Genomic DNA, 93,533 nt, shown 5'->3' on the forward strand with positions numbered 1-93,533 from the left:
GCTCCCAAACCTTGTCAGATATATCGTGGCGACGATGTGCAGTTTCCATGTCTACCTCCTTTTGGAAAAGGATAGCAGAAAGCTACATAAATTAAAAGAGAAATGACGACACTATCTAGGAGAAAAGCAGGAGGTCTAAAAAAACCAAAAAACCGCCGGGCCAATTTTTCCGCCCGGCGTTTTTTTGCGGCTCACCTTGTGCCATTTTATCCGCAAAAGAGTGCCAACTTGCGCGCCCGCTTATTAAAAACGAAATGGGGACAAAATGGGGACAAATCGGGATTTCACGAAAAAAGGACTCACGGGCAATAACCGTAAGTCCTTGCAATCGCTGGAGCCAGCTAAGAGACTTGAACTCTTGACCTGCTGATTACGAATCAGCTGCTCTACCAACTGAGCTAAGCTGGCGTGGCGTGAGCCTGTACCGGGCACTTGTGGCAAAAAACCGGCGCGCTGTCAAGTTGCTCCCGCAGGTGGCGCACCGCGCGGGGCCGGTTCAGCGGGTCACGGGCTTGCGGCTGCGCACCATGGGCTTGCCAAGGCGCAATTCCTCGGCGATGCGCATCACTTCCTCGGCGCGCGCCGCATCGCCGCGCAACAGCACCAGCACCACATAGAGCTTGCCCTCGCGCTGCATGCGCGTGCGCAGGCCGCGGCCCTCGAGGCGCTGGCGCAGGTTGTCCACGCTGTCCTCATCGCGGAAGGCGCCCACCTGGAATACATAATCCTGCATGGGGCCGGCAGGCGCGGCAGCGGGCGCCACGGGCTGCGCTGTGGCGGCCTCGGCCGCCGGCAGTACAGGAGCCGCGCCCGGCATGGCCGCCGGCTGCCCCGGGGGAGGCGTTGTCGCCTCTGCCGGCGCCTGCGCGCCAGGGGACACGCTTTGCACGGCAGGGCGCTGTGGCACCGGCGGCGCTTCCGGCGCGCCGTCCTCATTGCGCAGGGCGCGGGCAAAACGCAGTTCTTCCGGGGAGAGGATGCCGGGGCCGTCCTGCGCGGGTGCAGGGGGGGATGCGGCCGCGCCGGCCGGCGCCACGGCCGCGGGCGCTGGCCGCCCCGCCTCCAGCGACGCCAGGCGGCGCTCGGCGCTGGCCGAGGCGCGGCCGGTCATGACGCCGCCCACATAGGCGAGCGCGATGGCCGCCACGCCCAGAAAGGCCAGCGCCAGGAGCGACGAAAAGCGCAGCCGTAAAAAGGGCGTTCGCCCGGCGCTTCGGGCGCCGCTTTGGGCAGGACTTGCGGGCATCTCGGTCTCTCGGGTTCCGCTAAAGGCTCGTCACCGGCCCGGGGCACTAGGACGCCGTTCCGGCAGGCCGAAAAAATGCGGCCCAAGCATAGCAGCCGCTGCCCCCGGCGTAAAGCGGACGCCGGCGTGCGCGGCCCTGCTTGACAGCCTTCCCCGGACCTCTGGTATACTTGCGCCAAACGCGCTTTTGGAGCCTGCCATGTCCATCCTGTCCCGCGTCTTTCTGTCCGCCCTGATCCTCGCCCTCCTCCCTGCCCTGCCCCGCGCGGCCGGCGCCGCGGCGGAGCTCAGCATCGGCAACCAGACCCGGCAGGACATGCTCAATATCCGCTTCCGCTCCGGGCCAAAGGTCTTCTTCCTGCGGCTCGACATGGCGCCGGGCCAGCGCGCCGAGGTGGAGAACCCGGGCGGCGTGGCCGACATGCGCGTGGACACGGGCCTCGAGCTCTGGGCCTTCCCCGCCGTGCCCGTGGGCGAGGCGCGGGGGATGACCTTTTGCGGCGAGCACACGGCCTGCATGATCCTCGACCTCAAGGACGGCATCTCGCGCCATGTGAACGGCCAGATCCAGGAGCTCGTGCCGCAGCCCGGCAGCCGCCCGGTGTGCGAGCTTTCGCAGTTCCGGCCGGGCATGACCATGAACGATGTGTGCTCCCTGCTGAGCATGGACGCCCCGCGCGACGACAATGACGCCATCCTCGAGGGCCTTGGCTTCGCCGGCCAGCTCTGGGCCGCGCGGCTCATCCCCGGCGCGGCCGAGCCGGAGCCCAGCGATGCGGCGGCCATGGGCCACGAATATCTGGAGCATCTGGAACTGCGGCGCCCGCTGGAACAGGCCACGCTCGAGCGGTTGCTGGCCGTGCTCTACGGCCAGGGCATGACGCCGTGGCAGGCGGAATTTCCCGGGCTGGACATCAATTTTACCGAAATGCCCGACCTCTCGGTGGAGCAGAAGCGCGAACTGCTCGACCAGACCGTGCAACGCTTCCTCAAGGCCGGCCGCGGCGAGGCCAGCTTCATGCTCGCCCCGGCGGCGGAGCTCCCCGCCCTGACGGAGGCCGACGCCCCGCGCTCGGACGTGCAGATCTTCACCATCACCCTCAGGCCGGACTCGGGCACCCTGCTCGTGGACCTCGCGGCCTATCGGGGAAGTTCCGGCCGCTGAGCCGCGCGTCTAGCGCTGCGCCCGCTTGGCCTCGCGCATCCGGCGCAGCCAGTCATACCACGCCTCCATGCCGCTGCCGTCGCGCGCCGAGACCTCGAAGACGGCGAGGTCACGGTTGAGGCGCGTGGCGTGGGCGCGGGCGCGGGCCGTGTCAAAGTCCACATGCGGCAGCAGGTCCACCTTGTTGAGCAGCATGGCTTTCGCCAGATTGAAGAGCAGGGGGTATTTCTCCGGCTTGTCGTCGCCCTCGGCCACGCTGAGGATGGCCACCTTGGCGTCCTCGCCGCAATCGAATTCCACCGGGCAGACGAGGTTGCCCACGTTCTCGATGAAGAGGATGTCGAGGCCCGCAAGGTCGAGCTGCTCCATGGCCGAGAGCACGAGGTTGCTGTTGAGGTGGCAGCCGCCCTCGGTGTTGATCTGCACGGCCTGGGCGCCGGTGGCGGCCACGCGGCGGGCGTCGTTGTCGGTCTGGAGGTCGCCCTCGATGACCGCCATGCGGAATTCGCCGCCAAGGTCGCGCAGGGTACGCTCGAGCAGGGTCGTCTTGCCCGCGCCCGGCGAGCTGATGAGGTTGAGCGCGAGGATGCCGCGCGAAGCCAACTCGCGGCGCACCTCGGCCGCCATCTTGTCGTTGGCTTCCAGAACATTGCGGACAACGGGGATCTGCATCACGCCCTCCCTGGGCTCTCGTATGGGCTCTGGCGCCCGGTTCAACTGGCTTCCACCTCGCGCAGGAGAAGCTCCTTCCCCTGCTCCACCACATGCCCGGCCACCTCGCCGCAGCCGGGGCACGGCGTAAAGCGCGCCTCCTGCCCTTCGCCCCCGAACACAGTGCCGCAGAACACGCAGCGCAGCCGAAGCGGCAGGCAGACGAGCTCGAGTGCCGCGCCCTCGTGCGCGGTGCCGCGCGTGAGCGCCTCGAAGCAGAGTTCGAGCGCTTCGGGCATGATGCCCGCGAGCGCGCCGTATTCCACACGGACGCGCATGAGCCGCGTGCAGCCCTGGCCGGCCGCCGTCTCTTCGGCGAGCGTAAGCAGGCTCATGGCGACGGACATTTCGTGCATGCGCGAGGCTAGCCCATTCGCGGGGCCGCGTAAAGGCCGCCGTAACAAATCTCCATTTTTCGTGCCACCGACCCGCGGGAACGCGCCCGGGGAGAGGCCCGGCCCGGCAATCTTGCTATTTGGGGCGAATAATGTACATTTCTGCCATGCGACAGCCCCGATACCTCGGCGTCTACAGCGAGCGGCCCGATGCCGGCGCGCCTGCGGGCGGCAGATCCGGCCGCAGGCCGCGCTTCTTCGTCTGGGAGCTCTCCCCGGCCGACTACGCCATCCAGGAGCTGGACGGCGCGCTGGAGCCCAATTCCCGCGTGCGGCTTATCAGCGTCGGGCGCCTCCAGAGCGGCTACCAGCTCGAGCCGTCCATCCTCGTGGCGCCCATCGCGCTGCCCGACATCGCCAATGCCGAGCGCGTGCCGGAAACGGTCGAGACCGCCGCGCCGCGAAAGGCGGCGGAGCTCAATGGCGACACCCTGCGTGAGCTCGAGATCGCCCGCCGCGCCAAGCAGATAGAGAACGACCTGCGCGGCGGCTTCCGCAAGGCCATCCGCGGCCTTTCGCGCCCGCGCGAGCGCGAGGCCGCCCTTGAGGCGCTGGCGCAGATCGCCGAGACGACCGACGGCATCGTGCCCGCGCACAAGCATATGTTCCGCGATTTCGGCGTCACCCTGCGCAAGAAGGACCTGCCCGAGATTGCGCTGCGCTGCGGGCGGCGCGTCCTTGAGCTTTCGCCCGACGACGACCACGGGCATTTCAATCTCGCGCGCATCCTTTGCGCGCTGGGCGCCTGGGACAAGGCGGCCGCCCATGTGGAAAGGGCCATGCGCCTTGACGGCGCGGAGCCGGTATACCCGCGCCTGCTCGCCCATATCCGCAAGGAGAGCCGGCGCCCGGGGCGCACCGCGGCGCCCGGTAAACAGTAAGCGGCCCGAAACCTGCCCCGAAACCTGCTCTGGCCATCCGCGGCCCACGCCTGCGGAGAACGAGGAGCCTCACGGCATGAACAAAACCATTTTTTTCCTGATCCTGGCGGTCTGCATCCTGGGCATGGCGCTCATCCTGCTCAACCAGCGCCTCGGACGCGCGCCCGAGCCCAGGCCCACGGCGCGCGCCGAGCAGAGCGTGGTGGCCGATGCCCCCATGACCGAGCCCGCCCCGGAATATCCCGTGCCCGCGCGGGTCCCGAGCCCTGAGGAAGACGCGCCGCGGGCGCCCGCGGCCCTGCCGGAGGCCGTGGAACGCGCGGCCGAAAGCGAGCGCGAGGCCGCCGCGGCCGCTGCCGCGGCTCTCGCCGTGGAGCAGAAGGAAGCCACCGAAGCCCTGAAGGCTGTTCCGCCGGCGCCGGTCACTCCCCCGGCGGCCGCCACGGCGCAGGCGACCCCCAAGGCGCCGGCAGCGAGCGCCCCGGCCGAAGCCCCGGCCCGCCGCGCCGCGAGCGCACCGGCGCGCGCGCCCGAACCTGCGGCCGCGCCGGCGAAAAAAGCCGCCAGCCAGGAAAAGGCCCCGGCCCAGTCTCATGCCGCCGGCCCGCGCGCCATCACGCGCTTTGTGGTCTTCGCGCGCGACACGGGCGCCACGGTGCGCCTCACGGGCAACGGCCCCCTGCGTTACAAGAGCATGAACCTCGAAAATCCCGACCGCGTGGTGCTCGACCTCGAGGGCGACTGGGAGGTCAAGGCCCCGGCGGTGCCCAAGAATCCGCTGGTGAGCGCCGTGCGCGTGGGCGACCTCGACGGTCGCACCCGCATCGTCATCGACCTCAAGGGCAAGCCGCGCACCGCCCGCGTCATCCCGGCCAAGACGGGCGACGGCGTGGACGTGCGCGTGGACCAGTAAGCGGCGTCGGAACGCCATTGCCATCACTAAGGGGAGGCGGCCCATGCGCCGCCTCCCCTTTCCTTTCTCCGCGCGGCCCTTCAGTTTTTCAGCCAGCGGCGCAGGAATTCCCCGGCGCTTTTGCCCTCGTCCACATGTCGCAAGAGGGCGCTCCCGAAAACGGCCGCGTCCGGTCGCGCCTCGGCGGGCAGGTCCTCAAGCTGCTCCGGCCGGCTCAGGCCGAAGCCCAGGGCCAGTGGCAGCCTGCCCGCCCTCCGCGCGCGGCTCATGGTCGCGGCCACGCGCGGCGCCAGGGCCGCGCGCTCGCCCGTGACCCCCATGACCGACACCACATAGACGTAGCCCTCGCCGTCGGCGGCGCAGGCCGCCATCTGCTGCTCGCTGGTATTGGGCCCGACCAGCGGGATGAGCGCGATGCCGGATGCACCCAGCGCCTCGCGCACCGGCGCGGCCTCCTCATGGGGCAGGTCCGGGATGATGCAGCCCGCGATGCCGGCCCGCGCCGCGTCTTTGGCAAGACGCTCGAGCCCGTAGCTCAGGAAGGGATTGAGATAGCCCATGAGCACGAGGCCCGCGTCGCCCGGCCGCGGTTTGGCGCGGCCCTCGCGCCGGGCCGCCAGTTCCGCCAGCAGGTCGGAAAGGTGAAAGCCCGCCTCGAGCACGCGCCGCGAGGCCTCCTCCACCACCGGGCCGTCCGCCACCGGGTCGGAGAAAGGCACGCCGATCTCGATGATGTCCGCGCCGCCCGCGTCCAGCTCGTCAAAGGCCGTCCAGAAGCGCTCCCTGTCCGGGAAATGGGCCGTGAGGAAGGGGATGAGCGCCGGGCGCCCGCTCTCGTTGGCGGCCCGGATCTTGGCTTCAAGCGTGTGCATGCGTCTTCTCCCTGGCGGCGAGCGCCGTTTCGATGATGTCCATGTCCTTGTCGCCCCGGCCCGAGAGGTTGACCACCACCTGGTCGCCGGGCTTGAATTCGTCCGCGTGGCCCAGGACCCAGGCCAGCGCGTGGGAGGATTCCAGCGCGGGCAGGATGCCCTCGGCCCGGCACAGCCGCCCGAGCGCGTCCAGCGCCTCGCCGTCGGTGATGATCTCGTAGCGGGCGCGGCCGCTCTCGCGCAAATGGGCGTGCTCCGGGCCCACGCCGGGATAGTCCAGCCCGGCGGAGATGGAGCCCGAGGGCTCGATCTGGCCGTCTTCGGTCTGGAGCAGGAGCGAGCGGCTGCCGTGGAGCACGCCCGGGCGCCCGAGATTGAGCGAGGCGCAGTTGAGGCAGCCCGGCTCGCCGCTGCCGCCGGCCTCCACGCCGATGATGGCGACCTCCGCATCCTCCACGAAGGGGTGGAACATGCCGATGGCGTTGGAGCCGCCGCCCACGCAGGCCACCACGGCCGCGGGCAGGCGCCCGGTGAGCTCCAGCATGCGGGCGCGCGTCTCGCGGCCGATGACGCTCTGGAACTCGCGCACGAGCAGGGGGAAGGGATGCGGGCCCGCGGCCGTGCCGAAGCAATAATGCGTATCCTCCTGCCGGGCGATCCACACCCTGAGCGCGGCGTTGATGGCGTCCTTGAGGGTGCGGCTGCCGCTCTCCACGGCGTGCACCTCGGCGCCCAAGAGGCGCATGCGGCGCACATTGGCCGACTGCCGCTCCACATCCTCGGCGCCCATGTAGACCGCGCATTCAAGGCCCAGCCGCGCGGCCGCCGCAGCCGTCGCCACGCCGTGCTGGCCGGCGCCGGTCTCGGCCACCAGGGCGCGCTTGCCCATGCGCTTGGCGAGCAGCGCCTGCCCCAGGGTATTGTTGATTTTGTGCGCGCCGGTGTGCAGCAGGTCCTCCCGCTTGAGCCAGAGGTCGAAGCCGAGCTCGCGGGAGAGCGTCGGGCAATGCGTCAGCGGCGTTTCGCGGCCGGCATAGTCGCGCAGCAGGGTGCCCAATTCTTCCTGAAAGGCGGGCGTGGGCATGATGTCGCGCATGGCCGCTTCCACCTCCTCAAGCGGCGGCACGAGCAGCTCGGGCACGAAGCGGCCCCCGAATTCTCCAAAATAGCCGTTCCTCATATATGCTCCCCAGAGGCCCCGGAGGCGGCGGCCAAGGCGGCCGCCAGTAGTTCCGGGGATTTTTTGCCCGGCGCTTCCTCCACGCCGGAATTGAAGTCAAGGCCGTCAGGCGCGCAGGCCGCCACGGCAGACGCCACATTGAGGGGCGTGAGGCCGCCCGCCAGCAGCCAGGGCCGGGGCGAACGCAGGCCCACGAGCCGGGACCAGTCCTGCGGCCGGCCGCTGCCCCCGCCCCCGCGCCCGGCCTCGAGCAGGAACCAGGCGCAGGCCGGGGCATGGGCCTCCATGCCGGCCATAAGCTCCGCGCGCGAAGCATAGCGCTCGGGCCAGAGCACCCGGATGACGCGCGAGAACCCGATGCGTTCGGCGCAAGCCAGGCTTTGGGCGCCGTGGAGCTGGGCGAAGTCCAGCCGGGCCACTTCCATGGTGGCGATAATCTCGTCCACCCCCTGATCCACGAAAACGCCCACGCGCGCCATGCCGGCCGTGCCGATGGCGGCGGCCGCCTGCGGCGTGAGAGAGCGCGGGCTCGCGGGGTGGAAGATGAAGCCGCAGAAATCCGCGCCGAGGCGCGCTGCCGCGTCCGCATCCCGCTGGCGCGTCAAGCCGCAGACCTTAATCCGCATTCGCCACCTCCACCGCGAGCAAACGCCCAAGGGCCGCGCCGGGCTCGCCGCCGGCCATGAGCGCCGTGCCCACGAGGGCCGCGGCATAGCCCGCGTCCGCCGCCTGCTGGAGATGCGCGAAGCTGTCCATGCCGCTCGCCGCTATCCAGATTTCGCCGGAAAGCGGCGGGTGCTCGCGGATGAGCGTGAGCGGCGCATCCCTGTCCACCTTGAGGCTGTCGAGGTCGCGCGCATTGACCTGGATGATGCGGGCGCCACTTTCGCGGGCGAGAGCGAGGTCAGCGGCGTCGAACACCTCCACCACCGCGGCCATGCCGTAGCCCTCCGCCTGCTCGCGCAGGGCGCGCAGCTCCGCCGGCTTTGGGGTGAGGCGCACAATGAGCAGGAGGGCCGAGGCCGGCGTTGCTGCCGTGGCCTCTACCTGCAAGCGGTCGAAGATGAAGTCCTTGCGCAAGAGAGGGAGGCGCGGGGCGCCCGCTTCCTCCAGAGCCCGGGCCGCGCGCCCGAGGAAGGCAAGCTCCCCGTGGAACCAGTCTTCTTCCGTAAGCACGGACAGGGCCGCGGCGCCGGCATCTGCATACTGCCGCGCCACATCCTCGACCGTCAGGTGCTCGCAGATCGCCCCCTTCGAGGGCGAGGCCCGCTTGTATTCCGCCACCACGTTGAGCGGCCCCGCTGTGGGCCGCGCGGTGAGGGCGGCAACAAAGTCCGGCCTGGGCGCGCCCCATGCCGGGGGCAATGCGCCCGCATCGGCGGCGCGGCGCAGGGCCGCAACCTCCGCCGCCTTGGCGGCGCGGAAGCGCTCAAGCCGCATGGAGCACCTCCCGGCCGGCACCGGCACGCACGGCCTCCTTGGCGCGGGCCATGGCCTCGCCAAGGTCGAGCCCGTCCTCCAGCAGGTAGACGGCGAGACCCACGTTGAGGGCCACCATGTCGAGCATGGCTTCGGGCCCGCGGCCGGCCAGCAGCTCCTTGAGGATGGCGACGGCCTCCTCGCGGTTCTGCACGGCGAGGTCGCGGGGCCGGCAGGTGTGGGCGAGGCCGAAATCCGCGGGGTCGAGCTTCAGCGGGCGCACTTCGCCCTCGCGCAGCAGGGCCACGGTGGCCGGACCCATGGGCGTCACCTCGTCATAGCCGCCGGCTCCGCAGACCACGGCCCCGCAGCGCAACGGCGTCTGACGCAGGGTCTGCGCAACAAGTTCCACCAGTTCGGGCCGGGCCACGCCCATGAGCAGGTGGCTCGGGCGCGCCGGATTGATCATGGGCCCCAGGATGTTGAAGAGCGTGCGCACGCCAAGCTCGCGCCGCAGGGGCCCGATATTCTTGAAGGCCGGGTGGAAGCGCGGCGCGAAAAGAAAGGCGAAGTTGCGCCGCGCCACGGAGTCGGCCACCGCTGCCGGGTCGGCGTCGAGGTCCACGCCAAGAGCCTCCAGCGCGTCGGCGCTGCCGCAGGTGGAGGAGACGGCGCGGTTGCCGTGCTTCACCACCCGGTAGCCCATGCCCGCCAGGGTGAGCGAGGCGGCGGTGGAGCAGTTGAAGGAATGGCGCCCGTCCCCGCCGGTGCCCACCACGTCGATGCAGGTACCCCCGATGCCCTCCACGGCCACGGCGCGGGCCAGCGCCGCGCGCGAGGCATGGGCCAGCTCCAGCGCGCTCTCGCCCTTCATGCGCAGGCCCATGAGCAGGCCGCCGGCCTGCGCGGCCGTGAGCCGGCCGTCCATGAGGGCGGCGAAGGCCGAGGCCGCCATATCGGCCGTGAGGTCTTCGCGCGCGGCCAGGCGGTCGAGGATGGCCGCCATGTCGGGCGACGCGGCCTTGGCGGCCTCCAGCGTGCCCGGGAAGTTGGCGAGCAGGCGGTCGCCGTCCGGCGTGAGTACGGATTCGGGATGGAACTGCACGCCCACCCAGGGCCGGTCGCGGTAGCGCAGGGCCATGACCTCGCCCTCGGGGCCGCGCGCCGTCACCTCCACACGCCCGGCGGCGTCGCCGGCCACGCGCACCACGAGGGAGTGATACCGGCCCACGGTGAGCGGGTTCGGCAGGCCCTCGAAGAGGCCCTTGCCGTCATGCACGATGTCGGACTGCTTGCCGTGCATCACCTCGGGCGCAAGCGTGATCTCGGCGCCGGCATGCAGCCCGAGCAACTGGTGCCCGAGGCACACGCCGAGCACGGGCACCGCGGGCTCACGGGCCTCGAGGCGGCGCAGGAATTCCGGGCAGAGGCCCGCGTTTTCCGGGCGCCCGGGCCCCGGCGAGATGCAGACCATCTCAAGGCGCGGGTCATTGGCCATATCCAGGAGGGCCGGGTCGTCGTTGGTCATGACCACAGGCGCGCGCCCGAGGCCGTAAAAGGCCTGCACGAGGTTATAGGTGAAGGAGTCGTAATTATCGATGAGCAGGAACATGGTCATCCTCCCCGCAGGCGAGCGCGGCGCGCATGATGGCAGACTTGTTGAGCACTTCCTTCCATTCCAGTTCAGGGTCGGAATCGTGAACGATGCCGCCCCCGGCCTGCCAGAAGAGCTGCCCGTCCCGCTGCCACATGCAGCGGATGGCGATGCCCATGTCGAGATTGACCTGAGCCGCCGCCTCCTCGGGCGTGGCGGCGTCCCTGTCCGCGCCGCCAAGGCCGATCCAGCCGATGCAGCCCGCGTAGGGGCCGCGCGGCTCGCCTTCCAGCTCGCGGATGATCTCCATGGCGCGGCGCTTGGGCGCGCCCGACACCGTGCCCGCCGGGAAGGCAGCCGCGAGCACATCCACGGCGTCCGGCTTGCGGCCTTCCGCATCGCCGGTGCTCCCGGCGGCGGCGCCGAGAACGGCGGTCACGCGGCTCGTGAGGTGCATGACATGGGAGAAGCGCTCCACCTCCATGAAGCGCTCCACCACGACGCTGCCCGGGCGCGCCATGCGGCCGAGGTCGTTGCGGCCGAGGTCCACCAGCATCACATGCTCGGCGCGCTCCTTGGGGTCGGCGAGCAGTTCGGCGGCCATGGCCTCGTCCTCGGCGTCGGTGCGCCCGCGGCGGCGCGTACCAGCGATGGGCGAGAGCGTGAGCTTGCCCGCCTCGCAGCGCACCATGACCTCCGGGGAGGAGCCGAAGAGCGTGATCCCGGGAAAGCGCATGCAGAACATGTAGGGCGAGGCGTTGAGCCGGCGCAGGCGCCGGTAGCAGTCAAAGGCATCGCCCGCGAAGGGCGTTGCGAAGCGGTTGGACGGCACCACCTGGATGGCCTCGCCCTGGCGCAACAGCTCGCGGATGCGGCGCACCATGGCCTTGTACCGCTCCCCGCCGGCCGTGGCGCCCGCGCCAGGCGCCAGCATGGGCACGCAGCCCGGCGCGTCGCGGGCGGAACGAGGCTCGCGGTGCTCGCCGAGGCTGACCTCGCAAAGCCGGTGATAGAGATGGTCGAAGAGGAGCACCGTGCCCGGGAGCGCCAGGGCGCCTTCGGCCTCCTCCGGGGGGAGCGCCGGGGCGAGCGCCGGCTGGAAGAGCCCGGCCATGCCGAAGCCGAAATACCCATAGAGGGCGCGGGTGATGGGCGGCAGGTCCTGCACCTGGCCGTCCTTGCCCCCCGGGGGCAGGATGCGGATGCGGCCGATGAGCGCGCGCAAGCCTTCCACAAAGGGTGCGCCCTCGAGGTCGCGCAGCGGGGCGAAGCGCTCGTCGCGCACGTCCAGCGCGAGGCGCCCTTCCCGGCAGGAGGCGATGAGCGCCATGTCGCAGCCGAGCACGCTGTAGCGGCCCCAGCGGCCGTCCACCTCGGCGCTTTCCAGCAGGATGCCCTCGCCAGAACCCACCATACCGAGCCAGAGGCTGATGGGTGTGTCCATGTCCGCCGGGAGCCAGCGCGCCCGCTGGCGGATCGTCACCGTGCCTTTCTCCGTGTTCATATTCCTTCTCCGGCGCGCGATGCGCCCGCAAAGGGGAATAAAAAAGCGCCGCCCCCCGAAGGGAGGCGGCGCTGCCATGCACCGATTGAACCGCGAACGCCTATGCCCGCGCCACTCCCTTCAACAAAAGAGAGCAACGCCACCAGAGACGGAACGAGGAAACGCTGCCGCAGGAAAGACCGGCATCAACGCCGGCCGTCATAACGCCACAAGCCGCCGCAGGCGTGGTGCCCGGGCAGGAAGAGCGGTATGCGGATGCGGCAGGAAACATAAAGACCTCGTTCAGTTCGCGTTGAAGCAGCCTAGACGCAAGCGGCGCCCCTTGTCAAGCGCTGCGCGGGGACACGGGCCAAAAGCCCGGAAATCCTTGCGGCAAATAGACGAAAAACGGCCGGGACAAGGCCCCGGCCATCTTTTTCCGCCCTCCCCGCGCAGGGCGCGAAGCGCCTGCCCGCGCGGGGGAAGAGAGGTGCGGCAGGAATCAGTCCTGCCACTCCTTGCCGTCGTAACGGATGAGCTCGTTGAGGTTGCGGGCGCGCACCTGGGTGCAGGGCGCGGAAAGCGCGGCCTGACGCGTGGCGCCGCGGCATTCGAAGACGCGCTCCTGGTAACGGATGAAGCCCACATATTGCCCGTTGGCACCGGGCTTCATTTCCGTGCTCACGTTGTTGGTGTCCACCTCAAGATAGGTCGCCACATACTCGCCGCCGACCTTCTTCACTTCCTTGTTGGCCTTGTTGGGCAACAGGGTGCGCTTGGACTGGTTGACGAGCTTCTGGCCCATCTTGTCCAGTTCGGCCTTGATCTGGGCTTCGGACTTGGCGCCCTTCCTGGCGGCGGTCTTCGCGGCCACCTTGGTGGCGGCTTTCTTGGCCGGGGCCTTGGCGGCCGGCGCGGCGGGTGCGGGCTCGGCAGCCGGTGCCGCAGCCTCCTCGGCAGGGGCGGCGGGGGTGACGGTCTCGCTTTCTTCAGAGCTTGTGAACCAGGCGCAGCCGCCGGCCATGAGGGAAAGGACAACAACGAACACCAGTGCTTTTCGCATCAGCTACCTCGCGTCAGGATGGTTTGAACATAATCAAGGCCGGGCGGCATGCGCCGCCCGGCCGGAATCAGTGCTGGTCGCCAGTCGTCCAGCCTAGTCGAAGGAGATCTCGACGCGGCGGTTCATGTAGCGGCCTTCCTCGGTATGGTTGTCATACTTGAAGGACTTGCCGCAGCCGATGGCCGTCATGCGGCTGGCCGGGATGCCCTGCTTCTCGAGGTAGTTCTTCACGGCATTGGCGCGGTTCTGCGAGAGGACCTTGTTGTAGGCGTCAGAGCCGATGTAGTCGGTCCAGCCCTTCAGGACCACCTTCTTGTTGGGATTGGCCTTGATGAGCACGGCGGCTTCGTTCAGGATGCCCTGGGCCTTGCTGTCGAGCGCATAGGAGTTGAAGGCGAAGTGCACGCCGCGCAGAACGATGACGTCCTCGTCCTGGCAGAAGACGGAGAGCACGAAGCGCTCAACGGCGGCGTCGCTGGTGGCGAGCTCTTCACCGCGCACCACGATGCTGCCGGGGTTCAGAGCGGCCAGTTCCTTGATGGTGGCTTCGCCCTTGGCGTTGTCGGCAAGGGAGATGATGTGGATGGTGAGGTCGCGCTGGCTGGCATAGAGCTGGCGGGCCACTTCCACCACGCTCTCGCCGCGGTTGTTGTCGCCGTCGGTCACGAGGATGATGGCGGAGGGGGACTGCATGGAGCTGATGAAGGGCTCATACTTGTGCAGGCCGTTGCCCATGCTGGTCATGCGGCCGAAAATCTGGAAGCCGCTCTTCAGCTTGTTGATGCCGGCGCTCATGGCAGCGCGGTCCCAGGGGCCCTGGGGGATGATGACGCCGTCAGGCGTGATGGTGTGCAGGCCGCCATTATAGTCGAGGGCAGGAATGGCCGCGTTGACGCGCTGCAGCACGTTCTTGGCGACAACGATCTTGTCCTGCTTGAGCTGCTTGTTCTGCATCATCATGGAGCCGGAATAGTCCACGACGAAGTCGAAGCTGTTGATTTTCTTGTTGCAGGTCGGCGTGGCAGCTGCGGCTGCAACGGCGTACCCGAGCACAAGAACCGCCGCGAGGGCGAGAAGACGAAGCGATTTCATGATGCCTCCCAAAAACGGTTTGTGTGTCGGCCTCAGTTCCTGTTTACCGACAGTTGTCACGGTTTGCCCGCCAGTGTGAACCGGCTCGTCGCCCCGCTCGCCGGAACGCGGCAACAGGTTCTGTATACGCCCCTTTGGAAAAATCCGCAAGTCATATTCGGCCATTGCCCCGCCATTGCCCCGAAGAAGCGCCGGCTGGACACATGCGGAGGCATGGGGCATACTTTTTGCCGTTTCTTCAAGGACAACCCATGCCGGCACTGACTTTTTCCAAATGGAGCTGTGGGGGCAACACCACCCTCTTCCTGCACGATAGCGGCGCAAGCCCGCAGGAGCAGGCGGCATGGGCACGCGCCGTACTCGACCAGGATGTGCTCGGCGCGGAACAGGCGGCCTCCGTCTCGCTGGCCCACCGCAGCCTGCGCATGGCCGGGGGCGAATTCTGCGTCAACGCGAGCCGGGCCTTCGGGGCGCTCCTCGCGCTTGGCGCGGCGCCGAAAGGCGGCGAGTGGCGGGGCGAGATCCGCGTTTCCGGCTGGGAGGGGCCGGTGGCGCTCACCGTCCGCGGGGCCGAACCCCGCTGGGATGTCAGCGCGCGCCTTGAACTGCCGGCGGCCACCCGCCCGGAAAGCCATGCCGGCGGCATCGTGGTGCATCTTCCCGGCATCAGCCATCTCCTTCTGCCGTTGGAGGAGGCCGCGTCCGCGCCCGACCTGCTCTCCCGGGCGCGGTCAACGCTTTCCGCTGCCGGCCTGCTCGGCGAAGCCGCCGCCGGCGTCATCTGGTGGCAGCCAACGCCGGAGGGCGCCCGCATGGTGCCGGTGGTCCATGTGCGCGACGCCGGCACGCTCGTGGCGGAACAGGCCTGCGGCTCCGGGGCGCTGGCCCTTGCGCTGGCTCTGGCGGAGAGCCGGGCCCTTGGGCGCTGCCGGCTGCGCCAGCCCTCGGGCTCCGAGCTCGCGGTGTGCCTTGAGGACACCGATGGCCGCATCACGGCGGAAATCAGCGGCCCGGTGAGCCTGCTCGCGCGCGGGCGCGTCTGGCTGGATGCGGCGGATGGCGCGCACTGAGGGCCGGCCGCTGCGCGAAGGCTTCACCACCGGCACCGCGGCCACGGCCGCGGCCCTCGCGGCCCTGAGCCTCCTTCTCCAAGGTTCGGCGCCGGTAAGCGTGCCCACCCCCCTCCCCCCCATCGCCGAAGGGCCCCGTGCGTGGCTCGACGTACCCGTCCTCGCCTGCGCCCCCGGCCCGGCGCCCGAGCTCGCGGGGCAACCCCAGCTCTGCCCCGCCGGCGCCCCCGCCGCGTACGCCCGCGTCCGCAAGGACGGCGGCGACGACCCTGACGCCACCAACGGCGCCCTCATCACGGCGAGCGTTGTTTTGCAGCCCGAGGCCCCCGCCCCGCGTATCCGTATTGAAGGTGGCCCGGGCGTGGGCCGCGTCACCCTGCCCGGGCTCCCCGTACCCGTGGGCGAGGCCGCCATCAATCCCGGGCCGCAGGCCCAGCTCCGCTATGCCTTAACTCACGCTCTCTCCCAGCTGGCCGGCGAGGGGCCGGCGCTCACGGTGGTCATCAGCGTGCCCGGGGGCGAAGAACTGGCGCGGCACACGCTCAACCCGCGCCTCGGCATCCAGGGGGGCATTTCCATCCTCGGCACGCAGGGCACGGTGCGCCCCTACAGCCACACGGCCTGGCGGGCCACCGTGGCGCAGGGGCTTTCCGTGGCGCGGGCCACGGGCTGCCGCACCGTCTGCCTTTCCACCGGGCGCCGCTCGGAAGTGCTGCTCATGCACCGTTACCCTGAACTCCCGGAGCAGGCTTTCATTCAGGCCGCGGATTTCGCGCGCTTTTCGCTTGCAGAGGCCGGCCGGCTCCCGCTGGAGCGCCTTGTCTGGGGCTGTTTTTTCGGCAAACTTGCCAAGCTGGCGCAGGGGCTGGAATATACCCATGCCCGCGAGGCCCCGCTGGACATGGGGGCGCTCGCCGCCCTCTGCGCTGAGGCCGGGGCCGCGTGCGCGCCGCAAGTGGCCCGTTGCGTCACGGCCGCGCATGCGCTCGAGCTCCTGCTGGCCGACCCGGCGCGAGACGCGGCGCTCGCCGCGGTGGGCGCCAGGGCCATAGCCACGGCGCGGCGCTTCGCCGGGCGCGCGGTGACGCTCCATCTCTTTCACACCGACGGCAGGGAGCTTTTGACACTATGACACGCCCCTTCCCCCTCGTGCCCCTGAGCCCGCAAGAAGCCCGGTCTGCCGGCCCGGCGCCCGAAGCGCCCCTCGCGGACGCCCCGGACTCCGAAAATGACTGGCCGGACAGGGGGCAGGTGCGCTCCTCGCTTTTTGTTTTCATGCCCTCCACGGCGCGGCCCGAGCCCATCACCGTGCTCGGGCTGGATTGCACCGCGCAGACGCTGGACGACGCCCTGACACCGCCCCTGCGCCGCCTGCTCGACGACGCGGACGTGGTGTGCGCGCCCGGGCGCCTCCTCGAGCAGGTGCCGGAGCCCACGGGCCGCATGCTGCGCCGCATCCCGCTCACCCTGCCGCTGGAGCCGCTGCTGCAGCGCCTCGCCAACCTGCGCTCGGCCGGGGCGCAGGTGCTCGTGCTTTCGGGTGGCGACCCGCTCTTTTTCGGCATCGGGGCCACCATGACGCGCCAGCTCGGGGCCGAGGCCGTGCGCGTCGTGCCCGCGGCGAGCTCCCTCCAGGCGGCCTGCGCGCGGCTGGCGTTGCCCTGGCACAAGGTCATCTGCCTTTCGCTCCACGGGCGCGACGACCTTGCGCCGCTCAATGCCGCGGCGGGGCGCGGCGCGCCGCTCTGCATCCTTACGGACGCGCGCATGACGCCGGATGTCATCGCCCGTCACCTGCTCGACCGCGGTGTGGACTGGTTCACGGCCCATGTTTTCGAGCGCATGGGCGCAGAAGACGAAAGCCGCCTCACGCTCAGCCTCGCGGAAGCCGTCTCCGCCCGCTTCGGGCCGGCCTGCGTGCTCATCCTCGTGCCCTCTGCACCGGTGCGCCGCCCGCGCCTCGGCATCGACGACGCGGAACTGGCGACGGACGGCTGCTTCACGCGCAAGCCCGTGCGGGCGGCCGCGCTTTCGCTGCTCGCCATCGGCCCGCGCCATGCGGTGTGGGATATAGGCGCCGGCTCGGGAGCGGTGGCGCTGGAGGCCGCGGCCCTGGCGCACGAGGGGCGCGTCATCGCCGTGGAGCGCGACCCCGGGCGCGCCATCGGCATCCAGGAAAACCGGCGCCGCTTCGGCGCGGCCACGGTGGAGGTCTGCCTCGGGCGCGCGCCGGACTGCCTGCGCGACCTCCCCGAGCCGCAGCGCATCTTCATCGGTGGGGGCCTCTCCGGGGCGGACGGCGCGGCCCTGCTCGCCGCGGCCTGCGGGCGCCTCACCCCGGGCGGCCGCCTCGTGGCAAGCTGCGTCCTGTTGGAGAGCGTGCAGCTCTGCCGGGAGGGGCTCCAAAAACGCGGCTGGCCGCTGGAAATCATGCAGATCCAGGCGTCCGAGGCGCGCCCGCTGGGGAGGGACGCGCACCTCGCGGCGCTGAACCCGGTCTTTTTGCTGGCGGCGCGCAAGCCAGGAGGCAGGGAAACGCAGGAGGCGAAGGAATGAGCGGAAAGGAGGGACAAAACCCCGCGCCCGGCCTCGTGACCTTTGTGGGCGCCGGCCCGGGCGACCCGGAACTTCTGACCATCAAGGGCCGCAATGCCATCGCGGAGGCCGACCTCGTGCTCTACGCGGGTTCGCTGGTGCCGCCGGCCGTGGTGGCCTGCGCGCGGGCTGGCGTGCCGGTGGTGGATTCGGCGCCGCTCACCCTTGAGGAATGCCACGCCCGCGTGCGCGAGACGGCCCTTGCCGGGGGCAGCGTGGCGCGCGTCCACACGGGCGACCCCTCGCTCTACGGCGCCCTGCGCGAGCAAACCGCCCTGCTGGACGGCGACGGCATCCCGTGGCGCGTCATCCCGGGCGTGACCGCGGCCTGCGCGGCGGCGGCCGCCGCGGGCGTGAGCTTCAGCATCCCGGGCCTCCGGCAAAGCCTCATCCTTTGCCGGGCACAAGGGCGCACCCCGGTGCCGGAACGGGAAAGCCTCGCCGCCCTGGCGGCGCACGGGAGCGCCATGGCCGTCTACCTCTCGGCGCCGGCGGCAGGCCGTATGGTGGAAGACCTGGGCACGAAACTGCCCCCCGAAACGCCGGTCGTCTGCGCTCAGCGCGTGGGTTGGCCGGACGAGCGCCTTGTGTGGACCACCCTCGCGGAGCTCGCCGCCTGTGTGGAGGAAAACGGCTTTGACCGCCAGACCATCTTCCTCGTCCTGCCCGGTGAGGACGCTGACGGCGATGCGCGCTCGCGCCTCTACGCGCCGGACTTCCGCCACGGCTGGCGGCCGGAAAAAGAAAGCCCGCTTTCCTGAAGCGGGCCTGACGGAAAGGGTAGAAAGTTCCTGAGCCGGAGCTGAAAATCAGGGCCTGATGGGCGGCGCGTCGCCCCCGGCGGTAAGCAGGGTGCCGAGGTGGCGGCGCGCCAGTTCGAGCTCGTCGTTGGCCACCGAGGGCATGTCGGCCGGGCGGGTGCCCATGTCGTTGCCCTCCTCCACGATGACGAGCGCCGCGGCGAGCCGCCCCATGACGCAAAAAAAACGTGCCGGCTGCCAGCCCTGCGCTGTGACCCATTCGGCGGCCCTGGGCGAATAGAGAAAGTCCGCCTTGCCGGCCCGCACCACCGGGTGCGCCTCCTCATGGCTCTCCCGCGCCCAGGCGCGGAAGCGGGGCAACAGGTCGGCGAAGGCGAGCAATTCCTTTTCCGTCACCGCGGGTTGCCCGGCATAGACATTGGTCTGCGCGGGCTCGGCCTTGGGGGTCTGGGCCTTCTTACCGGCGCTGCGCGTTCGGGCGGCTTTGGCCGCCTTGGCCTTGGGCGCGGGCGCGCGGCCGGCGGCCTCCATGGCGGCTTCCATCTGGGGCGTGGCCGCCGGCACCGGGCCGGGCGCGAGCAGGAGCGTCACCGCCAGGGCCGCGGCGAGCATTGAGCCCACGCCGGCGAGGCGCCGCAAGCTCCGCGCCCCTGCGCGCAAAAAGGCATGTGCCGCCATGGTTCCCCGGGCCTCAGTAGCGCACGGCGCTGATCTTGCCGAGCCTTTCCATATTGTGGAAGGACTCCACATAACGGATGGTGCCGGTCTTGCCGCGCATGACCATGGAGTGCGTCACCGTGTGCCTCGCGCTGTAGCGCACGCCGTGCAGGAAATCGCCGCCGGAGATGCCCGTGGCCGCGAAGAAGCAGTCGTCGCTGCGCACGAGGTCGTTCACCGTGAGTACTTCCCGAAGGTCGATGCCGGCCTCGGTGATGGCCTCTTTTTCCACATAGGACTGCGGATCGAGCCTCGCCAGGATCTGCCCGCCCATGGCCTTGATGGCGCAGGCCGCGAGCACGCCTTCCGGGGTGCCGCCGGTGCCCATCATCATGTCCACCTCGGAGCGCGGGTCCACGGCCATGAGCGCGCCGGCCACGTCGCCGTCGGTATGGAGCTGGATGCGCGCACCGACTTCCCGTATTTCCTCGATAAGGCGCTGGTGGCGCGGCTTGTCGAGCACGAAGACCACAAGGTCCTGCACGTTCTTGCCGAGCGCGCGGGCCACGTTGTTGCAGTTGTCGCGCACGGGCGCGTCCAGATCCACCACGTCACGGGCCTCGGCGGGCACCACGAGCTTCTGCATATAGTAGCTCGGGCCCGGGTTGAACATGCTGCCCTCCGGCGCCACGGCCACCACCGAAATGGCGTTGGGCCGGCCATAGGCGAGGAGATTGGTGCCCTCCACCGGGTCCACGGCCACGTCGAGGCGCGGGCCTTTGCCCTCGCCCACCTTTTCGCCGTTGTAGAGCATGGGGGCGTGGTCCTTCTCGCCCTCGCCGATGATGACCGTGCCGTCGATGTGCAGGCTCCCGAAGCTGACGCGCATGGCGTCCACGGCGGCGCCGTCGCCGGCCTCCTTGTTGCCGCGCCCGAGCCAGCGCGCCGAGGCGAGGGCCGCGGCTTCGGTGATGCGCACGATGTCCAGGGCCAGGTTGCGTTCCGGTGCTTCAGCCATGTGGGTCTCCTCGGCGTGGATGGCGCGGGCATGGGGCGGATGCCGCCCGCTTCGCAAAGCATAGCCCACGGTGCCTCCCCCTTCAAGCAAAAAGCCGGCCGGCGCTCGCCGGTGGGCGCCCCGCGGCCGCGTCAGGCTTGACAAAAGGCCGCGCCGGGACAAAAAAGGAGGTTCCCCGTCGCGGCGGCCCCGCGCACCTCTCCAGCAGCCCATGCAGCAAAGGAAAGAAGCCATGAAAGTGTATTACGACAAGGATGCGGACTTAGGCGCCCTCAAGGACAAGACCGTGGCCATCATCGGCTACGGCAGCCAGGGCCACGCCCACGCGCAGAACCTGCGCGATTCCGGCGTGAAGGTGGTGATCGGCCAGCGCCCGGGCAGCCCCAATTATGACCTCGCCAAGGAGCACGGCTTCGAGCCCGTGTCCGCCGCCGAGGCCGCCAAGCAGGCCGACCTCATCATGGTGCTCGTGCCCGACGAGGTGCAGGCCAAGGTCTATGAGGAGGACATCAAGCCCAACCTCACCCCGGGCAAGGCGCTGCTCTTCGCGCACGGCTTCAACATCCATTTCGGCCAGATCCAGCCGCCCAAGGACGTGGATGTCTTCCTCATCGCGCCCAAGGGCCCGGGCCACCTCGTGCGCCGCACCTTCAGCGAGGGCGGCGGCGTGCCCTGCCTCGTGGCCATCGAGCAGGACGCCACGGGCAAGGCCCTTGAGACCGCGCTCGCCTATGCCAAGGGCATTGGCGGCACGCGCTCCGGCGTCATCGAGACCACCTTCCGCGAAGAGACCGAGACCGACCTCTTCGGCGAGCAGGCCGTGCTCTGCGGCGGCCTCGCCGCGCTCATCCAGGCCGGCTTCGAGACCCTGGTGGAGGCCGGCTACCAGCCGGAAATGGCGTATTTCGAGTGCCTGCACGAAATGAAGCTCATCGTGGACCTGCTCTACGAAGGCGGCCTCGCGCGCATGCGCTATTCCATCAGCAACACCGCCGAATACGGCGACTATGTTTCGGGCCCGCGCCTCATCAACCAGGCCGTGAAGGACGAGATGAAGCGCGTGCTCAAGGACATCCAGAGCGGCAAGTTCGCGCGCGACTTCATCCTCGAGGCCCGCGCCGGCTATCCCATGTTCCTCACCACGCGCAAGAACGAGTCCGAGAAGCAGATCGAGAAGGTCGGCAAGGAACTGCGCGGCATGATGACCTGGCTCAAGAAGGACGGCAAGAAGGATTAACTTCCCCGCCGTTCAACGCCCGTCCAGACAGGAAAGGGAGCCGCAAGGCTCCCTTTTTTGTCAAAAAGCTCTCCCGCGCGCCTTGCCGGTGCCCCGCCGTTGCCCTCCGTTGACTTGGCGTGTGGGGAGGCCTACACCAAAACTGTGGCCGGGAGCTGCATCTTTCCCGCGCCCGCACCTGGGGAGGTGTCAGCTTCCGCCGGCGCCCGCGCAAACAGGCTTTTCCGCTCACTGCCCGAGCCTTCGGGAGCTTTGCCATGAAAGGATATTCCGAGAATCGGCGTGCCCGCCAATGGGTGGAGGAATTGCTGGCCCATGCGGATATCCGCCTTGACGGCGGCCGCCCCTTTGACATCCGCGTGCACGACGAGCGCCTCTTTGACCGCGTGGCCAAGGCCGGCACCCTTGGCGCCGGCGAGGCCTACATGGAAGGCTGGTGGCACTGCGAGGCGCTGGACCGCATGTTCGCCCGCGCCATCAGCGCCGGGCTGGAAAACAAGGTGAGCCGCAACCTCACCACGCTCGCGCTGGCCCTGCGCCACACCCTCTTCAACATGCAGTCCCGCCGGCGCGCGCCCATGGTCGCCCGGCGGCACTATGACTTCGGCAACGAGCTTTTTGAGGCCATGCTGGGCCCCAACATGAACTATTCCTGCGCCTGGTGGTCGGGCCTTGAGGAGGTCAGGCAAAAGAAGCGCGCCCGCGGCACGGCCCGGGACGGGAGGCCGGCGGCCGGGCCTGACGTGAGCCCGGATATGCTCCCCGCCTGCTACCCTGAGCAGCCGGGGGCGCTTCTTGAAGCCGCGCAAAACGCCAAGATGGAGCTCATCTGCCAAAAGCTCCAGCTTGAACCGGGCATGGAGGTGCTGGACATCGGCTGCGGCTGGGGGAGCCTCGCGCGCTACATGGCCCGCAACTACGGCTGCCATGTCACGGGCATCTCCATCTCCCGCCACCAGATAGAATGGGCCAAGCGGCAGGAGCTTGCGCCGGCCGGCCCCGTGCCCCCCGGGCGCCTCACCTGGATTTTGGGCGATTACCGCGAATTGCGCGGCGAATTTGACCGCAGCGTGTCCGTCGGCATGTTCGAGCATGTGGGCCGCAAGAACTATCGGCGCTATTTCCGCACCGCCCGGGGCCTGCTCAAGCCCGACGGGCTCTTCCTGCTGCATACCATCGGCTCGATTTCGCAGCGGGCCGGCTGCGACCCCTGGATCTCGCGCTACATTTTCCCCAACGGCCAGCTCCCCACGCTGGACGCCATCGTCCGGGCCTGCCACGGGCTCTTCGTGCTCGAGGATTGCCACAATCTTGGCGCGGACTATGACCCCACGCTCATGGCCTGGCACGAACGGTTCGAGGAGGGGCTGCGCGCAGGCGCCTTCGACCTCACGGAGGCCGAGGCCCGCATGTTCCGCTATTACCTGCTCACCTGCGCGGCCGCCTTCCGCTGCCGCGATATTGAGCTCTGGCAGATCATCCTCAGCCCCGAGGGCGTGGCCGGCGGCTATGAGGGGGTACGCTGAGGCAAAGGGAACGTACCCTTCGCCGCGGCGGGTCGCCGTCTGGGCGCCGGCGCCCGCTCCCGCTCCTAGCCAATCTCCTTGAGCGTGCGCGCGGGCACGCCGCCGGCCACGGTGCCGGGCGCCACATCGGAGCGTACCACCGCCCCGGCGGCCACCACGGCGCCGGCGCCGATGCGAACGCCGGGCAAAAGGATGGCGCCCGAGCCGATCCAGACATCATCCTCCACCACGATGGGCGCGAGCTCGTGGGTGAGCCGGTCTTCCCTGCGCAGGCCGTGGTTGATGGTCGCCATGAGCACATTGTGGCCCACGAAGACGCCGTCGCCCAGGGTGATGCCGCCCTGGTCCTGGAAGCAGCAGCAGGCATTGATGAACACGCGCTTGCCGATGCGGATGTTCTTGCCGAAATCCGAATAAAAGGGCGGGAACATGCGGAAGCTCTCGTCAAGGGGCTGGCCGGTGAGCCGCGCCATGAGCACGCGGACCTCGGCCATGGGCCGGTAGCCGTTGTTGAGGTCGCCGGTGATGCGGCGCGCCTCGTCCGAATAGTGCTCCATGCACGCATAGGCCTCGGTGCCGACCACAAGATCCTTGCCGGCGGCAAGGTGGGCGAGCAGTTCCTGCAGATCCATCATGGTGTGCGTTCTCCTTCTCGTGTGACGCGCCAGCAGGCCACGCCGTGGCCGCCTTCGCTCCGCATGGGGGGCGCCATTTCGGCGCAGCGGGGCAAAGCCTCGGCGCAGCGGGGTTGAAAGGGACAGCCGGGCGGCATGTCCGCCAGGGCCGGCACCGTGCCCGGGATGGTGGGCAGCCGCTCCGCCCCCAGGGAGGCGCGGCCCGGCGCCGCCGCCATGAGCCCGCGCGTGTAGGGATGCAGCGGCCGGGCGAAGAGCTCGCGCGCGGGCGCGCGCTCCACCAGCATGCCGGCATACATGACGCCCACGGTGTCCGCCATGTCGGCCACCACGCCGAGGTCGTGGGTGATGAGCAGGACCGCCATGCCGCGCTCGCGGCTGCGACTGCGGATGAGGCGCAGGATCTGGCCCTGGATGGTGGCGTCAAGGGCCGTGGTGGGCTCGTCGGCCAGCAAAAGCTCGGGCCCGCAGGCGAGCGCCATGGCAATCATCACGCGCTGGCGCATGCCGCCGGAAAGCTGGTGCGGATAGTCGTCATAGCGGCTTTCCGGCGCCGGGATGCCCACCTCGGTGAAGAGACGCACCACCTCGCGCCGGGCCTCGGCGCGGCCCATGCCGAGGTGCAGCCGCAAAGGCTCTGCCGTCTGCACGCCCACGCGCAAGACGGGGTTGAGCGAGGTCATGGGCTCCTGGAAGATCATGCCCACGCGGCGCCCGCGGATGCCGCGCAGGGCGCGCTCGGAAAGGGTGAGCAGATCTTCGCCGTCCAGCAGCACGCGCCCGCCGAGCACCGCCCCCTCGGGCGTGAGCCTGAGCACCGAGCGTGCAGCAAGGCTCTTGCCGCAGCCGGATTCGCCCACGAGGCAGGTGATGCCGCCGGGGGGCACCTCGAGGTCGATGCCGCGCACGGCCGGGAGCAGCTGCCCCCCTGAGAGGAAGTGGACCGAAAGCCCGTCCAGTTTGAGGAGGGGCTGGAGCGGTGGCCGGCCGGCGCCAGCCGCGCCCGGCGCCCCCGCGGCCTCAGCGCCTGACCTGGGCATTGCGGTAGTTGACGTAGGCCTCGCGCATGGCAAGGTAAGGGTCCACCGCGATGGTCTTCAGGTCTTCATAGGTGGGCAGCACGTCACCAAGGTCATTGAAGCGGAAGCCCACTTCCGCGCCGGTGGAAAGCTCCCATGGCCGCACATAGAAGAGCGGGTCGGTGAAATAGTCGCCAATGCGGCCGATGGTGTCGCGCAGCGAGCTCGGGCCGATGAAGGGCCAGACCACGTAGAAGCCCTGCCCGAAGCCCCAGCGCCCGAGGGTCTGGCCGAAATCCTCGCCCGAGGGGTCCACGGGCACGATGGTCTTTTTGTTTTTCGCCACATTGGCGAAGCCAGCGCTCGACATGGTGTTCATCATGAAGCGGCCGAACTCCACCCCGGCCTCGAAAAAGCGGAATTGGAGCAGGCTGTTGATGAAGCGCGTGGGGAAGAGCAGGTTGTGGAAGAAGTTGCTCAGGCCGCTCCTGAAGCACTCGGGCACGAGCCACGTCCAGCCCGTATAGGCGGGCTTGGCGATATACATGAAGAAGATGTCGTTGAAATGGAACCAGAAGCGGTTCCACGGCTCGATGGGGTCGGCGATGCTCGCCACCGGCTCGTCGTCGTAGTCGTCAAGATTGTCCGCTGTCTGCGCGTCCCCGTCGGGATGCACGGTGATGGCGCCCTCGGGCAGGGCCGCGCCGCCGGCATAGACCACCGAGGGCGCGAAGGGGCCCACGCCCGCCGCGGTGGAGGTCTGCGCAAGGCGCGGGGCCAAGGCCGCGGCCTGGGCCGTGGGGCCGGCCGCGCTTTCGGGAGCCCCCGCCGGCACGAACACGGGGCGGATGCCTGCCTCGGGCGCCGTGGCGGAGGCCGGCGCGTTGCCCATGCTGACGCCGCCCTCGCCGTCCGCCCACGCGGCTGGTGCGAAGCACAGGCAGAGCGCGCACAGGGCGAGCGCCGCCAGCGCGGGCCGGACAGGCAGCGGCCGGCAAAGGCCGCGGGGGCTATTGCTGCGCGCGCACTTCATTGGCTTTTTCCATCACCCGCGCGATGAGCTGGTCGGGCGTGGCGCTGTTGAGGATGTCCTGGAACTGGGTGCGGTAGTTCTTCACGAGGCTGATGTTCTCGATGATGACATCATACACCCGCCACGAGCCGTCCTTGGGCAGCATGCGGTAATTCACCGGGGTCTTCTTGCCGTCCTTCATGGTGACGACGGTGCGCACCTCGACGCGCTTGCCGTCCTGCGAGGCCGTCTCGCCGGTATAGGCCACCTGCTCGCCATTATAGCCCGTGATCTTGTTGAGATAGGTGTTGAGCAGAAGGTCGGCGAAGGCCTGGCTGAAGCGCTTTTTCTGCTCCGGCGTGAAGGAGCGCCAGCGGGGCCCCACGGTGCGCGAGGAAAATTCGCCGAAATCAAAGGCGTGGTAGACCTCGTCCTCGATGCGCTGGCGCAGGGGGCCGCGCGTGGCCGGGTTCACCCAGTCCGGGTTCTTGATTTCCTCCATGACGCGGGTGATGGCCGTCTCCAGCGTCTGGCGCGGCCCGGGGTCGGCCGCGAGGGCGTGCCCCGCCGTGAAGAGCGCCGCCAGTAAAAACGCCGCCAGCAGGGGGAAGGCCGGCGCAAGACCGCGCCGCCACGGGAAGGCCAGTCTCATTTCACACCTCCGAAGGCGTATTTGCTGATGAGCGATTCAAGATCCATGGGCGATTCCGTCTCGGTGATGGTGCCGCCGGGCTCGAGCATGGTCTCCGAGCCGCCGCGCGACAGGCTCACGTATTTGTCGCCGATGAGGCCGCTCGTCTTGATGGAGGCCATGCTGTCGTCGGAGAGCTGAAGGTCATGGTCGAGCCGAAGCTCCACGATGGCCTGGCTGTGCATGGGATCCGGGTCGAGGCGGATGCTCACCACCCGGCCCACGGGCACGCCCGCGAGCTCCACGTCCGCGCCGGCGCGCAGGCCCGAGGCCGAGTCAAAGCGCGCGGAAAGCTCAAAGCCCTTCTGCGAGAAAAGCTCCATGCGGCCGAGCTTGATGGTGAGCCAGGCCACGCAGAGCAGGCCCAGGATGACGAAGATGCCCACTGCGGTTTCACGAAAGCTGTTCATGCGGCGCAGGTTCTCCATGGAGGACGGAAAGGCTCGGAACGCTCCATGCTAGCGGGCGCCCGGGCGGGTGTCAATGCGCCCCGGCTCACGAACGCAGCCATTTTTCGAGTGCGGCGCGCACTTCCGGGTTCGGCGGCTTTTGGAGCGCAAGCTCCTCGGGGCCGGCCTCGCGGTTGAGGAACTGGCGCAGATACGGGTCGCCGCTTTTTTCCAGCTCGGCGAGGCTGCCCGCGAACACGGCCGCGCCGTCGCGCAGCACGAGCACATAGTCCGCGATGCGCTTGAGGCTGGCGAGGTCGTGGCTCACCACCACGAGGGTCATTTCCGCGTATTCCGCGTGCAGGGAGAGCAGGAGGTCGTCCATGCGCACGGCGGTGATGGGGTCGAGGCCCGAGGTGGGCTCGTCGCAGAGCAGCACGCGCGGCTCGGCGATGATGGCCCGCGCGAGGCCCGCGCGTTTGCGCATGCCGCCGGAAAGCTGGTTCGGGTAATAGTCGGCGAAGCTGTCGAGCCCCACCATGGCGAGCACGCGCAGGGCCGCCTCGCGCAACAGGCGCCTGGGGAGGCGCAGATGCTCGCTGAGCGGAAGCGCCACGTTTTGCGCCAGGGTGAGCGCGCCCAAAAGCGCCCCATCCTGGAAGAGCACGCCCATGCGCCGGCGCACCCGGCGGAAGGCCCGGCGGTCAAGCCTGAAGAGGTCATGGCCGCCGATGAGGATCTCGCCCCGTATGGGCCGCGAGAGGCCGATGATGTGGCGCAAAAGCGTGGACTTGCCGCAGCCCGAGCCGCCGAGGATCACCGAGACCTTGCCGGCGGGGAGCGTCGCGTTGATGTCCTTCAGTACGGCCGTGGCGCCGTAGCCCACGGTGAGGTCGTGAAACTCGATGTCCCAGGCGTCCATGGCATCCGGCTCCGTTGCGCCCTAGAGCAAAAAGGAGGTCAACACATAGTCGGCCGCGAGGATGAGCACGCAGGAAATGACCACCGCCGAGGTGGTGGCGTTGCCCACGGCCTCGGGGCCCACGCTGTCGCGCCTGAGGTGCGCGCAGTAGCCCTGATGGCAGCACACCGTGGAGACCAGGAGGCCGAACACGAGGGCCTTGATGAAGCCCCCGGAAACGTCGCTCATGGTCACGGCGTGGCCGATCTTGTAAAAATAGACGCCCTCGTTGATGCCGAGCATGCACACGCCCGTGAGGTAGCCGCCCACGATGCCGATGACATCGAAGATGGCCGTGAGCAGCGGGAAGGAGATGAGCGAGGCCAGGATGCGCGGGCTCACGAGATAGCCCATGGAATTGATGTCCATCACGTCCAGCGCGTCCACCTGGTCGGTGATGCGCATGACGCCGATCTCCGCGGCCATGGCCGAGCCGGCGCGGCCCGTGAGCATGATGGCCGTGAGCACCGGCCCGAGCTCGCGGATGAGGGTAAGCGACACGGCGGAACCGAGCAGCCCCACGGAGCCGAACTGGACAAGGGTGTAATAGCCCTGAAGCCCGAGCACCATGCCGCAAAAGATGCCGATGAGCAGGATGACGAAAAGCGACTGGTAGCCGATGACGTAGAGCTGGCGCACCGTGCGCGGGAGGATGCGGATATTGGTGAAGATCTGGCAGATGCCGGCCGCCATGAAGATGGCCATGCCGCCCACGGCGTCCACGCCGCGAAGCGTGCCCGCGCCCAGAGCGCGCGCGAGGCGCAGGAAGCCCGCCAAGGGGCCTTTTTGCGTGCGTTCCGGCATCATGGCGCGCTCCTGCGGCGGCCCTTGCCGCCCGTTTTTTCCGCCACCGGCTTTTTTTCGAGCTGGATGGGCCGGCCGAGCCCCATGCCGGAAAGCTGCCCCCTGACCTTCTGCGCCTCCTGCGCGGTGCCGCGCAGGGAAACGAGCACGAGGCGCACCTTGCCGCTCTGACGCACGCTCGCGCGCAGGCCCGCGGCCGCGAGGCGCCCGCGCAGGCGCTCCGCGTCCACGGGGCCCTTGAAGGCCGCGGCCTGGAAGAGATAGTCGAAACGCGGTTCAGCGGGCGCGGGTGGGGGCGCGGCCTTTCGAGGTTGCGCGGACGCCGCGGCCTGTGCTGCCGGTTTTTGCGCCGCCTCTCCGGGCGCGGCGGGCGCGGGGCGGGGCGCCGGTGTCCCTTCCGGGCTGATGCCCCAGGCGGCGAGGCTTTCGCCCTGGGGGCGATTGAAGGGATAGGCGGAAGCCGCGCTCCCCGTTTCGGCAGGTGCCGGGGCTGCGGGGGCTACGGCTTGCGGAGGAGTCTCGGGCGCCGCCTCCGGCGCGCCCTGCCGGGCGGCCCCGCTGGCCGGGGCCGGCGCACTTTCGGGCGCGGCGGGCGTAGCCGCTTCGAGCAGCACTTCCTCGCCGGGCAGGGGCGCGTTGCGCGGCGCCTCCCCGGTTTTTGACGGCGCGCCGGGCCTGAGCAGCCCGGCCACGCTCTCCACGCTGCGCTCGGGGTGTTCGCCGCGGCCCACAAGATAGCCCATGAAGAAGGCCCAGCCCACGGCGGCCACCAGCGCAAGGCCGAGGGCCGCGGCCGCGGCCCCGGAAAGGTCGAGCGTCCTGCGGCGCCCGCCCGAGCGCCCCTCGCGCACGGGCGCCCTCGCGCCTTCCTGCGGCCGCGCCCCGGCGGCCGACTCCGCGCCCGGGAGCAGGTTTTTCTGGAAGATTTTGCGCAGGGGCAGGGCCATGCCGTCCGCCGCTACATGCTGTCCGGCGCGCTCACGCCCAGAAGGTCGAGGCCGTTCTTGAGCGTCCGGGCCACGGCGCGCAACAGGGCGAGCCGTGCGGCGGCGCGGGGCCGGTCATCGGGGAGCAGGATCTGGTGCTTCGCGTAATAGCCGTGGAGCAGCCCGGCGAGCTCCATGAGATAGCGGCTCAGATGATGCGGCGCCAGGTGCTCCGCCGCCTGGGCGACGGTATCCTCAAACGTGGCCATTTGCCGGAGCAGGGCCAGGTCTTCCGGGGTGTCCAGCAGGGCGAGGGCGGCCTCGTCCATGCGCTCCGGCAGGGTCAGGCCCTGGTCGGCCGCGCGCCGCAACAGCGAGCTCACGCGCGCGTGCGCGTACTGCACATAGTAGACCGGGTTGTCGAGATTGCGCTGCTTGGCGAGCTCGAGGTCGAAGTCCAGCGGGCTGTCGCTCTTGCGCGAGAGAAAGAGGAAGCGCGCCGCGTCGGGCCCCACTTCGTCCAGCACTTCCCGCAGGGTCACGAATTCGCCCGCGCGCGTGGACATGCTCACGAGCTTCCCGTCCCTGAGCAGGTTGACGAGCTGGATGAGCACCACGTCGAAGCTCTCTTCCGGCTCGCCCATGGCGGCCACGGCCGCGCGCATGCGCGGGATGTAGCCNTGNTGGTCNGCGCCCCANACATCCACGAGCCAGCGGTAGCCGCGGCNGTACTTGTCGTGATGGTAGGCGATGTCCGAGGCGAAATAGGTGAGGCTCCCGTCGGACTTGCGCANCACCCGGTCCTTGTCGTCCCCGAGGCGCGTNGTGGCGAACCACAGGGCGCCGTCCTTNTCATANGTGTAGCCGGCCTCTTTCAGCGCCGCGAAGGCNGCNTCNACGGCGCCCTTGTCCACGAGGCTTTTTTCGGAGAAATAGTCCCCCTCCCCGAACTCCACGCGNAAGTCCGTGAGGTCCTNCTTGATNCCGGCGAGGATCTNNTCNACNGCNTATTCGCCGCANCGNGCNCGGGCCTCGTCCTCCGGGGCATCGGCGAGCTCCGGCTCCTTNNTGAGCAATTCGGCCGCNAGNTCGCGGATATAGTCCCCGCGNTACCAGTCCTCGGGNAAGGTGACGGGCTTGCCCGCGAGCTCCNGCANCCTGAGCCACACCGAAAGGCCGAGCAGGCGCATCTGTCGGCCCGCGTCGTTGAGGTAGTATTCCCTCCCCACGTCGTGCCCGGTGGCNTNNAGCAGGCGCGCCAGGGTGTCGCCNACGGCGGCGCCNCGCCCGTGNCCCACATGGAGCGGCCCGGTGGGNTTGGCGGANACGAATTCCACGAGCACCTTGCGNCCCTTGCCGGCGTNGCTCNTGCCNTAGGCGTCGCCCNGGGCCTCCACNTCGGTCACGGCGCGCCGCCAGAATTCGGGCCTGAANGTGACATTGCAAAAGCCCGGGCCNGCCACCTCCACGCGCTCGATNTCCGGGCAGAGCGCGGNCAGGCGTTCGGCCAGGGCCTCCCCCAGNTCGCGCGGGTTGCGCTTCGCCGCCCTGGCGAGCAGCATGGCCGCNTTGGTGGAGAGGTCGCCGTGCNTNGCCTCGCGCGGGGGCTCCACCACGAGCTTGTCGGGCAGGGGAAGNTCCAGTTCCTTCAGCGCCGCTTCGATGGCGGCGCGCAACGTGTCAGCGGCGCGCATGGCGTGGCCCCGGATGGGCTCCCCGGCNTGNCGGGAAGGTATTACATGGCATAGTTGAGGATGCCCGTGAGGGANTCGATGAGGTCCACGCGCAGGTTCTCGCTCTGNGCGGCNATGCCGGCCATGGACGGCCCCACCATCTTGCCGAGCACGGCGCGGGGGCTGATCTCCATCCACCAGCGCACGCCGGCGAGGTAGAGATTGCGGATGAGGTCCACCCAGAAGACCGGCGTGACCATCTGCCGAAGCAGGCTCTTCTTGGCGCCTTCCGCGTCGTGCACGGGCTTGCCGTCCACATTGCAGTANACGGGAAAGCGCGGCGTGTGCCACTCGGTCTTTTCGAGCAGGGGCGCGAGCTCGCGGTTGGCCTCCTCCATCATGGGGCTGTGNAAGGCGCCGCTCACCTTGAGCTCCACNCCGCGGCCCTTGCGCTCTTTCGCCTTTTGCACGGCGAGCGCCACGGCCTCGCGNGCGCCGCTCACCACGGTCTGCTGCGGGGTGTTGCGNTTGGCCGCCACAAGNAGGGCGCCGNTCTCGGCCGCGGCCTCGGCCACGAGGGCGNCCACCGCGTCCATGTCCAGCTTGACGATGGCCGCCATGGCGCCCNTGCCCTCNGGGTCGGCCTCGGCCATGAGGCGCCCNCGCAGNGAGGTGATCTCGAGCACGCTNTTGGGCGAGAGCACGCCCGCGGCCGCGAGCGCGCTGTATTCGCCGAGGCTGTGGCCNGCNGCGGCGAAAGGCGTGAANGAAGGCCCGAGNCGGCTGGAAAGNGCGCGCCAGAGATTGCCGTTGACCACGGTGAGCGCGGGCTGGAGNGCGCGGGTGTCGCTCATNNCGGCCTCGTCGCCCTCCCAGTAGATCTCGCGCANGGGAAGGCCGCTNANGCGCTCGGCCTCTTTCCANTAGTCCATGGCCTCGGGGCTCGCNTCNGCGAGGTCGCGGCCCATGCCCGCCATCTGCGAGCCCTGGCCGGCGAAGATCAGGGCCGGNCGCCCGCAGTCGGGCGCGGCCTCCACGGGCGTGGCNTCCACGGTCTGTGCATGTGTCATGTCAGGCTCCGAAAAAATGCGGCAGTCCCGCAGTCTANGCGCTTTTTTCTACGCCATCGGGCCGGGGCTTGCAAGCGCTGTCTCGCCGGGCTATCACAGGNCCGGAAGCANGNNCCCCGCAGACTGGCGGGGAGCNTCNCGGAGGCNNCATGGCGCAACGCCGCGCCCAGAAANAGCCCGCACCGGCNNCGGCCGGCGCCGCCGCGCCCTTCCGGCCCGCGCCGGAAACGCTGGCCCGGCTCCTCCCNCCGGAGCTTGNNGCGNNCACGCCCNNGGCCCTGCTCGANGCNCTNCCCGNNCGCGTGGGCCTGTANGCNGACATGCTCGCCGNCTGGAACGGCGCCATCAACCTNACGGGCGCNNGCCGCCCNGAGGACATCCTCNANCGNCTCATCCCNGACAGTTTCGAGCTCGCCGCCTTCCTCTCCTCCGGCCCGCTCGCGGAGGCCGTGGACGCCGCAGGCCGGGGCAACCCGACGGGCGGCCCGCGCGTGTGGGACCTCGGCGCCGGCGGGGGCCTCCCCGGCATCCCCCTGCGCATGCTCTGGGAGCGGGGGGAATATACCCTCGCGGAAGTGCGCGAAAAGCGCGCCCTCTTTCTCGCCAACGCGCTTGCCAAGCTCGACCTCCCGCGCACGGCGGTCTGGCGCGGGCCCGCCGAACGGCTCTTCACGGAGCGCCCCCGCGGGGCGGACATCATCCTCTCCCGGGCCTTCATGCCGTGGGAGAAGCTGCCCGCCTTCTGCGCCCCGGGCCTCGCGCCGGGCGGTGTCATCATCATTTTCGGCGCCGGCCCCTGCGGTGAGCTCCCGGCGCCGTGGCGCCTGCTCGCCGAGCGGGCGTATACGGTGGACGGAAACCGGCGCTGGCTCTGGGCCATCAGGCGCGAAGACAGCACCGGGAGCGGCGCGGCCCCCGGGAAGGGCGCCCATGCCTGATAACGCCGCCTCCCTCACTGCGCGCCCGCGCGCCCTGCGCCACTGGGCTGGCGGCCTCACCTGCTTCCTCCTCACCGTGGGCCTCGCCTTCGGCCTCAGGATGCTGGAATGGCCCTCGTGGCAGAACCCCGAATACCGCCTCGGCGGGGAGATGCTTCTGGCCACGCACGATGCCTATCACTGGGTGGCCGGGGCCGAGGGCTTCGGCCTCGCCGTGGACCACCCCATGGCCGAGATGCTGCGCCTCGTGGCCGGCATCACGGGCACGCCGCCCGCGGTGACGGCTTTCTGGTTCCCGGCGGTGCTGGCGAGCCTCGTGGCCGGCATCGTCTTTCTCTGGGCCTGGGCCCTCGGGAACATGCAGGCCGGCGTGGCCGCCGGGCTCGTGGCGAGCCTCGCGCCCGGCTTTCTCGCGCGCACCCTGCTCGGCTATTATGACACCGACCTCGTGACCCTGTTCTTCCCCCTGCTCATGACCCTGGCCCCGGCCTGCTGGGCCATGCGCTACATGCTGCTGCCGCAGATGGTGCTCCGCCGTCTGCGCGCGCCCGGCGCCGGCGTGAAGGCCCTGCTGCGGCGCGGGGCGCCTGATGCCCCCCAGCGCCCGGAAATGCCCTTGCCGGACGCCCTCCGGCCCGGCGACCCGCTCAGGCCCCTGTGGACCATCCTGCTCGGGCTTTCGGGCCTGCTCTCCTGGTGGGCGCAGGAATGGCATTCGGTCTTTCCCTATCTCTTGCGCTACAATGTGGCGCTCCTCGCCTGCATGGCGCTGGTCCTGGGGCCGCGCGGGCGGCGCGGGCCGCTCTTTCTCGGGGCGCTCGCCTATGCCTTGCCGGCGCTCGGCGGCCTCCCGGGCTGCGTCTTCGACCTCCTCCTTCTGGCCGCGCGCGCGCCGGGCAGCGCCGGCGGCGAGGGCCGGGGCCTCCGGCGATTCCTCCTCGAGCCGCGCGTGCTCGCCGTGCTCTGGCTCTGCGTGGGGCTCTTGCTCGTGCGCGGCGAGATCCTGACCACGCTCCTCAACCACGCCAACGCCTACCTCAAGCACAGCGGCGACGCACGGGGCGCCGGGGCCGCGGCCCTCGTCTACCCGTCTGTCGCGCAGTCGATCATCGAGGTGCAGGACTTGGGCTTCGCCGCGCTCTTCCCCTATTTCCACCCTTGGATGGAAGCGGCCGTGGCCGGGCTCGCGGGCTTTGTGCTCCTCATCTTCCGCCGGCCGGGCACGCTGTTTCTTTTGCCGCTCGCGGTGCTGGCGCTTTTGAGCACCAGGCTCGGCGGCCGGATGGTCATGTTCGGCGCGCCCGTGGTGGCCCTCGGGCTCACGGTGCCGCTCGCGTGGTTCACGCAGCGCGTGCTCCCGCGCGCCCTGCGCGGCGCCCCGGCAGCCTGGCTTGCGGCCGTGCTCGCCGTGGCGCTCTTCGTGGCGCCCTTCGCGCACATGATCCCCGCGCTCTCGCAAGGGCCGATCATCAACCGCCGCCACGCCGCGGCCCTCTCCCAGGCCCGCTCCATCACGCCGGCGGACGCGCGCCTCTGGCTCTGGTGGGACTGGGGCTATGCGGCCCACTATTTCGCGAGGCGCCCCACCATCGCCGACGGCGCCCAGCACGCCGGGCCGTCGCTCTATCTCCCCGCCGCGGTCTTCGCCACAGACAACCCGCGCTTCGCCCGCCAGGTCATCCGCGAGACCTCGCGCTACGGCAACGAGCCGGGCGCGGTCTTTGCGGGGCTCGACGGCGCGGGCGCACAGGCCCTCATGGAGAGGCTGCGCTCGCCCGCCACGCCGCTGGTGGCCGGGCGCGGGCGGCAATTCGTGGTGGTGAGCTTCGAGATGCTGAGGTTGGGCTTCTGGATCAGCAATTTCGGCAACTGGAACTTCGTCAGCCGCCACGGCGAGGGTGGCGCGCTCTCCATCGTGCCGCAGGCGCTGGCCTACCGGCTCAAGACCGGCGAAGTGCGCCTCATGGACAGCGGCAGCATCATCTACCCGGCCTCCATCGCCGTCTTTGACGAGACCGGCGTCATCCGCCGCAACTATGTGCAGGAGTGGTTCGACGCGCACCCCGACGCCAGCGCGCGGGCGCAGCAGGCCTTCCTCGCCGGGCGGCGCAACGTGCATTTTCTCTTCAACCGCGTGACCGACGAAAAACTCGCCATGGACGAGGGCATCTTCAGCTCGCTCATGGTGCGCCTTTTGCTCTGCGACCCGCAGGACCCGCGCATCTCGCCGTATTTCAAGCTCGTCTACGACAACGTGTTCGCGCGCATTTACGAGGTGCTCCCGGCGGAGGGCGATACGCCCTAAGTCGCCTCAGTGGTGGTAGGGGATGTTGCGCAGGATGCACTCGGCGCGGTAAAGCTGCTCGAGCAAAAGGACGCGCGCGAGCTCGTGCGGCCAGGTCATGGCCGAGAGGCTTATGCGGCGCGGGCACGCGGCCAGCACCTCCGGCGCGAGGCCAAAGGGCCCGCCGATGACAAAGACCGGGCGCCGGGCGGCTTCATCACAACGGCGCAACAGGGCCGCGAGCCCGGGCGAATCCAGCGTCTCGCCGCCCTCGTCCAGAGCCACGGGGGCGGCTTCGCGGGAGAGCGCCTCGAGAAGGCGCCGCCCCTCCTGCGCCGAGCGTGCGGCCGGGGCGAGCGCGGCCTCGCCGTCGCGCACTTCGGCCACCTCCACGCGGCGCCAGCGGCCGAGGCGCCGCTGGTAGTGCTCCGCCGCCTCGCGCCAGAACGGCGTTTTCAGCTTGCCCACGCAGAGGAGCCGCAAAAGGTTGCCAGCCATGCCTTCACATCCTCAAAGCCCGTCGCCCGGGGGCGCGCCGCAACTGCGCCGCCTCGGCCTTGAGGAGGCCGCGGCCATGCTCGCCGCCGGGGGCATCGTCATCTTTCCCACCGAGACCTTGTACGCCATCGGCTGCCGCGCCGACAAGGCCCCCGCCTGCACCCGCCTCTGCGCGCTCAAGGGGCGCCCGCACGGCTCGCCCCTGCCCCTGCTGGCCGCGGATGTGGTTCAGGCCGCCACGGCCGTGCGCCTTGATGCCGCGCCGGCGGCCCTGGTCGAGCGCTTCTGGCCCGGCCCCCTGAGCCTGCTTTTGCCGGCCCTGCCGGCGCTGGCGCCCGAGGCCCGCAATGCCGAGGGCCTCGCCGCCCTGCGCGTCACTTCCCACCCGCTTGCGGCCAAACTCGCGGCTCTCGCGGGCGGCGCGCTCACGGCGAGCAGCGCCAATTTCAGCGGCGCCGCGCCCGCGGCGCACGCGGATGAGCTTGACCCGGCGCTCCTGGCGGCGCTCGCCCGGGAGAGCAAGGATACCGGGCTGCTTGCGGCCCGCTTCCCCGAGGAGGAACCGCGCGGCGGCCTGCCCTCCACCCTCGTGCAGCCCCTGTCCGGCGGCCGGGCGCTGCGGCTGCTCAGGGCGGGCTCCGTCAGCGCCGAAGCCCTCAAGACAGCGGGCTTCCGGCTCGAAGCCTGAACTGCCGGCGTGCGGCCCGCGTGCGCTCCGCTTGCGGATGGCGCGCCGCTGGCATACCATTTTCCCCACCTCTTTTCCCACCTTGAGGAGGGCGCCATGAAAAAGACCGTCCTTTGCCCGCATTGCGGCAAGCCCTACAGCAAGTGGTGCAACCCCACGCCCACCACAGATGTGGTCATCTACGAGCCCGGCCGGGGCGTGGTCATTATCCGGCGCGGCAACGAGCCTCTCGGGTACGCGCTGCCAGGCGGCTTCATCGAGGAGGGCGAGCAGGCCGAAGCCGCGGCCGTGCGCGAGATGAAGGAGGAGACGGGCCTTGATGTGGAACTCACCGGCCTGCTCGGCGTCTATTCCAGGCCCCACCGCGACCCGCGCCAGCACACCCTGAGCGTGGTCTTCACCGGGCGCGCCCGCGATGCCGCGGCGCTCCATGCCGGCGACGACGCGGCGGCCGCGGCTTTCTACCCGCTGGACGCGCTCCCCGAGCCCCTGGTGTTCGACCATGCGCGCATCCTGGCAGATTTCGCCGAAGTGCTCGCCGGGCGGCGCCAGGTGGCCACCGTGGAACCGGCGGGAGACCGCTAGCCGTGGGCTATGCGAGCCTTCAGGACTGCGTGCGCGACCTTGAGGCCGCTCGCGACCTTGTGCGCGTGGACGCGCCGGTGGACGCGCACCTCGAGCTCGCGGCCATCCAGCGCCGCGCCTTCCGCGCGCGCGGGCCGGCCCTGCTCTTCACGCGCGTCACCGGCACGGACTTCCCGGTGCTTGTCAACCTCTTCGGCACCAAGAAGCGCCTCCACTTCCTTTTTCGGGACGGACTTTCCGCCACCGAGGCCGTGCTCGCCGGCAAGGCCGACCCCATGGGCCTCTTGCGGCGCCCGGGCAAGAGCCTCGCGGCCCTCGGGGGCCTTGCCCGCATGCTGCCGCGCCGCGTGGGCCGCGAGCGCGCGCCCGTGCTCGCCGAGCGTGGCAGCCTCGGGGAATTGCCCCCGCTCGTCTCCTGGCCCATGGACGGCGGCCCCTTCATCACGCTGCCCCTCGTCTACAGCGATGACCCGGCGCGCCCGGGCGTCAATGCCTCCAATCTCGGCATGTACCGCATCCAGCTTGCCGGCAACGACTATGCGGACGACGAGGTGGGCCTGCATTACCAGATCCACCGGGGCATCGGCGTGCACCACGCGCATGCGCTGGCCGCGGGGCGCCCCCTCGCCGTGCGCATCCATGTGGGCGGCCCGCCGGCGCTCACCGTGGCCGCGGTGATGCCGCTGCCCGAAGGGCTTTCCGAGCTGCGCTTCGCGGGCCTGCTCGGCGCCCGGCGCGTGCGGCTCGCCCCCGGCGGCGACGGCGTGGGCCTGCCCGTGCTCGCCGAGACGGATTTCTGCATCTCCGGCCATGTGCTGCCCGACACGCGCCCCGAGGGCCCCTTCGGCGACCATGTGGGCTATTACAGCCTGCGCCACGACTTCCCGGCCCTGCGCGTCAAGTCGGTCACGCACAGGAAGGACGCCATCTGGCCGTATACCTCGGTGGGGCGGCCGCCGCAGGAGGACACGGTGTTCGGGGATTTCATCCACGAGCTCACGGGCCCCTTGGTGCCGCAGGTGTTCGCCGGCATCCGCGAGGTGCATGCCGTGGACGCGGCCGGCGTGCATCCGCTGCTGCTCGCGCTCGGGAGCGAGCGCTACACCGCCTGGGAGGCGCAGCGGCGCCCGCGCGAACTCCTCACCCAGGCCCTGCACCTGCTCGGCACCACGCAGACCGCGCTCGCCAAGTATGTGCTCATCGCCGCAGCAGAAGACGCCCCGGGCCTTTCCTGCCGCAACGTGCCGGACTTTCTCGCCCACCTGCTNGAGCGCNCGGATTTTCGCCGCGACCTGCACTTCCTCACGCANAGCACCACNGACACCCTCGACTANACGGGNACGGCCCTCAACGAGGGCTCCAAGCTCATCTGGGCGGCNGCCGGNGAGCCGCGCCGCCGCCTGGCGACGGGGGCGGACNGCNNGGGCNCCCTGCCGGANCTNCCNGCNGGCTTCGGCGCNCCGCAGGTGGCCGGCCCGGGCATCCTCGNGCTCCGNGGNCCGCGCCACACGCAAGCGCGCGGNGAGCCCGACCCGGCCATGGANGAGCTCGCCNNGCGCCTCGGCNNCTGGGACAGGCGGGANAACTTCCCGCTCGTGGTGGTGGCCGACGANCCGGCCTTTTGCGCGGCGAGCTTCGAGAACCTGCTCTGGGTCACGTTCACNCGCTCCGACCCGGCCACGGACTGTTATGGCGCCGAGGCGCGCATCAAGGCCNGGCACTGGNCCTGCGAGGCNCCNTTCATCATCGACGCGCGCCTCAAGCCCTTNCACGCGCCGCCCCTGGAGGAAGACCCGGAAGTGGNCGCCCGCGTGGACAGGCTGGCCGCGCCCGGGGGNCCGCTGCACGGNCTNTGGTAGGNGCGNGCGCANCTCCNGANAGAAGGAAAAGGACATGAAGATCGCCATGATCCAGTGTGACAGCGTGCCCGGCGACGTGGCCGGCAACGCCGCCCTGATCCTCAGAGAGGCGCGCANGGCNAGCGGCGCGGCCCTCTGCGTGACGCCNGAGCTCGCGCTCTGCGGGCCGCAGCCCGGGGAATACCTCCACGCGCGGGANTTCGCNCGCGGNGTGCGCCGNGCGCTGGATACNCTNGCGGCCGAGCTCGCCGNCGGGCCGGCCCTTCTGGTGGGNGCGCCCGCGCCCAGCCTGTCGCGNCCCGGGGGCTTNGCCAATGCCGCNGTNCTGCTCCACGGCGGNCGCTTGCAGGTGGTGTCGCGCAAGGTGCGCCCCAACCAGCGGCGCCANGGGCTNCCCGGCGCCGAGGCGCTNCCNTGGGANGACGGCGTTTCCTGCGGCATCCTNTCGCTCACGGGCTGGCGGCTCGGCGTGGTNGTCTGCGAGGACGCGGCCATGCGCGCNGACGCCTTCTGGCGCCAGCCNCCGCCCGGCGCNCCCGACCCGCTGGGCGACCTCACGCGCCGNGGCGTGGACGCCATCATCCACATGACNGCCTCGCCCTANCGGCCCCACGCGCAGGAAGAGGCCGANCGCATGCTTTCGCANGTGGCNGCGCGCGAGCATGTGCACCTCGTTTCCGTCAACCTCGTGGGCGGCGANGGCGCCACCGTCTACAGCGGGCAGAGCGTGGCCTTNGACCCGGCNGGGCGCCTTTTGGCGCGGGCCGCGCGCCTTCGCNCCGGACCTCGTCNTGGTGGANACNGCCGCGGACGCGCGNGAGGAGGCCGGAANCGGNGNCNAAACGGGCGNCGAGCCCGGCGNNCTCCCNGTCAATCCCGTCGCCCCGGCCTGNGCCGGCGAGGAGGAAAGCTGCTGGCGNGCNCTNGTGCTCGGNACGCGCGACTATGTGCNNAAGNGCGGCGCNNNCCGCGTGCTNNTGGGCCTTTCCGGCGGCATGGATTCCGCGCTCGTGGCCTGCGTGGCCGCCGAGGCNCTGGGGCCGGAAAACGTCACCGGCGTGCTCATGCCCTCGCCGCACACGAGCCGCGCCTCNGTGGAGGATGCNGAGGNGCTGGCGCGNAACCTGGGNGTTTCCACGCTNANCGTGCCCATCGCGGGCCTCATGGAGGCCTTTGCCGNNGCGCTCGGCCCNGGGCTTGAGCGCTTCCCGGCNTGGCCNGGNGACGTGACGCTGGAAAACCTCCAGGCCCGCATCCGNGGCACCATCCTCACCTCGCTCGCCAACCGGGCCCGCGCGCTCGTGCTCAATACGGGCAACAAGAGCGANGTGGCCATGGGCTACTGCACGCTNTACGGCGACGCCGTGGGCGCGCTCGCCGTCATCGGCGACCTCACCAAGACNCNGGTCTACGCCCTNGGGCGCTGGCTCAATGCGTGGAAGGGCCNGGAGCTCATCCCCGAGNCCGTGTTCGTGAAGGCGCCCAGCGCGGANCTGAGGCCNGGNCAGAAAGATACGGACTCGCTCCCGCCCTATGACGAGCTNGACCCGCTGCTGGANCGNNTGCTNNCNCCGCCGCTNCCGGCGCAGGACGGCGAAANCGCGNACGGCGCGGCGAAANCGCCCGAAGCCGNGCCNNCGGNCCTNGAGGCGGATGTGCGNCGNCGCCTCTTCGNCTCCGAATTCAAGCGCCGGCAATTGCCGCCCGCGCTCAGGGTGAGCGGCGTGCCCTTCGGGGAGGACGGCTGGNNGGCNCCCACGGCCGGCCGCTACCGCATGCCCTGNCNNNNGGCGGACCAANCANCCNCNCCATCACACGCAAAANNCCCCGCCGTCNNNCAAGAAGCGCTGNCGGCAGGGGCNTCTCACCGGCGCCCGGCTNGGCCGGCNCGCCAAAATCTTTCGAGTAGAGTATACTTGGAACAACCTTCCTTAAATCCGGCTGGAGCGTAGCGACAGACGGGGGCTGGTGCCGGAANAATCCTAAAAAATAAGATTTTTTGCTGCTGGCAAGAAAGACAAAAATTTCCGAAGNGAGTGTACTTAAGTACTCGACCGAGGAAATTTTTTTCTGACGCAGCCAGCAGCAAAAAGGCTGTTTTTGACGGATAATTTCGGCATTAAGAANACAGCANTNCCCTACCACACACGCNGAAGTNTGCCCACACCAAGAACACCGCCTCCCCTACCCCTCGGGCTGGCGCGAGCGGCGCATGGCCACCGAGCCCGTGCGCGCGATCTCCTTGATGCCGAAGCGCTGGAGNAGCCCNAGGATGGCCTCGAGCTTTTCGTGGTCNCCNGTNGCCTCGATGGTCATCTCGGTGTGGCTCACGTCCACCACCTTGCAGCGGAAGATCTCCACNGTGCGCAAGATCTCGCCCCGGGCCTGCCCCTCGGCCTGCACCTTGACGAACATCATCTCGCGCTCCACGGCCTGGAGCTCGGAAAAGTCCACCACCTTGATNACCGAGACGATCTTGTGCAGCTGCTTCATGATCTGCTCGAGGATCATGCTGTCGCCATAGGTGGTGATGGTCATGTGGGAGGTGCCGTCCTCGAGGGCCGGGGCCACGTTGAGCGAGTCGATATTGAAGCCGCGCCCGCTGAAGAGNCCCACCACGCGCGAGAGNACGCCGGGCTCGTTCTCCACAAGGACGGAAAGCACATGCCGCTGCATCGGGATTCTCCTTCGTGCCTGCTGNAGTTNTCGCCNGGACGGTGCCGCGCGCTCCTAGACCAGGAGCATCTCGTCCAGCGCCGCGCCCGCGGGCACGATGGGATAGACATTCTCCTCCCGCTCCACGCGCACNTCCACAAAGGCGGGATTGGGCGTGGAGAGGGCCTTTTCCAGCTCGGGNANNAGNTCNNNNGCGCGCTCGATGCGGTANCCCTCGGCGCCGTAGGCCTCGGCGAGGCGCACGAAGTCGGGCTGCGCCTCCATGTTGGTGGAGCTGTANTTGCCCGCGTAGAAGAGNTCCTGCCACTGGCGNACCATGCCGAGGTGCCGGTTGTTGAGGATGATGACCTTGACCGGCAGCTTGTTGGCCACGGCGGTGGCGAGCTCCTGGATATTCATNTGCAGNGAGCCGTCGCCGGCCACGGCGATGACCATCTTGTCCGGCAGGGCGAGCTGCGCGCCGATGGCCGCGGGGAAGCCGTAGCCCATGGTNCCGAGGCCGCCGCTGGTGAGCAGGGTGCGCGGCTTNGTNAATTCATAATACTGCGCCGCCCACATCTGGTGCTGNCCCACCTCNGTGGCGATGATGGCGTCGCCGCGCGTGAGCTCGCGCAGGGCCTCGATGACNTCCTGCGGCTTGATGGCGCCGTCNGCCGAGGGCTCGTAGGANAGCGGCTTGCTCTTCTTCCACGAGGCCACGTCCTTGAGCCACAGGGCGTGCTGCGTGGCCCAGTCCTTNTCGGCATANNTGCTTTCGCAGATGTCGAGGATGCCGGCGAGCGCCAGCTTGCAGTCGCCCACCACCGGGATGTCCACATCCACGTTCTTGCGGATGGAGGTGGGNTCGATGTCGATATGCACGATGCGCGCCTTGGGCGCGAAGGCCGCGATCTTGCCGGTCACGCGGTCGTCGAAGCGGGCGCCCGCGCAGANGACGAGGTCNGCGTTGTTGATGGCGAGGTTGGCGGCATAGGTGCCNTGCATGCCCACCATGCCGAGGAAGAGCTCGTCCGTGGCCGGGAAGGCNCCNAGCCCCATGAGCGTGGCCGTCACCGGGATGCGCAGCTTGCGCGCNAGGGCCGNGGCCTCCGCCGCGGCGTCGGCCATGACCACGCCGCCCCCGCAGAGCAGCACCGGCCGCTGCGCNTCGGCGATGAGCTCGGCCGCGCGCCNGAGCTGGTTNGCGTTGGGCTTGTAGGTGGGGTTGTAGCTGCGCATGGAGATGTCGTCNGGCCAGAGAAANTCGGCCGTGGCCTGCACGATGTCCTTGGGCAGGTCCANGAGCACCGGNCCNGGGCGNCCGCTGCGCGCGAGGTAGAAGGCCTGGCGGATGGTNCGCGCCAGCTTTTTCACGTCCTTGACGAGGAAGTTGTGCTTGGTGCANGGCCTCGTGATGCCCACGATGTCCACTTCCTGGAAGGCGTCNTTGCCGATGAGCTGGGTGGGCACCTGNCCGGTGATGACCACGAGCGGGATGGAATCCGCATAGGCCGTGGCGATGCCGGTCACGGTGTTGGTGGCGCCGGGNCCNGAGGTCACGAGGCAGCAGCCCACCTTGCCCGAGGCGCGGGCNTAGCCGTCGGCCGCNTGCACGGCGCCCTGCTCGTGCCGNGTCAGGATGTGGCGGATCTCGGGGTGGCGNGGCAGCTCGTCATAAATGTCGATGACCGCGCCGCCGGGATAGCCGAAGAGGATGTCCACGCCCTCGCGTTTCAGGGATTCCAGGAGGATATAGGCGCCGGTGCGTTCCATGCANNTGTCCTTATGGGGCGGATGTNCTGTCGCTCTCNGGCCCGGNGCGTTCCCGCNGGGGCGCGCCATGNNGGCAGGCGGCGCGNGCGCTGNTTGAGACGGGGCNAGCCCCGGCGNCCGCCGGGAGCGCNGNNCCCCGGCAGCGCGGCCGCGGGAGCGCCGGCNCCCGNCCGGGCCGGAAGGGGCTGCCCTTGCGGGCNNCCGCTAGCNGTTNTCTTTTTTCAGGCGGTCGAGCATGTCCATGAGCTGGGTCTTGTTTTCCAGCTTCTGCTTCTTGAGCTGCTTCAGGGTCTGCTCTTCGGTGGGCGTGCGGAAGCTCTTGCCCTCGAGCTTTTCCACCTGCTTTTCATAGAGCACATGNTCGTCCCANAGGGATTTCAGCTCGGGGTCCTTGGGGGCGTACTTTTCCAGAAGGTCGAGTTCATGCTGGTCCATGACGGCTCTCCAGGGTTAGAAGGTGCGGCGCGGGGCGCGCCCGCGAAAAAANCGGGCCGCNGNTCCCTCAGGGCAGGCCCGCGGCATACTGGGCCAGCGAGCGCACCACGATGCGGTTGCAGAGCTCGATGGCCAGCAGCACGATGATCGGCGANAAGTCNAGCCCGCTCGAATAGGTGAAGGGCAGCCACTTGCGGACGCGGTAAAAGACAGGCTCGGTGAGCTGCCNCAGGATNCGNACGATGGGATTGTACGGGTCGGGNCGGACCCACGTGATGAGCGCCGCGATGACGACGATCCAGAAATANAGGTTGAGCAGGGTGCCGAGNACCATGGCCACCGCGCTCAGGGTATTGGCAAGAACGATCATGCGCGCTCCGAAGGCGTTTTCCCGGNCCGGGNTTNCTCNTCAAGGCCCAGCATCCGCGCCAGCGTGGGAAAATCCGGGGCNGTGAGGTCGCCTTCCACAAGGCCCCCGAAGCCCGCGAAGACCATNCCCGCGCCNCGNGCNGCNNNNCGGTCGTNTTCGCTGTCGCCCACAAAGAGCGCCTGGCCGGGCGCGGCGCCCCAGGCGCGGAGGATGAGNTCCGCGCCCTCGGGCGAGGGCTTGGGCCGGGCGCATGACGCCGAGATTACCGGTTCAAAATAGGGAGGAAGGGAAAAAAAGTCCAGAACCCTCTCGATGCCCACGTCCGTGCGGTTGGTGTCGATGGCGAGGCGGCANCCCGCCGCNTGCAGGGCCNCGATGAAGGGCCGNAANCCGGGCATGAGCCGTATCAGGGGCANCACCGTGCGGCCGTAGTCCACCCGGTTCACGGCGTCCANGATNTCGCCGTGCCGCGCCTCGGGCACCATGCGCCNNAGNGCCTCCATGGCCGTGGCCATGAAGGCGTAGCTNTCCTCNTCCGGNCCCATGGCGGGGAGNNCCATCACGGCNAGCACGCNGTTGTAAAAGGCNCGGTTGGCCTCGCGCGAGTCGATCATCACGCCGTCGCAGTCAAAGACCACGCCGGCNAGCCCCTGCGGGAAGATCNCCGGNGCGATGCGGGGAAANNTCATGGGCGCCCCCANGTGATCCAGACGCGAAGCTCCGCCNGCCCCNCGGGCCGCNGNCGNCCGAGCGCNCGCCAGAGCGGCGCCTCNGCNGCCACNACGCGGGCCGCGTCTNCCGGGGCGCAGCCGAGGCGTTCGCCCCATTCNGGNGCNGGGCGGAAGTCGAGNCTGTCGAGCAGTTCCTCGCGCATGGGGCCTTCCACAAANAANACGGCCTCCCCGGAAACGAACACGGCCGCGCTGGCACAGGCCGGGCGCCACGGCGGGACGAGCCCGGGATGGAGCGCAAGCGCCGGCTCCGGGGCGGCATCCTCCCTAGAGGCGGCATCCGCCCCATCTTCGCCGAAGCCCCGCGCGAGACGGCCGAGCCCGCGCGCGCAGCCCGCGGCGAGGGCTGCCAGCTCGGCGAGCCTTTCTTCCTGGAGCCAGAGCCAGAGCAGGAGCTTTTGCGCCTGTTCGGCGGCGATACGGTCAGGCACGGGCGCCGCCTCATGGCGCGGGCTCACATCCTCTTCGGGGCTTTCCGCAAAGGCCGCGAGGTCGGCCATCTCGCCGAGTTCGCGGGCGCGGCGCTCCTCACGCTCCCGGTCGGCGGCGTCCCGGGCGCCTTCAAGGTCGCGCGCGTCCAGCCCGGCAAAGGCCGCGAGCAGGGCTGCGGCCTCGACGCGGCCGAAAGGATAGCCGTCGGGCGCGTGCCAGCCCGCGGGCACTTCCCCGCCGGGCGGCCGGTGCCCTGGCCACAGCCTGAGCGCCCCCGGCGTCTCGGGCATGTCGGCGGCAGCCTGATCCAGCCCTTCCGGGAGCGGCCCGCGCAACAGGGGCAGCCGGATGCAGAGCGGGGCGGTCATGAAAATTTCTCTCCCGGGGAGGGCCATAATGATTCCTTCATAAATTCTGCCGGGAGGAGGACGATACGCGCCCGGGCGCCCGAGCGCAACGGGGAATTTGCCGGGCCCGCCCCACCCCGGCGCCATATTTACGGGCAAGGGATTTTCGCGTACTGTCGGGACCGAACTCCCATCGCCGGAAGGCGCCCCCCGCCGCCGCCAACGCCGGCGCAGCCAAGGAATATCCGATGAAGGACGAAGTCAGCAGCCGCATGAAGCGCGGCCTGGAAAAGGCCCCCCACCGTTCCCTGCTCTACGCGCTGGGCTTGACGCGCGAAGAGATGGACCGCCCCTTCGTGGGCATCGTCAACGCCGCGAGCGAGATCGTGCCCGGGCACCTGCACCTGGGCGCGCTCGCCGATGCCGTCAAGGCCGGTGTGCGCCTCGCGGGCGGTACGCCCTTGGAATTTCCGGCCATCGCGGTCTGCGACGGCATCGCCATGAACCATGAGGGCATGCGTTTTTCGCTGCCCTCGCGCGAATTCATCGCCGATTCCATCGAGATCATGGCCCGCGCCCACGCCTTCGACGCCCTCGTCTTCATCCCCAACTGCGACAAGACCGTGCCCGGCATGCTCATGGCCATGCTGCGCCTCAACCTGCCTTCCATCCTCATTTCCGGCGGCCCCATGCTGCCCGGCAACATGGGCCCCGGCAAGCGCGGCGACCTCATCACCATGTTCGAGGCCGTGGGCAAGGTGCGCACCGGCGAGCTCGACGAGGAACGCCTCGAGGTCATGGCCGAGCGCGCCTGCCCGGGCTGCGGCGCCTGCGCGGGCATGTTCACGGCCAATTCCATGAACTGCCTCGCCGAGACCATCGGCGTGGCTCTGCCCGGCAACGGCACCATCCCGGCGGTGAGCGCGGCGCGCATCCGCCTCGCCAAGACCGCGGGCATGAAGGTCATGGAGCTTTTGCAGAACGACATCCGCCCGCGCGACATCGTGACGCCCGACGCCGTGGCCAATGCCGTTGCGGTGGACATGGCCCTCGGCTGTTCCACTAATACCGTGCTCCATCTCCCGGCCGTCTTCGGCGAGGCCGGGCTCGACATGGGCCTCGAGGTCTTTGACGAGGTGAGCCGCAAGAGCCCCAATCTCTGCAAGCTTTCGCCCGCGGGCAAGCATTTCATGGTGGATCTCGACAATGCCGGCGGCATCCCGGCGGTCATGAGCGAGCTCGACAAGCTCGGCCTCATCCACGAGAACTGCATGACCGTCACCGGCAAGACCGTGGGCGAGAACCTGCGCGAGCGCCATGCCCGCATCCTCGACGAGGAGGTCATCCACACCGTGGACAAGGCCTATTCGCGCGAGGGCGGCATCGCCATCCTGCGCGGCAACCTGGCGCCGCAGGGGGCCGTGGTCAAGCAGTCGGCCGTGGCGCCCGAGATGATGCGCCGCGAGGTCACGGCGCGGGTGTTCGACTCCGAGGAGGACGCCATGCACGCCATCCTCGACGGCAAGATCAAGGCCGGCGACGCCGTGGTCATCCGCTACGAGGGCCCGCGCGGCGGCCCGGGCATGCGCGAGATGCTTTCGCCCACCGCGGCCATCACCGGCATGGGCCTTGGCAAGGATGTGGCCCTGCTCACGGACGGCCGCTTCTCCGGCGGCACCAACGGCGCGGCCATCGGCCACATCTCGCCGGAAGCGGCGGACGGCGGCCCCATCGCGCTGGTGCGCGAAGGCGATGTCATCAGCATCGACATCCCGGGCCGCAAGCTCGAGCTTCTGGTGGACGAGGCGGAGCTTGAGCGCCGCCGCGGGGAGCTCAAACATCCTGAAAAGAAGAGCCCCTACCCGGTGCTCCGGCGCTACGCCAGGCTCGTGAGCTCCGCGGCCACGGGCGGCCGCTACAAGGAAATCTGAGCGCAGGCTGGGCCATGCAGGAGAGCGTGCGCTACCCGGCGCCGGGCTGCATAGTGGAGTATCTGGAGGGCAATGCCGTCCAGATAGCCATGGTGATGGAAGAGGCGGGCGGCAAGCTGCGCCTCTTCCTGCCCAATCGCCGCGAGACGCGGCTCACGTCCGCGCGCGTGCTGCCGTGGCTCGGGCCGCTCCATGAGGGGGTGCCCGGCAAGGACGAGATGGCGCGCCTGCTCGAGGCCCACAAGGCCCGACGCGAGCAGCTGGCAGCCGCCGTGCCCGTGGACGAGCTCTGGGAGCTGGCGCAGGGCGAGGTGGAAGCCGCGCCGGCGCGATGGTTCGCCGAGCTCATGGAGACAGCCCCGGGCCCGGACGAGGTGGCGGCCTACGGCCGCGCGCTCCTCGCCTGCAAGAGCCATTTCCGCTTCCAGCCGCCGGACTTCCAGGTCTATGACGCCGAAACGGTGGAGCGGCGGCTTGCCGAGCAGAAGGCCCGGGAGGAGCGCGAAGCCCTCGTGGCCGGGGGCGCCGCCTTTTTGCGCCTGCTCTGGGAGGTGGCCAGCGGCCGCAAGGCGCTTGCGCCCCAGGGCGGGGGCGCGTACGCCGCCGAGGGCGTGCCGTGGCCCGCGCCGGAAGTGGCCGACCGGCTCAAGGCCCTTTTGCGGGCGCGCATGATCGACCCGGAGACCCAGGAGGACGACGCCTTGTGGCGCCTGCTCGCCAAGGGCCTCCCCGATGTGCCGCACCTGCCGCTCCAGTTGCTCATGGCCTGGGGCGAGCTTCCGCCGCACCATGATTTCTGGCTTGACCGCGCGGGCTATGACGCCGGCGACACCTGGTGGCAGCCCTTCGCCCCAGAGGTGGCGCAGCTCGCGGCCGGCGCGGGCCCGGAGCTCCCCCCCTGCGAGCTCCCCTTTATCAGCATCGACAGCGCCACCACGCGTGACGTGGACGACGCCTTCTATGTGGAGGAAAGACCCGGCGGCTGGGACGTGACCGTGGCCCTCGCCTGCCCTGCGGCCTCGTGGCCCTTCGGCTCCGCGCTCGACAAGTCTGTGCTCCACCGCGCCACGAGCATCTACCTCCCCGAAGGCGACTGCCACATGCTGCCCGAGCGCCTGGGCACGGATGCATGGTCACTCCGGGCCGGGGAGGAACGGCCGGCCTTTTGCGTGCGCGCGGCCGTGGACAATGACGGCACGGTGGGCGAATGCCGGTTCTTCGCGGCCCGGGCGCGCCTTGCGGCGAACCTTGCCTATCCCGACGCCCAGGCCGTGCTTGACGGCGCCGCGGAGGCGGACAATCCGGCCGCCCCGCATGCCGCGCAACTGCGCATGGGCCTCGCCCTGGCCCGCGCCCGGCAGGCCGCGCGCATAGCCGCCGGCGCCGTGGTCATGGAGCGGCCCGAGCCTCAGCTCGCCCTCGAAGGCGAGGGATGGGACACCACGGTGCGCCTTTTTTGCCCAGAGCCCGCGGCGGACGCGCAGCTGCTCGTGCAGGAGCTCATGATCCTCGCAAGTTCGGCCCTCGCCGAGTGGGGCGCCGTCAACCATGTGCCCCTGTTGCACCGCACGCAGGACGTGGCCGTGCCGCGCGAATACGCGGGCATCTGGACAGAGCCCGAAGACATGGCCCGCATCCTGCGCGCGCTCATCCCCTCCACGCTGGAGGTGACGCCACGGCCGCACGCCGCCCTGGCGCTCCCGCGCTACGCGCCCGTGACCTCGCCGCTCAGGCGTTACCCGGATCTGGTCAACGAGGCGCAGGCCCTGCACATGCTCGCCACGGGCACGCCCCGCTGGGACGCGGAAGCCCTGGCATCCCTGCTCGACCAGATCTCGCCCGCTCTCGAAGGAGCCTCGCAGGTGCAGCGCTTCCGCCCGAGATACTGGAAATTGCTCTATTTCCGCCAGCAGGGCGACAAGGTGTGGTGGCCCGGGGTCATCACCGAGGAAAACGAGGCCTTCGCCACCGTAAACCTGCCGGAACAGGGCCTCATCGTGCGCGGGCGGCGCAAGCTCTTTGACGAACGCGCCGCGCCGGGGATGCGCGTGCAGGTGCGCCTCGGCAAGGTGCAGCCGCTCTACAACGAGATCCAGATCCTTGAGGTGGCGCCGGCGGACGGGGACATGCCCGTCGCCTGAGCCGCCAGACCATACGCCCCCCTGAAGGAGGACGCCATGCTCGTCAAAGCCTGCTGGATACTGTTCGCCTATGTGCTCGGCTCCGTGCCGTGGGGCGTGGTCATCGCCAAAACCTGCTGCGGCATCGACCCGCGCAAGGACGGCAGCCGAAGCACGGGCGCCACCAATGTGTCGCGCCTTTGCGGCTTCGGCTACGGCGTGGCCACGCTGGCCTGCGACGTGCTCAAGGGCGCGGTGCCGGTGTGGATCGCGCTCAGGTTCATCAGCCCCGCGCCGCACTTCGTGAGCCTCGTGGCCGTAGCCGCGGTGCTCGGGCATGTATTTTCCTGCTTCATGCGCCTCAAGGGCGGCAAGGCCGTGGCCACGAGCATCGGCGTCTTTTTGCCGCTGGCCTTCTGGCCCCTGCTCGGCTCCTGCGCGCTGTGCATGCTCGTCATCTGGCGCAGCGGCTTCGTGTCCCTGGGCTCGCTCTCCCTGCTCGCGTCGCTGCCGGTCTTCCTCGCCATTGCGGGCGCGTGGCAGTGGCTGCCGCTTAGCCTCTGCCTCTGCGTCATCGTGTTCGTCAAGCACAGGGAGAATATCGGCCGCCTGCGCGCCGGCACGGAAAAGCCCTGGCTCAAGGGCAAGGCCGGGCGCTGAGGCCCGCGGGGCGATGGGGCTTCCCCGCGCTCGACAAAGGCGCGGCCGCGGGCTACAACTGCCCTGCCGCGCCACCCGCGCGAGAAGGAGCCCCCATGACCGACACTTTTCCCGCCTGGCGCGGACGCCTCGAATACGTCTGCCTTGACTGCGGCGCCCGCTATCCCGCGGACGACCTGCTCTATACCTGCCCCCGCTGCGGCGGGGTTTTCCTGCTGCGGGACCTTGATTTCGACGAGCTGAAAAAACGCCCGGGCGCGGAGTGGCGCGCGCTTTTCGACGCCCGCGCGGCCACGCGCGTGACGGCCCTGCGCGGCATCTTCCGCTTTTATGAACTCCTCGCGCCCGTGCTCGACGAGGAGGACATCGTGTATCTCGGCGAGGGCCAGACCCCCTTGGTGGACGCCGCCCCGCGCTTCCAGAAAGAGGTGGGCTGTAGCTTCGCCTTCAAGAACGACGGCCAGAACCCCAGCGCCTCCTTCAAGGACCGCGGCATGGCCTGCGCCTTCAGCTATCTGAAATGGCTCTGCCGCCGCCATGACTGGGACGAGGTGCTCACGGTCTGCGCCTCCACGGGCGACACCTCGGCCGCGGCCGCGCTCTACGCCGCCTATGTGGGGCTCCCGCTCACCTCGGTGGTCTTGCTCCCGCACGGGCGCGTCACCCCGCAGCAGCTTTCGCAGCCGCTCGGCAGCGGCGCCATCGTGCTCGAGCTCCCCGGCGTGTTCGACGACTGCATGAAGGTGGTGGAGATCCTTGCGGAGCATTACCGCGTGGCGCTGCTCAACTCCAAGAACAGCTGGCGCATCCTCGGGCAGGAGAGCTATGCCTGCGAGGTGGCGCAGCGCTGCGGCTGGGATGTGGCCGGCCTCTGCCTCTTCGTGCCCGTGGGCAATGCCGGCAACATCACGGCCATCATGTCCGGCCTGCTCAAGCTGCGCGAACTCAATATCATCACGAGCCTCCCGCGGATCTTCGGCGTCCAGTCCGAACATGCCGACCCGGTGTGGCGCTATTACGCCGCGCCCGAAGCCGAGCGCGTGTGGAAGCCCGTGGACGTGCAGCCCAGCGTGGCCCAGGCGGCCATGATCGGCAATCCCGTTTCCTTCCCGCGGGTGCGCGCGCTGGCGAAGCGCTACGCCGACTCCTTCGGCGCAGGCGCCGACCGCGCCTTCCAGGTGGTGCGCGTCACCGAGCAGGAGATCATGGACGCCATGATAGCGGCCAACCGCCACGGCCATATCGCCTGCACCCAAGGCGGCGAATGCCTCGCGGGCCTGCGCGTGGCGCTGGCCGAAGGGCTGGTGGGGAGGGACGAGCGCGCGGTGCTCGATTCCACGGCGCACAGCCTCAAGTTCGCGGGCTTTCAGGACATGTATTTCAACAACGGCTTTCCGCCGGAATACGGCGTCACGCCCGACCCTGCGCTCGCCAACCGGCCCGAGCTTTTGCTTCAGCCCAAGGAGCGCGAGGGCCGCGACACGTCCAGCTTCGCCCGCCTCGGCGCCGAGGCCGTGGCCAAGCGACTGGGGCTGCGCCCGCGTGACTGATTCCCCGGTTTCTTAGGAGATGATAAGCTACCCAGCACTGATGAAAAATATTCCTTAATTCCGTCTGGAGCGAAGCGAAAGACGGGTGCTGTTGCCGGAAGAATCCTAAAAAATAAGATTTTTAGGTTCCGGCAAGGAAGATAAAAATTTCCGAAGGGAGTGTACTTAAGTACTCGACCGAGGAAATTTTTCTCTGACGCCGCCGGAACCTAAAAGGCTGTTTTTGACGGATAATTTCGGCGATACAGATACAGCACAGGCACACCACCAACACGAAAGGATAACAAGAGTTTCGGAGCAAACACCATGACCCTGCAAGAACTCTTCGCCGTTCCCGCGCCCGAGACGCGCATCCCCATGCCCTATGTCATCGCCGAGGCCGGCGTGAACCACGAGGGCAAAATGGACATCGCGAAGCGCCTCATCGACGAGGCCGCCGAGGGCGGCGCCAATGCCATCAAGTTCCAGACCTACAAGGCCGAGACCCTCGCCTCCAGGGACTCCCCCGCCTACTGGGACACGAGCAAGGAGCCCACGCAGAGCCAGTACGAGCTCTTCAAGCGCCATGACTCCTTCTGGAAAAACGAGTTCGAGGCCCTGAAAAAGCACTGCGACGCGGCCGGCATCGCCTTCCTCTCCACGCCCTTTGATGTGGAGTCCGCGCGCTTTCTGAACGACCTCATGGACGTGTTCAAGATCTCCTCGTCCGACATCACCAACAAGCCCTTTATCGAAATCCTCTGCGACTACAAGAAGCCCATCCTGCTCTCCACGGGCGCGGCCCACCTGCACGAGATCGCCGAGGCCGTGGAGTGGATCGAGGCCAAGGGCAACAAGCTGGCCCTGCTCCACTGCGTGCTCAACTATCCCACGGCGGACGAAAACGCGGCCCTGGGCATGATACCCGCGCTCCGGCGCATTTTTCCGGGCCACGCCATCGGCTATTCCGACCACACCCTGCCGAAAGACATGCACACGCTGGAGATTGCCACCCTGCTCGGCGCGCGCGTGCTGGAAAAGCATTTCAGCCACGACAAGACCCTGCCCGGCAACGACCATTATCACGCCATGGACAAGGACGACCTCAAGCTCTTCTTCCGGCGCATGCGCGCGACCCTCGCCAGCGTGGGCGAAATTGGCGTCAGGGCGCTCCCGCAGGAGGAGCCGGCGCGCCAGCACGCCCGCCGCTCGCTGGTGACGGCCCGGCCCGTGAAAGCCGGGCACCCGCTCACGGGCGCCGACCTCACCTGGAAGCGCCCGGCCCACGGCATTTCGCCGCGCTGCTATGACGAGGTTGTGGGCATGGCCGCGCGGCGCGACCTTGCGGAAGACACGGTGCTCCAGTGGACGGATCTGGAACGGCCCTGACGACGGAGGCGCCCGCCCCGCACAAGCCCGACGCCCCGCGCCCGGCCTTCCGGGAGCTCGTGCTCGGGGCCATGCCGCGCGGAGCCGACCCTGCGCGGGTTCTGGCCGTGGGGCCTTCCTGCTTTGCGGGCCGGGAAGAATTTTTCCCGGACTGGGAAACCGCCTTCACCTTCGCGCCCGAGCCCCTGGCCGACCACGCCGTCGCCCGCGAGGCCGCGCGGGCTGCCCAGGGGCTGGCGGCGGACGCCATCCCGCGCCTGGCCGCATGGCTCTCGCCCCATGCCGGGGAGCTGCCCGCCGCCTATTGGCAGACCCTGCTCGCCCCATGGGCCGTGGACGTGGCGCGGCAAATCATCGAGCGCCATCTGCGCGCCCGGGCCATGATTCACGCCTGGGGCGAGCTGGAGCTTCACGTGGGGCTGGTCCCCGCGGACATGGATTTCCATTTCGCCGACGAGCACGACTTCACCCTGCGCGGCGCCCTCGGCACGGACTTCAACCACTGGCTCTTCTCCCGCCTTCTTGAGGCGGACTGGCCCCCCGCATGGAAGCGGCACTTCCCCGAGGTCACCGCGGACACGCCGCAAGCCCCTGCGGCCAAGGCCCCGGACGGTGGGGGCGGGCCGGGCGCGTCGCCCCTGCGGCAGTGGCTCAGGCGCACGCTGCGCGCGCTCCTGCTCGGCCTGCCCTTCCCGCGCCTCAAGGGCATGACCCTGCCGCAGGCCCTGCGTTTTTCGCTGGCCCTGCTGCATCCCTGCCACGGGCCGGACCACAGCCTTGATCTTGAAACGGCCTTCGGCAGCCGCGAGGGCAAAGACACGCCCCTCATCCCGCCGCTGCCGCTGGATCCGCTGCCGCTCTTCCAGGCCGCCTGCCCCGAGAGCCTGCGCGCGCTCACGCACCCGGCAACGCTCTCGCGCACCTCGCGGCCCCGGTTGCGCGTGGCCACCATCCTCGCCTATGAGGACGCGGCCTACCGTGAACGGCTGGCCCGCTGGCGCGGGCGCGGGCACCGCCTCGCCTTCGCCCAGCACGGCGGCAACTACGGCATGGAGGCCGTGGCCTGCGAAACGGCCTTTGTGGAATACAGCCAGGATGTGTTCTTCACCTGGGGCTGGACGCGCCACGGCGAGACGCGGGGCAATTTCGTGCCGCTGCCCTCGCCGCAGCTGGCGCGCCTGGAAAACGCCTGGCATGGCGCGAACGGAGAAAATCTCCTCTTCGTGGGCACGGAAATGGCGGCTTTCGCCTACAGGCTCGACTCCCACCCCACGCCCCTGCAACTGGTGGAATACCGCGAAGACAAGGAATGGTTCTTCGAGGCGCTGGGGCGCGAGCTCCAGGCGCGCACCCTCTACCGGCCGTATTTTCCCCTGCCGGGCTGCCTTGAAGACGCGGCGTGGCTCTTGCCGCGCATGCCGCGCCTCAAGCTCTGCACCGGGCCGCTTTTGCCGCAGCTGCTCGGTTGCCGGCTGCTCGTGCTCGACCATCACGGCACGTCGCTCCTCGAAGCCATGGCCGCCAACGTGCCCATGGTGCTCTACTGGAACCGCGCCCACTGGCCCCTCACCCCCGAGGGGGAGGCCCTGCTGGACGAGCTCGCGGCCGCGGGCATCTGGTTCCCCACGGCGGAGGAAGCCGCCGTGCAGGCGCGGCGCGTCTGGCCGGCAGCCGCCTCGTGGTGGCAAAGCCCGGACATCCAGGTCGCGCGGGGGCGTTTCTGTGACGCGCAGGCCCGGCTTTCCCATGGCAAGGAAGTTCCCCTCTGGACGCAAACGCTGAAGGCGCTATGAACACCCTCCCCCGCCTGTGGCACAGGATGCGCGCGGCTCTCGCGCCGGCCCCGAAACTTCTTCCGCTGCTGGCGCTCGCGCTGGTTCTCGCCGTAGCCCTCGCATCTGCCCCGGCTCCGGCGCTTTCCGCCGCCAAGGCAGCCACGCCGCCCAAGGCCGCGCCGGACGCGGCCAGGGATCTCACCGCCGCGCAGGCCGCGCTCGACAAGGGCGACTATGCCGCGGTCATCGGGCTGCTCTCCCCGCTTGCCGAAGCGGGCAATGCCGAGGCGCTCTATGTGCTCGGGCGGCTCCGCCTCGAGGGCAAGGGCGTGAAGAAAAACGAGGTGCGCGCGGCCCAGCTTTTCAGCCAGGCCGCGGAAAAGGGCGACATCAGCGCCCAGAACGCCTGGGCCACGGCGCTGGCCCGCGGCCAGGGCACGCGCCGCAACTATCTCGAGGCGGCGCGCTGGTTCCGCAAGGCCGCCGATCAGGGCCTCGCCGAAGCGCAGTACAATCTCGGCTATCTCTACGCCCACGGCCGCGGCGTAAAAAAGGACGAGAACGCCGCCCTCGACTGGTACGGCCGCGCCGCCAACCAGGGCCTCGCCGACGCCCAGTATTCCCTCGGCTGGACCTACCTCAACGCCAAGGGCGACAACCAGAGCGACACCAAGGCCGCGCACTGGTTCGCCAAGGCGGCGGAGCAGGATCACCTCAAGGCGCAGAACAACCTCGCCTTCATGTATGCGGAAGGGCGCGGCTTCGCGCAGGACCCGGCGCGTGCCGTGCAGTGGTACACGCGCGCGGCCGAGCGGGGCTCGCCCGAGGCGCAGTACAACCTGGGCTTCATGTACGAGCAGGGGCGCGGCGTGCCGCAGGACTACGCCAAGGCCGTGGAATGGTACCGCAAGGCAGCGGAGCAGAACGAGGCCGCGGCCCAGTTCAGCCTCGGGCTCATGTATGACCAGGGCACGGGCGTGGAGCGCAACCTCACCGAGGCGACGCGCTGGTACCGGCTCGCCGCGCGCAATGGCGACCCGGACGCCAAGGCCGTGCTCCGCGCGCAGAGCGCGGCTGCCGCGCCGGTGGTCAAGAGCGCGCCCAAGCCAGCCCCCAAGACGGCCGCCCGCGCCAAGGACGCTCCCAAGAGCCGCGAGGCCAAAAAGCCCTAGCGGCGGAAAAATCCCGCAAGACGCAAAAACGCCGGGCAGCCCCAAGCTCCCCGGCGTTTTTGATTCGGCTTTTTACAAAAACTAGAAGTCTTCCTTCTCCATCACCTTCACGAAGCTCTTGATCGGGCCGGTGTGCTTGGAGGTGGCGACGTACTTGGCGAGGAAGACATCGCCCAGGGTGGCGATGTGGCCGGCGGTCTCCTTGTAGTAGGCGAGGTGGATGTCCTCTTCCGAGATGATGGAATGGAAGAGACCGGCGCTCGTGCTGTCGCCCGCCTTGTGGCAGATCTCGGCAAGCTCGTTGTAGGTCTTGACCGTGTTGGCTTCCATGTTGATGTCAAAGGGGAAGATCTCCTTGACGGACTGGCCCTGCACGACGCCGCCGGCCTTGTCACACGTCGGCGCGCCGCCCAGGGTGTCGATGCGCTCGGCGAAGCGCTGGGCGTGGCGCATTTCGTCCACGGAGATGAGCTTCACATAGGCGCAGAGCTGCCCGTAATCGAGCTCGCTCAGGATGTAGTGCTGGATCATGTACTGGTGGATGGCCTGAAGCTCCATGCTGCGCGCCTTGTTCAGGGCGTCGATGACCTTCTTGGTGTTGGGGTCCATTTTGACAGCCATTGTCCGGCTCCTTGCGGTTTGGAGAAAGTTCACGTTCGCCGGGCCGCACCGGCCCGTGCCGAAAAGAGCCTAACCGCGCCAAAAAGGGCTTGTCAAGCCGCTGCGCCGGTCGGGCGGCGCGACCCCTTGACAGGAAAAGCGCGCCGGCGTATCAAGACCGCCTTGCGGCATCACGCAGCGCGCATCTTTTCGCTCCGCCCGGTCTTCCCCGTTGGCCCGGCGGCGGCGCCACATTTCCCGCGCCAGTGCGAGGGCCGCCCCCAAGGCTGCAATCCACCGAGGAGTTTCTCCCATGAAGACCTTTACCCTCACGCCCAAGGACATCGACCGCCAGTGGTTCGTGGTCGATGCCGCCGACCAGGTGCTCGGCCGCTTTGCGAGCCAGATAGCCAACCGCCTGCGCGGCAAGTACAAGCCCGAATATTCCCCGCACATGGACAATGGCGACTTCATCGTGGTCATCAACTGCGAGAAAATCCGCGTCACGGGCAAGAAGCTCGAAGAAAAGAAATATTACCGCCATTCCGGCTGGGTGGGCAGCCTCAAGACCACCAGCCTCGCCGACATGCTGGCCACCCATCCCAAGAGGGTGATCACCCTCGCCGTGCGCGGCATGCTGCCCAAGAACCGCCTGGGGCGCCACATGCTGAAAAAGCTCAAGGTCTGCGTCGGCCCCGAGCATCCCTACAAGGCCCAGAAGCCCCAGCCCCTGACCCTGCCCTACTAAGGAGCGCATGCCATGAGCGACAAATTTGAATATGGCACCGGGCGCCGCAAGACCGCCACGGCCCGCACCCGCATCTATGCCGGTTCGGGCGGTATCCTCGTCAACGGCCGTCCCTATGAGGAGTATTTCCCGCGCAAGACCCTCCAGATGATCATCCGCCAGCCGCTCACCCTGTGCAAGGTGGCCGACAAGGTGGACGTGCGCGTCAACGTGGCCGGCGGCGGCGTGAGCGGACAGGCCGAGGCCGTGCGCCACGGCATCTCCCGCGCCCTGCTCCTGGTGGACCCGGCCTTGCGCCCGGTGCTCAAGAAGGCCGGCTTCCTCACGCGCGACGCGCGCAAGAAGGAGCGCAAAAAGTACGGCCTGCGCGCCGCCCGCGCCCGCTACCAGTATTCGAAGCGCTGATCCGGGCTTTTCCGGCATGCGGGGCACTTCCCCCGGCCGGCCCCGGTATGCGGCCAGCCGCCCGCGTCCTTTCGTGGATGCAGGCGGCTGGCCGCGCGGCTTCCTCTCCCCTCTTGCTTCGCATCCGCATGACCGCCGACGCCCCCACGCCCGACACGGACGGCACAGCGCCCCTGCGCGAATACGCCTACGCCCACGCCCAGACCGTCGGTTCCACGGGCTATTTTTCCTGCGAGCCCTTGGGGCCTCTTCCGCTGGACGCGGCGCTCGCCGCATTTGAGGGCGCGCCTCTCGACGACTTTCTCCACGAGCATCTCTTGCGCCGACTGGGCACGCTGGACAAGGTTCGCCTGACCGCCCTCGCCGAAAGCTGCCTTCCGCCGGACCCCCGGCCGGCGCTCGCGGCGCTGCTGCTCGAGTGCGTCCTGCTCTTCCCCGAGGCCGCAGACGCGCTCGCCCCCAGGCTCGACGCCCTGCGCACCCAGGCCGCGCCGCCGGCAGAGGCCGCTTCCGGGCTGCGCCTTGCGGCCGCCTCCCGGGACGACCGGGAGGCCGCGCTCGCCTGGGGCGAGCTCTTCCACGCCAACATGGCCGGCCACCGGCCCTTGCCCCGGCTGGAGGAAAGCGACATCCCGCTGCCGCATGGCGCACCCGCGCTGGCCCGCGCCATGGCGCAGGTGACGCGCAAGGACGCGGCCGGCATCCTCGCCGCTACGCATGCCCGCCTCGCCGCGCGGGACTGGCCCGAGGGCTGCCGCCCCCCCGCGCAGGAGACCTATGAGCGCGCCGTGAACGCGCTGGAACGCGCGGGCGTGCTCGCCGGCCTTGAAATGCGCCACGAGGCCTCGCTTTCGCCCATCGCGCTCTTGCGCGACTGGCAGGTGGACGTGACCGTGCGCAACGGGCGCCACGCCCACAGCCTGCGCGGCACGGCAACGGCCTATGGCCGCGGCCTCAGCCTGGCCGGCGCCCGCGCCTCCTGCGTCATGGAAGTGGCCGAGCGCGCCAGCGCCTACGCCTCCCTGGGGCCCGGCGGCGCGCACGGCGACGGCGAAGTGCTCGGCAGGCGCACGCCGCTCCCGCTCAGGCGGGCCACGGCGGCGGAACTCACGCGGGCCGGCCTCCGCCCTCTCGTGCCCGGGTTCGTCGGCAATCATCTCATGGACGCCCCGCTCCACTGGGTCGAAGCGCGCGGGGCCGCCGGCGGCGAAGCCCTGGTGGCGCTGCAAAATGTCCTCCTCTTCTGCAATGCGGATGAGCCGAAGCTCGGCGCCTCCCCCGGCTCCACGGGCCTCGCCTCGGGAAATACGCTTGAGGAGGCCCGCTTTGCGGCGCTCATGGAAGTCATCGAGCGCGACGCCGACGCCACCACGCCCTTCTGCCGCCATGCCTGCTTCACCCTCCGAAGCCGTGACCCGCGCCTCCAGGGCCTGTTGGACGACTATGCGGCGCGCGGCATCCGCGTGCAATTCCAGGACATTACCAGCGAGTTCGGCATCCCGGTGTACCGCGCCTTCGTGACCGCGCGCGACGGCCGCGTGGCCACGGCCACCGGCGCCGGCCTTTGCGGGGCGCAGGCCGCGCTCTCCGCGCTCACCGAGACGCCGTGGCCCTATTCCTGGGCCACGCCCGCGCCCCACGGCGTGGCCTCGGGCCCCGGGCTCGCCGGGCTGGGCACCCGCGTGCTCGAAGAACTGCCCGACTGGACCCTCCCCACGCCGAAAGCCGGCCTCGCCCTGCTCGAAAGCGTGCTTGCCGCGCATGACCGCGAGATATTTTTTGTGGAGCTCACCCGCGCCGACCTCGGCATCCCGGTGGCGCGCGTCCTCGTGCCCGGCCTCGAGCCGCACGCCGATTTTGACAGCGTAACGCGGCCCGCGCCCCGCCTCTTCGCCCGGCAGGCCCTGCTCAACGAAGGCGCGGACGAGGACCATCCCCTTTTCCGCAACTGAAACCCCAACGCGCCACAGAGGCAAAGGCAGGCACCATGCCCAGTTCCAAAAGCGGCCACGGCCGCGCCAAGGCCCAGGCCGCCCGCGACGACCACTCCGCCTATCTGCGCCGCATCCTCCTGAGCCGCGTATATGACGTTGCCGAGGAGACGCCGCTGGACGAGGCGGCCAGCCTCTCCCGGCGGCTCGGTAACCGCGTGCTCCTCAAGCGCGAGGACGCGCAGCCCGTCTTTTCCTTCAAGCTGCGCGGGGCCTACAACAAGATGGCCCGGCTCACGCCGGACGAGCTCAGGCGCGGGGTCATCGCGGCCTCGGCGGGCAACCACGCTCAGGGCGTGGCGCTCGCCGCGCGCAAGCTCGGCTGCGAGGCCACCATCGTCATGCCCGTGACCACCCCGGCCATCAAGATAACCGCCGTGCGCCGCCTGGGCGGCCAGGTGGTGCTCTCGGGCGAATCGTTCAGCGACGCGGGCCGGCACGCGGCCGAGCTCGTGCGCCAGACCGGGGCGGTGTTCATCCCGCCCTTTGACGACGCGGATGTCATCGCCGGGCAGGGTACCATCGGCATGGAGATCCTGCGCCAGCACCCCGGGCCCATCGACGCCGTGTTCATGCCCATCGGCGGGGGCGGCCTCGCGGCCGGTGTGGCGGCGTATATCCGGCACCTGAGGCCCGAGATCCGGCTCATCGGCGTGGAGCCCGTGGACTCGGACGCCATGCGCCGCTCCATCGAGGCTGGGAGCCCGGTGGAGCTTTCCGAGGTGGGCCTCTTCGCCGACGGCGTGGCCGTCAAGCGCGTGGGCGACGAGACCTTCGCGCTCTGCCGCGACCTCCTGGACGAGATCATCACCGTTGATACGGACGCCATTTGCGGCGCCATCAAGGACATTTTCGAGGCCACGCGCGTGGTGGCCGAGCCCGCGGGCGCGCTCTCCCTGGCCGGGCTCAAGGCCTGGGCCGCGCGCGAGAACGCGCGCGACGCCACGCTCGTCGCCATCGTGAGCGGCGCCAACATGAATTTCGACCGCCTCGGGCACGTGGTGGACCGCTCCGAGCTGGGCTCCGAGCGCGAGGCGCTGCTCGCCGTGACCATCCCCGAGCAGGTGGGCAGCTTCCGCCGGCTCTGCGCGGCCATCGGCAACCGCAACATCACCGAGCTGTGCACCCGCTTCGGCGACCCGGAAAACGGCCGCGTCCTCGTGGGCATCAAGACCCAGGGCAAGGCGGACGTGGCCGAGGCCATGGAAGAGCTGCGCGAACAGGGCTTCAAGGTGATGGACCTGAGCGACAACGAGCTCGCCAAGCTGCACCTCCGGCACATGGTGGGCGGCAACGCGCCCGAGCTTAAGCACGAGCGCCTTCTGCGCTTCACCTTCCCGGAGCGGCCCGGCGCCCTGCGCAACCTCATGGACGCCATGCGCATGGAATTCAGCATCACGCTCTTCCAGTACCGCTACCACGGCGCGGATTACGGCCGCGTGCTCATGGGCTTTGACGTGCCTGAGGAAAAACGCGAGGATTTCAAGGACTTTCTCGCGCGCGTGGCCGCCATGGGCTATCCGCATGCGGACGAGACGGAAAACCCCGCCTACCGCATGTTCCTGGGCTGGCACGGCGCGGCCTGAGCGCAAGCCCCGTATTTTCGCTCGACCTTGCGAGGGGAGTCCGCTATGCTTAACACGCGGATTTTCCACAGCAACCGCCAACTCTGCAAACGGCGCGACGCGCCCAAGGAGATGCCCATGCGGATCAGCCTCTTCCTCGCCGTGCTGGCCCTTTGCGCTTTCGGCGCCGTGAGCGCCCATGCCACGGCCACGCCGGCCGTGCCCGAAGGCCCCATCGAGTTCAAGGGCGCCAAGAAGACCGTCATGTTCCCGCATTCGGCCCACGCCAAGGTGGAGTGCGTGGTCTGCCACCACAAGGTCAACGGCGAGCCCAACTTCCAGAAGTGCGCCACTTCGGGCTGCCACGACGACCTCACCGCCAAGAAGGGCGAAAAGAGCCTCTACTTCGTGGTCCACAACAAGGGCGCCGACCTGCGCCACCAGACCTGCCTCGCCTGTCACAGCAAGGTCGCCGAGGAAAAGCCGGACCTGAAGAAGGAGCTCACGGGCTGCTCCAAGTCCAAGTGCCATCCCTAAGGGCCGCTTTCAGGAAGGGCCGGCACCGGCCACTATTTGCGCCGCGTGGCATAAACTGATACAGTTTTTTGCCGTTCTCTAGAGCGACTGCCCGGCGCCTCACAGGCCCGGGCAAGCCGCCCTGCGGCCGCCGCGTCCGCGCGGCCGCGTACGCACGCAAACCGCGAGGTTGCCATGGCCGCCCATAACGCCCCCGTTCATGAAGAGAACGCGGAAGACATCATCGACCTCACCGAACTCATCGAAAGGGGCGACGCCGCGCCCGCCGCTGACGCCGGCGCGCAGCCCGACAACGAAGATGCGGAAATAGAAGCCCTGCTCGCCCAGATGGACGCCAGCGACGGCGCGAGCTTCAGCAAGGGCCCGGCCGCGCCGCTGGACGCCCCGGCTCCCGGCGCCGCCCCCGTGGTGGACCCCAACGAACAGCTCGACATGTCCGACATGGGCGACATCGACAACCTGCTCGCCTCCCTGGACATCCCGCCGCAGCCCCAGGAAAGCGCGTCTACGGCTGCCGCGCCCACAGCGGCTCCGGCTGCCGCGCCGCAAGCCGCCATGCCGCAAGACCTTGACGCCGCCATGGACGAACTCCTCGGCGGCAGCACGCCGCCACCCGCCGCGCCCGCGGCCCCTGCGGCAACGGCTGAAGCCTCAGACACCATGCTGCAAGATCTCGACGCGGCCATGGACGAACTGCTCGGCGGCGACGCCCCCACGCCGCCCCCGCCGCCGGCCGAGCCCGCTGGCGCCCCCAGCGTGGAAGACCTGCTGGCAGCGGCAGCCATGCCGACAGCGCCCAAGGCCGAAGCGCCGGCGGCGCCCGACCTGGAGGCCGATCTCGACGCCCTGCTCGGCGACCCGGCCCTTGCGCCCCAAGCCGCGCCGGCTCCGGCCCCCGCGCCAGGCGAGCCCGACCTTGAAGCCGACCTCGCCAGCCTGCTGACCTCGCTGGACGCCGAGAAGGCGGCCGCGCCCGAAGCGCCGGCTGCCGACACCGCCGCCCCCTCCTTCGAGGACCTGATGGCGGCTGCCGCGCCGCAACCTGAGCCGGCCCCAGAGCCCGCGCCGGAACCGGCTTTCGCCCCGGAACCCGAGATCCCGGCCGCGGTGGTGGAAGAAGCGGTGGCGGAAGAAACCGCCCTCACCGTGGAGGCCGCGGCGCCCCAAGCCGCGCCTGCGCCAGAGCCGGCGCCAGAACCCACGGAAGACCTGCCGCCCATCGAAGCCGAATTTACCGAGATGCCCCCGGCGGACGAGCCGGAGCTGCCCGCCGCCCCGGCAGATGAGGCGCTGCTGCCCGAAGTGGAGGCGGCCGCCCCCAGCCCTGAGCCGGAGCTTGAGACAGCCGCGGCTGCCGTGGCAGCGGAAGCCGCGTTCGTGGCGCCCGCAGACGAGGCAGCCCCGAGCGCCGAAGCCATTGCCGAGCCCGGGGACATGACGCCCGAGGAAAGCCCCGCCGCCGAAGAAGCGGCCCCCGAGCCTGTTGCGGCCGCACCGGAAGCGGCCCCCGAGCCCGAGGCGCCCGCGGAGCCCGAGGCAGCCCCCGAGGCGCAGGCAGGCCCCGGAGAGCAGGCGCCGCCGGCCCCCGAAGCCGCCACCGTACCGGCCTCGGCCCTGCTCGCCGCCACCGAGGATTTTGCCGCCCTGGCCCGCGCCCTTGGCGAGCGCCTGCGCCAGTGCGAGGCCGACCTCGCGGCGGCCCGCGCGCGCATCGAGGCGCTGGAGCACTCTGCCGCCGATTCCGTCTCCCTGGGCGACCTGTTGCGCGAGGGCAGCCCCCTGCACAACGGTTTTGCCGCGCTCATCGCCTCCTCGGTGGGGCAGGCGCTCAAGGACACGCCGCCGCCCGTGCACATGCCCGAAGGGCTGGAGAGCCGTCTCGCCACCCTCGAGACGCGGCAGAAAAGCGTGCTCGCGCGCATGGACGCCATCGAGGCGCGCCTCGACAACCTCGAGCCGCGCTTCAACGAAGAGGTCGGCAAGGCTGCGGCCAGCGCCGTGGCGCGCATCCTGCGCGAAGAGATCAGCCGCCTCGCCGGCGGCTAGGGGCGGCGCGCTTGCCAAGCAGACGGCGAACGCCTATGCTCGCCCGGCCCCGCCTGAGCGCGGGGCGCCCCGGACCTCGCTACGGCCGGGGCCAACATGCGACAACAAAAAGGGCGGGGGCTCCCGTTTCCGTTCTTTTCCCCGTCCAGGTGCGCGACCCGCTGTGGGTTCTGCGGCCATTCCCCAGGGACGGGTTTTTTCCCCGGCTCATGCCGGGCGGATGGCAGAGCCGTGGACAAGGACAGCAGGGAAGCGCTTCAGGTCGCCAAGGAACTGACCGCCAAGTTCATCGAGACGCGCACGGTCTCGCCGGGAAATTTCGCGGAGATCTTCCCGGCGGTCTACTGCGTGGTGGCGCGGGCCATCGCCCAGTCGGCCACGCATGCCGCGGGCGCTGACGACGCCGGCGACACTCCCGAGTCTGCGGCCCCGCATGCTGACGGCGCCCGCAACGCGCCGCGCCGCCCCGGCGGAGAGCGCGAATGAACGGCTCCCAGGGGCTGCCGCAGCCGGGGGGCGGCCCGGGCCATGACCAGGCCGTCGCGGGCATGTTCGGCCGCATCGCGTCGTGGTATGACTTCCTGAACCGCCTTTTGAGCCTCGGCATCGACCAGCACTGGCGGCGCGTGCTCGCGGAGAGCGCAAGGCCCGGCGACGGCCTCGCCCTCGACCTCGCCGCCGGCACGCTGGACGTGTCGCTCGCCCTGCGCCGCGTGGCGCCCAAGGCCACGGTGGCCGCCATGGATTTCTGCCCGCCCATGCTGGCCCGCGGGCGCCGCAAGCTCAAGGGGGCAAACCTCGCGCGCATCCTGCCCGTGGCGGCGGACGCCCGGCGCCTCCCTGTCCGTGACGGCGCGGCCCACTGCATCACCATGGCCTTTGGCATCCGCAACATCGCGCCCCGGGGGGCGGCCTTCGCGGAGATGCTCCGCGTGCTCCGGCCCGGGGGCCGGGCCTGCATCCTGGAATTCGGCTCGGGCCGGGAGCGCATCTGGGGCGGCGTCTACAACGCCTACCTGAACCACCTCCTGCCGCTGGTGGGCAGGGTCTTTTCGCACGACGGCGCCTACGGCTATCTTGCCGAGAGCATCCGTGCCTTTCCCACGGCCGAGGAACTGGCCGGCGAGATGCGCGAGGCCGGCTTTGCGCGCGTGTGGTATAAGAAGCTCACTTCGGGCATCGTGTGCCTGCATGTGGGGGAAAAGAGCGCCTGACGGCGCTACGCGCCGAGCCAGACGAGGAAGAGCCCTGCCGCCATGGCGGCGAGGCCGGCGCCGCGCAGGGCGGCGTCAGGCTCGCGCAAAAGGCGCCGCATGGCCCGGCGCATGCCGCCGGGAGCGAGCGCCCAGACAAGGCCCTCGAAAACCAGGGCCAGGCCCGCGGCGCGCAGGAGCAGGGGCAAGTCGAGGTGCATGCCCCTTGGTGCGGGAAAATCCCGTTTTTGTAAAGCCCCGGGCGCCATCGGCCCGGCAGGGGATGGGACATGATCACGTTTGAGGAACTGGAAGCGCGCAAGCGGCCGCTGGCCGTGGTGGGCCTCGGCTATGTGGGCCTGCCGCTCGCCGTGGCGCTCTCGCGCCATATGGATGTCATCGGCTTTGACATCAACGCCGCCCGCGTGGCCGAGCTCGCTGCCGGCCACGACCGCACCCGCGAGGTCGATGACGCGGCCCTCGCGAAGGCGCATGTGCGCTACACGTCCGACCCGGCGGCCCTCGCCGAGGCCGCGGTCATCATCGTGGCCGTGCCCACGCCCATCGACCGGCACCGCTCGCCCGACCTCACGCCCGTGGTGGGCGCCAGCACCACCGTGGGCAAGCACATGAGCAAGGGCTGCGTGGTCGTCTACGAGTCCACGGTCTATCCGGGCCTCACCGAAGAGATCTGCGTGCCCATCCTCGAGCGCGAGTCGGGCCTCAAGCTCGGCAGCGGCTTCACCGTGGGCTATTCGCCAGAGCGCATCAACCCGGGCGACAAGGTGCACACGCTTTCTACCATCACCAAGATCGTCTCCGGCTCCGACCCGGCCACGGCCGAGCTTCTGGCCCAAATCTACGGCTCCGTGGTGACGGCCGGCATCCACCGCGCCTCGAGCATCAAGGTGGCCGAAGCCGCCAAGGTCATCGAGAACACCCAGCGCGACCTCAACATCGCGCTCATGAACGAGCTCGCCGTCATCTTCGACCGCATGGGCATCGACACCCTCGAGGTGCTGGAGGCCGCGGGCAGCAAGTGGAACTTCCTGCCCTTCCGGCCCGGCCTCGTAGGCGGCCACTGCATCGGCGTGGACCCCTACTACCTCACCTTCAAGGCCGAGGAGCTGGGCTTCCACCCCGAAGTCATCCTGGCCGGGCGGCGCATCAACGACAACATGGGCAAGTATGTGGCTGAATGCGCGGTCAAGCAGCTCATCCGGCGCGGGGCGAAGGTCAACGGCGCGCGCGTGGGCATCCTCGGCTTCACCTTCAAGGAGAACGTTCCCGACCTGCGCAATACCCGCGTGGTGGATGTCATCCGCGAGCTGGAGGATTACGGCGTCACCACCCTCGTCACCGACGCCGAGGCCGACCCGGACGAGGCCCTGCGCGAATACGGGCAGCGACTGGTGCCCCTTTCCGAGCTCAAGGACCTCGACGCCATCGTGCTCGCCGTGCCGCACAAGGCCTACGCGGCGCTGACGCCGGAAGACCTGCGCGCCCGCATGGCCGACCCTGAGCGCGGGGTGGTGCTGGACGTGAAATCGCTCTACGACCCGGCGGCCATGCGCGAGGCCGGTGTGGAGTACTGGAGGCTCTAGGTGCCGGAGGGGGCGCTCCTCGTCTGCGCGGCCACCGCGGCCGAACTGGCCCACGCAGCCCCGGGCCTCGTCAGCGAGGATGGCCTGCGGGAGCTTACGCCCGTGCCCGTGCGGCTCAAGGGGCGGCCGGCGCTTTTCTGCGTCACCGGCGTGGGGCCGGTCAACGCGGCGCTCGCCATGGGCTTCTGCTTCGGCCTCACCAGCGGAAGCGGCGGGGAGGCCGGGCAGCCCGCCGGAGGGGGGCTGCGCATCGGCGCGGTGCTCAATGTGGGCCTTGCCGGCGCCTTTGACCTCGCGGCGACGCCCCTGCGCGCCCTGTGCCTCGTGGAGGAGGAGATCTGGCCCGAATACGGCCTCAATGACGGCACTTCCGTCACGGCGCGGGCCTTCAGCTATCCCCTGTGGCGCAAGGCCGACGGCGCGCCCGAGGATGTGTATGACCGCGTAAGGCTCGCGCCTGCGGAGGCGCTCGGCGCCCGCGAGCCCGCGCCCGGTGCCTTCCTGCCCCGGCGTTCGCTCACCGTGGCCGGGGTGAGCGCCAGTTTCGCCCGCGCGCGGGAGATGGCCAACCGCCATCGCGCGGAGCTCGAAAACATGGAGGGCTTTGCCGTGGCCTATGCCTGCGCCCGGGCCGGCGTGCCCTGCGTGGAGGTGCGCGCGGTCTCCAACAAGGTGGGCCCGCGTGCCGCGGACGAAAAGGACTTTCCCGGCGCACTGGCCGCGCTGGCGGGCGTGTTGCCCGCGCTCGGGCTGGCCTGAGCAGCAGCCGCCTGGGAGGCCGCCGCAAAGGAGAACAGTGAAGACATGGCTGAAACGCTTTTGAAGCAGCGCCTCGCAGAGGAGCTCCCGGCCGTGAACGCGGCCCTCGCCCGCGCGGCCGGGCGGCTGCCCGAGCCTGTGCGCCCGGTGGCGCGGCACATCCTCGAGGCCGGCGGCAAGCGCCTTCGGCCCTTCCTCACGGTTCTCATGGCGCGCCTTCTGGGCGACACGGACGACCGCATCTATGACCTCGCCGTGACCATGGAAATGCTCCACGCGGCCACCCTGCTCCATGACGATGTGCTCGACGACGCGGCCAACAGGCGCGGCAAGCCGGCCGCGCATACCGAGTTCGGCGTGGCCCAGGCCATCCTCGCGGGGGACGCCCTGCTCTCCGGGGCCAACGCCCAGGTGGCGGACTTTGGCGACCCGCGCCTTTGCCTGTGCTTCTCCACGGCCACCAGCGAGACCGCGGCCGGCGAGATACTGGAGATCGCGGCCCAGCGCCGCGTGGACGTGAGCGCCGAGGAATATGCGGCCATCGTGCGCGGCAAGACGGCGGCACTCATCGCGGCCTCCTGCGAGCTCGGGGCGCTGGCGGCCAACGCGGGGCCGGACGCCGTGGCCGCGGCCGCGGCCTATGGCGAAAATCTCGGTATGGCCTTCCAGATCGTGGACGACGCGCTGGATTTCGCGCCCGAGGAAGAGACCGGCAAGCCCACGGGCGGCGACGTGCGCGAGGGCAAGCTCACGCCGCCCCTGCGCTTCTACCGGCTGAACCTCGGCGAGAACGAGCGCGCGGCCTTTGACGCGGCCTTTGTCTGCGGGCTCATGAGCGCGGCGGACGCGGCCGAGATCTCCCTGCGCGTGCGCGAGGGCGGCTTTGACCGCCGCGCCCGCGAGGAGGCCGGGGACTACCTCGAGGCCGCCCGGGGCGCGCTTTCGCGCCTGCCCGACGGCCCGGAACACCAGGTGCTTATGGAAATGACGGACTATGTCCGCGACCGCCGGCACTGAGAAGTAAAACCCGGGCCCACGCCGGGAAGGGAAATAACGAAGAAAGGAGTGGTCATGCTCTACCGTCTGGAAGCGGGGCCGAAGCCCGGCCTGGAGGACGTTCAGGGGCGCAAGGTGGCGGAGCGCATCCGCGCGGCCCTGGGCCTTGCCGTGGGCCAGGTGCGCCTCGTCAAGATCTTCACCGCCGACGGCCTTGACGAAGCCCAGGCGCGCCGCCTGCTCGAGGACGCGGTCTGGCATGACCCCATCCTCCAGCGCGCGGCCCTGGGCACGCTCCCGCCGCTCGCGCCCCTGCCGGACTGGTATGTGGAGGTCGGCTTCCGCCCCGGCGTCACGGACAACGAGGGGCGCACCGCGCGCGACACCGCCGCCATGGTGCTGGGCATCCCGCGCGAGAGCCTTGCCGTCTACACGGCGCTCCAGTACCGCATCCACAACGACGCGGCCGCGCCGCTCGACCGCGGGCAGGTGGAGACCATCGCCCGCGACCTGCTCTGCAATACGCTCATCCAGCGCTTCCGCATCAAGAGCGCCGCCGAGTGGGCCGCGGAGCCGGACTTCCCGCCGCAGGCCGCCCGCGTCACCGGCGAGGCGCGCGCCGAGGTGGCCGTGGTGCCGCTCTCCTCCATGAGCGACGCGGAACTTCTGGCCGCGAGCCGCGCCAACACCTGGGCGCTCAACCTTGACGAGCTCCACGCCATCCGCGACCACTTCGCCCGGCCCGACATCGCCGCCGCCCGCGCCAAGGCGGGACTCCCCGCAGACCCCACGGATGTGGAGATGGAGGCCCTGGCCCAGACCTGGTCCGAGCACTGCAAGCACAAGATCTTCGCCTCGGCCATCGACTATACGGACGAGGACACGGGCCGGCACGAGCAGGTGGACAACCTCTACAAGACCTGCATCCGCGACGCCACGGCCATCCTGCGCGAGCGCCGGGGTGACAGGGACTATTGCAAGTCCGTGTTCAAGGACAATGCCGGGGTCATCGCCTTCATCAACGGCTACGACGCCTGCATCAAGGTGGAGACGCACAACAGCCCCTCCGCGCTCGACCCTTACGGCGGCGCGCTCACGGGCATCGTGGGCGTCAACCGCGACCCCATGGGCACGGGCATGGGCGCGGAGCTCATCTGCAATACCGATGTTTTCTGCTTTGCGTCGCCCTTCTACGCCAAGGAGCTGCCGCCGCGCCTGCTGCACCCGCGCCGCGTGCTCGAGGGCGTGCGCGAGGGTGTGGAGCACGGCGGCAACAAGTCGGGCATCCCCACGGTCAACGGCTCCCTCGTCTTTGACGAGCGCTATCTCGGCAAGCCGCTGGTGTTTTGCGGCACCGTGGGCCTGCTGCCCACCGATGTCTGCGGGCGCCCGGGCTGGGAAAAGAATGCGGAGCCCGGCGACGCGGTGGTCATGGTGGGCGGGCGCATCGGCAAGGACGGCATCCACGGCGCCACCTTCTCCTCGGAAGAGCTGCACGAGGGCTCGCCGGCCACGGCCGTGCAGATCGGCGACCCCATCACCCAGCGCAAGATGTATGACTTCCTGCTCAAGGCGCGCGACAAGGGGCTGTACAACGCCATCACGGACAACGGCGCGGGCGGGCTCTCCTCCTCGGTGGGCGAAATGGCCGAGGACACGGGCGGCTGCGTGCTGCACATCGACCGCGCGCCGCTCAAGTATGACGGGCTGTTGCCGTGGGAGGTGCTGCTCTCCGAGGCGCAGGAGCGCATGACCCTGGCCGTGCCGCAGGCGAAGCTCGACGAGTTCCTCGAACTTGCGAAGCGCATGGACGTGGAGGCCACGGCGCTCGGCGAATTCACCGAATCCGGCGTGTTCGAGGTGCGCTACGCGGGGCGCACCGTGGCCCTGCTCGACATGGCCTTTCTCCATGACGGCGTGCCGCAGCTGCGCCTCGAGGCCGTGTGGAAGCGCCCGGCCTTCCCTGACATCCGCATGGAGGGCCCCGGGGGCGACGAGGGCGCCTTCCTCAAAAAGATGCTCGGGCGCCTCAATATCTGTTCCAAGGAATATATCATCCGCCAGTATGACCACGAGGTGCGCGGCGGCAGCGTCATCAAGCCCCTGGTGGGCGCGCTGCGCGACGGCCCGGGCGACGCGGCCGTGCTGCGGCCGCTGCTGGAGTCGGACGCGGGCCTCGTGCTGAGCCACGGCATCTGCCCCAAGTTCAGCGACTATGACACCTACTGGATGATGGCCAATGCCATGGATGAGGCCATCCGCAACGCCGTGGCCGTGGGCGGCGACCCGGACGCGCTGGCCGGCGTGGACAACTTCTGCTGGTGCGACCCGGTGTGGACCGAGGCCAATGCCGAGGGGCGCTACAAGCTCGCCCAGCTCGTGCGCGCCTGTTGGGCCTTGCGCCAGTTCTCGCTGGCGTTCGGGCTGCCCTGCATCTCCGGCAAGGACTCCATGAAGAACGACTACTTGGGGGGCGGCGAGCGCATCTCCATCCCGCCCACGGTGCTCTTCTCGGTCATCGGCGTCATCCGCAATGTCACGGCCGCGCAGACCTCGGACTTCAAGCGCGAGGGCGACTTCATCTACCTGCTCGGCGGCACCTGGCGCGAGATGGCGGGCAGCGAGGCCGCCTCGGAGCTCGGCCTTTCCGGCGGCCTCGTGCCCCGGGTGGACGCGGCGAGCGCCCTTGCCCGGTATCGCGGCCTCTCCGCGCTCATGGGCCAGCGCGCGCTCTCGGCCTGCCATGACTGCTCGGACGGCGGCCTCGCTGTGGCGCTCGCCGAAATGTGCATCGGCGGCCGCCTCGGCGCGGACATCGACCTCGACGCCGTGCCCGCCCTCGAGCCCATGAGCCGCTTCGAGCTGCTTTACAGCGAGAGCGCGAGCCGCCTTGTCGTGAGCGTGCGGCCCGACCTCGCGCCGCTGCTGGACGCCCTCGGCATGTGGCAGATATGCCGCCGCATCGGCACCGTGACAGGCACGGGCGCGCTCACCCTGCGCAGCGGCGACAGCACGGTGCTTACAGAAAAGGTGGATGACCTCGCCCGGGCCTTCAAGGCCACGCTGGACTGGTAGCGAGCGGAAAACGCCCCTCAAAAATGCAAAACTTCCCCGGGAATGACGCGGGCCGCGCCATTCCCGGGGGAGTTTTCAGTCATTACAGGTCTTTTCGGGGCATAGGGGCCGGTCGGGCGCCGTTCAGCTCCCGTAGCCCCCGGGGTGAGTCCTGTGCCACTCCCAGGCGGAGGCGATGATGGCCTCGATGTCGCGCGTGGGGCGCCAGCCCAGCTTGCTTTCGGCGAGCTCCGCCGAGGCCACGAGCCGGGCCGGGTCGCCGGCGCGGCGCGGCCCTTCGACCACGGGGATGGCGTGCCCGGTGACGCGGCGCGCGGCCTCGATCATCTCGCGCACGGAAAAGCCCTTGCCGTTGCCGAGATTGCATATCAGGCTCTCGCCGCCGCGCTCCAGATGCGCGAGGGCGCGCAGGTGCGCGTCCGCCAGGTCCATGACATCGATATAATCGCGCACGCAGGTGCCGTCGGGGGTGGGGTAGTCCGTGCCGAAGATGGAGATATGCGGGCGCCGCCCGAGCGGCACTTGGAGGATGAGCGGGATGAGGTGGCTCTCGGGCCGGTGATCCTCGCCGATGGCGCCCCCGGGCCACGCGCCGCCCACGTTGAAATACCGCAGGCTCACGAAGCGCATGCCGTGGGCCAGCGCGGCCCAGTGCATGATGCGCTCCATGATGCGCTTGCTCTCGCCATAAGGGTTGGTGGGGGCGAGCGGCGCGTCCTCGGGGATGGGCACCGCGTCCGGCTCTCCGTAGACCGCGGCGGAGGACGAAAAGACGATGCGCCTGACACCGTGGCGCTGCATGGCCTCTAAAAGGCGCTGCATGCCGAGGATATTGTTGTTGAAATAGTCGAGCGGCCGCTCCATGCTCTCGCCCACGAGGGAGCTTGCGGCAAAATGGAGCACCGCGTCTATGCGATGGGCGGCGAAGACCGCGTCCAGGGCGGCCGCGTCGCGGATGTCTAGCTCATGGAGCCGGGCCTGGGGCGCCACGGCGTCGCGGTGGCCGGTGAGGAAGTTGTCAGCCACCACCACGTCGCGCCCGACCGCGAGCAGCGCGCGGACATTGTGCGAGCCGATATAGCCCGCGCCCCCGCAGACGAGTACGGCCATGCCTCCCCCGCAAAAAAAGACGCCGCGCCGCAGCCCCGTGTGAGGCGCACGGCGCGGCGCGATTTTTGCCGTTAATCCAGCTGCGCGAGCAGCGCTTCGCGGATGGCGTCGATGCTGCCCTCGCCGTCCAGCACGATATACCTGGTCTTGCCGTCGCCCGCGAGGTCGCGGTAGAAGTAGGCGGCGGCCAGGGTGCCGTCCTTGGTGTCATAATAGATGTCGTGACGCTTGTTGATGGCGGCCTCGTCCTGGTCGTCATTGCGCAGCGTAAGCTCGCCGCCGCACACGCGGCACTTGTCGCCAGCGGGCTTGATGGCCTCGATATAGATATTGTTGGGGTGATTGTTGTTGTTCTTGCAGAGGCGGCGCCCCATGATGCGCTTTTTCGCGGTCTCGCGCGGCAGCTGGATCTCCACCACGTAGTCGAGCGGCATGCCTTCCTTCTGCAGGGCCTCCCAGAGCTTCCGCGCCTGCACCATGTTCCGCGGGAAGCCGTCGAGCAGCCAGCCCTTGCCGCCCTTGGTGCGCAGGGTCTCGAGCACCATGGGGATGGTGATGTCGTCGGGCACGAGGTCGCCGCGGTCGATATAGGCCTTGGCCTTCTTGCCGAGCTCGGTGCCGCCGCCGATATGTTCGCGGAAGATGGCGCCGGACTCGATGTGCGCCAGGTCATACTTCTGCTTGAGCAGTTCGCCCTGGGTACCCTTGCCGCTGCCGTTGGGGCCGAAAATGAGAATGTTCACCGGGATCTCCTCGGCAATAGTGTAGAGGCGAAACCGCATGCGCGGCTCCGCGGCGGAGCGCGGGGCCCTGGGAGCGGGCCTGCCTATCGCTTACGGCTAGCCTGAAAGAGGGGTTCTGTCAATGCCTTGCGCGCAGCGGGGCAGCAGTTGCGGGCGCCTCGGGGAGGGAGTTGGGACGACGCTGGCGCCCGGCGGAGCGCCATGCTACGTTGCCGCTCATGCACGACTGCCTCGACCTTGCCCTTGACGGCCTCGCCCACGATGGGCGCGGCATCGGCCACCTCAAGGATACCGACCGCCCCGGCGAGCGCGGGCTCACGGTCTTTGTGGCCGGGGGCCTGCCCGGACAAGTCGTGCGCTGCCGGGTGAAGGCCCGCAAGGCGCGCTTTCTGGAGGCGGAGCTCGTGGCGGTTCTGCGCCCGGCAGCGGATGCCGTGCCGCCGCTCTGCCCGCACGCGGCCGCGGGCACGAGCGCCCCGGGCTGCGGCGGCTGCCCGCTCCAGACCATGCCGTATGCCAGCCAGCTGGAATGGAAAACGCGGCTTGCGCGCGACGCCCTGACCCGCATCGGCGCCCTTGATGCGGGTGAGGTTGCTGCGGCGTGGGAACGCACCGTGCCCTCGCCCGCGCTCACTGGCTTCCGCAATCGCATGACCTTTGCCTTCGGCACAGGTGGGGCCGGCCTTGTGCTCGGCCAACGGAGCCGGGGCGGCCCTGATGTGGTGCCCACGCCCGACTGTGCCCTGCTGCCCCCCGGCGGCCGCGAACTTTTGGGAGCGGCGCAAGAGGCCGCGGCGCAAAGCGGGCTTCCTGCGTGGCGCGCCTCGGAGCGGCGCGGGCGGGGCAAGACCGGCGCGTGCGGCTTCTGGCGCTTTCTTACATTGCGCCAAGGTTGGCTGGCGGGCGAAACTGAGCCGCGCTGGTGGGCGCTTTGCCTGACGAGCCCCGGGAACCGGGCCGAACGCGCCGCCGTGCGCACTCTGGGGGAACGCCTGCTTGCCGTGGGGGGCGTGAGCCGCATGGGCGGCTTCATCCATGAAGAACGCAGCCGGGACGACGCGCTCGCCAGCGGGGAGCGCCGCGTCCTCTGCCTCGACTCCGGGGGTGCGGAAAACAGGGATGCCGCCATCCTGCACCTGCCCCTCGGGGCCCGCTCCTTCGCGCTGGATGCCGCCTCCTTCTTCCAGGTCAATACCGGCGCGGCCGAACTGCTCGCGCAGACAGTCATGAGCATGGCGCCCCAGTGCGGTCGCGGCCTGCTGGATGTCTATTGCGGCGTGGGCGCGCCCGGGCAGCTCATCGCCAGTGACTATATGACGGTTTTAGGCATGGAAAGCGACCGCCGCTGCGTTGCCCTCGCGGAGCGCAACGCAGCGGATGCGGGGCTGGACGGCTGGCGCTATCTCACTGGCGATGCCGGCGCGCTCCTCCAGCGGCTCGCCAGGGGGGCGCGGCTCCCGGCCCTCGACAAGGGCCACAAATTCCCCACATGGTATACGGCCCTGCTCGACCCGCCACGGGGCGGCCTTGCGCCGGCAGCGCTGGGCGCCCTCTTGCACCTCGCGCCGGAGCATATCCTGTACGTCTCCTGCAATCCGGCCACGCTGGCCCGTGATGCCGCCAAGCTCTCTTCGACCTATACCCTCAAGCGACTAACGGCGGTTGACCTTTTCCCACACACGCCCCACCTGGAATGCTGCAGCCTTTGGCGCCGCTGAATTTAAACGATCCGCGGAGAATCCCTATCACGGGGTTTTACTTGCCGGCGCTTAATTTTTCACGGTGCTCAACTTCCTACCCATTATTTACCACATATTTACCGTCGTACCTCCGCCCTCCCCTGTCACCCACATTTGTGATTCCCCCTCTGCCATCGCGGGCCCCACTTCCTCCTCCTCACCCTCAGTAAATTTACCCTTGACACCGCCCTCCACGGCGTATATGTTTACCTACACATGACGCGGGGTGGAGCAGTTCGGTAGCTCGTCGGGCTCATAACCCGAAGGTCGTAGGTTCAAATCCTGCCCCCGCAACCAATAAAATCAGGCACTTACGGTTTTCTAACCATAAGTGCCTTTTCATTTTTCTAACCTATTACTAACCACACACTAGTGTCTGAGTGCTGCAAAGCATGGAATCATGCGGTTTTTCGGATGCGGTGGGAAAAGCTCCAGAACAGGGGATCATGGTAGAATCCTGAAAAAATACCTGCTAACGGCCTCATCGGCCTCGCCAGTTCATGCCCCTCGGATGTCACCAACATTTTTCTAACCAGTTTTTCTACCCCCGGCTGCGAGACCCATGGCACGACTCAAAAGGGAACCCAGTATCGCACCTCCCAAAAAATATTGACATGCCATATCTGAAATTTTAAAATTATTACGGTTCACTATAAGAAGAAGTAAGCGTTTTTCCTGTTCTTTTAATCTGGGGAGGCTTGTGCAATGAAGTCCACAAAATTCCTGCTTCAAACAATTACTCTATTGTTGATCCTATTTTCGTCTACCATCTTCGCTGCCGAAACGGATTTCAATAAGCTCTTGGATGAAGCCAAAAGTGGAGATAGCGAAGCGCAGTATGAAATAGCCTTAAAATATTATAATGGTGAAGATACAAAAAAAGATTTAGTACAAGCCAGAGAATGGCTTGAGAAGGCTACATCGCAGGGAAATATTTATGCACAAATAATGTTAGGAGTTATGTATTTTATCGGTGAAGGTGGCAACAAAGATTATATTAAAGCAATAGATCTACTCTCAGATCCAGCGAATAAAGGGGACTCATTCGCTCAAGGTGCATTAGGTACTATCTATCTCCAAGAAGATTATAAAGATAAAGATTATAATAAGGCAAAAAAGTGGCTAGAAGAAGCGGCATCTCAAGAGAATCCAGAAGCTCAGTATAGGCTAGCTCTCATGTATGATACCGGGCTAGGCGTAGACAGAGACAGAAGTAAAGCTGTAGAATTCCTCGAAAAAGCTGTAGGCAAAAATCATCCAGCGGCCCAAGGATATTTAGGAGGGATATATTTATCTGATATCCGCGACGAAGGCAACCATAAAAAAGGGTTAAACCTGTTAGAAAAGGCTGCTGATCAAAATGATAGTAATGCACAATATTTATTAGGCGTAAATCACTACATAGGTATAATATTTGGAAAGAGAGATTATAAAAAAGCATTACAATATTTTCAACAGTCAGCATCACAAGGCCATCCGGCCTCTAAATCATTTTTAGGCGATATGTATACAAATGGCATTGGAGTTCGCCAAGATTACAAAAAAGGGATAGCATACTATAAGGAAGCAGCAGATTTGGGCGATAATTCGGCCCAATTCGCATTGGGGCTTATATACTATTATGGAAAAGGTACAAAAAAAGATATGTCAAAGCCAAGGAATATTTAAATAAATCTGCTAATCAAGGAAATCCCAATGCGAATGCAGCATTAGGATATATGTATCATGAGGGTATTGGCGTAAAAAAAGATTACAAAATAGCTAAGGTATTTTTTGAGAAAGCTGCCGAGAAACAAAACCCAGGCGCTTTCCTAGCACTTGGAGAAATGTATTATAATGGTCACGGAGTAAGACAAGACACAGCTAAGGCAAAAGAATATTACGGCCTAGCATGTGATAACGGCATACAAGAAGGTTGTGATAAATACGCAATTCTAAATAAATCTAAGAAGTAAAGTCATAAAATGTAGTTGTTCAGACTTGATCTGACAGTTTACTCCGTCTTGGAGATTCTCCCTGTCCGATTAGTTTAGACGTGCGACCATTTCATTCCAGAGCTTTTTCCCGTCAAGCAGGGTTTGCATGGGCGTTCTGCCGCAACACATCTTGCCTTGGTGGGTTCGTTCGGTGTTGTAGTACTCAAGCCATGGATCCAGGTCTGTCTGAAGTTCCTCAAAAGAGTGATATAATTTGCATCGGAAGGTAACCTGATAGAACCCGTGGAGGATAGTTTTGTGGAAGCGTTCGCAGATGCCATTGGTCTGCGATGTCGCGCCTTGGTTCGTGCATGTTCAATGCCGTTTACGCCGAGGTACAGCTGATAATCATGGGTTCCAAGTTTTCCGCAGTATTCCGTGCCGCGGTCTGTCAGGTTGCGGATGATCCCCATCCGCTGGTTGGCAAAGAAAGGCAATACCCGGTCATTCAGAAGATCGGCCCCGGTTATGGGCGTCTTGGTCGTGTAGAGTTCGGCAGCCGCCCACTTGGAGTAGGTATCCACAAAGGTTTGCTGGTAAATCTGGCCCACTCCCTTGATAGTGTCCACATAAAAGGTGTCCTGGCTGCCAAGATAGCCGGGATGGTGACTTTCGATCTCGCCACACGCCTCATCATCCTCCTTTTTGCGTTCCAGAGCCTGTACCTGGGCCTCGGTCAGGACTATGCCTTGGTCTGCCGACATCTTTTCCAACGCAGTCAGCCGCTGCTTCATGGACGAAAGGTTATGGCGCAGCCAGATGGAGCGCACACCTGAGGGTGAAACGAAGATACCCTGCTTTCGCAGTTCGTTGCTGGATCTGACTTGTCCGTGAGCAGGAAAGGCCGTGGCGAACTCGACCACCGCCTGCTCTGTCGCTCCTTCCACCCGGTTTTTCTTGGCTTTCTGCGACTGACTTCAAACAGGGCCTCAACGCCACCGGAATTTCTGGCTACCTGATACCGATAGAACGTATCCCTGGAAAACCCCATGATGCGACAAACCTTGGAGATATTGCCCAATTCCGCCGCCAGGGTGAGAAGTCCGGTCTTGTGCTTGATGACGCTTTGGTTAAAGCTTTCCATTGGGAACTCCGTGGGCATGGTGCCGGTTGATGGGATTGTTCACGTTTCCATCAAAACGGAGTTCCCCGTGCTTTTCAAGGGGCTATTGTCAGATTAAGTCGAACTAGCTCATATAAGGCATGGCAAAAATCCACGCCCGTTTCCCTGCTCTACCCCCTCCCCTCGAATGCCCAAGAACTTCGCGCTAGCCTTCTTGGTTCACGCAAATCGCCACCTAGACGGAAACGGTTTCGATTCCGCCACTCCATGCACGCTTGGGTTCCGGTCGCTCATGTTGCTCGGACCGACACGGCTCCCCGAGATCTTCGGGTATGTCTTCTGCCTTTCAAACCAATGCTTAAGGTCAGGTAAATTTTCGCGTGCGCTTCCTCTACAGAGCCTTCCCTGCTACAGAGCTTCCTCCCCCGGCGATCTCGCTCAATGATGGCTGATTGAAAGGAAATAGACGCAGTTTCGAAAAGCTGAACTGCACAGATCCCGGCGTTATTTGAAAGTACCGCTGATAGTACCGGATCCCTAGTGTTAGCCCGCTCCGCCTTGCGCTCAAGGTTCCACCCCCTGAAACCATGCGTCCGCTTGGAACCGTATCAGAAGTCCGTTCAGCATCTCCTTCACGCTCTGGCGGCCAACCTAGAATACATGCGCTCTATGCTGCCCCATCCACCTCAATGACCTAGACTTTTCTTTTATCCTGTTCTACGCATTCTCCATTTCGCAGTTCTCCTTGCAGATTTGGTGGTGGACAAACCAATCCAATCTATGCGGTGGGCTGTTTTCATTTTTAAATGTGCGAAACTTTCTGTACATTATCTCAAGTGGCAATAGACAAGAGACTTCACGAAGCACGCAACGCCATGCACTGCTTCAACAAATTAAAGCAAAACAACATTTTTACAGAGTAATCAAATAAGTGAAATGCAAACAGCAACATTATTACTGATAGGACTAAGAAGAAGCTGTGGGGGTAAGCTTTTTGAACTGCACTCCTGCGGCAAACGCCTGAAAGGCAAACTCCAGAGCCTGTGCGTCACAATTTCGGAATTTAAGGAAATAAAAAAGAGATTCCAAAAAAGGCCGAAGAACGGGATTATTGAATATATCAATTTTTTCATTTCCACCGCTCAGGAGTTGGATCACACGTAAAAAAATAAACTGTTCATTGCAAAAAGGGAAATTACTATCTGCTCCAATCACCTGTAGGGGCTTGCGCTTCAATAGCCAGAAGCTTTCATAGGCACAAATTTTTGTTTCATTTACTCTTGTTATGCCATGAAATTGTTTAATCCTAGCAATATCACTAAAATAGTCCATGATTGCATAACCTAGAACCACTCTGTTCAACACGACTTTTCCAGTCATATTTTCTTTACTGATGAATTCTTCGTAAATATTTGAGAGTAATTCATAGCGAGATTCGATAATCTCCTTGGTCACATATTTGAAGATATAATCATATGACTCGTAATGGATGCAGCTATTAGGCATATTCAGACCTGTACCGAGAAGTTGATGCTAGCTGTCTACTCAATACCAAAATTGGAGTATAAGCTAGAACGTTCGCAAAATTGTGCTTATTCTCCTTTGGATTAAACTTGTTGGCGGTATTCGTAATAAAACAAAAGGATATGACTCCCATGTTTAACATACCAACCAAAGTCTGAGTATCCACTTTATCAGAAGTAGGGACTATGCTGTGTCGAATTTTTCTAAAAACCCACCAACTTCGTGAAATTATAAAAATAGATATAGAGAATGATAGAATTGCCAAGATAAAAATCAACCCCATTCCATATTCTATATATTGCTCAGGCATCTGATTGCCTCCCAGCTACGGCAATGAACCCTATAAGATTTGTAAAGACAATACTTCCCAACCCTAGCAAATTGAAGTAAATTAAAAATGATTCTGATTTAAATGGATGCGCCAAACAAAAAGCATAGATGACACATATGACAACGTTCACTACCAACATGATTCGGACAAAGCCGCCACCCATATAGAGTGTGGAGCACACAAATGCTGAAGAAAGCGAGAGGCCGACACCCAGCACATTGTTATCACGAAGAACTGTGCAGAATAATTGGCCGCAGATTTTGAAAAACACAAGCCAAGATTCTGCCTGTATTTGCGTACGCACAACAGCATCGAAAAACAAGAAAAGAAATGGTGCGAAAGCAAGAAATCCACAAAGCAGCCACGGGGCTATCGTATGCGTAAAAGAGCCCCACTCCCATCTGGGAGTGCCTGATGTGCATTCTGAGTTGTGCATGACTTCTTGTATTTGAGCCTGAGAACTCATGGCAGGAAATAGTAATTTAGAGCATGGGCGATGTCAACACCTTTACAGCAAATTTCCCATAATCGGCTCCGGGGGAGGAGGCCACTCCTCGGCTGTCTGGCCTTTGCCCAGTATGTGTGCAACCCTACTGCCCGACTAAGAGCTACAAAAAGTCAAAACTCTCAACTGTGGTTGCCGGTATTTTTTTGTCACTTCTTGCAAATATTTTATGCCCTTTACTCTTCACTACGTTTGACCCCGCTAAATATCTTAGACCCTGTCGACATACTCCTCACTTGGAGCTTCACGAGTGGCCTGTCAGGTATTGTTTTGAAGTCACCATATCTGATGGTGGTATTCCTTGAACTTGATCCTCCGTTATTCTCGGCTGAGGCATCATTATTCTTGAGGGTTTCCGTGCACGATGATTTGCCGGTATGTACGGGGGGTGTGTCTGCGTCCTGGGACCCTGCATTGCGACAAGCTGCTTTGAGCGCGGAGCAATGGGAGCTGGGCTCCTGTCTTTTTGTCTTTCTGGTGTCCTTTTGCCGTCGGGCTTCGGCAAGGTACTTCGTGAGCGTTTGCGGTCTGACCTCTATGCCTTTCTCGGCCAGCTTGGCAATAATCTCCGGCAGCTCGAAGCCGCGCTTCTTCATCCGTTCCAGGGTAGGAGCCAGTGCGAAGATCGTCTGCTTGATGCTCAGTTCCCTGTTCCCTGAAAGGGCGACTTCGGGGCGAAGTTTGTCCAGTTCTTGTCGGATGCTTTTAACTTGCTCGACGGTGATGGCCATTTTTTCTTCTCCTGGGTTGTGCGGCGTATGCCACGATTTCTGCCTTTGGCTTTAAGCGCTCAAGCGGCACGCTTGCCCACGGCTTCACGCCAGTGAAGTATAGTGGGCTATATCTTGTTGCAACGCCAAGATTCCTCTCAGATGCCTCAGCGCATCCTCATGCCACGGGTCTGCTTTTGCCTTTCGGCCTCTTGTCGGATTTGCCGTTCATGCTCGGCCCGCGCACGGGACTCCAATGCCTTTTCCTCCATACGCTGAAGCTGAAATTCTTGAAAGCGGAGATGGTTGCCGGAGACCAGGATAAAATCCTGCATGTCCTTCATTTCTGTGGCAGCCTTTTCCTTGGCTTGCGCCATGCGCGTCTGGAGCTTTTTGTTCTCCGCTTCCAGCGCGGCAGTCATGGATTTCGCCATCCGCACGGCTGCCACCGCCTTATCGCGCTCCTGCAAGAGAGTCTGTGCCTGCCGGGCCCGCATGTCCCGCTGCCGGGCCACTTCGTCCTTATCTGCAAGAGCCATCTGATACTCAGCTAGTTTTTCCTGGGCAGCGGCGAGGACATCTTTGTAATTGAAGAAATTCGCGGCTGGTAATTGCGGGCCATTTTTCAAGGATTCCTCTGCCTCCAAGATACGCTTTCTCCAGATTTCATTTTCCTCAAACAGCGCGCGGCGCTCGTTCTGAGCGCGGTTCACCTCTTCCTGGAGGTCAAAAAGAATTGCCTCCAATCGGGCGGCATCCCGCCGCATGGAGGCCAGCATTTCATGCTGCTGTTTATATTCTCTGGTATCCAGATGCTTCTTGGCCGAACCCTTTAACTGCTCCATGCCACGCTCGATGAGGAAGCCACATTTTTGCAGACGCTTGGGTAATTCATCCTGCAATTTCTTCAGAGCGGTCTTGGTGTAAATATCCTTGGCGCAAAGCCTGCCGTCCTTTGTAATGGGCACATGCAGGAAGTGCATGTGCGGTGTTTTCTCGTCCATGTGAACCATCGCCGAGATGACATTTTCCTTGCCGACAAACTCCGTGAGATATGCGGCTGCCTCCTCAAAAAAGTGCTTGGTCTCGTCGGCGTTGAGCTTGTCAAAAAACTCCCTATCTGAGCTGACGACAAGGCCGCACATATGCACCGCATCCTTCCGCACGGCCTTGACCATGAGCAGGTCGTCGATGCGGTTTTGGATGGCCTGCGCATAGTTTTCCGAGGTTCCCTCATGGAGATCGTAATTTTGGATGCTTCGGGCATAGTCGATATCGGGGTTTGAATGGCTTTCGCGCTCGCGTCGATTATGCGACTGGATGCCGCGAACCGCGTCTTTTTTGAACTTGTCCATATGCAAAACGAGAAAAGACATATCCCCTTCTCCCGGTTTCTCTTCTGTGGTGACACTGGTGACAACGAGGACAGCCCGGTATCAGCAAGGCAATCGGGCGTCACCACTCAACTGCGGCACGATGACAACGGTGACATCCATAAAACCTCATCGCTGCTGGGTCGGCATCACTGTCACCGGCGGCACCGCTCACTCTGTCAAGGTTGTCGAAATGGTTTCGTCCTGTTCATCAGGCAAGCACACGATATAGACCCGCATCCGACCGAGGCCCGGAAGACGTTCCTGGGATTTCAGCCTGTTTTTGGCCGTTGTGCGCAGCCAGCCAGCTTCACGTAAAACGCGCACGGCCCTTCTTTCCTCATAGCCCTTGATAACTTCCGCGCGAAAACTTTCCGGCAAAAGCAAATACTCGGTCATGCCGTTGCGGGTGCGCCGAAACCCCACGCGGTTGACACAGGTGGAGATGGAAGAATCTAGGTCCTGGAACCGACTTGCCCCATGTTGTTCGATAAAGAGGCGCACAGCCGCGAGAATGGCCGCGTCTTCTGAAGCACCGATGCCGCCTCGTGTGGTCAGCCAGTCTCCGAAGCAGCGCTCGGCGCAGGAAGCTGCGTCAAAGTCAGCGGGGAGAATCCCCATTTCCACGGCGAGCGCCCCGGCCAGTCCGCAGAGCGCGAAGCGCTGCGCCACTCGGCGCACCTGCCCGTCCGCTCCAGGAGGCACCAGGCGCTCAACCGTGGCGGCAAGTTCAGGCAGCACTTCGGACACAAGCCTTTTCATGGTGCCGGGCTCAGTCAGGTTTTGCAGAAATACGCGGCCAGCATGACCATAATTGCTGGCGGCTATCTCCTTCAGGCGATTGACCACGGCCCCGGCATTGGACAGACCATGCAGCTCCGTGAGCATGGCCGTATCCACGGGCAGCCCCACAAAGCGCACCTCCTGGGCGCCTCTGGATTTCAGCCCGTTTTCCGCCAGCTTTTCGGAAAGCCCCAGCTCGCCGCTGGAGAGAAAGAGCAGCCGCCAGGAGTGGGATTTTCTGAGCGTGCCTTCGCGGCTGGAACGGCCCTTGCCCTGTCCGTTGGCCAGCATATAGGCGCACTCGGCCAGAACTTTGCCGTTGACCTGGCCCACTTCATCCAGAATGAGGACATTGTCATTGTGCAGGGCGGCGATGGTTTCAAGGCCATTGTCGGTGGCGCGCCAACTTCGGACATGTTCCGGGCTTCCCCACACCGATGCGGCTATTTGCAGGGCCGTCGTCTTGCCGGAGGAAGATCCGCCCTCAAAGCTGAAACCGCCGCCTTCAAGCCCGGCCAGCCGCAGGAGCGGCCCGGCAAAGGCCACGCAGAGGGCGAAGCTCAGGCGCGAGTTGCCCACTGCAAGCGCCGCGATTTCGCGCCAGACGTCCAAAGTTCCGGCGGTGCGGTACAGATCGCCATGATGCGCGGACTGGAGCACCACCTGTTCGCCAGAGTTCGCGCCATACACGGCATCCGGCAGGATATAGGCGGACATGTCCCAGCCGGTGCGCGGCACGCAGCGGATGCGCCTGGTCGGCCGGACTGAGGAGAAGAACTCCACGAGCTTTTTCCGGGCAAGGGGATTGCCGAGCCAGCCAGCCGAAACCAAGACGCTGAACCAGTCCGCCCCCTGGCGGAAAAGCAGTTCAATGGGCATGGCCCAGGTATGCTTCTTGCCGTCAGGGTCAGCCCATTCGAGCATGAGGCCCCATTCGTTACCATCGCTGTCGCGAGTCATGCCTTTTACCGCGAGCGGTGGCCCGATGCGGACTTCGCTCATCTCGCCGTCGGGCTTCGTATCCTGCTTGTACAGCCCGGCGCGTCGTCCTTCAGGTACAAGGAAGAATCCTTCGGGCATGGGACAGCCCACGTCTTCTTTACGCGCCGAGACGATGACAGCGCGCACGGCCTCAAGGGAACGCAGGCGGTGCAGGTCGTTGAAGTCCGTCGCCCGACCCTCATGCGAAGGACAGACAGCCAGCTTGCCGCCCACAGCCTGTGCTGCCCTGGACGCCGCATCTTTTCCCGGATTCCACGGCGCGCCGTCAGGCTTGACGGTTTCACAGTCATTATCCGCGCACAGCACCAGTTCTCTTTTCGGGTAGATGCGGCGCGCCATGCGCGCCACGGCCTCCAGATTCCCGGCATTGAAGGCAACCAGTACGGCGTCCCCTGTAGCCAGATGCAGGCTTGCGCCGGTGGCATAACCCTCTGCGATGAGCAATGGCCCGTCCCTTGCTCCGCTCTTTGCCGGAAGCGAATAATAGCCGCCGGACGTTTTGCCGCCCTTGAGGAAAAACTTGTCCGTGCCCTCTGCTGGCTTGTCGGGCAGGATAAATTGGAGGCTTGCAATACGCCCGGAGGGATCCAAGACCTGGACAATGAGCCGCCCATCCTTTGTCTGGCGCAAACCAAGCGCTGGCACCCCTTTCCGCTTCAGATACGGATGAGTGTCCTGCGCCACACCGGCACTGTTCCAGATACTGCCCGCCAGCTTTGCGGCAGCCTTCCAGCGGCGTTCCTGCTCCATCCTGGCGGCAGCGTTGGCAGCGGCGATCCGCTCCGCCAGGGCCTTGCGCTGTGCGGAGTTGAGGTCTTTTTCTCCCTTCGCCGACCACGTTCCTTCGTCCCCGGTGCGCCAATTTTTCCACCAGATGGACGGGGGAGCGTCGAGGAACGCCTTGTACGCGCCATCCTTGCGCCGGGGCCGCTCCGTGGTTCCGCAGCGATGCAGGAGGCCATCCGCCAGAACGGCCTCGACCTCCAGACCTGCCGCGCGCAGACACTCGGCAAAGTCTCGCAGGATGTCGGCGCTCATCCCTTTTTCCTCAGTTGCGGCGCGGAATCCCTGGTATGGACGCGGCGCGACGCGAACCATTCTTCCAAATCTTCGATGTCATACATGACGCGGCTGCCGAGCTTGGCATAGCGCGGGCCGACTTTTTTGCAGCGCCAGCGGGCCAGTGTACATGCCTTCACGCCGTACATGTCGGCGGCTTCCTGTGGGGAGAGCTTCTTGGTCGCCATCTGCATCTTCTCCTGTTCAGGCTTAAGTGTGTGAATCCATCCAGAACCATCTGGTGAGAACGCACCTTATGGCCAGGAGGAAACGCTGAACAGGAGGGGCCTTAGCTCTGGCAAAAGAAAACCTCCCCCTCTTAGCTCTAAGAAGGGGAGGTTAAAATTTCCTGTGGTTTTTTACAGAGTTATGCTTGCCACACACCCAAGACGGCAAACCTAAGCACGCTAGGTTTCTCGTCGTTCAGGGGTTTTGCACTGGCGCTCCGCCATGGTTGATATACTCCTTAGGCATCGCCTTGCGAAAAATCTCAACGTAATTTCCCGGCACGGTTTCAACGCCCAGCGCCTTGCCGATTTCCTTGTATTGACGCGTGATTTCATGCTTTGCGAGTGGATGCGTGAATTCCTTGGTGGCCTTGTTCGCCAAGGTGACAAGGATGTGCATATGTGCTTCCATCTGTTCAATTTCGCGTTTCAACTTTCCTTCTCTGCCAGATGCCGCAGTAAAGTTAGCCGAGGTCTCCCTGCATTTTTTCTTCAATTCCTCAATTTCTCTATTGAATTTTGCAACATCACAGCCTGGAGCTTCTCTGCTTTCGCTACACCAGCGCATCTGATTTTCTTCCACGATTTCAGAAATCTGGGTGGCATCGCAGCAATATTCCGGCGAGCCGAGCGCGAAAAATTTATTGAAGCCAAGGAGCATGGGAGAAAGAAAGTTTGAGACCTCGCGGCACTGCACATCGTCTTTTCCGCCGGCAGGGATTTCCTCAGGGCTCTTGAACACCCGGATATGATAATGCCGGAGTGCTTCAAGCTGTTCCCGGTTCGTGGCGGCATGGAGCCTGTCCACCGCTTCCTTCAAGCGGATTGCGTGGGGCACACAATGTTTGCGCCATCTCCCCACAAACAGCGCGCATAAAGCGCAAATACCCCACACCAGGCCAGCGCCCACCACAGCGCACCAGAGCAAAACCAGCGCCAACCCACTAAGGGAAATCCCCTGGCTCAGTTTGATGACGGCAAACATGGCCGTCAGCCAGGCCACGAGAAAGGCGAGGCAACATCCAAGCGCAGCTATCAGCAGAAATCCGCCAATCGGGCCTTTGGGAACAAATTTCATGAGATAAGCTCCCATTTTCCGCCCTTGCTGGGGCCGGTACGCCGCAGGATACCCTTTTTCTTGAGCGTGGTTATTCTGGCAAGAACCGTGCGCCGGCTAACGTTCAGAGCATCGGCCAGCTCTGCCGTGGTTATGCGCGGATTGGCGATAATGCGCTCAAGGAGCGCAGAAAGTTCTGGTGCAATTTCCGGTGCAATTTCTGGTGCAATTTCTGGTGCAAAATCGGGTGGGTTTGCACCCAAAAACCTCCGTTTCTGGTGCAAATTCGGTGTTTCTGGTGCAATTTCCGGTGCAACAGCTCCGGCTCCTTCTGCCGACCGCCGCGTCCTGCGCACAATGGCCTTGAATAGCGAGCCCTCCCGATCATCTTCAAAATCAATGTCCGGCCATGCCTCAAGAGCGCGCACGATGCCGGAACCGATGCCGTGATAGGGCAAAAGCCCCTTGGCCGCGTAGGAAATCAGGATGGGATTGCGGATATGGGAATTGCCTGTTTTGATGTTGGCAATGGTCAGGTTGTTCGGGAGCGTGCCGGGGCTGACGATTTCCACGCGGTCATCAAAGATGAAAATCCGAATGGGCGCACTGACAAGATAATCCCGATGCACGAGGGCATTGACCAGCAGCTCCTCAAAAACCCGCTCCGGTATTTCCGGTGTACCTGGCGCATTGACGCCATTATCGGCCTGTACCTTATGCAAATTCCGCATGACAAAGGCCAGGGCGTCCTTGAAAAGCCTGCTCAGGGGGCCTTCAAAATCTTCACTGTCGTCATAGCGGTCAGCGTGAATGGCGAGCCCCGGAAAGCGCACTCCTTTTGCCACGAATTGTGGGTACACCCGCTCAGGCTGCTCGGCAAAGAGCAGCACCCCCGCCAAGTTGAGATTGCCATCGCTGGCCGCCAGATTGAGATTTTGCAACAGGCGCAACTGCTCAGCGTGCGTATCCGGGAACTCGCTCCCGTAGCGCTTTTTCAGGAAGTCCCGGAACAGGAGCTTGTCCAGCTTGTCAATCGATGCCTTGCTGGGCAATTCATCGGCATGAAACTGGCTCGTGTACTGGAAAAGCCGCCGCAATTCCTCCTTTGAATTGATGCGCCGCTTGTCTGCGCCCGCTTTCAGCCAGATGACGCCCTTCTTGTCAAAATAGGGCTTGTCAAGCCCGGCGGGCACGGTCAGGGCAATCACCACATTGCCGTCCTCGAGAAGGATATTCTGGGTCTGGACATTCAGCGGGCTGCGCACATGCTGGCTCGCGGCGTTGCTGATAAGCTGGTTCGTCGCCGGCACTTCTGTACCCGGGATGCCGGAAATGCTGCCATCATCCTCCACCCCGATGAAGATGACCCCGCCACTGGCATTGGCAAAGGCTGCCATTTCCGCCGCCAGAGCATCCACGTTTGTAATTTTGGACTTGAACTGGCGGGTGCTGTCTTCGCCCGCGGCTGCTTCGGCCCTGAGTCTCTGAAGCGTGAAGGCCATACTTGGCTCCTTATTCCTGTGCCTTGTGTACATGATACCCGGAAGAGTCGCAAAACTTACCGTTTGGCGGAAAGGATGGCTGCCGCCGCGTTGCTGGCAGCCGCCAGTGTCTCCGGCAGAAACTGGGCATATTTTTTTCTGGTGAAGTCCACATTCTTGTGCGTCAGCATTTCGGAGATCATGTCCATGCTGAATTGCCCGCTGTTGGCGAGGCTGACGGCAAAATGGTGGCGCAGGCCGTGGAAGGGACGAAACTTCGGCGGCAACCCGGCCTGTTTGCGAAAGCGGTCAACGGCGGAGCAGTCCTTGCGCATGTCGCCGTCCTTGCCGGGGAAGAGAAAGGGACTGCCGGGGAAGCTTTCATTGCGCCACTCCATCTGCCCGCGCAGCAGATCCTCCACAAGAGCGCTCATGCCGATGGAGAGGGTCTTTCTGCCCTTGGGGTCACGCAGGCGAATGAGCTTGAGGTCGAACGCCACATCTTCATCGCGCAGCTTGAAAATCTCTCCCCGCCGCATCCCGGTGAAAAATGCCAGCAGCAGCATGTTGCCCACGTCCCGGGCCGGCCATGTGCGCGCGGTATCCAGAAATGCGCGGGTTTCTTCCGGCGTCAGATGCTCGATGACTTCGTTGTCCTTGATCGGCATTTCGATCTGAAAGCGCAGCGCGGGGCAACGGTTCGTCTTAAGACCGAAATTGATGATCCGTCGCAAAAGCTCCAGGGCATTCCAGAGCGTGGCAGCCTTGCGCTCACTCAGGGACATCCGAAGTTCCTCCACCATTTGCGGAGTGATTTCCGAAACGCTGCGCTTGCCGAACAAGGGCTTGAGGTGCTTGAGATAGCGGTTCCTGTCCGTGGTCAGCCCCTTGAGCGTCGGCCCCTTGATGTCAAAATAGGCATCCGCGATTTCGGCAAAGGGCTTGTCCCTTTCCGCCTGTTCCCGACGGATTTCTCTGGCGGTTTTGACTTCCTCGCCATGCCGGATGGCCTTTATCCGCTCGGCCCGAATCTCGGCCGCCACGTCAGGTCCGTAGCCCTCGGAGGTCTTGCCTACCTTTTCCCAAATCAGTCGACGCCCCGATTTAAAGGTGATATAGAAGCAAAGGTCGGGAGAACCGTTAAAAATATCCGACGTTTCATACACATAAACGCCAGCCCATTTCTTGGGGTGGTAGCGCCTTTTTTGCGTAGCCATAAGCTGCCTTGGACTGTGAGTGTGGAGTGTGAAAACGCGTGTTGAGCGGCAAGATTTTTCTAACCTATTTCTAACCACACCGTCAATTTCTAACCATTTCCGTCAATGTGGGTCGAAAAATGAATTTTGATAATTTATTGAAATTGCAAACAATTCAAAACAAATCAATCTGCGTCAAAGCCCGTCAAATCTCTTTTAAAAGGGCTCATAACCCGAAGGTCGTAGGTTCAAATCCTGCCCCCGCAACCAATAAAATCAAGGGCTTACGATGAAAATCGTAAGCCCTTTTGCATAGGCGGGATTTGTTCCCACCACTATTCCCACCACTTTTTTTCAAGTCCACTTCTGGGGTATCATCGCAAAAAGTAAAAAACGCGGCGGGAAAAGTTGCCAAATTTCTTCCGCCAGCGCGCGTGATGCCCGCTGCCATTAAAGCTGCGGCTTTCGGTAGGCCGGATGTAACGCGAAAAGCAATTTGAAAAAAAACGAAACGCAATTTGAAAAATTTTTCGCGGGCCTTGGCGGGCATTGGCACGAATTTTGACGCGAAAAAAATCCGGGCTTGCGCGTGAAGCGTCAGGGCATTAAAACTCAGGCCCATGAGCGCCACGGAACCGCCCAAGGTCAGGCTTGATGACCTGGTAATACCTCACCCCGAAAAAACCTTTTTTGTGCGCGCTGCTGGCGAGTCCATGCTTGGCGCCGGCATCATGCCCGGAGACCTCCTGCTGGTGGAGAGGGCCGAGGACGCGCCCTCGGGGAAGATCGTCATCGCTGCCCTGGACGGCGAGGTCACGGTCAAGCGCCTCTATCGTGGCCGCGGCCGCGTGTTGCTGCGCCCGGAGAATCCCGCCTACCAGGACATCAACATCACAGGGCGCGACGACGCCCGCATTGTGGGTATCGTCATCGCCGCCCTGCATGCCTGCTAGTCCTCGCCCGGCCCTGCCGTAAGCCCGGCAAGCCGCTCCCGGCTTATGGCGTAATACTCGGGCGAAAGCTCGATGCCCATGTAGCTGCGCCCCGTGGCCACGCACGCCTCGCCCACGGAAGCGGCGCCCATGAAGGGGTCAAGCACTGTGGCGCCCGGCTTGGTCACGGCCAGCAAGTCCTCCAGCAGGGGCACAGGCTTGCCGGCCAGGTGCAGCTTGCGGGCGTGGTTGAGGACGTGCGAATACATGCCCGGCAGGCACGCTTGCGAGGGCGCGTCAAGGCGCCCCTTGCTGGCGAAAAGGATGTACTCGCATTGAGGCCGGAAGCGGCCCGGCATGGGCCGGCCCACGCGCTTGCCCCATACCACTATGCCCCGCCAGATCCATCCGGCGCCCTGGAGGGCGTCAGACAGCGCCGGAAGCTGCCGCCAGTCCGTAAACACCATGAGCGGCGCGCCGTCACGGCACAGGCGCCAGCACTCGGAAAGCCAGAACGTACACCAGCGCGCCCAGCTATGTTGATCCTTGACATCGCCGAGCATGGCCGGGAACGGCCGCTTGTAGCCGGTGCTACGGTATTTCTGGGCCGGCTCGCCCTGGCGCTCGCCCAGGGTAAGACCACCACTGGAATAGGGCGGATCAGTCAGCACGGCATCAACACAGCCCGCGGGCAGTCCGGCCAGCACGGCCAGGGCGTCCCCCTGGTAGAGCGCCACAGGCCCGGAAGAGAAAATCTCCACCATATTAAAAGGCTCCACGGGCCGTCTGGCGGCTCGGCGTTGGGGCTCGAGGCCCGCAGGGATTGTGGGGGCGGCGCTAGGCGCCCGGCTTGGGATAGGGCTGCACGGGCAGGCGCAGGCGCCGCCGCCAGTCGGACTTAAGGAAGCGAATGTAGCGGAATTGACGCCACCGCACCTCCTGGGCGCGGTGAATATTGGCGCGCAGGTATGCCGAACGCCCCCCTCGGCCGCGGGCTGTGGCGGCAATCATGTGGTAGATCTCGCCGTCCAGCAGGTAAAAGGTGGTGAGATGGGCGCCCAGGTAGAGGAAGCTGCACGCCTGGTACACCACGCCCAGGCCCTTGCAACGCTCGTCCGAAAAGGACTGTACCCACGCCACGCCCGGGCAGGCCCGGCGTATGTATTTAAGGGCGTAGCTTATGGCGCGGCTCTCGGTGTTGCGCGGCGCGTCGTCCGAAAGCCACATGCGGTTGAGCTCCAGGTATTGCCCCTGCACCGTGCCCGCGACGACCTTGCCGGCGCGGGCGGGCTGGAGCGCGTAGCCCCATTGCAGCACGCCCTCAAAGGCGCCCTCGCGGAAGACGCCCAGGTGGATATAACTGTTGTTGACTATGCTGTGGCTGTAGTGGTGGCGCACTATAACCTCACGCGCCAGGCGCCCGGGGATCTGCGCCACGTACAAGGCGGCGCTGCCAAAGCCTTGCGGCCCTGTGGCGCCCATGAGATAGCCCGGGGCGCCCCCGGCGGGCGGCAAATACGCGCTCAAGGCCGGGGGATGGTAAGGCTTGCGTTGTGCGGGCATGGAACCTCCCGAAGAGGCTCCCGGCCTGCGCGGCAGGGGCTCGCGGCCCTCAAGAGTTAGACTAGCCGGCTTTCGCGGGCTCGGCGGGCCTGGACGGCACGGCCCGCAAGGTGTTGTACGCCCCGCAACGTGGGCACTTGTGGACAATGTGGGCGTCACGCGCCCAGCCCCGGGCCAGCAGCTTGTTGCACTGGCCGCACCTGATCTCTCTGTCTCTTGGCTCCATGGCGTGCCTGGGAGTTGCGCCCCAATGAGCGGCCCGCTAGACTGCTTGCGCCCCCTGCAAAGGGCAAACAGCAGGCGGATACCTTGCGGACGTGACACAGCCGTCCGTGGGGCCGTGGCGGCCCGCCCCAGCGGGCCGTCGGTGGGGGCGTTGCCGCGCCCCCGCCACTGCCAAAGATTCCTCAAAGCCCTCTGCGATTTTCAAAGAACCGGGTCAGCGGCGTGTAAATCCGCAGCACGGGCAGACCCGCATGAGCCGCCCCGCCATCAGCACCAGGCGCAAGGTGTGGCCGCAAACGGGGCACTCGCGCCCCGGGAAGGCGTGCACGCCGCCCCGCATATCAGGCCTCCTGCGCCTTTTTCACAGTGGGCTCCTCGGGCCAGGGCGTGAGCTCGCCGCCGCCGTCCCAAGGCGCCCCCGGCTGGTGGTTCAGCTCCCGGATAGCCTTGCGATAGCTGAACATCGCCGCTCGGTCTGTATCACTAAGAGGATAGTCCGGCTGCACCAGCTTGTCGGTCTCGGTAAGTTTGGCCGCGCAGGCCTGTTGAAGCAGACTGAAGCGCTCAGCCTCGGTATCCGGGTCCGCAAGCCATGCCACCCGCGCTTCCGCCGCCTTCTCCGCGCGGATTTCCAGCCACGCCGCTTCGGAAATCATCCCCTCGGCGAGCTTCGCTTCCGCGTCCTCTTCGCGCCAGACCGAGCCCTGCCCGGTTTCGGGGTCGTAGAGGTTGACGGTCACGGGAGCGGCCGCTACGCGGGGTGCCATCCGCCGGGCCGCAAACGTGGCAGGCGCGGGAGCTTGCCCATTGTCCTTGGCGCGGTTCCAGAAACGAAGGCGCACGGCGCCCTGGGCGCCCTTGGCGGCGTACGATACTCCATCGTTCCACCACGCGCACCCGCCAGCTCCAAAAAACGTCCCTGCATTCGCGGCGGTCGACCCAAGGCTCACGCCACCACCAAGACCGGCGCCAGGTGTGTGGTAAGAACCTGCTGTCCGATTTAGTACCGGGACTTCAGCGGAGCGAAAAGCTGTTTGGCTGTTGTGCATGTCAGTTTCTGGCACTTCCCCCGGGTAGGTTGGCGTCATGTCCTCGAACACGCCCGGAGCGAAAGTCGTCTGGCCGCCTGCGGTGTTGACGCCAGACCCGGGACTCGTGATGGGATTGCCGCCGGCGCCCACAGTGA

At 66.8% G+C, this 93,533-nt stretch carries 83 protein-coding genes, 2 tRNA genes and 3 pseudogenes; 40 read left to right on the top strand and 48 right to left on the bottom strand.

Going from position 1 to position 93,533, the window contains the following annotated elements; translation table 11 throughout:
- Positions 1-332: 332 nt before the first annotated feature.
- A tRNA-Thr gene (locus tag HDR50_RS02790) sits at positions 333-408 on the bottom strand.
- Positions 409-496: 88 nt separating this feature from the next.
- On the bottom strand, positions 497-1,246 hold the full coding sequence (locus HDR50_RS02795; protein WP_291355720.1) for an SPOR domain-containing protein: 750 nt from the start codon (positions 1,244-1,246) through the stop codon (positions 497-499).
- Positions 1,247-1,445: 199 nt separating this feature from the next.
- On the opposite strand from HDR50_RS02795, the gene HDR50_RS02800 reads away from it, so the two are divergent.
- On the top strand, positions 1,446-2,411 hold the full coding sequence (locus tag HDR50_RS02800; RefSeq protein ID WP_291355722.1) for a peptidoglycan glycosyltransferase: 966 nt from the start codon (positions 1,446-1,448) through the stop codon (positions 2,409-2,411).
- Positions 2,412-2,420: 9 nt separating this feature from the next.
- Here HDR50_RS02800 and hypB read toward each other — a convergent pair whose 3' ends face one another.
- Together hypB and HDR50_RS02810 are read right to left on the bottom strand one after the other, a co-directional pair.
- On the bottom strand, positions 2,421-3,083 hold the full coding sequence (gene hypB / locus HDR50_RS02805; RefSeq protein ID WP_291355724.1) for a hydrogenase nickel incorporation protein HypB: 663 nt from the start codon (positions 3,081-3,083) through the stop codon (positions 2,421-2,423).
- Positions 3,084-3,124: 41 nt separating this feature from the next.
- On the bottom strand, positions 3,125-3,478 hold the full coding sequence (locus tag HDR50_RS02810; RefSeq protein WP_291355726.1) for a hydrogenase maturation nickel metallochaperone HypA: 354 nt from the start codon (positions 3,476-3,478) through the stop codon (positions 3,125-3,127).
- A gap of 146 nt (positions 3,479-3,624) precedes the next feature.
- On the opposite strand from HDR50_RS02810, the gene HDR50_RS02815 reads away from it, so the two are divergent.
- On the top strand, positions 3,625-4,398 hold the full coding sequence (locus HDR50_RS02815) for a tetratricopeptide repeat protein (protein ID WP_291355728.1): 774 nt from the start codon (positions 3,625-3,627) through the stop codon (positions 4,396-4,398).
- A gap of 76 nt (positions 4,399-4,474) precedes the next feature.
- A complete protein-coding gene (locus HDR50_RS02820) occupies positions 4,475-5,311 on the top strand; it encodes an AMIN domain-containing protein (RefSeq protein WP_291355730.1) in 837 nt (278 codons plus the stop codon).
- Between the two features lie 80 nt (positions 5,312-5,391).
- Here the strand turns inward: HDR50_RS02820 and trpA are convergent, their stop codons facing one another.
- The 8 genes from trpA to HDR50_RS02860 form a co-directional block, all read right to left on the bottom strand.
- Complete coding sequence (trpA, locus tag HDR50_RS02825; RefSeq protein ID WP_291355732.1) at positions 5,392-6,183, bottom strand: tryptophan synthase subunit alpha; 792 nt, start codon at positions 6,181-6,183, stop codon at positions 5,392-5,394.
- Positions 6,170-7,363 (bottom strand): tryptophan synthase subunit beta, encoded by a 1,194-nt coding sequence (trpB, locus tag HDR50_RS02830; protein ID WP_291355734.1) that lies wholly within the window; start codon positions 7,361-7,363, stop codon positions 6,170-6,172. Before trpB ends, trpA begins: the two co-directional genes overlap by 14 nt.
- A complete protein-coding gene (locus tag HDR50_RS02835) occupies positions 7,360-7,989 on the bottom strand; it encodes a phosphoribosylanthranilate isomerase (RefSeq protein WP_291355736.1) in 630 nt (209 codons plus the stop codon). The genes trpB and HDR50_RS02835 overlap by 4 nt, the downstream gene beginning before the upstream one ends.
- Positions 7,979-8,803: an indole-3-glycerol-phosphate synthase gene (locus HDR50_RS02840; RefSeq protein ID WP_291355738.1), complete on the bottom strand. Its 825-nt coding sequence runs from the start codon at positions 8,801-8,803 to the stop codon at positions 7,979-7,981. Before HDR50_RS02840 ends, HDR50_RS02835 begins: the two co-directional genes overlap by 11 nt.
- The gene (gene trpD / locus HDR50_RS02845) at positions 8,793-10,394 is read right to left on the bottom strand and encodes an anthranilate phosphoribosyltransferase (RefSeq protein ID WP_291355740.1); all 1,602 of its coding nucleotides are present in this window, start codon (positions 10,392-10,394) and stop codon (positions 8,793-8,795) included. The genes HDR50_RS02840 and trpD overlap by 11 nt, the downstream gene beginning before the upstream one ends.
- Positions 10,375-11,880, bottom strand: coding sequence for an anthranilate synthase component I family protein (locus HDR50_RS02850; RefSeq protein WP_291355742.1), 1,506 nt, complete (start codon positions 11,878-11,880; stop codon positions 10,375-10,377). The genes trpD and HDR50_RS02850 overlap by 20 nt, the downstream gene beginning before the upstream one ends.
- A 481-nt stretch (positions 11,881-12,361) precedes the next feature.
- Entirely contained in the window at positions 12,362-12,922 is a 561-nt protein-coding gene (locus HDR50_RS02855) for a translation initiation factor 2 (RefSeq protein ID WP_291355744.1), read from the bottom strand.
- 93 nt (positions 12,923-13,015) lie between these two features.
- On the bottom strand, positions 13,016-14,014 hold the full coding sequence (locus tag HDR50_RS02860) for an OmpA family protein (protein ID WP_291355746.1): 999 nt from the start codon (positions 14,012-14,014) through the stop codon (positions 13,016-13,018).
- A 251-nt stretch (positions 14,015-14,265) separates the two neighbouring features.
- On the opposite strand from HDR50_RS02860, the gene HDR50_RS02865 reads away from it, so the two are divergent.
- The 4 genes from HDR50_RS02865 to cobM are packed head-to-tail and all read left to right on the top strand — an operon-like array spanning position 14,266 to position 18,440.
- Positions 14,266-15,084, top strand: coding sequence for a hypothetical protein (locus HDR50_RS02865; protein WP_291355748.1), 819 nt, complete (start codon positions 14,266-14,268; stop codon positions 15,082-15,084).
- On the top strand, positions 15,071-16,216 hold the full coding sequence (cbiD, locus tag HDR50_RS02870) for a cobalt-precorrin-5B (C(1))-methyltransferase CbiD (protein WP_291355750.1): 1,146 nt from the start codon (positions 15,071-15,073) through the stop codon (positions 16,214-16,216). Before HDR50_RS02865 ends, cbiD begins: the two co-directional genes overlap by 14 nt.
- Positions 16,213-17,640 carry a precorrin-6y C5,15-methyltransferase (decarboxylating) subunit CbiE gene (cbiE, locus tag HDR50_RS02875; protein WP_291355752.1) on the top strand — a complete coding sequence of 476 codons (1,428 nt, stop codon included), beginning with the start codon at positions 16,213-16,215 and terminating at the stop codon, positions 17,638-17,640. The genes cbiD and cbiE overlap by 4 nt, the downstream gene beginning before the upstream one ends.
- Positions 17,637-18,440 (top strand): precorrin-4 C(11)-methyltransferase, encoded by an 804-nt coding sequence (gene cobM, locus HDR50_RS02880; protein ID WP_291355754.1) that lies wholly within the window; start codon positions 17,637-17,639, stop codon positions 18,438-18,440. Before cbiE ends, cobM begins: the two co-directional genes overlap by 4 nt.
- Positions 18,441-18,488: 48 nt before the next feature.
- Here the strand turns inward: cobM and HDR50_RS02885 are convergent, their stop codons facing one another.
- Together HDR50_RS02885 and glpX are read right to left on the bottom strand one after the other, a co-directional pair.
- The gene (locus HDR50_RS02885; protein WP_291355756.1) at positions 18,489-19,118 is read right to left on the bottom strand and encodes a serine/threonine protein phosphatase; all 630 of its coding nucleotides are present in this window, start codon (positions 19,116-19,118) and stop codon (positions 18,489-18,491) included.
- A gap of 13 nt (positions 19,119-19,131) precedes the next feature.
- Positions 19,132-20,115, bottom strand: a complete 984-nt coding sequence (gene glpX, locus HDR50_RS02890) for a class II fructose-bisphosphatase (RefSeq protein WP_165078168.1) — start codon at positions 20,113-20,115, stop codon at positions 19,132-19,134.
- Between the two features lie 232 nt (positions 20,116-20,347).
- Between glpX and ilvC the strand changes: the two genes are divergently transcribed.
- Positions 20,348-21,352 carry a ketol-acid reductoisomerase gene (ilvC, locus tag HDR50_RS02895; protein WP_291355758.1) on the top strand — a complete coding sequence of 335 codons (1,005 nt, stop codon included), beginning with the start codon at positions 20,348-20,350 and terminating at the stop codon, positions 21,350-21,352.
- A gap of 257 nt (positions 21,353-21,609) precedes the next feature.
- Positions 21,610-22,878 carry a cyclopropane-fatty-acyl-phospholipid synthase gene (locus HDR50_RS02900; protein ID WP_291355760.1) on the top strand — a complete coding sequence of 423 codons (1,269 nt, stop codon included), beginning with the start codon at positions 21,610-21,612 and terminating at the stop codon, positions 22,876-22,878.
- 65 nt (positions 22,879-22,943) lie between these two features.
- On the opposite strand, the gene HDR50_RS02905 is transcribed toward HDR50_RS02900, so the two are convergent.
- The 10 genes from HDR50_RS02905 to HDR50_RS02950 form a co-directional block, all read right to left on the bottom strand.
- Positions 22,944-23,513: a DapH/DapD/GlmU-related protein gene (locus HDR50_RS02905; RefSeq protein ID WP_291355763.1), complete on the bottom strand. Its 570-nt coding sequence runs from the start codon at positions 23,511-23,513 to the stop codon at positions 22,944-22,946.
- Positions 23,510-24,553, bottom strand: coding sequence for an ABC transporter ATP-binding protein (locus HDR50_RS02910; RefSeq protein ID WP_291355764.1), 1,044 nt, complete (start codon positions 24,551-24,553; stop codon positions 23,510-23,512). The genes HDR50_RS02905 and HDR50_RS02910 overlap by 4 nt, the downstream gene beginning before the upstream one ends.
- Positions 24,534-25,565 (bottom strand): VacJ family lipoprotein, encoded by a 1,032-nt coding sequence (locus HDR50_RS02915; protein WP_291355766.1) that lies wholly within the window; start codon positions 25,563-25,565, stop codon positions 24,534-24,536. The genes HDR50_RS02910 and HDR50_RS02915 overlap by 20 nt, the downstream gene beginning before the upstream one ends.
- Complete coding sequence (locus HDR50_RS02920; RefSeq protein WP_291355768.1) at positions 25,543-26,196, bottom strand: ABC transporter substrate-binding protein; 654 nt, start codon at positions 26,194-26,196, stop codon at positions 25,543-25,545. Before HDR50_RS02920 ends, HDR50_RS02915 begins: the two co-directional genes overlap by 23 nt.
- Positions 26,193-26,645: an outer membrane lipid asymmetry maintenance protein MlaD gene (gene mlaD / locus HDR50_RS02925; protein ID WP_291355770.1), complete on the bottom strand. Its 453-nt coding sequence runs from the start codon at positions 26,643-26,645 to the stop codon at positions 26,193-26,195. The genes HDR50_RS02920 and mlaD overlap by 4 nt, the downstream gene beginning before the upstream one ends.
- A gap of 85 nt (positions 26,646-26,730) precedes the next feature.
- Positions 26,731-27,546, bottom strand: a complete 816-nt coding sequence (locus tag HDR50_RS02930; RefSeq protein ID WP_291355772.1) for an ATP-binding cassette domain-containing protein — start codon at positions 27,544-27,546, stop codon at positions 26,731-26,733.
- Between the two features lie 21 nt (positions 27,547-27,567).
- Positions 27,568-28,389: an MlaE family lipid ABC transporter permease subunit gene (locus HDR50_RS02935; protein ID WP_291355864.1), complete on the bottom strand. Its 822-nt coding sequence runs from the start codon at positions 28,387-28,389 to the stop codon at positions 27,568-27,570.
- Positions 28,389-29,336: an SPOR domain-containing protein gene (locus HDR50_RS02940; protein WP_291355774.1), complete on the bottom strand. Its 948-nt coding sequence runs from the start codon at positions 29,334-29,336 to the stop codon at positions 28,389-28,391. The genes HDR50_RS02935 and HDR50_RS02940 overlap by 1 nt, the downstream gene beginning before the upstream one ends.
- 11 nt (positions 29,337-29,347) lie before the next feature.
- Positions 29,348-31,009: an arginine--tRNA ligase gene (gene argS / locus HDR50_RS02945; RefSeq protein ID WP_291355776.1), complete on the bottom strand. Its 1,662-nt coding sequence runs from the start codon at positions 31,007-31,009 to the stop codon at positions 29,348-29,350.
- Positions 31,010-31,050: 41 nt separating this feature from the next.
- Complete coding sequence (locus HDR50_RS02950) at positions 31,051-32,058, bottom strand: ACP S-malonyltransferase (RefSeq protein ID WP_291355778.1); 1,008 nt, start codon at positions 32,056-32,058, stop codon at positions 31,051-31,053.
- A 320-nt stretch (positions 32,059-32,378) separates the two neighbouring features.
- On the opposite strand from HDR50_RS02950, the gene HDR50_RS02955 reads away from it, so the two are divergent.
- Together HDR50_RS02955 and HDR50_RS02960 are read left to right on the top strand one after the other, a co-directional pair.
- Entirely contained in the window at positions 32,379-32,996 is a 618-nt protein-coding gene (locus HDR50_RS02955) for an RsmG family class I SAM-dependent methyltransferase (protein WP_291355780.1), read from the top strand.
- Entirely contained in the window at positions 32,989-35,301 is a 2,313-nt protein-coding gene (locus HDR50_RS02960; protein ID WP_291355782.1) for an STT3 domain-containing protein, read from the top strand. The genes HDR50_RS02955 and HDR50_RS02960 overlap by 8 nt, the downstream gene beginning before the upstream one ends.
- Before the next feature lie 6 nt (positions 35,302-35,307).
- Here HDR50_RS02960 and HDR50_RS02965 read toward each other — a convergent pair whose 3' ends face one another.
- Positions 35,308-35,778, bottom strand: a complete 471-nt coding sequence (locus HDR50_RS02965) for a 23S rRNA (pseudouridine(1915)-N(3))-methyltransferase RlmH (RefSeq protein WP_291355784.1) — start codon at positions 35,776-35,778, stop codon at positions 35,308-35,310.
- Between HDR50_RS02965 and HDR50_RS02970 the strand changes: the two genes are divergently transcribed.
- From HDR50_RS02970 to nadE, 5 genes and pseudogenes are all read left to right on the top strand, one after another.
- Complete coding sequence (locus HDR50_RS02970; protein WP_291355786.1) at positions 35,777-36,466, top strand: Sua5/YciO/YrdC/YwlC family protein; 690 nt, start codon at positions 35,777-35,779, stop codon at positions 36,464-36,466. The two genes, HDR50_RS02965 and HDR50_RS02970, sit on opposite strands and share 2 nt — an antisense overlap.
- 96 nt (positions 36,467-36,562) lie before the next feature.
- Positions 36,563-37,051, top strand: coding sequence for an NUDIX hydrolase (locus HDR50_RS02975; RefSeq protein ID WP_291355788.1), 489 nt, complete (start codon positions 36,563-36,565; stop codon positions 37,049-37,051).
- Between the two features lie 2 nt (positions 37,052-37,053).
- The gene (locus HDR50_RS02980) at positions 37,054-38,910 is read left to right on the top strand and encodes a UbiD family decarboxylase (RefSeq protein ID WP_291355790.1); all 1,857 of its coding nucleotides are present in this window, start codon (positions 37,054-37,056) and stop codon (positions 38,908-38,910) included.
- A 46-nt stretch (positions 38,911-38,956) separates the two neighbouring features.
- Positions 38,957-39,619, top strand: a pseudogene (locus HDR50_RS02985) (NAD+ synthase); the annotation flags it as partial.
- A pseudogene (gene nadE, locus HDR50_RS02990) lies at positions 39,573-40,862 on the top strand (NAD(+) synthase). The pseudogenes HDR50_RS02985 and nadE, both read left to right, overlap by 47 nt.
- 232 nt (positions 40,863-41,094) lie before the next feature.
- Here nadE and ilvN read toward each other — a convergent pair.
- From ilvN to HDR50_RS03015, 5 genes are all read right to left on the bottom strand, one after another.
- A complete protein-coding gene (gene ilvN / locus HDR50_RS02995; protein ID WP_165078141.1) occupies positions 41,095-41,586 on the bottom strand; it encodes an acetolactate synthase small subunit in 492 nt (163 codons plus the stop codon).
- 54 nt (positions 41,587-41,640) lie between these two features.
- A complete protein-coding gene (ilvB, locus tag HDR50_RS03000; RefSeq protein WP_291355793.1) occupies positions 41,641-43,338 on the bottom strand; it encodes a biosynthetic-type acetolactate synthase large subunit in 1,698 nt (565 codons plus the stop codon).
- Between the two features lie 204 nt (positions 43,339-43,542).
- Positions 43,543-43,773 (bottom strand): DUF465 domain-containing protein, encoded by a 231-nt coding sequence (locus HDR50_RS03005; RefSeq protein ID WP_291355795.1) that lies wholly within the window; start codon positions 43,771-43,773, stop codon positions 43,543-43,545.
- A gap of 67 nt (positions 43,774-43,840) precedes the next feature.
- The gene (locus HDR50_RS03010) at positions 43,841-44,143 is read right to left on the bottom strand and encodes a YggT family protein (RefSeq protein WP_291355797.1); all 303 of its coding nucleotides are present in this window, start codon (positions 44,141-44,143) and stop codon (positions 43,841-43,843) included.
- The gene (locus tag HDR50_RS03015) at positions 44,140-44,832 is read right to left on the bottom strand and encodes an HAD family hydrolase (protein WP_291355799.1); all 693 of its coding nucleotides are present in this window, start codon (positions 44,830-44,832) and stop codon (positions 44,140-44,142) included. The genes HDR50_RS03010 and HDR50_RS03015 overlap by 4 nt, the downstream gene beginning before the upstream one ends.
- 1,069 nt (positions 44,833-45,901) lie before the next feature.
- Here HDR50_RS03015 and ilvD point away from each other — a divergent pair.
- From ilvD to HDR50_RS03050, 7 genes are all read left to right on the top strand, one after another.
- The gene (gene ilvD / locus HDR50_RS03020) at positions 45,902-47,584 is read left to right on the top strand and encodes a dihydroxy-acid dehydratase (RefSeq protein ID WP_291355801.1); all 1,683 of its coding nucleotides are present in this window, start codon (positions 45,902-45,904) and stop codon (positions 47,582-47,584) included.
- A gap of 14 nt (positions 47,585-47,598) precedes the next feature.
- Complete coding sequence (locus HDR50_RS03025; RefSeq protein ID WP_291355803.1) at positions 47,599-49,725, top strand: ribonuclease catalytic domain-containing protein; 2,127 nt, start codon at positions 47,599-47,601, stop codon at positions 49,723-49,725.
- A gap of 36 nt (positions 49,726-49,761) precedes the next feature.
- The gene (gene plsY, locus HDR50_RS03030) at positions 49,762-50,364 is read left to right on the top strand and encodes a glycerol-3-phosphate 1-O-acyltransferase PlsY (RefSeq protein WP_291355804.1); all 603 of its coding nucleotides are present in this window, start codon (positions 49,762-49,764) and stop codon (positions 50,362-50,364) included.
- A 95-nt stretch (positions 50,365-50,459) separates the two neighbouring features.
- Positions 50,460-51,914, top strand: coding sequence for a pyridoxal-phosphate dependent enzyme (locus tag HDR50_RS03035; RefSeq protein ID WP_291355806.1), 1,455 nt, complete (start codon positions 50,460-50,462; stop codon positions 51,912-51,914).
- Between the two features lie 306 nt (positions 51,915-52,220).
- Positions 52,221-53,282, top strand: a complete 1,062-nt coding sequence (locus HDR50_RS03040; RefSeq protein WP_291355808.1) for an N-acetylneuraminate synthase family protein — start codon at positions 52,221-52,223, stop codon at positions 53,280-53,282.
- Positions 53,258-55,075 (top strand): LIC12162 family protein, encoded by a 1,818-nt coding sequence (locus HDR50_RS03045; RefSeq protein ID WP_291355810.1) that lies wholly within the window; start codon positions 53,258-53,260, stop codon positions 55,073-55,075. The genes HDR50_RS03040 and HDR50_RS03045 overlap by 25 nt, the downstream gene beginning before the upstream one ends.
- Positions 55,072-56,229, top strand: a complete 1,158-nt coding sequence (locus HDR50_RS03050) for an SEL1-like repeat protein (protein ID WP_291355812.1) — start codon at positions 55,072-55,074, stop codon at positions 56,227-56,229. Before HDR50_RS03045 ends, HDR50_RS03050 begins: the two co-directional genes overlap by 4 nt.
- An 81-nt stretch (positions 56,230-56,310) precedes the next feature.
- Here the strand turns inward: HDR50_RS03050 and HDR50_RS03055 are convergent, their stop codons facing one another.
- Entirely contained in the window at positions 56,311-56,850 is a 540-nt protein-coding gene (locus tag HDR50_RS03055) for a ferritin-like domain-containing protein (protein ID WP_291355814.1), read from the bottom strand.
- A 292-nt stretch (positions 56,851-57,142) separates the two neighbouring features.
- Between HDR50_RS03055 and rplM the strand changes: the two genes are divergently transcribed.
- The 8 genes from rplM to HDR50_RS03095 all read left to right on the top strand — a co-directional run bounded on the left by rplM (position 57,143) and on the right by HDR50_RS03095 (position 65,335).
- Positions 57,143-57,577 (top strand): 50S ribosomal protein L13, encoded by a 435-nt coding sequence (gene rplM / locus HDR50_RS03060; protein WP_165079283.1) that lies wholly within the window; start codon positions 57,143-57,145, stop codon positions 57,575-57,577.
- A gap of 12 nt (positions 57,578-57,589) precedes the next feature.
- Positions 57,590-57,982, top strand: coding sequence for a 30S ribosomal protein S9 (gene rpsI, locus HDR50_RS03065; RefSeq protein WP_291355816.1), 393 nt, complete (start codon positions 57,590-57,592; stop codon positions 57,980-57,982).
- Between the two features lie 128 nt (positions 57,983-58,110).
- Positions 58,111-59,934: a YcaO-like family protein gene (locus HDR50_RS03070; RefSeq protein WP_291355818.1), complete on the top strand. Its 1,824-nt coding sequence runs from the start codon at positions 58,111-58,113 to the stop codon at positions 59,932-59,934.
- A 35-nt stretch (positions 59,935-59,969) separates the two neighbouring features.
- Positions 59,970-61,559, top strand: coding sequence for a threonine ammonia-lyase, biosynthetic (gene ilvA / locus HDR50_RS03075; RefSeq protein WP_291355820.1), 1,590 nt, complete (start codon positions 59,970-59,972; stop codon positions 61,557-61,559).
- A 117-nt stretch (positions 61,560-61,676) separates the two neighbouring features.
- Positions 61,677-62,075, top strand: a complete 399-nt coding sequence (locus HDR50_RS03080; protein ID WP_291355822.1) for a cytochrome c3 family protein — start codon at positions 61,677-61,679, stop codon at positions 62,073-62,075.
- 174 nt (positions 62,076-62,249) lie between these two features.
- Positions 62,250-64,121, top strand: coding sequence for a hypothetical protein (locus HDR50_RS03085; RefSeq protein ID WP_291355824.1), 1,872 nt, complete (start codon positions 62,250-62,252; stop codon positions 64,119-64,121).
- A gap of 231 nt (positions 64,122-64,352) precedes the next feature.
- A complete protein-coding gene (locus HDR50_RS03090) occupies positions 64,353-64,607 on the top strand; it encodes a hypothetical protein (protein ID WP_291355826.1) in 255 nt (84 codons plus the stop codon).
- On the top strand, positions 64,604-65,335 hold the full coding sequence (locus HDR50_RS03095; protein WP_291355827.1) for a ubiquinone/menaquinone biosynthesis methyltransferase: 732 nt from the start codon (positions 64,604-64,606) through the stop codon (positions 65,333-65,335). The genes HDR50_RS03090 and HDR50_RS03095 overlap by 4 nt, the downstream gene beginning before the upstream one ends.
- Before the next feature lie 5 nt (positions 65,336-65,340).
- Here the strand turns inward: HDR50_RS03095 and HDR50_RS03100 are convergent, their stop codons facing one another.
- The gene (locus HDR50_RS03100; RefSeq protein WP_291355829.1) at positions 65,341-65,535 is read right to left on the bottom strand and encodes a DUF2065 family protein; all 195 of its coding nucleotides are present in this window, start codon (positions 65,533-65,535) and stop codon (positions 65,341-65,343) included.
- 69 nt (positions 65,536-65,604) lie between these two features.
- Between HDR50_RS03100 and HDR50_RS03105 the strand changes: the two genes are divergently transcribed.
- Genes HDR50_RS03105 through HDR50_RS03120 form a run of 4 tightly spaced genes read left to right on the top strand, consistent with a single transcriptional unit; the run spans position 65,605 to position 71,748 of the window.
- Positions 65,605-66,918: a nucleotide sugar dehydrogenase gene (locus HDR50_RS03105; protein ID WP_291355831.1), complete on the top strand. Its 1,314-nt coding sequence runs from the start codon at positions 65,605-65,607 to the stop codon at positions 66,916-66,918.
- Positions 66,919-67,677 (top strand): futalosine hydrolase, encoded by a 759-nt coding sequence (gene mqnB / locus HDR50_RS03110; protein ID WP_291355832.1) that lies wholly within the window; start codon positions 66,919-66,921, stop codon positions 67,675-67,677.
- 45 nt (positions 67,678-67,722) lie between these two features.
- Entirely contained in the window at positions 67,723-68,694 is a 972-nt protein-coding gene (locus HDR50_RS03115; protein ID WP_291355834.1) for a polyprenyl synthetase family protein, read from the top strand.
- Positions 68,695-68,748: 54 nt separating this feature from the next.
- Positions 68,749-71,748, top strand: a complete 3,000-nt coding sequence (locus tag HDR50_RS03120; RefSeq protein WP_291355835.1) for an AIR synthase-related protein — start codon at positions 68,749-68,751, stop codon at positions 71,746-71,748.
- A 123-nt stretch (positions 71,749-71,871) separates the two neighbouring features.
- Here HDR50_RS03120 and galE read toward each other — a convergent pair whose 3' ends face one another.
- Both galE and HDR50_RS03130 read right to left on the bottom strand, forming a co-directional pair.
- Positions 71,872-72,858 (bottom strand): UDP-glucose 4-epimerase GalE, encoded by a 987-nt coding sequence (gene galE / locus HDR50_RS03125; protein ID WP_291355837.1) that lies wholly within the window; start codon positions 72,856-72,858, stop codon positions 71,872-71,874.
- 71 nt (positions 72,859-72,929) lie between these two features.
- Complete coding sequence (locus HDR50_RS03130; protein ID WP_291355866.1) at positions 72,930-73,601, bottom strand: adenylate kinase; 672 nt, start codon at positions 73,599-73,601, stop codon at positions 72,930-72,932.
- Positions 73,602-73,771: 170 nt separating this feature from the next.
- Between HDR50_RS03130 and HDR50_RS03135 the strand changes: the two genes are divergently transcribed.
- The 4 genes from HDR50_RS03135 to HDR50_RS03150 all read left to right on the top strand — a co-directional run bounded on the left by HDR50_RS03135 (position 73,772) and on the right by HDR50_RS03150 (position 77,295).
- Entirely contained in the window at positions 73,772-75,319 is a 1,548-nt protein-coding gene (locus HDR50_RS03135; RefSeq protein WP_291355839.1) for a TRAM domain-containing protein, read from the top strand.
- Positions 75,320-75,560: 241 nt separating this feature from the next.
- A tRNA-Met gene (locus HDR50_RS03140) sits at positions 75,561-75,637 on the top strand.
- 408 nt (positions 75,638-76,045) lie between these two features.
- Positions 76,046-77,008: a tetratricopeptide repeat protein gene (locus HDR50_RS03145; protein ID WP_291355841.1), complete on the top strand. Its 963-nt coding sequence runs from the start codon at positions 76,046-76,048 to the stop codon at positions 77,006-77,008.
- Positions 76,954-77,295: a tetratricopeptide repeat protein gene (locus tag HDR50_RS03150; protein WP_291355869.1), complete on the top strand. Its 342-nt coding sequence runs from the start codon at positions 76,954-76,956 to the stop codon at positions 77,293-77,295. The genes HDR50_RS03145 and HDR50_RS03150 overlap by 55 nt, the downstream gene beginning before the upstream one ends.
- A 69-nt stretch (positions 77,296-77,364) precedes the next feature.
- Here HDR50_RS03150 and HDR50_RS03155 read toward each other — a convergent pair.
- From HDR50_RS03155 to HDR50_RS03200, 10 genes and pseudogenes are all read right to left on the bottom strand, one after another.
- Positions 77,365-78,400, bottom strand: a pseudogene (locus HDR50_RS03155) (IS481 family transposase).
- Between the two features lie 945 nt (positions 78,401-79,345).
- Positions 79,346-79,834 (bottom strand): hypothetical protein, encoded by a 489-nt coding sequence (locus HDR50_RS03160; RefSeq protein WP_291355843.1) that lies wholly within the window; start codon positions 79,832-79,834, stop codon positions 79,346-79,348.
- A gap of 1,081 nt (positions 79,835-80,915) precedes the next feature.
- On the bottom strand, positions 80,916-81,470 hold the full coding sequence (locus tag HDR50_RS03165) for a hypothetical protein (protein ID WP_291355845.1): 555 nt from the start codon (positions 81,468-81,470) through the stop codon (positions 80,916-80,918).
- 146 nt (positions 81,471-81,616) lie between these two features.
- A complete protein-coding gene (gene mobV / locus HDR50_RS03170) occupies positions 81,617-82,825 on the bottom strand; it encodes a MobV family relaxase (protein ID WP_291355847.1) in 1,209 nt (402 codons plus the stop codon).
- Between the two features lie 168 nt (positions 82,826-82,993).
- Positions 82,994-85,645 carry a DUF927 domain-containing protein gene (locus tag HDR50_RS03175; protein WP_291355848.1) on the bottom strand — a complete coding sequence of 884 codons (2,652 nt, stop codon included), beginning with the start codon at positions 85,643-85,645 and terminating at the stop codon, positions 82,994-82,996.
- Positions 85,642-85,854 (bottom strand): helix-turn-helix domain-containing protein, encoded by a 213-nt coding sequence (locus tag HDR50_RS03180; RefSeq protein WP_291355849.1) that lies wholly within the window; start codon positions 85,852-85,854, stop codon positions 85,642-85,644. The genes HDR50_RS03175 and HDR50_RS03180 overlap by 4 nt, the downstream gene beginning before the upstream one ends.
- Positions 85,855-86,089: 235 nt before the next feature.
- The gene (locus HDR50_RS03185) at positions 86,090-86,971 is read right to left on the bottom strand and encodes a hypothetical protein (RefSeq protein WP_291355850.1); all 882 of its coding nucleotides are present in this window, start codon (positions 86,969-86,971) and stop codon (positions 86,090-86,092) included.
- Positions 86,968-88,452 carry an RNA-binding domain-containing protein gene (locus HDR50_RS03190; protein WP_291355851.1) on the bottom strand — a complete coding sequence of 495 codons (1,485 nt, stop codon included), beginning with the start codon at positions 88,450-88,452 and terminating at the stop codon, positions 86,968-86,970. Before HDR50_RS03190 ends, HDR50_RS03185 begins: the two co-directional genes overlap by 4 nt.
- A 56-nt stretch (positions 88,453-88,508) precedes the next feature.
- Positions 88,509-89,648, bottom strand: coding sequence for a site-specific integrase (locus HDR50_RS03195; RefSeq protein ID WP_291355853.1), 1,140 nt, complete (start codon positions 89,646-89,648; stop codon positions 88,509-88,511).
- A gap of 205 nt (positions 89,649-89,853) precedes the next feature.
- Positions 89,854-90,258, bottom strand: coding sequence for a hypothetical protein (locus HDR50_RS03200; RefSeq protein WP_291355855.1), 405 nt, complete (start codon positions 90,256-90,258; stop codon positions 89,854-89,856).
- Between HDR50_RS03200 and HDR50_RS03205 the strand changes: the two genes are divergently transcribed.
- Positions 90,248-90,580 carry a S24 family peptidase gene (locus tag HDR50_RS03205; RefSeq protein WP_291355857.1) on the top strand — a complete coding sequence of 111 codons (333 nt, stop codon included), beginning with the start codon at positions 90,248-90,250 and terminating at the stop codon, positions 90,578-90,580. The genes HDR50_RS03200 and HDR50_RS03205 overlap by 11 nt on opposite strands.
- Here the strand turns inward: HDR50_RS03205 and HDR50_RS03210 are convergent.
- The 4 genes from HDR50_RS03210 to HDR50_RS03225 form a co-directional block, all read right to left on the bottom strand.
- Positions 90,577-91,323: a DNA methyltransferase gene (locus HDR50_RS03210; RefSeq protein ID WP_291355859.1), complete on the bottom strand. Its 747-nt coding sequence runs from the start codon at positions 91,321-91,323 to the stop codon at positions 90,577-90,579. The two genes, HDR50_RS03205 and HDR50_RS03210, sit on opposite strands and share 4 nt — an antisense overlap.
- A 73-nt stretch (positions 91,324-91,396) precedes the next feature.
- A complete protein-coding gene (locus HDR50_RS03215) occupies positions 91,397-92,122 on the bottom strand; it encodes a hypothetical protein (protein WP_291355860.1) in 726 nt (241 codons plus the stop codon).
- 61 nt (positions 92,123-92,183) lie between these two features.
- Entirely contained in the window at positions 92,184-92,348 is a 165-nt protein-coding gene (locus tag HDR50_RS03220; RefSeq protein WP_291355861.1) for a Com family DNA-binding transcriptional regulator, read from the bottom strand.
- 340 nt (positions 92,349-92,688) lie between these two features.
- Entirely contained in the window at positions 92,689-93,114 is a 426-nt protein-coding gene (locus HDR50_RS03225; RefSeq protein ID WP_291355863.1) for a phage tail assembly chaperone, read from the bottom strand.
- Positions 93,115-93,533 lie beyond the last annotated feature (419 nt).

It is taken from the genome of Desulfovibrio sp. (genome assembly GCF_014803725.1).
GTDB lineage: Bacteria > Desulfobacterota > Desulfovibrionia > Desulfovibrionales > Desulfovibrionaceae > Desulfovibrio.

Coding starts and splice junctions, on each gene's coding strand:
- HDR50_RS02795 (WP_291355720.1), bottom strand. CDS start 1,246: ATGCCCGCAAGTCCTGCCCAAAGCGGCGCCCGAAGCGCCGGGCGAACG.
- HDR50_RS02800 (WP_291355722.1), top strand. CDS start 1,446: ATGTCCATCCTGTCCCGCGTCTTTCTGTCCGCCCTGATCCTCGCCCTC.
- hypB (WP_291355724.1), bottom strand. CDS start 3,083: ATGCAGATCCCCGTTGTCCGCAATGTTCTGGAAGCCAACGACAAGATG.
- HDR50_RS02810 (WP_291355726.1), bottom strand. CDS start 3,478: ATGCACGAAATGTCCGTCGCCATGAGCCTGCTTACGCTCGCCGAAGAG.
- HDR50_RS02815 (WP_291355728.1), top strand. CDS start 3,625: ATGCGACAGCCCCGATACCTCGGCGTCTACAGCGAGCGGCCCGATGCC.
- HDR50_RS02820 (WP_291355730.1), top strand. CDS start 4,475: ATGAACAAAACCATTTTTTTCCTGATCCTGGCGGTCTGCATCCTGGGC.
- trpA (WP_291355732.1), bottom strand. CDS start 6,183: ATGCACACGCTTGAAGCCAAGATCCGGGCCGCCAACGAGAGCGGGCGC.
- trpB (WP_291355734.1), bottom strand. CDS start 7,363: ATGAGGAACGGCTATTTTGGAGAATTCGGGGGCCGCTTCGTGCCCGAG.
- HDR50_RS02835 (WP_291355736.1), bottom strand. CDS start 7,989: ATGCGGATTAAGGTCTGCGGCTTGACGCGCCAGCGGGATGCGGACGCG.
- HDR50_RS02840 (WP_291355738.1), bottom strand. CDS start 8,803: ATGCGGCTTGAGCGCTTCCGCGCCGCCAAGGCGGCGGAGGTTGCGGCC.
- trpD (WP_291355740.1), bottom strand. CDS start 10,394: ATGTTCCTGCTCATCGATAATTACGACTCCTTCACCTATAACCTCGTG.
- HDR50_RS02850 (WP_291355742.1), bottom strand. CDS start 11,880: ATGAACACGGAGAAAGGCACGGTGACGATCCGCCAGCGGGCGCGCTGG.
- HDR50_RS02855 (WP_291355744.1), bottom strand. CDS start 12,922: ATGCGAAAAGCACTGGTGTTCGTTGTTGTCCTTTCCCTCATGGCCGGC.
- HDR50_RS02860 (WP_291355746.1), bottom strand. CDS start 14,014: ATGAAATCGCTTCGTCTTCTCGCCCTCGCGGCGGTTCTTGTGCTCGGG.
- HDR50_RS02865 (WP_291355748.1), top strand. CDS start 14,266: ATGCCGGCACTGACTTTTTCCAAATGGAGCTGTGGGGGCAACACCACC.
- cbiD (WP_291355750.1), top strand. CDS start 15,071: ATGGCGCGCACTGAGGGCCGGCCGCTGCGCGAAGGCTTCACCACCGGC.
- cbiE (WP_291355752.1), top strand. CDS start 16,213: ATGACACGCCCCTTCCCCCTCGTGCCCCTGAGCCCGCAAGAAGCCCGG.
- cobM (WP_291355754.1), top strand. CDS start 17,637: ATGAGCGGAAAGGAGGGACAAAACCCCGCGCCCGGCCTCGTGACCTTT.
- HDR50_RS02885 (WP_291355756.1), bottom strand. CDS start 19,118: ATGGCGGCACATGCCTTTTTGCGCGCAGGGGCGCGGAGCTTGCGGCGC.
- glpX (WP_165078168.1), bottom strand. CDS start 20,115: ATGGCTGAAGCACCGGAACGCAACCTGGCCCTGGACATCGTGCGCATC.
- ilvC (WP_291355758.1), top strand. CDS start 20,348: ATGAAAGTGTATTACGACAAGGATGCGGACTTAGGCGCCCTCAAGGAC.
- HDR50_RS02900 (WP_291355760.1), top strand. CDS start 21,610: ATGAAAGGATATTCCGAGAATCGGCGTGCCCGCCAATGGGTGGAGGAA.
- HDR50_RS02905 (WP_291355763.1), bottom strand. CDS start 23,513: ATGATGGATCTGCAGGAACTGCTCGCCCACCTTGCCGCCGGCAAGGAT.
- HDR50_RS02910 (WP_291355764.1), bottom strand. CDS start 24,553: ATGCCCAGGTCAGGCGCTGAGGCCGCGGGGGCGCCGGGCGCGGCTGGC.
- HDR50_RS02915 (WP_291355766.1), bottom strand. CDS start 25,565: ATGAAGTGCGCGCGCAGCAATAGCCCCCGCGGCCTTTGCCGGCCGCTG.
- HDR50_RS02920 (WP_291355768.1), bottom strand. CDS start 26,196: ATGAGACTGGCCTTCCCGTGGCGGCGCGGTCTTGCGCCGGCCTTCCCC.
- mlaD (WP_291355770.1), bottom strand. CDS start 26,645: ATGAACAGCTTTCGTGAAACCGCAGTGGGCATCTTCGTCATCCTGGGC.
- HDR50_RS02930 (WP_291355772.1), bottom strand. CDS start 27,546: ATGGACGCCTGGGACATCGAGTTTCACGACCTCACCGTGGGCTACGGC.
- HDR50_RS02935 (WP_291355864.1), bottom strand. CDS start 28,389: ATGCCGGAACGCACGCAAAAAGGCCCCTTGGCGGGCTTCCTGCGCCTC.
- HDR50_RS02940 (WP_291355774.1), bottom strand. CDS start 29,336: ATGGCCCTGCCCCTGCGCAAAATCTTCCAGAAAAACCTGCTCCCGGGC.
- HDR50_RS02960 (WP_291355782.1), top strand. CDS start 32,989: ATGCCTGATAACGCCGCCTCCCTCACTGCGCGCCCGCGCGCCCTGCGC.
- HDR50_RS02970 (WP_291355786.1), top strand. CDS start 35,777: ATGCCTTCACATCCTCAAAGCCCGTCGCCCGGGGGCGCGCCGCAACTG.
- HDR50_RS02965 (WP_291355784.1), bottom strand. CDS start 35,778: ATGGCTGGCAACCTTTTGCGGCTCCTCTGCGTGGGCAAGCTGAAAACG.
- HDR50_RS02975 (WP_291355788.1), top strand. CDS start 36,563: ATGAAAAAGACCGTCCTTTGCCCGCATTGCGGCAAGCCCTACAGCAAG.
- ilvD (WP_291355801.1), top strand. CDS start 45,902: ATGAAGGACGAAGTCAGCAGCCGCATGAAGCGCGGCCTGGAAAAGGCC.
- HDR50_RS03025 (WP_291355803.1), top strand. CDS start 47,599: ATGCAGGAGAGCGTGCGCTACCCGGCGCCGGGCTGCATAGTGGAGTAT.
- plsY (WP_291355804.1), top strand. CDS start 49,762: ATGCTCGTCAAAGCCTGCTGGATACTGTTCGCCTATGTGCTCGGCTCC.
- HDR50_RS03035 (WP_291355806.1), top strand. CDS start 50,460: ATGACCGACACTTTTCCCGCCTGGCGCGGACGCCTCGAATACGTCTGC.
- HDR50_RS03040 (WP_291355808.1), top strand. CDS start 52,221: ATGACCCTGCAAGAACTCTTCGCCGTTCCCGCGCCCGAGACGCGCATC.
- HDR50_RS03050 (WP_291355812.1), top strand. CDS start 55,072: ATGAACACCCTCCCCCGCCTGTGGCACAGGATGCGCGCGGCTCTCGCG.
- HDR50_RS03055 (WP_291355814.1), bottom strand. CDS start 56,850: ATGGCTGTCAAAATGGACCCCAACACCAAGAAGGTCATCGACGCCCTG.
- rplM (WP_165079283.1), top strand. CDS start 57,143: ATGAAGACCTTTACCCTCACGCCCAAGGACATCGACCGCCAGTGGTTC.
- rpsI (WP_291355816.1), top strand. CDS start 57,590: ATGAGCGACAAATTTGAATATGGCACCGGGCGCCGCAAGACCGCCACG.
- HDR50_RS03070 (WP_291355818.1), top strand. CDS start 58,111: ATGACCGCCGACGCCCCCACGCCCGACACGGACGGCACAGCGCCCCTG.
- ilvA (WP_291355820.1), top strand. CDS start 59,970: ATGCCCAGTTCCAAAAGCGGCCACGGCCGCGCCAAGGCCCAGGCCGCC.
- HDR50_RS03080 (WP_291355822.1), top strand. CDS start 61,677: ATGCGGATCAGCCTCTTCCTCGCCGTGCTGGCCCTTTGCGCTTTCGGC.
- HDR50_RS03085 (WP_291355824.1), top strand. CDS start 62,250: ATGGCCGCCCATAACGCCCCCGTTCATGAAGAGAACGCGGAAGACATC.
- HDR50_RS03095 (WP_291355827.1), top strand. CDS start 64,604: ATGAACGGCTCCCAGGGGCTGCCGCAGCCGGGGGGCGGCCCGGGCCAT.
- HDR50_RS03100 (WP_291355829.1), bottom strand. CDS start 65,535: ATGCACCTCGACTTGCCCCTGCTCCTGCGCGCCGCGGGCCTGGCCCTG.
- HDR50_RS03105 (WP_291355831.1), top strand. CDS start 65,605: ATGATCACGTTTGAGGAACTGGAAGCGCGCAAGCGGCCGCTGGCCGTG.
- HDR50_RS03115 (WP_291355834.1), top strand. CDS start 67,723: ATGGCTGAAACGCTTTTGAAGCAGCGCCTCGCAGAGGAGCTCCCGGCC.
- HDR50_RS03120 (WP_291355835.1), top strand. CDS start 68,749: ATGCTCTACCGTCTGGAAGCGGGGCCGAAGCCCGGCCTGGAGGACGTT.
- galE (WP_291355837.1), bottom strand. CDS start 72,858: ATGGCCGTACTCGTCTGCGGGGGCGCGGGCTATATCGGCTCGCACAAT.
- HDR50_RS03145 (WP_291355841.1), top strand. CDS start 76,046: ATGAAGTCCACAAAATTCCTGCTTCAAACAATTACTCTATTGTTGATC.
- HDR50_RS03165 (WP_291355845.1), bottom strand. CDS start 81,470: ATGGCCATCACCGTCGAGCAAGTTAAAAGCATCCGACAAGAACTGGAC.
- mobV (WP_291355847.1), bottom strand. CDS start 82,825: ATGTCTTTTCTCGTTTTGCATATGGACAAGTTCAAAAAAGACGCGGTT.
- HDR50_RS03175 (WP_291355848.1), bottom strand. CDS start 85,645: ATGAGCGCCGACATCCTGCGAGACTTTGCCGAGTGTCTGCGCGCGGCA.
- HDR50_RS03180 (WP_291355849.1), bottom strand. CDS start 85,854: ATGGCGACCAAGAAGCTCTCCCCACAGGAAGCCGCCGACATGTACGGC.
- HDR50_RS03185 (WP_291355850.1), bottom strand. CDS start 86,971: ATGAAATTTGTTCCCAAAGGCCCGATTGGCGGATTTCTGCTGATAGCT.
- HDR50_RS03190 (WP_291355851.1), bottom strand. CDS start 88,452: ATGGCCTTCACGCTTCAGAGACTCAGGGCCGAAGCAGCCGCGGGCGAA.
- HDR50_RS03195 (WP_291355853.1), bottom strand. CDS start 89,648: ATGGCTACGCAAAAAAGGCGCTACCACCCCAAGAAATGGGCTGGCGTT.
- HDR50_RS03205 (WP_291355857.1), top strand. CDS start 90,248: ATGAGCGCCACGGAACCGCCCAAGGTCAGGCTTGATGACCTGGTAATA.
- HDR50_RS03210 (WP_291355859.1), bottom strand. CDS start 91,323: ATGGTGGAGATTTTCTCTTCCGGGCCTGTGGCGCTCTACCAGGGGGAC.
- HDR50_RS03215 (WP_291355860.1), bottom strand. CDS start 92,122: ATGCCCGCACAACGCAAGCCTTACCATCCCCCGGCCTTGAGCGCGTAT.
- HDR50_RS03220 (WP_291355861.1), bottom strand. CDS start 92,348: ATGGAGCCAAGAGACAGAGAGATCAGGTGCGGCCAGTGCAACAAGCTG.
- HDR50_RS03225 (WP_291355863.1), bottom strand. CDS start 93,114: ATGGCACCCCGCGTAGCGGCCGCTCCCGTGACCGTCAACCTCTACGAC.